The sequence below is a fragment of the Corynebacterium kalidii genome, from assembly GCF_022869005.1.
In the GTDB taxonomy this organism is placed as follows: domain Bacteria; phylum Actinomycetota; class Actinomycetes; order Mycobacteriales; family Mycobacteriaceae; genus Corynebacterium; species Corynebacterium kalidii.
This window is the reverse complement of sequence record NZ_JALIEA010000011.1, coordinates 1-115,343: the sequence shown is the minus strand read 5'-3', so window position 1 is coordinate 115,343 and position 115,343 is coordinate 1. Positions and strand designations below refer to the sequence as shown.

The 115,343-nt window shown below is 68.6% G+C and carries 97 protein-coding genes and 4 tRNA genes (1 of these 101 running past the window's edge); 30 read left to right on the top strand and 71 right to left on the bottom strand.

The annotated features are described in order from the left end of the window. The 8 genes from fusA to rplJ all read right to left on the bottom strand — a co-directional run. Positions 1-1,759: the 5' portion of an elongation factor G gene (fusA, locus tag MUN33_RS03625; protein ID WP_244803554.1), read on the bottom strand. Its footprint begins 368 nt before the window's first position; 1,759 of the gene's 2,127 nt are visible here — the first part of the coding sequence; it begins with the start codon at positions 1,757-1,759; its stop codon lies beyond the left edge, outside the window. Between the two features lie 115 nt (positions 1,760-1,874). Next, positions 1,875-2,345 (bottom strand): 30S ribosomal protein S7, encoded by a 471-nt coding sequence (rpsG, locus tag MUN33_RS03620; protein ID WP_244803553.1) that lies wholly within the window; start codon positions 2,343-2,345, stop codon positions 1,875-1,877. Between the two features lie 3 nt (positions 2,346-2,348). Beyond that, the gene (gene rpsL, locus MUN33_RS03615) at positions 2,349-2,720 is read right to left on the bottom strand and encodes a 30S ribosomal protein S12 (protein ID WP_244803552.1); all 372 of its coding nucleotides are present in this window, start codon (positions 2,718-2,720) and stop codon (positions 2,349-2,351) included. 499 nt (positions 2,721-3,219) lie between these two features. Further along, the gene (locus MUN33_RS03610) at positions 3,220-7,191 is read right to left on the bottom strand and encodes a DNA-directed RNA polymerase subunit beta' (RefSeq protein WP_244803551.1); all 3,972 of its coding nucleotides are present in this window, start codon (positions 7,189-7,191) and stop codon (positions 3,220-3,222) included. Positions 7,192-7,277: 86 nt separating this feature from the next. Beyond that, positions 7,278-10,772 carry a DNA-directed RNA polymerase subunit beta gene (gene rpoB, locus MUN33_RS03605; protein WP_244803550.1) on the bottom strand — a complete coding sequence of 1,165 codons (3,495 nt, stop codon included), beginning with the start codon at positions 10,770-10,772 and terminating at the stop codon, positions 7,278-7,280. 455 nt (positions 10,773-11,227) lie between these two features. Further along, entirely contained in the window at positions 11,228-12,268 is a 1,041-nt protein-coding gene (locus MUN33_RS03600; protein ID WP_244803549.1) for a PorA family protein, read from the bottom strand. Between the two features lie 121 nt (positions 12,269-12,389). Beyond that, positions 12,390-12,773: a 50S ribosomal protein L7/L12 gene (rplL, locus tag MUN33_RS03595; protein WP_244803548.1), complete on the bottom strand. Its 384-nt coding sequence runs from the start codon at positions 12,771-12,773 to the stop codon at positions 12,390-12,392. Between the two features lie 80 nt (positions 12,774-12,853). After that, positions 12,854-13,372, bottom strand: coding sequence for a 50S ribosomal protein L10 (rplJ, locus tag MUN33_RS03590; protein ID WP_244803547.1), 519 nt, complete (start codon positions 13,370-13,372; stop codon positions 12,854-12,856). Between the two features lie 400 nt (positions 13,373-13,772). Between rplJ and MUN33_RS03585 the strand changes: the two genes are divergently transcribed. After that, complete coding sequence (locus tag MUN33_RS03585; protein WP_244803546.1) at positions 13,773-14,750, top strand: esterase/lipase family protein; 978 nt, start codon at positions 13,773-13,775, stop codon at positions 14,748-14,750. Between the two features lie 87 nt (positions 14,751-14,837). Here the strand turns inward: MUN33_RS03585 and rplA are convergent, their stop codons facing one another. From rplA to MUN33_RS03530, 11 genes are all read right to left on the bottom strand, one after another. Then, positions 14,838-15,551, bottom strand: a complete 714-nt coding sequence (gene rplA, locus MUN33_RS03580) for a 50S ribosomal protein L1 (RefSeq protein ID WP_244803545.1) — start codon at positions 15,549-15,551, stop codon at positions 14,838-14,840. Between the two features lie 81 nt (positions 15,552-15,632). Continuing rightward, the gene (gene rplK / locus MUN33_RS03575) at positions 15,633-16,076 is read right to left on the bottom strand and encodes a 50S ribosomal protein L11 (RefSeq protein WP_244803544.1); all 444 of its coding nucleotides are present in this window, start codon (positions 16,074-16,076) and stop codon (positions 15,633-15,635) included. A 153-nt stretch (positions 16,077-16,229) separates the two neighbouring features. Continuing rightward, positions 16,230-17,057, bottom strand: a complete 828-nt coding sequence (nusG, locus tag MUN33_RS03570) for a transcription termination/antitermination protein NusG (protein ID WP_244803934.1) — start codon at positions 17,055-17,057, stop codon at positions 16,230-16,232. A 155-nt stretch (positions 17,058-17,212) separates the two neighbouring features. Further along, complete coding sequence (gene secE / locus MUN33_RS03565) at positions 17,213-17,548, bottom strand: preprotein translocase subunit SecE (protein ID WP_244803543.1); 336 nt, start codon at positions 17,546-17,548, stop codon at positions 17,213-17,215. Positions 17,549-17,633: 85 nt separating this feature from the next. Continuing rightward, positions 17,634-17,706 (bottom strand) — tRNA-Trp (locus MUN33_RS03560). A 346-nt stretch (positions 17,707-18,052) separates the two neighbouring features. Beyond that, complete coding sequence (locus MUN33_RS03555; protein ID WP_244803542.1) at positions 18,053-18,337, bottom strand: hypothetical protein; 285 nt, start codon at positions 18,335-18,337, stop codon at positions 18,053-18,055. 1 nt (position 18,338) lies between these two features. Further along, entirely contained in the window at positions 18,339-18,497 is a 159-nt protein-coding gene (locus tag MUN33_RS03550; protein WP_244803541.1) for a hypothetical protein, read from the bottom strand. A 145-nt stretch (positions 18,498-18,642) separates the two neighbouring features. After that, positions 18,643-18,719: transfer RNA gene (locus tag MUN33_RS03545), tRNA-Met, on the bottom strand. A gap of 55 nt (positions 18,720-18,774) precedes the next feature. Beyond that, positions 18,775-18,847, bottom strand: a tRNA-Thr gene (locus MUN33_RS03540). A gap of 639 nt (positions 18,848-19,486) precedes the next feature. Continuing rightward, positions 19,487-19,568 (bottom strand) — tRNA-Tyr (locus tag MUN33_RS03535). A 97-nt stretch (positions 19,569-19,665) separates the two neighbouring features. Next, a complete protein-coding gene (locus MUN33_RS03530; protein ID WP_244803540.1) occupies positions 19,666-20,685 on the bottom strand; it encodes a polyprenyl synthetase family protein in 1,020 nt (339 codons plus the stop codon). Between the two features lie 211 nt (positions 20,686-20,896). On the opposite strand from MUN33_RS03530, the gene MUN33_RS03525 reads away from it, so the two are divergent. Then, the gene (locus tag MUN33_RS03525) at positions 20,897-22,198 is read left to right on the top strand and encodes a geranylgeranyl reductase family protein (RefSeq protein ID WP_244803539.1); all 1,302 of its coding nucleotides are present in this window, start codon (positions 20,897-20,899) and stop codon (positions 22,196-22,198) included. A 36-nt stretch (positions 22,199-22,234) separates the two neighbouring features. Here the strand turns inward: MUN33_RS03525 and MUN33_RS03520 are convergent, their stop codons facing one another. From MUN33_RS03520 to MUN33_RS03505, 4 genes are all read right to left on the bottom strand, one after another. Then, the gene (locus tag MUN33_RS03520; protein ID WP_244803538.1) at positions 22,235-22,927 is read right to left on the bottom strand and encodes a demethylmenaquinone methyltransferase; all 693 of its coding nucleotides are present in this window, start codon (positions 22,925-22,927) and stop codon (positions 22,235-22,237) included. A 35-nt stretch (positions 22,928-22,962) separates the two neighbouring features. After that, positions 22,963-23,469, bottom strand: a complete 507-nt coding sequence (locus tag MUN33_RS03515) for a DUF3592 domain-containing protein (protein WP_244803537.1) — start codon at positions 23,467-23,469, stop codon at positions 22,963-22,965. Positions 23,470-23,475: 6 nt separating this feature from the next. Next, entirely contained in the window at positions 23,476-25,311 is a 1,836-nt protein-coding gene (gene menD / locus MUN33_RS03510; RefSeq protein WP_369414916.1) for a 2-succinyl-5-enolpyruvyl-6-hydroxy-3-cyclohexene-1-carboxylic-acid synthase, read from the bottom strand. A 122-nt stretch (positions 25,312-25,433) separates the two neighbouring features. Then, positions 25,434-25,685 (bottom strand): putative endonuclease domain-containing protein, encoded by a 252-nt coding sequence (locus MUN33_RS03505; RefSeq protein WP_244803536.1) that lies wholly within the window; start codon positions 25,683-25,685, stop codon positions 25,434-25,436. Positions 25,686-25,886: 201 nt separating this feature from the next. Between MUN33_RS03505 and MUN33_RS03500 the strand changes: the two genes are divergently transcribed. After that, positions 25,887-26,294 carry a hypothetical protein gene (locus tag MUN33_RS03500; protein WP_244803535.1) on the top strand — a complete coding sequence of 136 codons (408 nt, stop codon included), beginning with the start codon at positions 25,887-25,889 and terminating at the stop codon, positions 26,292-26,294. Between the two features lie 497 nt (positions 26,295-26,791). On the opposite strand, the gene MUN33_RS03495 is transcribed toward MUN33_RS03500, so the two are convergent. Together MUN33_RS03495 and MUN33_RS03490 are read right to left on the bottom strand one after the other, a co-directional pair. Next, positions 26,792-29,140 carry an ATP-binding cassette domain-containing protein gene (locus tag MUN33_RS03495; protein ID WP_244803534.1) on the bottom strand — a complete coding sequence of 783 codons (2,349 nt, stop codon included), beginning with the start codon at positions 29,138-29,140 and terminating at the stop codon, positions 26,792-26,794. Positions 29,141-29,264: 124 nt separating this feature from the next. Then, positions 29,265-30,314, bottom strand: coding sequence for an o-succinylbenzoate synthase (locus tag MUN33_RS03490; RefSeq protein ID WP_244803533.1), 1,050 nt, complete (start codon positions 30,312-30,314; stop codon positions 29,265-29,267). A 23-nt stretch (positions 30,315-30,337) separates the two neighbouring features. Here MUN33_RS03490 and MUN33_RS03485 point away from each other — a divergent pair, with 23 nt between their 5' ends. The 6 genes from MUN33_RS03485 (at position 30,338) to MUN33_RS03460 (ending at position 36,008) form a co-directional block, all read left to right on the top strand. After that, on the top strand, positions 30,338-31,282 hold the full coding sequence (locus MUN33_RS03485; protein ID WP_244803532.1) for a 1,4-dihydroxy-2-naphthoyl-CoA synthase: 945 nt from the start codon (positions 30,338-30,340) through the stop codon (positions 31,280-31,282). Positions 31,283-31,605: 323 nt separating this feature from the next. Beyond that, the gene (locus MUN33_RS03480; RefSeq protein ID WP_244803531.1) at positions 31,606-32,991 is read left to right on the top strand and encodes an inorganic phosphate transporter; all 1,386 of its coding nucleotides are present in this window, start codon (positions 31,606-31,608) and stop codon (positions 32,989-32,991) included. Positions 32,992-32,993: 2 nt separating this feature from the next. Further along, positions 32,994-33,287: a hypothetical protein gene (locus MUN33_RS03475; RefSeq protein WP_244803530.1), complete on the top strand. Its 294-nt coding sequence runs from the start codon at positions 32,994-32,996 to the stop codon at positions 33,285-33,287. A gap of 163 nt (positions 33,288-33,450) precedes the next feature. Further along, positions 33,451-33,861, top strand: coding sequence for a hypothetical protein (locus tag MUN33_RS03470; protein WP_244803529.1), 411 nt, complete (start codon positions 33,451-33,453; stop codon positions 33,859-33,861). 31 nt (positions 33,862-33,892) lie between these two features. Further along, positions 33,893-35,095: an AMP-binding protein gene (locus MUN33_RS03465; RefSeq protein ID WP_244803528.1), complete on the top strand. Its 1,203-nt coding sequence runs from the start codon at positions 33,893-33,895 to the stop codon at positions 35,093-35,095. A gap of 31 nt (positions 35,096-35,126) precedes the next feature. Then, positions 35,127-36,008, top strand: a complete 882-nt coding sequence (locus MUN33_RS03460) for a 1,4-dihydroxy-2-naphthoate polyprenyltransferase (RefSeq protein WP_244803527.1) — start codon at positions 35,127-35,129, stop codon at positions 36,006-36,008. Between the two features lie 102 nt (positions 36,009-36,110). On the opposite strand, the gene MUN33_RS03455 is transcribed toward MUN33_RS03460, so the two are convergent. Beyond that, positions 36,111-36,485: a DUF4229 domain-containing protein gene (locus tag MUN33_RS03455; RefSeq protein ID WP_439647826.1), complete on the bottom strand. Its 375-nt coding sequence runs from the start codon at positions 36,483-36,485 to the stop codon at positions 36,111-36,113. A 192-nt stretch (positions 36,486-36,677) separates the two neighbouring features. Here MUN33_RS03455 and MUN33_RS03450 point away from each other — a divergent pair, with 192 nt between their 5' ends. Continuing rightward, on the top strand, positions 36,678-37,079 hold the full coding sequence (locus MUN33_RS03450) for a hypothetical protein (RefSeq protein WP_244803526.1): 402 nt from the start codon (positions 36,678-36,680) through the stop codon (positions 37,077-37,079). 17 nt (positions 37,080-37,096) lie between these two features. Here the strand turns inward: MUN33_RS03450 and rfbA are convergent, their stop codons facing one another. Both rfbA and MUN33_RS03440 read right to left on the bottom strand, forming a co-directional pair. After that, the gene (rfbA, locus tag MUN33_RS03445; protein WP_244803525.1) at positions 37,097-37,972 is read right to left on the bottom strand and encodes a glucose-1-phosphate thymidylyltransferase RfbA; all 876 of its coding nucleotides are present in this window, start codon (positions 37,970-37,972) and stop codon (positions 37,097-37,099) included. Further along, complete coding sequence (locus tag MUN33_RS03440) at positions 37,972-38,640, bottom strand: dTDP-4-dehydrorhamnose 3,5-epimerase family protein (protein ID WP_244803524.1); 669 nt, start codon at positions 38,638-38,640, stop codon at positions 37,972-37,974. The genes rfbA and MUN33_RS03440 overlap by 1 nt, the downstream gene beginning before the upstream one ends. Before the next feature lie 123 nt (positions 38,641-38,763). Here MUN33_RS03440 and MUN33_RS03435 point away from each other — a divergent pair, with 123 nt between their 5' ends. Together MUN33_RS03435 and MUN33_RS03430 are read left to right on the top strand one after the other, a co-directional pair. Beyond that, on the top strand, positions 38,764-39,903 hold the full coding sequence (locus tag MUN33_RS03435) for a flavin reductase family protein (RefSeq protein WP_244803523.1): 1,140 nt from the start codon (positions 38,764-38,766) through the stop codon (positions 39,901-39,903). Positions 39,904-39,937: 34 nt separating this feature from the next. After that, positions 39,938-41,218, top strand: a complete 1,281-nt coding sequence (locus MUN33_RS03430) for a fatty acid desaturase family protein (protein ID WP_244803522.1) — start codon at positions 39,938-39,940, stop codon at positions 41,216-41,218. 16 nt (positions 41,219-41,234) lie between these two features. On the opposite strand, the gene MUN33_RS03425 is transcribed toward MUN33_RS03430, so the two are convergent. From MUN33_RS03425 to MUN33_RS03390, 8 genes are all read right to left on the bottom strand, one after another. Continuing rightward, positions 41,235-42,134, bottom strand: coding sequence for a hypothetical protein (locus MUN33_RS03425; RefSeq protein ID WP_244803521.1), 900 nt, complete (start codon positions 42,132-42,134; stop codon positions 41,235-41,237). Positions 42,135-42,188: 54 nt separating this feature from the next. After that, positions 42,189-42,902, bottom strand: a complete 714-nt coding sequence (locus tag MUN33_RS03420; protein ID WP_244803520.1) for a hypothetical protein — start codon at positions 42,900-42,902, stop codon at positions 42,189-42,191. A 36-nt stretch (positions 42,903-42,938) separates the two neighbouring features. Next, a complete protein-coding gene (gene rfbB, locus MUN33_RS03415; protein ID WP_244803519.1) occupies positions 42,939-44,000 on the bottom strand; it encodes a dTDP-glucose 4,6-dehydratase in 1,062 nt (353 codons plus the stop codon). A gap of 1 nt (position 44,001) precedes the next feature. Then, positions 44,002-45,111 carry a c-type cytochrome biogenesis protein CcsB gene (gene ccsB, locus MUN33_RS03410; RefSeq protein WP_244803518.1) on the bottom strand — a complete coding sequence of 370 codons (1,110 nt, stop codon included), beginning with the start codon at positions 45,109-45,111 and terminating at the stop codon, positions 44,002-44,004. A gap of 88 nt (positions 45,112-45,199) precedes the next feature. Continuing rightward, on the bottom strand, positions 45,200-46,939 hold the full coding sequence (locus MUN33_RS03405; RefSeq protein ID WP_244803517.1) for a cytochrome c biogenesis protein ResB: 1,740 nt from the start codon (positions 46,937-46,939) through the stop codon (positions 45,200-45,202). Positions 46,940-46,982: 43 nt separating this feature from the next. Next, positions 46,983-47,771 (bottom strand): cytochrome c biogenesis CcdA family protein, encoded by a 789-nt coding sequence (locus tag MUN33_RS03400; protein WP_244803516.1) that lies wholly within the window; start codon positions 47,769-47,771, stop codon positions 46,983-46,985. Continuing rightward, positions 47,764-48,381: a TlpA family protein disulfide reductase gene (locus tag MUN33_RS03395; RefSeq protein ID WP_244803931.1), complete on the bottom strand. Its 618-nt coding sequence runs from the start codon at positions 48,379-48,381 to the stop codon at positions 47,764-47,766. Before MUN33_RS03395 ends, MUN33_RS03400 begins: the two co-directional genes overlap by 8 nt. 7 nt (positions 48,382-48,388) lie before the next feature. Further along, complete coding sequence (locus tag MUN33_RS03390; protein WP_244803515.1) at positions 48,389-48,994, bottom strand: histidine phosphatase family protein; 606 nt, start codon at positions 48,992-48,994, stop codon at positions 48,389-48,391. A gap of 106 nt (positions 48,995-49,100) precedes the next feature. Between MUN33_RS03390 and MUN33_RS03385 the strand changes: the two genes are divergently transcribed. Further along, positions 49,101-50,159 (top strand): iron-siderophore ABC transporter substrate-binding protein, encoded by a 1,059-nt coding sequence (locus MUN33_RS03385; RefSeq protein WP_244803514.1) that lies wholly within the window; start codon positions 49,101-49,103, stop codon positions 50,157-50,159. Positions 50,160-50,189: 30 nt separating this feature from the next. Here the strand turns inward: MUN33_RS03385 and hemL are convergent, their stop codons facing one another. The 14 genes from hemL to MUN33_RS03315 form a co-directional block, all read right to left on the bottom strand. Next, positions 50,190-51,488 (bottom strand): glutamate-1-semialdehyde 2,1-aminomutase, encoded by a 1,299-nt coding sequence (gene hemL, locus MUN33_RS03380; RefSeq protein WP_244803513.1) that lies wholly within the window; start codon positions 51,486-51,488, stop codon positions 50,190-50,192. 178 nt (positions 51,489-51,666) lie between these two features. After that, positions 51,667-54,393: a heavy metal translocating P-type ATPase gene (locus MUN33_RS03375; protein ID WP_244803512.1), complete on the bottom strand. Its 2,727-nt coding sequence runs from the start codon at positions 54,391-54,393 to the stop codon at positions 51,667-51,669. A 48-nt stretch (positions 54,394-54,441) separates the two neighbouring features. Beyond that, positions 54,442-54,933, bottom strand: coding sequence for a hypothetical protein (locus MUN33_RS03370; RefSeq protein WP_244803511.1), 492 nt, complete (start codon positions 54,931-54,933; stop codon positions 54,442-54,444). Between the two features lie 12 nt (positions 54,934-54,945). Continuing rightward, positions 54,946-55,677, bottom strand: coding sequence for a hypothetical protein (locus MUN33_RS03365; protein ID WP_244803510.1), 732 nt, complete (start codon positions 55,675-55,677; stop codon positions 54,946-54,948). 28 nt (positions 55,678-55,705) lie between these two features. Beyond that, positions 55,706-56,710, bottom strand: a complete 1,005-nt coding sequence (gene hemB, locus MUN33_RS03360) for a porphobilinogen synthase (protein ID WP_244803509.1) — start codon at positions 56,708-56,710, stop codon at positions 55,706-55,708. Between the two features lie 44 nt (positions 56,711-56,754). Further along, positions 56,755-58,608: a uroporphyrinogen-III synthase gene (locus tag MUN33_RS03355; RefSeq protein ID WP_244803508.1), complete on the bottom strand. Its 1,854-nt coding sequence runs from the start codon at positions 58,606-58,608 to the stop codon at positions 56,755-56,757. Positions 58,609-58,695: 87 nt separating this feature from the next. Further along, positions 58,696-59,685: a hydroxymethylbilane synthase gene (gene hemC, locus MUN33_RS03350; RefSeq protein WP_244803507.1), complete on the bottom strand. Its 990-nt coding sequence runs from the start codon at positions 59,683-59,685 to the stop codon at positions 58,696-58,698. After that, positions 59,682-61,157, bottom strand: a complete 1,476-nt coding sequence (locus MUN33_RS03345; RefSeq protein WP_244803506.1) for a glutamyl-tRNA reductase — start codon at positions 61,155-61,157, stop codon at positions 59,682-59,684. The genes hemC and MUN33_RS03345 overlap by 4 nt, the downstream gene beginning before the upstream one ends. A gap of 209 nt (positions 61,158-61,366) precedes the next feature. Beyond that, positions 61,367-61,648 carry a glutaredoxin family protein gene (locus MUN33_RS03340; protein ID WP_244803505.1) on the bottom strand — a complete coding sequence of 94 codons (282 nt, stop codon included), beginning with the start codon at positions 61,646-61,648 and terminating at the stop codon, positions 61,367-61,369. A gap of 102 nt (positions 61,649-61,750) precedes the next feature. After that, positions 61,751-61,852, bottom strand: a complete 102-nt coding sequence (locus MUN33_RS03335; protein WP_003855542.1) for a 30S ribosomal protein bS22 — start codon at positions 61,850-61,852, stop codon at positions 61,751-61,753. A 327-nt stretch (positions 61,853-62,179) separates the two neighbouring features. Beyond that, positions 62,180-62,380 (bottom strand): helix-turn-helix domain-containing protein, encoded by a 201-nt coding sequence (locus MUN33_RS03330; protein ID WP_038546114.1) that lies wholly within the window; start codon positions 62,378-62,380, stop codon positions 62,180-62,182. Positions 62,381-62,623: 243 nt separating this feature from the next. Next, positions 62,624-63,454, bottom strand: a complete 831-nt coding sequence (gene proC / locus MUN33_RS03325; RefSeq protein ID WP_244803504.1) for a pyrroline-5-carboxylate reductase — start codon at positions 63,452-63,454, stop codon at positions 62,624-62,626. Between the two features lie 49 nt (positions 63,455-63,503). Further along, complete coding sequence (locus tag MUN33_RS03320; RefSeq protein WP_244803503.1) at positions 63,504-64,421, bottom strand: hypothetical protein; 918 nt, start codon at positions 64,419-64,421, stop codon at positions 63,504-63,506. 206 nt (positions 64,422-64,627) lie between these two features. Beyond that, the gene (locus MUN33_RS03315) at positions 64,628-65,596 is read right to left on the bottom strand and encodes a Ppx/GppA family phosphatase (protein ID WP_244803502.1); all 969 of its coding nucleotides are present in this window, start codon (positions 65,594-65,596) and stop codon (positions 64,628-64,630) included. A 33-nt stretch (positions 65,597-65,629) separates the two neighbouring features. Between MUN33_RS03315 and MUN33_RS03310 the strand changes: the two genes are divergently transcribed. Continuing rightward, the gene (locus tag MUN33_RS03310; protein WP_244803501.1) at positions 65,630-66,565 is read left to right on the top strand and encodes a DUF3109 family protein; all 936 of its coding nucleotides are present in this window, start codon (positions 65,630-65,632) and stop codon (positions 66,563-66,565) included. Positions 66,566-66,684: 119 nt separating this feature from the next. Here MUN33_RS03310 and MUN33_RS03305 read toward each other — a convergent pair whose 3' ends face one another. From MUN33_RS03305 to MUN33_RS03280, 6 genes are all read right to left on the bottom strand, one after another. Next, positions 66,685-67,392 carry a response regulator gene (locus MUN33_RS03305; RefSeq protein WP_244803500.1) on the bottom strand — a complete coding sequence of 236 codons (708 nt, stop codon included), beginning with the start codon at positions 67,390-67,392 and terminating at the stop codon, positions 66,685-66,687. Positions 67,393-67,544: 152 nt separating this feature from the next. After that, positions 67,545-68,777 (bottom strand): sensor histidine kinase, encoded by a 1,233-nt coding sequence (locus MUN33_RS03300; protein WP_244803499.1) that lies wholly within the window; start codon positions 68,775-68,777, stop codon positions 67,545-67,547. Between the two features lie 38 nt (positions 68,778-68,815). Beyond that, positions 68,816-69,571 (bottom strand): phosphoglyceromutase, encoded by a 756-nt coding sequence (locus MUN33_RS03295; RefSeq protein ID WP_244803498.1) that lies wholly within the window; start codon positions 69,569-69,571, stop codon positions 68,816-68,818. Positions 69,572-69,628: 57 nt separating this feature from the next. Continuing rightward, on the bottom strand, positions 69,629-70,189 hold the full coding sequence (locus MUN33_RS03290; protein WP_244803497.1) for a type III secretion system chaperone family protein: 561 nt from the start codon (positions 70,187-70,189) through the stop codon (positions 69,629-69,631). A 21-nt stretch (positions 70,190-70,210) separates the two neighbouring features. Continuing rightward, positions 70,211-71,560 carry a D-inositol-3-phosphate glycosyltransferase gene (gene mshA / locus MUN33_RS03285; RefSeq protein ID WP_244803496.1) on the bottom strand — a complete coding sequence of 450 codons (1,350 nt, stop codon included), beginning with the start codon at positions 71,558-71,560 and terminating at the stop codon, positions 70,211-70,213. A gap of 72 nt (positions 71,561-71,632) precedes the next feature. Beyond that, positions 71,633-72,787, bottom strand: coding sequence for a UDP-N-acetylmuramate dehydrogenase (locus tag MUN33_RS03280; protein ID WP_244803495.1), 1,155 nt, complete (start codon positions 72,785-72,787; stop codon positions 71,633-71,635). Positions 72,788-72,867: 80 nt separating this feature from the next. On the opposite strand from MUN33_RS03280, the gene MUN33_RS03275 reads away from it, so the two are divergent. From MUN33_RS03275 to MUN33_RS03230, 10 genes are all read left to right on the top strand, one after another. Beyond that, positions 72,868-73,365, top strand: a complete 498-nt coding sequence (locus MUN33_RS03275) for a DUF2505 domain-containing protein (protein ID WP_244803494.1) — start codon at positions 72,868-72,870, stop codon at positions 73,363-73,365. 143 nt (positions 73,366-73,508) lie between these two features. Continuing rightward, entirely contained in the window at positions 73,509-74,408 is a 900-nt protein-coding gene (locus tag MUN33_RS03270) for an LmeA family phospholipid-binding protein (protein WP_244803493.1), read from the top strand. 275 nt (positions 74,409-74,683) lie between these two features. Further along, complete coding sequence (locus MUN33_RS03265) at positions 74,684-76,411, top strand: acyclic terpene utilization AtuA family protein (RefSeq protein WP_369414915.1); 1,728 nt, start codon at positions 74,684-74,686, stop codon at positions 76,409-76,411. After that, positions 76,408-78,003, top strand: coding sequence for an acyl-CoA carboxylase subunit beta (locus MUN33_RS03260; protein ID WP_244803492.1), 1,596 nt, complete (start codon positions 76,408-76,410; stop codon positions 78,001-78,003). Before MUN33_RS03265 ends, MUN33_RS03260 begins: the two co-directional genes overlap by 4 nt. Before the next feature lie 28 nt (positions 78,004-78,031). Beyond that, positions 78,032-80,086 carry an acetyl/propionyl/methylcrotonyl-CoA carboxylase subunit alpha gene (locus MUN33_RS03255; protein ID WP_244803491.1) on the top strand — a complete coding sequence of 685 codons (2,055 nt, stop codon included), beginning with the start codon at positions 78,032-78,034 and terminating at the stop codon, positions 80,084-80,086. Between the two features lie 54 nt (positions 80,087-80,140). Continuing rightward, positions 80,141-81,298, top strand: a complete 1,158-nt coding sequence (locus tag MUN33_RS03250; protein ID WP_244803929.1) for an acyl-CoA dehydrogenase family protein — start codon at positions 80,141-80,143, stop codon at positions 81,296-81,298. 14 nt (positions 81,299-81,312) lie between these two features. Continuing rightward, positions 81,313-82,062: an enoyl-CoA hydratase family protein gene (locus MUN33_RS03245; RefSeq protein WP_244803490.1), complete on the top strand. Its 750-nt coding sequence runs from the start codon at positions 81,313-81,315 to the stop codon at positions 82,060-82,062. A 73-nt stretch (positions 82,063-82,135) separates the two neighbouring features. Then, positions 82,136-82,741: a TetR/AcrR family transcriptional regulator gene (locus MUN33_RS03240; protein WP_244803489.1), complete on the top strand. Its 606-nt coding sequence runs from the start codon at positions 82,136-82,138 to the stop codon at positions 82,739-82,741. 110 nt (positions 82,742-82,851) lie between these two features. After that, complete coding sequence (locus MUN33_RS03235; protein WP_244803488.1) at positions 82,852-84,747, top strand: AMP-dependent synthetase/ligase; 1,896 nt, start codon at positions 82,852-82,854, stop codon at positions 84,745-84,747. Further along, positions 84,737-86,659: an AMP-dependent synthetase/ligase gene (locus MUN33_RS03230; protein ID WP_244803487.1), complete on the top strand. Its 1,923-nt coding sequence runs from the start codon at positions 84,737-84,739 to the stop codon at positions 86,657-86,659. Before MUN33_RS03235 ends, MUN33_RS03230 begins: the two co-directional genes overlap by 11 nt. Before the next feature lie 163 nt (positions 86,660-86,822). Here the strand turns inward: MUN33_RS03230 and MUN33_RS03225 are convergent, their stop codons facing one another. The 9 genes from MUN33_RS03225 to MUN33_RS03185 form a co-directional block, all read right to left on the bottom strand. Further along, positions 86,823-87,389, bottom strand: a complete 567-nt coding sequence (locus MUN33_RS03225; protein ID WP_244803486.1) for a 2-deoxyribose-5-phosphate aldolase — start codon at positions 87,387-87,389, stop codon at positions 86,823-86,825. After that, the gene (locus tag MUN33_RS03220) at positions 87,386-87,688 is read right to left on the bottom strand and encodes a DUF2516 family protein (RefSeq protein WP_244803485.1); all 303 of its coding nucleotides are present in this window, start codon (positions 87,686-87,688) and stop codon (positions 87,386-87,388) included. Before MUN33_RS03220 ends, MUN33_RS03225 begins: the two co-directional genes overlap by 4 nt. Positions 87,689-87,709: 21 nt before the next feature. Continuing rightward, positions 87,710-89,038, bottom strand: a complete 1,329-nt coding sequence (locus MUN33_RS03215; RefSeq protein WP_244803484.1) for a DUF445 domain-containing protein — start codon at positions 89,036-89,038, stop codon at positions 87,710-87,712. Positions 89,039-89,157: 119 nt separating this feature from the next. Then, positions 89,158-89,490, bottom strand: coding sequence for a tetraspanin family protein (locus tag MUN33_RS03210; RefSeq protein WP_244803483.1), 333 nt, complete (start codon positions 89,488-89,490; stop codon positions 89,158-89,160). 121 nt (positions 89,491-89,611) lie between these two features. After that, positions 89,612-90,361, bottom strand: a complete 750-nt coding sequence (locus MUN33_RS03205) for a succinate dehydrogenase/fumarate reductase iron-sulfur subunit (protein ID WP_244803482.1) — start codon at positions 90,359-90,361, stop codon at positions 89,612-89,614. Beyond that, on the bottom strand, positions 90,361-92,397 hold the full coding sequence (locus MUN33_RS03200) for a fumarate reductase/succinate dehydrogenase flavoprotein subunit (protein ID WP_244803481.1): 2,037 nt from the start codon (positions 92,395-92,397) through the stop codon (positions 90,361-90,363). The genes MUN33_RS03205 and MUN33_RS03200 overlap by 1 nt, the downstream gene beginning before the upstream one ends. Before the next feature lie 55 nt (positions 92,398-92,452). Further along, positions 92,453-93,196, bottom strand: coding sequence for a succinate dehydrogenase cytochrome b subunit (locus MUN33_RS03195; RefSeq protein WP_244803480.1), 744 nt, complete (start codon positions 93,194-93,196; stop codon positions 92,453-92,455). Between the two features lie 77 nt (positions 93,197-93,273). Then, the gene (locus MUN33_RS03190; RefSeq protein ID WP_244803479.1) at positions 93,274-93,906 is read right to left on the bottom strand and encodes a response regulator transcription factor; all 633 of its coding nucleotides are present in this window, start codon (positions 93,904-93,906) and stop codon (positions 93,274-93,276) included. Beyond that, a complete protein-coding gene (locus MUN33_RS03185) occupies positions 93,903-95,204 on the bottom strand; it encodes an ATP-binding protein (RefSeq protein ID WP_244803478.1) in 1,302 nt (433 codons plus the stop codon). The genes MUN33_RS03190 and MUN33_RS03185 overlap by 4 nt, the downstream gene beginning before the upstream one ends. A gap of 169 nt (positions 95,205-95,373) precedes the next feature. Between MUN33_RS03185 and MUN33_RS03180 the strand changes: the two genes are divergently transcribed. Beyond that, on the top strand, positions 95,374-96,369 hold the full coding sequence (locus MUN33_RS03180; RefSeq protein WP_244803477.1) for an ABC transporter permease: 996 nt from the start codon (positions 95,374-95,376) through the stop codon (positions 96,367-96,369). Continuing rightward, a complete protein-coding gene (locus MUN33_RS03175; protein ID WP_244803476.1) occupies positions 96,366-96,989 on the top strand; it encodes an ABC transporter ATP-binding protein in 624 nt (207 codons plus the stop codon). The genes MUN33_RS03180 and MUN33_RS03175 overlap by 4 nt, the downstream gene beginning before the upstream one ends. Before the next feature lie 12 nt (positions 96,990-97,001). Here the strand turns inward: MUN33_RS03175 and MUN33_RS03170 are convergent, their stop codons facing one another. From MUN33_RS03170 to MUN33_RS03160, 3 genes are all read right to left on the bottom strand, one after another. Further along, positions 97,002-99,683 carry a glycoside hydrolase family 65 protein gene (locus tag MUN33_RS03170; protein WP_244803475.1) on the bottom strand — a complete coding sequence of 894 codons (2,682 nt, stop codon included), beginning with the start codon at positions 99,681-99,683 and terminating at the stop codon, positions 97,002-97,004. After that, entirely contained in the window at positions 99,680-100,450 is a 771-nt protein-coding gene (locus MUN33_RS03165; RefSeq protein ID WP_244803474.1) for an HAD family hydrolase, read from the bottom strand. Before MUN33_RS03165 ends, MUN33_RS03170 begins: the two co-directional genes overlap by 4 nt. Before the next feature lie 228 nt (positions 100,451-100,678). Continuing rightward, on the bottom strand, positions 100,679-102,874 hold the full coding sequence (locus MUN33_RS03160; protein ID WP_244803473.1) for a malate synthase G: 2,196 nt from the start codon (positions 102,872-102,874) through the stop codon (positions 100,679-100,681). 464 nt (positions 102,875-103,338) lie between these two features. Here MUN33_RS03160 and aceA point away from each other — a divergent pair, with 464 nt between their 5' ends. Continuing rightward, entirely contained in the window at positions 103,339-104,631 is a 1,293-nt protein-coding gene (aceA, locus tag MUN33_RS03155) for an isocitrate lyase (protein ID WP_244803472.1), read from the top strand. Between the two features lie 324 nt (positions 104,632-104,955). Here aceA and MUN33_RS03150 read toward each other — a convergent pair whose 3' ends face one another. Further along, positions 104,956-106,071 carry a hypothetical protein gene (locus tag MUN33_RS03150; RefSeq protein ID WP_244803471.1) on the bottom strand — a complete coding sequence of 372 codons (1,116 nt, stop codon included), beginning with the start codon at positions 106,069-106,071 and terminating at the stop codon, positions 104,956-104,958. A gap of 184 nt (positions 106,072-106,255) precedes the next feature. Then, positions 106,256-107,680, bottom strand: a complete 1,425-nt coding sequence (gene lpdA / locus MUN33_RS03145; RefSeq protein ID WP_244803470.1) for a dihydrolipoyl dehydrogenase — start codon at positions 107,678-107,680, stop codon at positions 106,256-106,258. Positions 107,681-108,172: 492 nt separating this feature from the next. On the opposite strand from lpdA, the gene MUN33_RS03140 reads away from it, so the two are divergent. Both MUN33_RS03140 and MUN33_RS03135 read left to right on the top strand, forming a co-directional pair. Beyond that, positions 108,173-109,567, top strand: a complete 1,395-nt coding sequence (locus tag MUN33_RS03140; protein ID WP_244803469.1) for an alpha/beta hydrolase — start codon at positions 108,173-108,175, stop codon at positions 109,565-109,567. Between the two features lie 47 nt (positions 109,568-109,614). After that, on the top strand, positions 109,615-110,910 hold the full coding sequence (locus MUN33_RS03135) for a hypothetical protein (RefSeq protein ID WP_244803468.1): 1,296 nt from the start codon (positions 109,615-109,617) through the stop codon (positions 110,908-110,910). Here MUN33_RS03135 and MUN33_RS03130 read toward each other — a convergent pair. After that, a complete protein-coding gene (locus MUN33_RS03130; protein WP_244803467.1) occupies positions 110,861-112,135 on the bottom strand; it encodes an MFS transporter in 1,275 nt (424 codons plus the stop codon). The genes MUN33_RS03135 and MUN33_RS03130 overlap by 50 nt on opposite strands. Before the next feature lie 72 nt (positions 112,136-112,207). Here MUN33_RS03130 and MUN33_RS03125 point away from each other — a divergent pair, with 72 nt between their 5' ends. Next, positions 112,208-114,325: an acyl-CoA dehydrogenase family protein gene (locus MUN33_RS03125; protein WP_244803466.1), complete on the top strand. Its 2,118-nt coding sequence runs from the start codon at positions 112,208-112,210 to the stop codon at positions 114,323-114,325. Positions 114,326-115,343 lie beyond the last annotated feature (1,018 nt).

Here is a 115,343-nt window from a genome sequence, read left to right as displayed (position 1 = left end):
CGTGGTACTGACCGTCGATCAGGGTGGCCTTGATGTCGACCAGCGGGAAGCCCGCCAGGTAACCGTACTGCATGGCGTCCTGGATACCGGCGTCCACGGAGGGGATGTACTCCTTCGGGATACGTCCACCGGTGACGGCGTTGACGAACTTGTAGTTCGGGTCCTCGCCCTCCTCCAGCTCCTCGGGCTCCGGGTTGTACGGCTCGATCGCCATGATCACCTTGGCGAACTGACCGGAACCACCGGTCTGCTTCTTGTGGGTGAACTCGATCTTCTCGACGGCCTTGCGGATGGTCTCGCGGTACGCGACCTGCGGGGCACCCACGTTGGCCTCGACCTTGAACTCGCGCTTCATACGGTCGACGAACACGTCGAGGTGCAGCTCGCCCATACCACCGATGATGGTCTGGCCGGTCTCCTCGTCGAGGTTGACCGTGAAGGTCGGGTCCTCTTCGGTCAGACGCTGGATGGCGACACCCAGCTTCTCCTGGTCGGACTTGGTCTTCGGCTCGATGGAGACCTTGATGACCGGCTCCGGGAAGTCCATGGACTCCAGCAGGATCGGGTCGTTGATGTCACACAGGGTGTCACCGGTGGTGGTCTCCTTGAGACCGATCATCGCGTAGATGTTACCGGCGTGCGCCTTGTCGACCGGGTTCTCCTTGTTGGCGTGCATCTGGAAGAGCTTGCCGACGCGCTCCTTCTTGCCGGTCACGGCGTTCAGGACCTGCTGGCCGGGCTCGACGGTGCCGGAGTAGACACGCACGAAGGTCAGCTTGCCGAAGAACGGGTGGGCGGCGATCTTGAAGGCCAGTGCGGAGAACGGCTCGTCGTCGCTGGGCTTGCGGGTCATCTCGACATCCTCGTGGCCCGGCTTGTGGCCCTGGATGTTCTCGACGTCCAGCGGGGACGGCAGGTAGTCGATGACGGCGTCCAGGACAGGCTGGATGCCCTTGTTGTGGTACGCGGTACCACAGAACACCGGGTAGATCTCGGAGTTGATCGTCATCTTGCGGATGGCGGCCTTGATCTCGTCGAGCGAGAGCTCCTCACCGGCGAAGTACTTCTCCATGAGGGCCTCGTCCGACTCGGCGACGGACTCCAGCAGCTTCTCGCGGTACTCCGCAGCCTTGTCGGCGAGCTCGGCGGGGATCTCCTCGTAGGTCGCCTCAGCACCGACCTCGACGCGGCCGCGCCAGGTGATCGCCTGCATGGTCAGCAGGTCGACGACGCCGTCGAAGTCGTCCTCGGCGCCGATCGGCAGCTGCATGACCAACGGCTTCGCGCCGAGACGGTCGATGATGGTCTGCACGGTGAAGTAGAAGTCCGCACCCAGCTTGTCCATCTTGTTGACGAAGCAGATACGCGGCACGTCGTACTTGTCGGCCTGGCGCCAGACCTGCTCGGACTGGGGCTCGACGCCCTCCTTGCCGTCGAAGACGGCGACAGCGCCGTCGAGGACGCGCAGGGACCGCTCGACCTCGACCGTGAAGTCGACGTGACCGGGGGTGTCGATGATGTTGACCTGGTTCTCGTTCCAGAAACAGGTGACGGCGGCGGAGGTGATCGTGATGCCACGCTCCTTCTCCTGCTCCATCCAGTCGGTGGTGGAGGCACCGTCGTGGGTCTCGCCGACCTTGCGGTTGATGCCGGTGTAGTAGAGGATGCGCTCGGTGGTGGTGGTCTTACCGGCATCGATGTGTGCCATGATGCCGATGTTGCGGACCTTCTTCAGATCCTTCTGCACTTCTTGTGCCACAGTCTATTCCCTCGATGTAGTCGGAATGTCGTAGATGATTGTGTCATCGACCGGGCAACCACGCAGGTTCTACACCGGCCGGGGAGGGGCCTGCCGACGGCAGGCCCCTCTCAGGTCACCAGCGGTAGTGGGCGAAGGCGCGGTTGGCCTCGGCCATCTTGTGGGTGTCCTCACGACGCTTGACGGAGGCACCGAGACCGTTGGAGGCGTCCAGGATCTCGTTGGCGAGACGCTCGGTCATGGTGTTCTCACGACGCTGGCGGGTGAAAGTGACCAGCCAACGCAGCGCCAGGGTGGTGGAGCGGCCGGGGCGAACCTCGACCGGGACCTGGTAGGTTGCGCCACCGACACGACGGGAGCGGACCTCGAGGGCCGGCTTGACGTTGTCGAGGGCCTTCTTCAGGGTGAGGACCGGGTCGGTGCCGGTCTTCTCGCGGCAGACCTCGAGGGCGCTGTAGACGATGCGCTCGGCGGTCGACTTCTTGCCGTCCAGCAGGACCTTGTTGACCAGCTGGGAGACGATGACGTCGTCGTAGACCGGATCCTTGACGACGGGGCGTGCGGGTGCGGGACCTTTACGAGGCATTGACTACTTCTCCTTCTTCGCGCCGTAGCGGGAACGGGCCTGCTTGCGGTCCTTGACACCCTGGGTGTCGAGGGAGCCACGGACGATCTTGTAACGGACACCCGGGAGGTCCTTCACACGACCGCCGCGGACGAGCACCATGGAGTGCTCCTGGAGGTTGTGGCCCTCGCCGGGGATGTAGGCGGAAACCTCGATACCGGAGGTCAGGCGCACACGGGCGACCTTACGGAGAGCCGAGTTCGGCTTCTTGGGGGTGGTGGTGTACACGCGGGTGCACACGCCACGACGCTGCGGCGAACCCTTCAGGGCGGCCGTGGCAACCTTCACGGTCTTGTCGTGGCGGCCCTTGCGGACCAGCTGCTGGATAGTAGGCATAAACCGACTTTCTGCTTGTTCGTGTCCTGCCGTGACCCCGGGTTCTTCCGGTACGCTGCCGGCGGACCCTCGTGGTCGGACGAGACCTTCTTCGAGATCATTTCCCTGCTGTTCACGAGCGTCTTTGTTTTGAACGTGCCGAAACCCCTCAGCCGCTCTCGCTGGCCTACGGGGTAGAAGTTCATATCGGCCGGAACGACCGGCAGACGCGTCCTGATAAGTGGGACTGTGGTTTGACACTACCCGACACGCGCGAATCAACCAAATCATTACGGTAGGGGCGGCATTCCGGCAACCGCCGTGGGTGATACGACCGTATAGGACAGTCTTCCCTGGCCAGCACGCCCGCGGGGCGCGCCGCCGCGGACAGATCCACAGCCGACACATCGATGGTACATCCGTAACACCGGTGCCTCTCCCCCACGGAAAAACCCTGGGCCCGGATCCTCGACAGGATCCGGGCCCAGGGTCTGCTCACCTCGGCGGCTGGGACAGTCCCCTAGCTGAGGTCGATATCGTCGAGCGGAACGGCGGCACCGGTGAACTCCCCGTAGGAGTCGTCACCGTAGAAACCGTCGCCGAAGGTGGACGGCAGCTGGTAGGCCGCGGCACGTGCCTCCTCGGTCGGCTCCACGGCGATGTTGCGGTACTTCGAGATACCGGTACCGGCCGGGATGAGCTTACCGATGATCACGTTCTCCTTCAGGCCGATGAGCTTGTCGGAGCGCTTGTTGATCGCGGCGTCGGTGAGGACACGGGTCGTCTCCTGGAAGGAGGCGGCCGACAGCCACGAATCCGTGGCCAGCGACGCCTTGGTGATACCCATGATCTCGGCACGCACCTCGACCGGACGGCCACCGGTCTGCACCGCGGCCTTCGACGCGGCGACCGCGTCGGCGTGGTCGACCAGGGAGCCCGGCAGGTACTCCGTCGAACCGGAGTCGATGACCGTGACCCGGCGCAGCATCTGCCGCACGATGATCTCGATGTGCTTGTCGTGGATGGCCACACCCTGGTCGCGGTAGACCTTCTGGACCTCGTTGATCAGGTGCTGCTGGACGCCGCGACGTCCCATCACGCGGAGAACCTCGTGCGGGTCAGCGGAGCCCTTGAGCAGCTGCTGACCGCGGACGACGGAGTCGCCGTCCTTGATCTGGCGCTCGTAGTCGCCGACCTTGATGACGGCCAGACCCTGACGCTTCGACAGCTTCTCGTACACGACCTCGTCCGAGCCGTCGGCCGGGATGATGGTCAGCGTGTAGAAGTTGTCGTCGTCCTCGATACGGACCTTGCCGTCGACCGACGCGATCGGTGCCTTGGCCTTCGGGACACGGGCCTCGAAGAGCTCCTGGACACGGGGCAGACCGCCGGTGATGTCTCCACCGACACCACCCTGGTGGAACGTACGCATCGTCAGCTGGGTACCCGGCTCACCGATGGACTGGGCGGCGACGATACCGACGGCCTCGCCGATGTCGACCTTCTTACCCGTGGCCATGGAACGGCCGTAGCACGTGGCACACACACCGGTGGCGGTGTCACAGGTCATGACCGAGCGGACCTTGAGGGTCCGCACACCGGCGTCGACGAGACGCTGGATCTCGGGGTCACCGAGGTCCTCGCCGGCGGCGATGATGACGTTGCCGGCGGCGTCCACGGCATCGGCGGCGAGGAAGCGGCCGGTCGCGGCCGTCTCCACGAACTCCGCGCGACGGAAGCGCCCGGTCTCGTTGCCCTCGGCGTCCAGCACCGGCTCGGCCAACGGGATCGTGACGCCCTTGGAGGTGTCGCAGTCGTCCTCGCGGACGATGACGTCCTGGGCCACGTCCACCAGACGACGGGTCAAGTAACCCGAGTCGGCGGTACGCAGTGCCGTATCGGCCAGACCCTTACGGGAACCGTGGGAGTTGTTGAAGTACTCCAGCACCGAGAGGCCTTCGCGGAAGGAGGTCTTGATCGGACGCGTGATGTAGTCACCACGCGAGTTCGTGACCATGCCCTTCATGCCGGCCAGCGTCCAGATCTGACGCATGTTGCCAGCCGCGCCGGACTTCACGATCATCGGGATCGGGTTGTCGTCCGGGTACAGCTTCTCGACGGACTCACCGACGAAGTCGGTGGCTTCCTTCCACAGGTCGACCAGGGAGTTGTAGCGCTCGGTCGCGTTGATCTTGCCGCGTGCCATCTTCTTCTCGATGACGCGGGCACGCTCCTCGTAGCGGTCCAGGATCTCCTTCTTGTTCGGCAGGACCAGCACGTCGTGCATGGTGATGGTCACGCCGGAGCGGGTCGCCCAGTAGAAACCGGCGTCCTTCAGCTTGTCCACGGTCTGCGCGACCGTGATCATCGGGTACTTCGCGGCGAGGTCGTTGATGACCGCGGCCTGCGGCTTCTTGGCCATGACGTCGTCGACGAAGGGGTAGTTCCACGGCAGGAGCTCGTTGAAGAGCACACGGCCCAGGGTCGTCTCCGCGAGCCAGACCTGGCCCTTCTGCCAACCGTCGGGGAACTGCTCCGCCTCGACGTCCTCCGGCGGGCGGAGGTGGTCGATGCGGACCTTGATCGGTGCCTGCAGACCCAGGACACCACGGTCGCGGGCCATGATGGCCTCGGCGAGCGTCGAGTAGACGCCACGCTCCGGACCGTTCTCGTCGGCGGGACGGTACGCGCCCTGGCCGCCGATCTCGTCCTCCTTCTTCTCCAGCGTCAGGAAGTACAGACCGGTGACCATGTCCAGACGCGGCATGGCCAGCGGCTTACCCGAGGCCGGGGAGAGGATGTTGTTCGAGGCGAGCATGAGGATACGTGCCTCGGCCTGCGCCTCGTCGGACAGCGGCAGGTGCACGGCCATCTGGTCACCGTCGAAGTCGGCGTTGAAGGCCTCACAGGCCAGCGGGTGCAGCTGGATGGCCTTACCCTCGACGAGCACGGGCTCGAAGGCCTGGATACCCAGACGGTGCAGGGTGGGCGCACGGTTCAGCATCACCGGGTGCTCGGCGATGGCGTCCTCGAGCACGTCCCACACCTCGGGACGCTGGCGCTCCACCATCCGCTTGGCGGACTTGATGTTCTGCGCGTAGGACTTCTCGACCAGTCGCTTCATCACGAACGGCTTGAACAGCTCCAGCGCCATCTGCTTCGGCAGACCACACTGGTGCAGCTTCAGCTGCGGACCGACGATGATCACCGAACGGCCGGAGTAGTCGACACGCTTACCCAGCAGGTTCTGACGGAAACGACCCTGCTTGCCCTTGAGCAGGTCGGACAGCGACTTCAGCGGACGGTTGCCCGGTCCGGTGACCGGACGGCCGCGGCGGCCGTTGTCGAACAGCGCGTCGACGGACTCCTGCAGCATGCGCTTCTCGTTGTTCACGATGATCTCGGGGGCGCCGAGGTCGAGCATGCGCTTGAGGCGGTTGTTGCGGTTGATCACACGACGGTAGAGGTCGTTGAGGTCGGAGGTGGCGAAACGGCCACCGTCGAGCTGCACCATCGGACGCAGCTCCGGCGGGATCACCGGGACGGCGTCCAGGACCATGCCGGCCGGGTCGTTGCCGGAACGCAGGAACGCCGCGACGACCTTCAGCCGCTTCAGCGCGCGCAGCTTCTTCTGGCCCTTGCCGTCACGGATGACCTCACGGAGCTTCTCCGCCTCGGCCTCGAGGTCGAAGGAGCGGATGAGGGTCTGGATCGACTCCGCGCCCATGCCGCCGGTGAAGTAGTCCTCGTAGCGGTCGATGAGCTCGGTGTAGATGCCCTCGTCCACGATCATCTGCTTCGGGGCGAGCTTGACGAAGGTGTTCCAGATCTCGTCGAGGCGCTCGACCTCACGCTCGGCACGCTCACGGATGTGGCGCATCTCGCGCTCGGCGGCGGTCTGGACCTTACGCTTCGCGTCGGCCTTCGCACCGGCTGCCTCGAGCTCGGCCAGGTCGGCCTCGAGCTTCTCGGAGCGCTCGGCGAGATCGGCGTCGCGCTCGTTCTCGACCTCCTTCTTCTCGACCAGCATCTCGGCCTCGAGGGTGGTCTGGTCGTTGTGGCGACCTTCCTCGTCGACGGAGGTGATGATGTTCGCCGCGAAGTAGATGATCTTCTCGAGATCCTTCGGGGCGAGGTCGAGCAGGTAGCCGAGACGCGACGGGACACCCTTGAAGTACCAGATGTGGGTGACCGGGGCGGCCAGCTCCACGTGGCCCATGCGCTCACGACGCACCTTGGCCTTGGTCACCTCGACGCCGCAGCGCTCACAGATGATGCCCTTGTAGCGCACACGCTTGTACTTGCCGCAGGCGCATTCCCAGTCGCGGGTCGGCCCGAAGATCCGCTCGCAGAACAGACCGTCCTTCTCGGGCTTCAGGGTGCGGTAGTTGATGGTCTCCGGCTTCTTGACCTCGCCGTGTGACCAACGACGGATGTCGTCGGCGGTCGCGAGACCGATACGCAGTTCGTCAAAGAAGTTGACGTCCAGCACGTGGACTCCCTTTCCCCTCCGTCTTCATACGGAGGGCGGTAGTGCGGGTGGTGCAGTGAAAAAAGGTCGTTGTCTGGTGGTGGGGGCTATCCCACGTCGCTGTCGGCGTCCGGACGCTCGTCCCTCGACAGGTTGATGCCCAGGGCCGCGTTCGCGTGGTCCAGTTCATCGTCGTCCGTGGAGCTCAGCTCCATCGGCGAGCCGTCGGCCGCGAGCACCTCGACGTTGAGGCACAGCGACTGCAGCTCCTTGAGGAGGACCTTGAACGACTCCGGGATACCCGGGTCCGGGATGTTCTCGCCCTTGACGATGGCCTCGTAGACCTTGACACGGCCGACGATGTCGTCCGACTTGATGGTCAGCAGCTCCTGCAGGGTATAGGCGGCACCGTAGGCCTGCATGGCCCACACCTCCATCTCACCGAAGCGCTGTCCACCGAACTGCGCCTTACCACCGAGCGGCTGCTGGGTGATCATCGAGTACGGACCGGTGGAACGTGCGTGGATCTTCTCGTCGACCAGGTGGTGCAGCTTCAGCATGTACATGTAGCCCACGGAGACCGGGTACGGGAACGGCTCACCGGAGCGGCCGTCGATGAGCTCGGCCTTGCCGTCGCCGTCGGTCAGGCGGATGCCGTCGCGGTTCGGGCGGACCGACTTCATCAGGCCGGACAGTTCCTCGTTGGTCGCACCGTCGAACACCGGGGTGGCGGTCAGCGAATCGGCCGGGACGTCGTAGAGGTCCTCGGGGAGGGTCTCCAGCATCGCCTGGACGGTCTCGTCGGCCGAGTCCGGGTCCACGGTCCAGCCGTTCTTCGCGAGCCAGCCCAGGTGGGTCTCGAGGACCTGACCGATGTTCATACGACGCGGCACACCGTGGGTGTTCAGCAGGATGTCGACCGGGGTACCGTCCGGCAGGAACGGCATGTCCTCGGCCGGCAGGATCTTGCCGACGACACCCTTGTTGCCGTGACGGCCGGCGAGCTTGTCGCCGTCCTGGATCTTGCGCTTCTGCGCCACGTACACGCGGACCATCTCGTTGACGCCCGGGGACAGGTCGTCGTCGTCCTCGCGGGAGAACACGCGGACACCGATGACCTTGCCGGTCTCGCCGTGGGGCACCTTCATGGAGGTGTCGCGGACCTCGCGGGCCTTCTCACCGAAGATGGCGCGCAGCAGGCGCTCCTCCGGCGTCAGCTCGGTCTCGCCCTTCGGGGTGACCTTGCCGACGAGGATGTCGCCGTCGCGGACGTCGGCACCGATACGGACGATACCGCGCTCGTCGAGGTCGGCCAGCACGTCCTCGCCCACGTTCGGGATGTCGCGCGTGATCTCCTCCGGCCCGAGCTTGGTGTCGCGGGCGTCGATCTCGTGCTCCTCAATGTGGATCGAGGTGAGGATGTCCTCCTCCACCATGCGCTGGTTGAGGATGATCGCGTCCTCGTAGTTGTGGCCCTCCCACGGCATGATCGCCACGAGCAGGTTGCGGCCCAGGGCCATCTCACCGTTGTCGGTACCGGGGCCGTCGGCGATGACCTGGCCGGCCTCGACACGGTCGCCCTGGCTGACCAGCGGCTTCTGGTTGTAGCAGGTGCCCTGGTTGGTGCGCTCGAACTTGCGCAGCATGTAGGTGTCACGCACCCCGTCGTCGTCCATGACGGTGATGTAGTCGGCGGAGACGAACTCCACTGCACCGGACTTCGGGGACACGATGACGTCGCCGGCGTCGTAGGCGGCGCGCTGCTCCATGCCGGTACCCACGAACGGGGCCTCGGCGCGCAGCAGCGGCACGGCCTGACGCTGCATGTTCGCGCCCATCAGGGCACGGTTGGCGTCGTCGTGCTCGAGGAAGGGGATCATCGCGGTCGCCACGGAGACCATCTGGCGCGGCGAGACGTCCATGTAGTCGACCTTGTCGGCCGGGACGACCTCGACGTCGCCGCCACGGAGGCGGACCTCGATCTGCTCCTCGGTGAACTGCTTGTCCGCGTTGTACGGGGTGTTCGCCTCGGCGATGATGTGGCGGTCTTCCTCGTCGGCGGTGAGGTAGTCGACCACGTCGGTGATCTGGCCGTTCTCCACGCGACGGTACGGCGTCTCGATGAAGCCGAAGGGGTTCACCCGGGCGTAGGACGCCAGGGAACCGATCAGACCGATGTTCGGGCCCTCAGGGGTCTCGATCGGGCACATACGGCCGTAGTGGGACGGGTGCACGTCGCGGACCTCGAGGCCGGCGCGCTCACGGGACAGACCACCCGGGCCGAGAGCGGACAGACGACGCTTGTTGGTCAGACCCGACAGCGAGTTGTTCTGGTCCATGAACTGGGACATCTGCGAGGTACCGAAGAACTCGCGGATGGCGGCGGAGACCGGACGGACGTTGATCAGGGACGTCGGGGTGATGGACTCCGCGTCCTGCGTGGTCATGCGCTCACGCACGACGCGCTCCATGCGGGACAGGCCCACCCGGATCTGGTTCTGGATCAGCTCGCCGACAGTGCGGACGCGACGGTTGCCGAAGTGGTCGATGTCGTCGACACCCAGCGGGATCTCCACGGACTCCGGAGAGACCATGCTCTTCTCACCGGCGTGCAGGCGCACCAGGTACTCGATGGTCGTCAGGATGTCCTGCTCGGTGAGGGTCATGGGGCCCTCGCCACCGCTGGCCAGGCCGAGCTTCCGGTTCACCTTGTAGCGGCCGACCTTCGCCAGGTCGTAGCGGCGGGAGTTGAAGAAGCTGTTCTCCAGCAGTGCCTGGGCCGAGTCGCGCGTGGGTGACTCACCCGGACGCTGCTTGCGGTAGATCTCCAGCAGCGCCTCGTCGGTGTTGGCGACGCCGTCCTTCTCCAGGGTCGACATCATGATCTCGGAGAAGCCGAACCGCTCGGTGATCTCCTCGGCGGTCAGGCCCAGTGCCTTGAGCAGGACGGTGACCGGCTGGCGACGCTTACGGTCGATACGCACACCGATGGTGTCCCGCTTGTCGACGTCGAACTCCAGCCACGCACCGCGCGACGGGATCACCTTGACCGAGTGCAGCGGACGCTCGGTGCCCGGGTCGATCGACTCGTCGAAGTAGACGCCCGGGGAACGGACGAGCTGGGAGACCACGACGCGCTCGGTGCCGTTGATGATGAAGGTGCCCTTGTCCGTCATCATCGGGAAGTCGCCGATGAAGACGGTCTGGCTCTTGATCTCGCCGGAGGTGGCGTTGGTGAACTCCGCGGTGACGTACAGCGGAGCCGAGTAGTTGATGTCCTTGTCCTTGCACTCGTCGACGGTGTTCTTCACGTCGTCGAAGCGCGGCTCGGACAGGACCAGGGACATGTTCTCCGAGTAGTCCTCGACAGGGGACAGCTCTTCGAGGATGTCCTCGAGACCGGAGGTGATACGAACGCCCTCCCCGGCCTCGGCCTGCTTGCGGGCGCGCCACTGCGGCGTGCCGACGAGCCAGGCGAAAGAGTCCCTCTGAATGTCGAGAAGACCGGGAACCTCGATCGGGGCGTCGATCTTCGCGAACGAGTGACGTTGCGAAGCTCCGGGAATTCCCGGGGTGGAACTGGTCAGGCGGGAGACTGCCAAGATGGGGTCCTTCCAGCACCTCACGTGCCTGCCGGGAGCCGGATCCGATGGACGGGCCCGGGCGGTGGCCGGCACGGTTGCTATGAGCGTACGGTCTGCGGTGGTCTGTGGAAATCTGTGGGGTTCTGTGGGGGTCGACGTCGGCCGGGTCAGCTGCGGACCAGTGTCCGGAAACAACTGATCGACCTTGTCAAGTTGCCGGTCCGGTCCGGGTCGGCGTGGTCGGGCACCCTGGCTTTCCGCCGTGCCGTGACCATGTCGATCCCCTCCGTACCATCGCTCATCAAGGTCGTGTCCTGCTGTTTTCTTACCGTGGCCGGACGTCAATCCAGCGCAACGATCGATCGTATATCAACGGCGCGCGGATGTCCACCCCTAGAGCACCCCGACGCGCCCTCCCCGCGGCCCCTGCCGCACCGGGCGGGCCGCCCGTTCTCCTCCTTCAGCGGCTGCGGCTACTCGCCCGCCTGCGCCGGTCCAGACCGCTGGACGCGCTGTGGCCTCAGGGCCACCACCGCCGAACCGAGTGCCACGATAGCACCCGTGACGGTGAGCACAATACCCCATCCACGTGTCGGCCGGTCGTGTCCGATCTTCTCGGCCTGAACCAGCAGGTCATCACGTTCCGACTCCGGGGTGGCACCGTGGAAGGCGCTGAGCAGCTCCGGCTCCCCGGCGGCCGCCCCGTCGTCACCGTCTGAACCGTCTGCACCGTCCGTGCCGTCTGTGCCGTCGGGAACGTAGACGTCCTGGATGTCCTCGGTGACGGAGACGATCATCCCGCTGCGCGGCTCGACCCGGAACTCCTTGTAGCCGTTACGGTAGAGCGAGGACACTCCCCCCTCCCCCGTCGTCGACGTCGCCCGGTAGTACCCCGGGTTCGACTGCCGTACCGGTTCGTGGTCGAACTCCTGGCGGAAGACGTACACCTCGCTGCCGTCGACGTCCTCGGTCTGGACGAACTGTGCGGGGACGGCACGGCGCAGCAGGTTGTCGAACACCGGGTACTCCTGCTGGCCGGTGTTCCGCGGGAACGCCAGCCACTGTCCGTCCACCTCACCGGCCACCGCCGGTGTCGCCGGGGTGTCCGCGACCTTGGCGTCCCCCAGCGACGCGCCGGTGGTGCGGTCGACCCGGTACGTCCAGACCTCCGCGTCGAGCAGGGCGGCGTCACCGTCGCGGTCGCCACGCACCGACGTGACCCCGACGGTCGCCGCCGCGGACGTCCTGTCCGCCGGCTCCCCCAGGGACACCGCGTAGGTCTTCGTCACCGGTGCGGTGACCGGGTCGGGTGCCGCGGCGTCGCCGTCCTCCCCCGCCAGGTAGGACGGTCCGATCCGCGCCCGGTCGTCCTGCAACGTCAACTGCGTTTCGCTCAGCTCCAACGGGACGGGTCGCTCGGGTGGCACCAGCAGGGGCAGTGCGATACCGACGGCGAGCAGGATGCACCCCAGCCCGAGTGTGAGGACAGCGGCGACGCGGGATCTCGGAAGCATGCGGACCATCGTAGTGCCCGTGCCGGCGCAGGTCCGCAACGACGACAACACCCCCGCCACGGACGTCTCGTGAACGTCCCTGACGGGGGTGGTGAAAGGTACGGCGTGAGCCGTGGCCCTCTTACTTGAGGGAAACCTTGGCGCCGGCCTCTTCGAGCTTGGCCTTGGCAGCCTCGGCGTCGTCCTTGGAAGCAGCCTCGAGCAGAGCCTTCGGTGCGCCCTCGACGAGCTCCTTGGCCTCCTTCAGACCCAGGCCGGAGACGATCTCGCGGACAACCTTGATCACGCCGATCTTCTTGGCGCCGGCGTCCTCGAGGACGACGTCGAACTCGTCCTTCTCTTCCTCGGCGGGAGCAGCGGCAGCACCGGGGGCGGCGACAGCGGCGACCGGAGCGGCAGCGGTGACGTCGAAGGTGTCCTCGAAGAGCTTGACGAACTCAGAGAGCTCGATCAGGGTCATCTCCTTGAAGGCTTCGAGCAGTTCGTCGTTGGTGAACTTAGCCATGTCGGCTTCCTTTCTTTGTCCCACCCACTACCGGGGCGGGGACGTTGTTAATGCGTATGGGGGTTAAGCAGCCTGACGGGTCAGGCAGCTTCCTTCTTCTCCTGGAGCGCGGCGGTGAGCCGTGCAACCTGGGATGCCGGAGCGTTGAACAGGCCCGCGGCCTTGCTGAGGGAGCCCTGCAGGGCGCCGGCCAGCTTGGCCAGGGTGGTCTCGCGGTTGTCCAAATCGGCGATTGCCTCAACCTGGGCTGCGGACAGCGGGTTGCCGTCCATGTTGCCGCCCTTGATCACGAGTGCCTTGTGATCCGCGCCGAACTTCTTGAACGCCTTGGCGGCGTCGACTGCCTCACCCTCGATGAAGGCGATGGCGGTCGGTCCGGTGAGCAGTTCATCAGCGATCTCGACGCCGGCCTGCTTGGCGGCCAGCTTGATCATGGTGTTCTTGGCGACGGAGTAGGTGACCTCGGAACCCAGGGCCTTGCGCAGCTCGGTCGTCTCGGCGACGGTCAGGCCGCGGTACTCGGTGAGCACCGTGGCGCTGGCGTTCTCGAAACGTGCGGTGAGCTCCGCAACGGATGCGGTGTTCTTTGCGTTTGCCATACTCTCGCCTCCTTCCTGATGTCTGTCGGTGGTACGACCGGACGGTGTCTGAAAACCCCTCACGACACAGACAGTGACGCCCCGTGCACAGGGCACGGGGCGTGGAGGCGACGATCCCGGACCCCGGGGAGGTCGGCGTCGCTCGACGTGTTCCGTGTTTCCCTGCGTAGGTCGCCATCGCCGTGACTGGTGATGGTCCTTCGTCCGTCTCCCCCGGTGCTGCCCGGTGAAGACGTCAACCGACGGTCTCCGGTGAAACTTGAACGTTCGCGGGTCACCCCGCGATCAAACTTCTCGCCTCACTATAGACCCGACTTCCGCAGAGCCCAAATCCACGTGACGACGACGCGCACGTCCGAATACCGCCCCCACCCCCGGCAAGGCTAGTAGGTTCGGGAGAATGAGTTCACCGACGAATACTTCTCCAGTCACCGGCGCCCGGGGACACCGGTTCTTCCTCACGGCGTTCCTGAAGTCGTGGGGACACAGTGACCCCATGCCCGCCGGCGTCAACGACTGGGACACCCCCCTGTCCGAGGACCACCCCGTGCCCGTCGTCCTGCTGCACGGCACATGGATGAACGCCTACGGGACGTGGTCGATGATCGCGCCGGAGCTCATCTCCCGCGGCTACCGCGTCTTCGCCCTGAACTACGGGAGCACCGACGAGAGCTTCCTCGGACGACGTACCTGCTGTTTCGCCAACGGGGGCCTGCTCGACTCCTCCGTGGAGATCGCGGCGTTCATCGACACCGTCCTGGAACGCACCGGCGCACGACAGGTCGACGTGATCGGGCACTCGCAGGGAGGGGCGCAGGCCCGCCTGCTCGCCACCGGCCACGACGGCCGGTTCGCCGGTGACTCCCCGAAGATCAGGAACGTCATCGAGCTCGCCGGCTCCGGCCACGGCACGACGATGATGGGACTGGGCACCATGGCCGCCTGGCTGCGGGAGAAGCTGCGGGGGAAGGTCGACGTCTCCGCCGTCCTCCGGGCGGTCCTGGGCCAGTGCGCCGAGGACCAGATCGTCGGTTCCGACGTGGTCCAGCAGATCAACCGCCACGGAGACACGGTCCCCGGCGTGACGTTCACGATGATCAGCACCCGCTACGACGAGGTCGTCACGCCCTGGCGGACACAGTTCCTCGACCCCGGGGACGGCGCCACGGTGCACAACCACTGTGTCCAGTCTGACGGCAACGCCGGCGACTGGAGCGACCACCTGTCGGTGTGCTACTCCCCGCGGACGCTCGACCTCGTCCTGGAACGGCTGTCGGACAGCGACACGGGTGCCTCCGGTGCGTACCGTGCCGCCACACCCCACGTCGTCGCCCGTGTGCTGCCGGCCCTGGGCCAGATCGGGAAACGGGGCCGCTGACAGACGAAAACCGCCTCCCTGATGCCCGTCGGGACGGGGAGCAGGGAGGCGGTCGGGGTTCCCGGCGGTGCCGGGGACCGTGCGGGACTAGGCGTCTTCGCCGGTGAAGTTCTTCACGACGGTCGGGTCGACCTGGATTCCCGGGCTGTTCGTGGTCGCGATGGTGACCTTCTTGACGTAACGGCCCTTGGCTGCGGACGGCTTGACGCGGTACAGCTCGTCGAGCAGCGCGCCGTAGTTCTCGGCCAGAGCCTTCTCGTCGAAGGAGGCCTTGCCGATCATGGCGTGCAGGTTGGCTGCCTTGTCGACGCGGAAGGAGATCTTTCCGCCCTTGATCTCGGCGACAGCCTTGGCGACGTCGGTGGTGACGGTGCCGGTCTTCGGGTTCGGCATCAGACCACGCGGGCCCAGGACGCGGGCGACACGGCCGACCTTGGCCATCTGGTCCGGGGTGGCGATGGCGGCGTCGAAGTCCGTCCAGCCGCCCTGGATGCGCTCGATCAGCTCGGCGGTGCCGACAGCCTCGGCGCCGGCTTCCTCGGCGGCGGTGGCGTTCGGGCCCTCGGCGAAGACGATGACGCGGACGTTCTTACCCGTGCCGTTCGGCAGGGAGACGGTACCGCGGACCAGCTGGTCAGCCTTGCGGGGGTCGACACCCAGGCGGATCGCGACGTCGACGGTGGCGTCGTGGGTCTTGGAGGAGACCTCCTTGGCCAGCGTGACGGCCTCGATCGGGGTGTAGAGACGATCGGAGTCGATCTTCTCTGCGGCGGCGCGGTACGCCTTGGAGTTCTTGCTCATGGTACTGGTCCAATCAGTGGTTGTTGGAGTGTGGTTGACGGGCCGCAAGTGGCCCTGCCACAGGTGACGCCGGAGGTTGTCTTACTGGGCCGGCTGGTCGACGACGTCGATGCCCATGGAGCGGGCGGTGCCGGCGATGATGCGTGCACCGTTCTCCAGGTCGTTGGCGTTGATGTCCTCGAACTTGGTCTGCGCGATCTCGCGGCACTGTGCCCAGCTGACCTGGCCGACCTTCTCCGCGTGGGGGACGCCGGAGCCCTTCTGGATACCGGCGGCCTTCAGCAGCAGCTTCGCTGCCGGCGGGGTCTTCAGCTTGAAGTCGAAGGAGCGGTCCTCGTAGACCGTGATCTCGACGGGGATGACGTTGCCGCGTTGCGACTCGGTCGCGGCGTTGTACGCCTTGCAGAACTCCATGATGTTGACGCCGTGCGCACCGAGCGCCGGGCCGACCGGCGGTGCCGGGTTAGCGGCGCCTGCCTGGATCTGCAGCTTGATCAGGCCGGAGACCTTCTTCTTCTTCGCCATGGTTCACCTCTTCACGTGGTACCAGGTGTGTCGACCGTACGGGACGACCTCGCCCGTCCTATGGCGGGGACGAGCACACCTGTCCGGATGCCGGACTGGTTACCGGCCACCGGGTGGAATGTTCATGTGCTCGGGACGAGCAACGGTAAAACTCTAGTTGAGCTTCTCTACCTGGTCAAATGCCAGGTCAACCGGGGTCTCGCGGCCGAAGATGGAGACCAGGGCCTTGAGCTTGCTGTTGGCGGCGTCGATCTCGGAGATCGTCGCCGACACCGAGGCGAACGGGCCGGACAGGACCGTGACGGACTCCCCGACCTCGAAGTCGACCTCGACCTGGTCGCCGAGCGGCGTCGGGGCCATGGCGACACCGGTGTCGCTGACGTCCACGGAGGCGCCGGCCTCGGCCTCGTCCTGGGCGGCGGGTGCGGTGGCGGTCTCCGGCGGGAGGAGGAACTTGGCGACCTCGCGGATCTTCACCGGAGTGGGCTTGCCCTCGTTGCCCACGAAGGAGGTGACGCCCGGGGTGTCGCGGATGACGGACCAGGAGGCGTCGTCCAGCTCGATACGCACCAGGACGTAGCCCGGCAGGAGCTTGCGCTTGACGCGCTTACGCTTGCCGTCCTTGAGCTCGGTGATCTCCTCGATCGGGACGACGACCTCGTGGATCTGCTCGTCGACGCCCAAGGTCTGGGCACGCATCTCGAGGTTGGTCTTCACCTTGTTCTCGTAGCCCGAGTAGCACTGGATGATGTACCAGTCGCCGTCGAGCTTCTTCAGCGCCCGCATGAACTCGCGCAGGCGGGTACGGTACGCCGCCATCGCGGCGTCCTCGGGGCTCTGCTCGGCGGCGGGCGCGTCGGCCACAGCCTCGATGGACGGGGTGGTGTCACCGAGTTCGCTCACCGCCTGCTGCACGTCGTTGTGCGCGGCCGCAGCGAGGCCTTCCGCCGTGCTGCTGTCGAGGTTGTTCTCGTCACTCATGGGTTGGTTCATCTCCCTGATGGTACTGACGCTGGGGTCGGGGTCGTTCGTGGTCCGGCTTTCTCATCCGCGGGTCGCCGTACTGTGCCCCGCATGAAAAATCCGCCTCGCCGGAGGGGCGGAGGCGGTGGATACTGCGGTCGATCATAGCACGGTCAGAGGCCGAACATGAACTCCAGACCTTCGCCGGCCAGCAGGTCGACCACGGTGCACATCGCCGTGATGGCGACGAGGAAGACGATGGTCACAATCGAGTAGGTGACCATTTCACGGCCCGTGGGCCAGATGACCTTCTTGACCTCCGAGCCCACGGAGCGCGGGAACGCCAGGGCACGGTTGCCGCCGGAGCTCGCGCCGTCGACGTCGGCGACCTTGGCGGAAGCACGGTTGCCCTGGTCTGCGGTGTTCCCTTCCCCGCTGACCTGACGCTTGCCGGACGGACGCAACGGACCGCCGGCGGAACCGACTTCGTTGTTCTTCTCGTCACTCACGTGATCTACAGCTCCTCGGAATATGGGAAACCCCGGGTCTGCCGGACCGGTATCGCCTACCGGCCCGGCATCCCGGGGGCATGTGCAGGGGCGACAGGACTTGAACCTGCAACCTGCGGTTTTGGAGACCGCTGCTCTGCCAATTGAGCCACGCCCCTTCGCGATGTGTCTCAGACTACCACGGAGGGCAGACGTCGACGTCTCACGGACTGCACCGCGTTAACGGCACCGCAGCAGTCTATCAGCCGGACCTCGCGGGGGACAACTACGGCCTGTCCGCACCGGGTCTCCGGCCCCGGACCACGCCGGTGATCCTTGCCAGTAACCCGGGCCGTTGTCGGTTTTGCGGTGCCGAAACCGACAATGCCCGGGGTCCCGGCGACGCAGCCGCGGAGGTCGCCCGTTGAGGCGACCGGGACAACCATGCGCTGCCCCGGTCGCTGGGCGGTCGGAGTCGTCGCACCACTCGTGCACGGGCCACATCGTCGATGGCGAACCGAACGCTCAGCCTTGATCTGTCAACGTTTCCAGGTCGACGACGGGGTCCATCGCGGCGAACTTGCGGACATTCTCCAACGCGTCGACGTCGTACGGGTCATCCATGTCGAAACCCTCGTCGATCCACATGCCGAGGAACCACTCCTTGACGTCGCGAGTCAGCCACGATTCGGCCGTCACGAGGTCATCTAGGAGGACGTGTGGCTCGTACCCGTCGACGGGAAGCCGGCCGAACACAACTGGCGGGTCCGACTCGTCAGCAATGCGCTGGTACATCAGCCTCGCGTTCATGTCAGCCCCGTCCCCCATCATCGGGAATGAGGTTGACCTGGTCGAGGAGGATGTGCATGTCGGCAGTCTTCTCTGCGCTCTCCCGGGTCTCGTGGAACGCGTCCATCAGGCCGCGGATATACTGCTCCCGAGTCACCGGCTTCCGCGTCAAAATCATCATGGTCCCAACCATACCGCCCGCCCCGGACACGCCACCCCCAACGCAATCCGGGACGAATCCGGGAAGAATCGCGACCCCATAACCCCGCACAGCAGAACACCCCGCCTCCTGCAATGCAGGTGACGGGGTGTTCTGTGTCTTACTCTGGTAGCGATGCCGGGGATCGAACCCGGGACCTCACGATTATGAGTCGTGCGCTCTAACCATCTGAGCTACACCGCCAGGGCCATTCAACCGGCAGTGACCGGGAAACCGGATGTCGCCTCAAAATGACTTGAGCCCCCTGACAGAATCGAACTGTCGACCTTTTCCTTACCATGGAAACGCTCTGCCGACTGAGCTAAGGGGGCGTACCTCATACAGCAGGACCGGTTAACAACCTCTGTTGTTCCGGCCCCAGCTCCTGAAGCCTGAAGTAGAATAACCAGAGCGACCGTACTTACACAAATCTGCAGGTCAACGCCGATAAACGACACCATTCAGCAGCACCCTCCCGCACCTCGTCGCCAACACCACGGTCCACGGCCTCCCCGACCCCGGACAGCCGACCCCTCCGGCCCGGATCGACGACACCCCACGCCCTGGCCGGCACTGAATCCGCGATGCCCGAGAAGAGCGACCCCCGGATCAGCATCACCCCTTCCGCGCCCCCCTTCGTGCCGAGCGACCCCACGGGCCCCACACAGCACCGTGCCGCAGATCGGTCGCCTGGCAGAGCCCCGTGCACGGTGGCAGACCTACAGGGCGATCCAGGGCCCGGAATCGACCCGTGGATCTGCCAGTCAGCCCACACCCCTGCCAGAAGCCCCATCCACGCCCACCCCGGGCCCCGCCCGAGCCCGGCACCCCACAGTCGGGTGAAACGACAAAGTCGGGCTAAGCGACAGAATGCGTGCCCGGTACCAGCCGCCCCCACGCCCCACACCCCACAACCCCCACCGTGCAGAAAACCGCCCGGGGAGTGTCTCCACTCCTCGGGCGGTTCAGTGTGCCAGGTAAAGGATTCGAACCTTTGAAGGCAATGCCGGCGGATTTACAGTCCGCTCCCTTTGGCCGCTCGGGCAACCTGGCGTGCACCTCACGGTGCGAGGGATACCCTACTACGAGGTCTTACCCAACCTGCAAATCAGCTGGTCAGGACACCACCAGGATGCCACCAGGACACCACTCAGCCCAGGCGTCCCAGCGAATAGGCCATGAGGTTACGCAGGGCCGTCGTGGCGGGGACGTCCGGCAGGAGCGCCAGCTCGTCCTCCCCGAGTCCCCGGTAGCGCTCGACGTCGGCCAGCGCCCTCTCCCGCCCGTCGGAGGCGCGGATGAGGGTCAGGGCCTCCGCGACGAGGTCGTCGTCCGTCACAGGGCCGGTCAGCAGCTCCCGCAGGCGCGCCCCGCCCGCGGTGTCCTCACGCATCGCGTAGAGCACCGGGAGGGTGAACACCCCTTCGCGCAGGTCTGTCCCGGGGGTCTTCCCCGACTCCTCCGGATCAGACCAGATGTCGATGATGTCGTCGACGATCTGGAAGACCTGGCCCAGGTGCCGGCCGAACCGGAACAGGGCGGTCCGCTGGTCCTCCGGCACACCGGCGTGCAGCGCCCCGAGGTAGCCGGCCGAGGCGATGAGCACACCGGTCTTCTCCTGGATGACCTGCATGTAGTGCTCGATGTCGTCCTCGTCGGCAGGCGGACCGACGGTCTCGCGCATCTGCCCGGTGACCAGCTCACCGAAGGTCTCGGCGAAGTGGCGCACAGTCTCGGTCCCCAGGTCCGCCATCAGCGCGGAGGCGACGGCGAAGATGTAGTCCCCGGCGAGGATGGCGACCGAGTTCGACCAGCGGGCGTTCGCGCTCGGCGCACCGCGGCGACGCTCCGCCTCGTCCATCACGTCGTCGTGGTACAGCGTGGCCAGGTGGGTGAGTTCGACGACGACGGCGGCGTCGGTCACGTCGGCACGCGTGCTGCTCTGTTCGTCCTGCCCGTACTGTGCCGCCAGCAGGGCGAACATCGGACGGAAGCGTTTCCCACCGGAGAGCGCGAGGTGGCTGATCTTGTCGGTGAGAAAGGTCTCCCCCGACGACAGGACCTCGCGGAGCCTGCCCTCCACACGGGCCAGGCCGTCCGGGACGGCGGTGTTCAGGTGCTCGTCACCGAGATCGAGCCCCACCCGCACATCCGAGTTAGTGCTTGCCATGAATTACGTAGCCTCTGTCCGTCAAACGTCTGCTCTGGAAAATCTTGCTCCCGCTACTGTAGACCAGCACCTCGGCACGAACCCAGACGAGCAGCAACTGGGTTTCCCGGGGGAACCAGGACGGGGCACCCGGGGGACACGGCCGCCCCACCCCGTCTATCCCCCGCGCTATCCCCCTCGCCGGCGCACCGTCGTGCCACAATAGGCGACGATGAATGACACAGCGTGCGAAGTTCTCGTCGTCGGCGCCGGACCGGCTGGTTCCGCAGCGGCGCACCGTGCCGCCCTCGCCGGCCGGGACGTCCTGCTCGTGGACATGCAGGACTTCCCACGGGACAAGACCTGCGGCGACGGGCTCACCCCGCGCGCGGTCCACGCGCTCGACCGGCTCGGCGCGTCCGACCTCGTCGCGGCCGACGCCGGACGCCCGGAGATCCGCGGACTGAAACTCCACGGCTTCGGCGGTTCCGTCACCGCCCCGTGGCCCGCACACCCCCGGTTCCCCGCCCGAGGGACGGCCGTCGCGCGCAGCGACCTCGACAACGCCCTGGTGGAACGCGCCGTCGCCTCCGGCGCGCGGCTGTCCACCGGAGTCAAGGCGGTGGACGTGGACACCGAACTGGTCCGCGGGGCCCGCCGGGTACGCGCCGTGGTCTTCGCCGACGGCACCCGCGTGCGCTGCCGCTACCTCATCCTCGCCGAAGGGGTGCGCAGCGGGCTGGCCCGGACACTGGGGACACAGTGGCTGCGGGGCCTCGTCCACGGCGTCGCCGCCCGCTCGTACTGTGCCAGCCCGTTAGGTGACGAACCCTGGATCCACTCGCACCTGGAACTCCGCGACGACGACGGCGTCGCGCAACCCGGCTACGGCTGGATCTTCCCGCTGGGCACCGAGGGCACCCACGGGTCGGCGGTGAACCTGGGGTGCGGTGCACTGTCCACCTCACAGCGGCCGGCGAAGGTCAACGTCCGCAAGCTGCTGGCGTCCTACGCCGCACAGTGCCGGGACGAGTGGGCCCTCGGCGAGCCGACCCACGTCGCCAGCGCGCTCCTGCCGATGGGCGGGGAAGTCACCCGCGTCGCCGGGACGAACTGGGCCGCCGTCGGCGACACCGCCGCGCTGGTCAACCCGTTGAACGGGGAAGGCATCGACTACGCCCTCGAATCAGCGGCCGACGTCGTCGACATGCTGCCGGACGCCGACCACTGCCCGGACGGCCTGCGCCACATGTGGCCCGCCCACCTGCGGGGACGCTACGGCGACGCCTTCTCCCTCGCACGACGGGCAGCCACGCTGCTGACCAGGCCGGGCCTGCTGTCCGCGCTCGGCCCCGTGGGGATGCGCGGCCCCCTCGCCGAACCGTTGATGGGAACCGCCGCCCGGCTGATGGGCAACCTCGTCACCCCGGAAGACCGGGACCTCACCGCCCGCGCCTGGTTGGCCGCAGGACGCCTCAGCAGCGCCCACGACCGGTTCTGGCACGCGGAGTCACGGCCCCTGTTCGGGGTCTGACCCGCGGCAGTCCCCCGCTGCCCCCGCAGTCCCCCGCTATTCCGCCGGCTTCGTGGCGCTGTGCAGCGCCGTGATCCCGAAGGTCAGGTTCTGCCACCCGCACCCTTCCCATCCGGACCGGTTCACCAGCGCGGCCAGGGCCTCCTGGTCCGGCCACTCCCGGATCGACTCGGCCAGGTACACGTAGGCCTCCGCGTTCGACGACACGGCCTTGGCGACCGCCGGGAGCGCACGCATCAGGTACTCCATGTAGACCGTCCGGAACACCGGGACAACCGGGGTGGAGAACTCGCACACCGTGAGCCGTCCCCCGGGCTTGGTGACCCGGGCCATCTCCCGCAGCCCCGCCGCCGGGTCGACGATGTTCCGCAGCCCGAAGCTGATCGTCACCGCGTCGAAGGTGTTGTCCGGGAACGGGAGGTTCATCCCGTCCCCGCAGACCTTCGGAACGTCCCGGTCCCTGCCCGCGGCCAACATCCCGGAAGAGAAGTCGCAGGCCACACACCATGCCCCGGACTCGGAGAGCTCCACCGTGGACACGGCCGTGCCGGCCGCCAGGTCCAACACCTTGTCCCCCGGGGCCAGGTCGAGCCGACGCCGGGTGCGCTTACGCCACGCGCGGTCCTGCCCGAAGGACAGCACCGTGTTGGTCAGGTCGTAGTTCTTTCCGACGGCGTCGAACATGCGGGCGACGTCGGTCGGGTTCTTCTCCAGGCTGGCTCGTGACACGGTGACCAAGCCTAGTCGATCACCGGCGCGGTCGATCACCTGCCTGGTCGACCGCCGGGGCCGGCCCTACCGTCCCCCGTTGTCCCCCGCTGTCCCCGACGCCACCAGACCTGCAACGCCACGAACAACGCCCCCGTCACCACCGCGGCAACCACCCACACCGACAACGCCGGGATCACCGACAAGGTCCACCCGCGCCCCTGCACCTTCACGTTCTCCGTGTCGGAACGCTGGTAGTCGACGTAGACCCGGTCCCCCTGGGACAACCCTGTCGGGTACTTCAGGCCGCGGTCGGGCTGGTGGTAGACACCGGCGTCGTCCCGGAAACGCACCAGGGTGGTCGGACCGTCGCTGAGCACGTCGGCCACCGCGACGCCACGGTCCCGGGAGATCTTCAAGTCGTTGACCCCGGCGTTCACCACCACCATGCCGCAGACCGCACTGGCCAGCAGGAACAGGGCGAGCACCAGCTGCACCAGACGGCGGTGCACCAGCGTCCGCGTCGGACGGAAGGACCGGAGGAACGACGGAACCGTCAGCACGCGCGCCTACCCCTTCCCCGCCGGGGAGACCGTCGTCTTCGCCGTGAGCCCCCGGTGCATCCGCTCCCGCGGTTCACGCGACACCACGGCCTCCACCACCAGCAACCCACCGGCCCCCTCAGCATGGTTCTCGAGCGCCAGGCGCAGGTCCTGCAGCGACTCCACCCGCTGGTGCCCGACGCCGTAACCGGCGCACAGCGCACCCAGGTCAGCGCCGGTCGGTGTGCCGACGACACGGTCGAACGCGGACGCGCCGTCGTCGAAGTGCCGCAGACCCGACGCCCCGACCTCAAGCGTCTCGAAGATGGCACCGCCGTCGTCGTTGGAGACCACGATCACCAGGTTCTCCGGACGCGGTTCACCCGGCCCCGCCGACAACCCGTTGATGTCGTGGAGGAACGTCAGGTCGCCCATCAACGCCACCGTCCGCGGTGCGCGCACCAGGTCCGGCTGCTCGGACGCATGCGCCAGCGCCACACCCACCGCCGTGGACACCGTCCCGTCGATCCCCGCGGCGCCACGGCTGGCGGTCACGTCCACGCCCGGGAACGGCAGCCCCGTCAGGGAGGCGTCCCGCACCGCCGACGACGCACCCAGCACCACCGCGTCGCCGTCGGCGAGACTGTCCGTCACCGCCGCCGCGACATGCAGGCCGGTGAACTCCGCGCCCGCGATCTCCTCGCGGACGGCCTCCGCGGCGACCTCACCCGCCGCGGCACAGGTCCGCAGCCACCCCCGGGGGTGTTCGCCGGTCACCGTGACACCGTGCAACGGTGCCGCCGTCTCCAGGTCCACACGCCCCACCGAGGGTGCCGTCGCCCGGTCGGTCACCGGGAACACCCGGATCCCCGGGTCCGCGAGCAGCCGGGCGATCCCCCGGTGCAGGGTGGGACGCCCGACGAGCACGATCTGCTCCGGACGCATCTGCGCACGGTACCCGCCGTCGCCGACGCCCGCGCCGATCTCCGCGGTGAACAGGCCGGCCGCCGCCGGATGCACCGGGGTGTCCGGGGCGGGACACCCCGGCTCCGCGATCGTCGGCACACCGGCGAGCTCATCGAGGATGTACCGGGCCCAGACCTTGTCACGCACGTCCCCGGCGACGACGAGAGTACGGCGCGACAGGTCCACCACGGCCGACGGCACCACCGGCGTCCTGAGCGTCCCGGACGCCCGGACGGTGCCCACGGTCTGCCCGGCGGCCTCCCGCGCAGCCAGGCTCACCTCTGTGGTCGAGGTCGGCACCAACGGCTCGGTGAAGGGGATGTCGACCTGGACACCGCCGCCGTCGACCGGGGCCGTCGCACAGGCCACGGCATGCGCCACCTGCTCGCGGACAGTGTCAGCGTCCGCGTCCGCCGGGGCGTCCGTCCGGACCGCAGCGTCAATGCCCACCGCCGCCACCGCATGGCTGCCGAAGATGCCGAACTGGTCGATCGTCTGGTTCGCCCCCGACCCCAGCAGCTCCCACGGGCGGTTCGCCGACACCACGACCAGCGGCACCCCGGCCGCCGTGGCCTCGACCATCGCCGGGAGGCAGTTCGCCACCGCCGTGCCCGAGGTCATCACCACCGGGACCGCGCGCCCCGAGCGTTTCGCCAGGCCCAGCGCAAGGAAGGAGCCGGAGCGTTCGTCGGTGCGCACGTGCAGACGCAGCCGGTGCAGACGGTCTGCCTCAGCGAAGGCCAGCGCCAACGGTGCCGACCGCGACCCCGGGCAGACGACCGCCTCCCGCACACCGTTGGCGATGAAGGCGTCGACGACGACCGCCGCCACACGTGTGGCAGGCGACGAGGTCGGGACGACGTCGTTGTGTTCGTGCTCATGCATCCGTTCAGTCACGGCCCTGACGCTACCCGGACCGGACAGGGTGGCCGTAAACGACTCGGGAAAAGTCCGGCACCGTGCAGGTTTCCGGGCCTGGAAATGCACGGCGCCAGACTTTTTCCGGGCCGTTCCCTGGATCAGCGTCCGGCGGCGACGGCGCGCGCCACCGCCTTGGACGTCTGCGAGATGAACCGGGGCCGTTCACGGCGCAGCAGCGTCGCGTCCGCCCGGACCGCGTCCCACCCGATGTCCTTGAGCTCCTGGATCTGCACGAAGTCCTTCGTCTTCTGGGCCGCACCCGCATGCGTGCCCCCGTCGTAGTACAACCCCACCCGCAGATCCGGGCAGGCCAGGTCCAGCACCGTACGGTCCTTCCACCCGGCCCCCACGCCACCTCCACCTGCGACGTCCAGTGGTACCCCTCGGGAAGCAGGTCCCGGACGACCAGCCGCAGCATCGTCTCCTCCGGCGACTGCGCACCCGGGTCCGAGAGTGCCGCGAGTCTGCCGAGGACACCCGCGTCCACCCGGCGCGCACAGCCCTCGACCAGCTCACCGATCTCCAGCACCGTGCACTGCCGGAGTGCGTCGATGAGCTGCACGGCCCGTACCTCCTGCAGGGACAGCCCGTCGACCCCGGCGGTGAACCAGGTGTGCCGCCGCCGCAGGACCGACGTCAGACACTGTGCCGCCGCGACCGTCACCGGCACGACGGCCAGCCCTGGCACCACGGTGTCGGGGAAGACCGGTTCCACATCCTTCGGCCACGCCCGTACCACCGGACGTGCCGGGGTCGACGACGCGACGGCGGTCGTCCCCGACCCCCAGGGTGACGAACGACGGGAATGCAGCAGCACCGGGGCGGAGTCCGCCCAGTACGGCAGGCCGTGGATGGCCAGGGCCGCCCACCCGCCGACCATCGCGCCCGGGTTCTCCGCCGCGTGGGCCCGGGCGCGGCTGACGATGTCGTGCCTGAACACCCCCGGGTCGTCCCCATGACCGGTCGCCAGCACGTGGTCCAGGCCGGTGACGCCGTGCTTCTCCGGGAGCTCCGCCACCGGACGGGGGAGCATCAGGCTGCGGGTCACCGGGGTGTAGAGCACCGGGACGGTCGAACGGCTGCGGCCGCCGTCGATGAGGTCCTTCCGCGCCACCGGTTCGACCGCCGGGAGCACCCGCCGCGTGTACAACGGCCCGGCGCCTGGCGGGACACGTCCCTCCCGCTCCGCCTGCCTGAGCTGTTCCATCCAGTGCTCGGCCATCGTCTGCCCCTCTCCGTGTCGCCGGCTGTCGTCCCCCGGGGTCTATTCCACCGCATCCGGGGCGCGGACGGGGGCGCTGACGGCGATCTGTGGATAACCTGCCGCCGCTGGCGCGGGGAAGCGCAGGAAAGTATGGAGAAGCGCGGCAAAAGTCTGGCGCCGTGCAGGTTTCCGGGCCTGGAGATGCACGGCGCCAGACCTTTCCGGGGGCTGGCTCTGGGGAGCGGGACGCCCTCAGCCCAGCGCGCGGGCCAGGTGCTGTCCGGTCACCGTCCCGGCCTCGACCAGGTCCGCGGGGGTTCCGGAGAACACCACACGGCCACCTTCGTGACCCGCCCCCGGGCCGACGTCGATGATGTGGTCCGCCGCCGCCATCACGGCCATGTTGTGCTCGATGACCACGAGGCTGTAGCCGTCGTCCACCAGGGACTGCATCATCGTCACCAGGGTGCCGGTGTCCGCCAGGTGCAGGCCGGAGGTCGGCTCGTCGAGCACGATCACGCCTGCACCGCCTGCACCGCCTGCACCGACCGTCCCCTTCAGCCCTTCACCGATCTTCGCCGCGAGCTTCAACCGCTGGCGCTCACCACCGGACAAGGTGTTCAACGGCTGACCCAGCCGCAGGTACTCCAGTCCGACCTGCGTCAACCGGTCCAGCACCGCGGAGACCCCGCGCGAGGCCGCACCCTGCGGAACCTCCCCGGCGAAGAAGTCCGCGGCCCGACGCACCGTCATGTCCAGGACGTCACTGATCGTGCACCCGCCGAGCGTGAACTCCAGCACCTCGGCGCGGAAGCGACGGCCGCCGCACTCCTCGCACGGGGTCGATACCCCGGCCATGATCGCCAGGTCCGTGTACACGACCCCCAGCCCGTTGCACACCGGGCAGGCGCCCTCGGAGTTGGGGCTGAACTGTGCCGGGGTGGCCCCGGCCGCCTTGTTCGCCCGGGCGAAGAGCTTGCGGACGTCGTCCAGCACCCCGGTGTAGGTCGCCGGGGTGGACCGCCGTGAGCCCCGGATGCCGGACTGGTCCACCACGGTCACACCGTCGTGCACAGTCAGGCCGCCGTGGATCAGCGACGACTTCCCCGACCCCGCGACCCCGGTGACCACGGTCAGCACCCCGAGCGGCACGTCGACCGACACGTCCTGCAGGTTGTTGACGCTGACATGCTCCAGCCGCACGGCCCCGACGGGTGTGCGCACGGACTCCCGGAGGGACACCCCGCGGTCCAGCGACCGGGCGGTCACGGTGTCCGCCCCGCGCAGGCCGTCGTAGGGGCCGGAGTAGACGACCTCGCCACCGGCCTCGCCGGAGCCCGGCCCGATGTCCACGACATGGTCGGCCGCCTCGATGACCTCCGGCTTGTGCTCGACGACGAGCACGGTGTTCCCCTTGTCGCGGATGCGTCGCAGCAGACCGATCATCCGGTCGATGTCGTGCGGGTGCAGGCCGATCGTCGGCTCGTCGAAGACGTACGTTACGTCCGACAGGGGGGACCCGAGGTGGCGGATCATCTTCACCCGCTGCGCCTCACCACCGGACAGCGTGCCCGCCGGACGGTCGAGGCTGAGGTAGCCCAGGCCCACGTCGACGAGGTTGTCGAGCATGCCGAGCAGCCCGGACACCACCGGCCCCACGGACTGTTCGGTCCCGAGCCCCTGGACGAGGTCGCGCAGCTCGGTGACCTGTGTGGAGTTCCACTCCCCGATGGTGCGTCCCGCGACGGTGGCGGTGCGCGCGGCCTCCTTCAGGCGGGTGCCGTGGCAGTCCGGGCAGGGGCCGGTGGTGCTGATCCGCTCCACGAAGTTCACGATCTGCTTCTGCTTCGGCGGGGTGTCGCGGTCGATCCACAACCGGCGGATCCGGGTGACCAGCCCGTCGTAGCTGAGCGAGGAGAACCCGCTGTTGTCCTCCTTGGCGACCTTGATCTTCTGGGACGGGGCGTACAGGAAGAACTCCCGCTGTTCCGGGGTGTAGTCGCGGATCGGGATGTCCGGGTCGAGGCGGCCGCACTTGGCGTAGGACGACCAGTACCAGTCCCCCACGCCGAAGCCGGGCGCGTCGATCGCCCCGTCGTTCAGCGACTTCGATTCGTCAAGGAACACCGAGAGGTCAATGGTGGCGCCCACCCCGGTGCCTTCGCAGGTAGGGCACCATCCCTCCGGCAGGTTGAAGGAGAAGTGGCCGGACGGCCCGACGTGGGGCTCGGAGAGCCGGCTGAACAGGATGCGCACCAGGGACGAGGCGTCCGTCGCGGTGCCCACGGTGGAGCGGGAGTTCGCCCCCATCCGCTCCTGGTCGATGATGATCGCGGGCGAGAGGTTCTCCAGCACGTCCACGTCGGGGCGCGGCAGGCTGGGCATGAACCCCTGGATGAACGCGCTGTAGGTCTCGTCGATGAGCCTGCGTGACTCCGCTGCGACGGTGCCGAAGACGAGCGAGGACTTCCCTGAGCCGGAGACCCCGGTGACCACGGTGAGCTGTCTCTTGGGGATGTCGACGTCGATGTTCTTCAGGTTGTTGGCCCGGGCTCCCCGGACATGGATGGTGTCGTGGCTGCTGCTGCGGGAGTCACTCATTGGACCTTTCATACAGGAAAAGTCTGTCGCCGTGCACCCGTACCGGGCCCCGCGCTGCACGGCGACAGACTTCTCCCGAGGATCCGAGGACCCGACGGATCCGACGACGGTGCGCCGGCCCGGCCTACAGGTGGCGGTACGCCGCGGCGAGCCGGTCGAACCACCAGTCCCGGCGCGCGGCGGGGGACTCCAGGTCCGCCAGGCGGTCCGGGTCCGGGGTCAACCGCTCCACGGCGAGCCGGCCGTCCACGATCTCACGGGGCGCGCAGACGTCCTCGGCGAACAACGACCCGGTGGCCAGTCCGGCGGCCTGGGGTGCCACGACCATCTCGTCGTCGTCGGTGTACCCCGGCAGCGACGCCGCGGCGAGGATGCCCGCGTACATGCCCACCGCGGACTCCAGGGCGGAGGAGACCGTCACCGCCACGCCGCGCCGTCCGACTTCCTCGGCGATCGCCCGGACCTGCGACACCCCGCCCAGTGGCGCGGCCTTGAGCACCGCCACGTCGCACGCCCCGGCCTGGACCACGGCCATCGGGTCGGTGGACTTGCGGATCAGTTCATCGGCGGCGACGCGGACCATCATCCCCCGCGAGCCGAGCCTGCGGCGCAGTTCCGCCAGCTCGGCCACCGTGGCGCACGGCTGCTCGACGTAGTCCAGCGGTCCGCCGCCGAGGGAGGGGTCGGTCAGTGCCCGGGCGGCGGCGAAGGCCTCGTCCACGCTCCAGCCCGCGTTCGCGTCCACGCGGATCACGGCGCCGGGCCGGGCGTCGCGCACCGCACGGACCCGCGCCACGTCGTCGTCGAGGCTCTGGCCCTTCTCCGCGACCTTCACCTTCACGGTGGTGCAGCCCGGGTAGCGGTCCAGCAGGCGCGGGACCGCCTCCGGGTCCGCGGCGACGTCCAGCGCCGGGACGGTGGCGTTGACCTCGACCGACGACAGGGTCGGCGCGGGGGGACGTCCCCACCCCAGTTCCACGGCGCTGCGCAGCCACCGGGAGGACTCCTCGGGGCCGTACTCGAGGAACGGCGCCCACTCCACCCAGCCGGACGGCGCCTCGACGAGCATCAGCTCCCGTTCGGTGACGCCCCGGAACGGGACGCGCAACGGGCAGGTGACGATCCTGGCGCGGTCGGTGATCTCGGATAGTGCCGGAAGCGCGGGAGTGTCCATGGCACACACCCTACGATGGTGACATGACAGACAACCCTTTTGACCCTTCCCAGTGGCGCGAGGTCCCCGGCTTCGACTTCGACGACATCACCTACCACCGGCATACCGGTGCCGGGCGTGAGAACGGCATCGTGCGTATCGCCTTCGACCGTCCGGAGGTGCGCAACGCGTTCCGCCCGCACACCGTCGACGAGCTCTACCGCGCGCTCGACCACGCCCGCCGCTCCCCCGACGTCGGCACGGTGCTGCTCACCGGCAACGGCCCCAGTCCGAAGGACGGTGGGTGGGCGTTCTGCTCGGGTGGCGACCAGCGTATCCGCGGACGCTCCGGGTACCAGTACGCCACCGAGCACGACGGCGACGTCGCCGCGGCGACCGCGGACACCGTCGACGAGGCGCGGGTGAAGGCAGAGGGGGGACGTCTCCACATCCTCGAGGTGCAGCGGCTGATCCGCACGATGCCGAAGGTGGTCGTCGCCGTGGTCAACGGTTGGGCCGCCGGCGGTGGCCACAGCCTGCACGTGGTGTGTGACCTGACGATCGCCTCCCGGGAGCACGGCATGTTCAAGCAGACCGACGCCGACGTGGGGTCCTTCGACGCCGGCTACGGTTCGGCGTACCTGGCCAAGCAGGTGGGCCAGAAGTACGCCCGCGAGATCTTCTTCCTGGGCCGGGCGTACACCGCGGAACGGATGATGCAGATGGGGGCGGTGAACGAGGTCGTCGACCATGCCGAGCTGGAGAACACCGCGGTCGAGTGGGCGCGTGCGATCAACGGCAAGTCCCCCACGGCGCAGCGGATGCTGAAGTTCGCCTTCAACCTGACCGACGACGGCCTGATGGGCCAGCAGGTCTTCGCCGGTGAGGCCACCCGGCTGGCGTACATGACCGACGAGGCGGTGGAGGGACGGGACTCCTTCCTGGAGAAGCGTGCCCCGCGGTGGGACGGGTTCCCCTACTATTACTGACCCTATTACTGAGCGCAGCCTGTGAATCGTGGGAATCCGCGGAGAATCACCCTCGGACGACCTGACGACGGTGGGTTGCGTCAACGATCAGCACGCCCCCGTACATACCGCGCAGGTCATTCCGATAGCACAACGCCGGAATTTCCCTTGAATTCACCCACTGTTTACCGCGTCCGTTGTCGGCACCGATGACGACACCGACGACGACCTGCGGTTTCCCGGACGGCGACACTACTTAAGTGAACGCTATATACCCCCACTGTTCACCCCCGCATTTTTTCCGGGAGTAGACGTTTCCGCCGATAGGCGGGATATTTCTTGGTGTGACTGAGCTTCTTATCCTTCTGCTCGTGATCGGGACCGCCCTGGCGTTCGACTTCACCAACGGCTTCCACGACACCGCCAACGCGATGGCCACCTCCATCGCCACCAAAGCCCTGAAGCCGAAAACCGCCGTCGCACTGGCCGGCCTGCTGAACCTCGTCGGCGCGTTCCTCTCCGTGGAGGTCGCCAAGACGGTCGCCAACGGGATCGTCAACCTCGAGGACTTCGACCTCAGCGTGGTCGCCGAGGCGGACAAACTCCTCCTCGTCGTCTTCGCCGGACTGGTCGGCGGCATCCTGTGGAACCTCTTCACCTGGCTCTTCGGACTGCCGTCCAGCTCCTCCCACGCCCTGTTCGGCGGCCTGATCGGCGCCGCCATCGCCGCCCTCGGCGTCTCCGGCGTGGTGTGGGACGGCGTCCTGCAGAAGATCATCGTCCCGGCGCTGGCCGCGCCGGTGATCGCCGGACTGGTCGCCGCCATCGGCACCGCCGGGGTCTTCAAGCTGACCCGGCGGACCCGCGAGGGCGAGCGCGACAACCTGTTCCGCCTCGGCCAGATCGGCTCGGCCTCCCTCGTGGCCCTCGCCCACGGCACCTCGGACGCGCAGAAGACGATGGGCGTGATCTTCCTGGCCCTCGTCGCCAGCGGAAACCTCGACGCCGCCGCCGACATGCCCTTCTGGGTGACCGCGAGCTGCGCGATCGCCATCGCCGCGGGAACCTACGCCGGCGGGTGGCGGGTCATCCGCACCCTCGGCAAGGGCCTGGTGGAGATCACCTCGCCGCAGGGCATGGCCGCCGAGACCTCGTCCGCCGCGATCATCCTGACCTCCGCACACATGGGCATGGCACTGTCCACCACCCACGTGGCCACCGGTTCCATCCTCGGTTCGGGCGTGGGCAAGCCGGGCGCGAAGGTCCGGTGGGGTGTCGCCGGCCGGATGGGCATCGCCTGGGTCACCACACTCCCCCTGGCCGCGGCGATCTCCTGGCTGGTCTGGACCCTCTCTAACCTGGTCGCCGACGCCACGTCGATGGCCGTCGGCTCACTGTTCACCTTCCTGATTCTGGCCACCGGTGTCGGCCTGATCGTCTACAAGGCCCGTAAGCAGCCGGTGCACGCCGACAACGTCAACGAGGACTGGGACGAGCACGGCCTGACCCCCGACACCGACACCCGGGGCGTGGCAGACCAGGCCGACACCGGAAACGACGCCGACGCCGACGCCGGCGACACCTTCGTCCACGCACTCGCCGGGGCCGGCGCAGCAGGCCCCGCCACCGAGTCGGACTCCACCGACGACCCGGGCCTCGGCCGCGGTGACCCGGCCACCGTCCTCGACACCTCCGCCGCACACACCACCGGCACCAGCAGGGAGAACTGACCATGACCATCCTCGAATCACTGCTCCAGGTCACCCTGGCGGGCCTCGTCCTGGGCGCCGGCCTGCCGATCCTCTTCGGTGTGGGCATCCGGCTCTGGGTGCCTGCCTCGGACGGAGCGTCGGACGGCGCGTCCGCCACCGGCGCGGCGACGACCACCGCCCCGTGGCGTCGTGCCGTCGCCGTCGCCATCTTCGCCGTGATCGCCTTGGCGGTCCTCCTCGGCCTGCTGTGGATCACCCAGGGCCGGATCTACGCGGCCTTCGGCTGGGACGTCTTCGGCACCGCCGCCCACTGATATCCCCATTCCTGCTCGCCGGAAACAACCTTCACGCAGGGCATATGTCAATAATGCTTGACGTCTCCCATTGTTTGGACCTACCATTCGTGGGAGATCGTGACCGTATGGTCAGCCCAGTACGCCGTCTCGGCGCCGACCCGCCTGAAGGAAGTGAACCCCCATGTCGTACCCCACATCCATTACCCGGCCCCTGGCCCGGCTCTTCGACTGGTACCGCAGGCCCGGCACCGGAGTCCGCAGCGCCACCGACAGCACCGTGCTCGGTGTCCTCCCCGGTGCCCGCGCCACCCGCGACAGGCACAACACGGCCCGGCCGCACGGCACCCTGACCCTGCGCAAGGTCGTACGCCCGGAACACACCGGCCCCAACCGGCGGGTGTTCTCACCTGCCGACCTCGGCGTCGGCACCGGCACGGTGGACGTGGTGGCCTACCTGGTCGACCAGGGCCGCACGCCCGCCACCCCCCAGGAGGTCAGGGCGGCGTTCCACTCCCTGACCGGCCGGTACCCGTCGTCGGCGGAGTCCACCGCCGCCTGCACCACCGCGGCGACCTTCGGCCTGCTGGCCTGACACCCCCTCGGACCGGCGTAGCGTGGTCAGGGTGAAGCTCGAAGCACTCCCCCTCGACCTCGACCCCCGGAAGATCGCGGCAGCCGTCCCTACGCTGGAGGGCCTCCTCTCCGGACACGGCGCCGTGCTCCCCACGGCACCGGGCCGGGAACAGGAACTCCTGTCGCAGATGGCGGCCACCGGCACCACCGCCGACGCCGGTGACGGGGAGGCCCCCGGCACCCTCATCGCCTGCACCTCCGGCTCCACCGGGACACCCAAGGGCGCCCGTCTGCGGACGTCGAACCTCACCGCCTCCGCGGACGCGACCGCCGCCTACCTCGCCGCACGGTTCGGCACCGCCACGGGCCCGTGGCTCCTGGCCCTGCCGCCGCACCATATCGCCGGACTGCAGGTCATCCTGCGCAGCCTCTACGCGGGCCACTCCCCCACCGTCCTCCCGGGCGGCCGTTTCACCCCGGAGGCGTTCACCCACGGCACGGCCACGCTACGCGCCGCGCACCCGTCGGAGAACCTCCACACCTCACTGGTACCGACCCAGCTGCAGCGTCTCATGGTCGACGCACAGGGCCGGAAGGCGCTGCACGAGTACGCCGCGGTCCTGGTCGGCGGGGCGGCGACGAGCCCCGGTCTCGTCGACGCCGCGCGGGACCACGGCGTCCACGTCGTCCTGACCTACGGATCCTCGGAGACCGCCGGGGGCATGGTCTACGACGGCCGCGCCCTACCGGGTACGCGGGTGGCGGTCGACCACGCCACAGGACGGATCCTGCTGTCCGGACCGACGGTCGCCGAGGGCTACCGCAACGTCGGCGGTGCCGCCGGGGAGGACGCCTTCCCCGCCCGTGGCACCTTCCGCACCAGCGACCTCGGCAGTATCGACGACGGCCTCCTCACCGTCCGCGGGCGCGCCGACGGCGCGATCAACAGCGGCGGGATGAAGGTCCTCCCCGAAGAGGTCGAGGCCGCCCTGGCGACGCTCGGGTACACCGCCTGCGTCGTCGGACTGCCGGACACGGACTGGGGCGAAGCGGTCACCGCCCTCGTCGAGGTCCCCGGGGAGGCTCCGGCGGAACGGACGGCGCAGGTACGGTCGGCCATGAAGGACGCCGGCCTGCCGTCACACCTGGTCCCCCGGCGTGTGCTGGGCACCCGCCGTCTGCCGGTGACCGGGCCGGGGAAGGTCGACCGGCGGGCCGTCCGGGACGAACTGCGGACTAGGCTGGAGGACTGAGAACCCCCGAGGCCCCCGTCAGGAGACGTCCTTGTCCGAGAACACCGCCACCCCCAGCGACTGGTTGACCGGCGCGCGCCCACACACCTGGGCCAACGCCGTCGCCCCGGTCCTCGCCGGCACGGCCGCCGCCGTGTACGACGGCCAGGCGTCCTGGGTCCGCGCCGTCCTCGCCGGGGTCGTCGCCATGGCGCTGATCATCGGTGTGAACTACGCCAACGACTACTCCGACGGCATCCGCGGAACCGACGACGACCGGACCGGTCCCCTGCGGCTCACCGGCTCCGGCCTCGTCGCACCGGAGAAGGTGAAGTACGCCGCCTTCCTGAGCTTCGGTGTCGCCGGGGTGGCCGGTGTGGTGCTGTCCCTGCTGTCGGCGTGGTGGCTGGTCGTCGTCGGCGCCCTGTGCATTCTCGGCGCCTGGTTCTACACCGGCGGCAAGAACCCCTACGGCTACCGGGGACTGGGCGAGGTCGCCGTGTTCGTGTTCTTCGGCCTCGTCGCGGTGACCGGCACCGAGTTCACCCAGTCCGGCACCGTCAGCTGGGTGGGGCTGCTGCTGGCCGTGGGTGTGGGCAGCCTGTCCGCGTCGGTGAACCTGGTCAACAACCTGCGCGACATCCCCACCGACCGGGAGGCGGGCAAGACCACGCTCGCGGTGGTCCTCGGCGACCGGCCGACCAGGGCACTGTACGTGACACTGGTGGCGGTGTCGGTGGTGGTGACCGTGGCGGTCGCCTCGACCGGTATCGCCGCGTTGATCTCCCTGGCCGCCGTGCCGCTGTTGTTCGTGGCCGCGCTCCCGGTGGTGCGGGGTGCCGGGGGCAGGGACCTGATCCCCGTGCTGGGGCTGACCGGACGCGGGATGCTGGTCTGGGCGGCGGCGATGTTCATCGCGATGCTGCTGGGGTGACCGGCCCCACCCGCGGCTGCCGACGGAGCAACCCCGCAGGTCGGTGTGACCGACCTGCGGGGTTGCTCCGTGCGCGGCCCCGGCGATGTGAGGCCCGGGGGATCAGCCCAGCCGCTCCTCGAGTTGGGCCCGCATCTGCTCCTTGTGCGCCCGACGGCCGGCGTCGCGCACCGCGATCTGCTCGTTGACCCGCAGCCGCAGCTTCTTGAACAGCAGCATCGACAACGGCAGTGCCACGATCAGGGCCAGCAACGCGCTCATCAGCAGCGGGAACGACTGCCCCATCCCCATCAGGATGGCGACCGACTGGATGACGACCGTCAGCACGACGAACACCAGCACCCGGGCCAGGCCGTAGAGTGCGATGTCACGCCACGCGGCCCCGGAAAGCCGGCCCGGCTTCAGCTCGGCCCCGGCGGCGCCGACGGTCCCGTCCCGGTCGACCGTGCTCTCTGAACTGCTGTTGTTCTCGTCCACGGCCCCCACTCTACGACCCCACGCGGTACGGCCCCAAAAACCTGGAATCCGGTGTTCGCTCTCGGCGTTGAACGGTATTCACACCCGGTGATCGACGCGGTGCCGCACGGTGGTTAGCATGGAGACCAGCCACGTCGGTCCGACACCGACCACCCCTACGCCGACAGGAGGTCGACAACAATGGGACGTCTAGTGATCGTAGTGCTCGTGATCGTCACGGTCATCGTGCTGTGGAAGGCATTCGGGCCGAAGACGTGGAACACCACGTCACGCACCCCGAAGGACAACCAGTTCCCGTCGCTGGGCCGCCAGAAGAACAGGCCGGTCGCGACGAAGGGGCCGGACGACGACCCGGACTTCCTGTGGAACATCAAGAAGGAACGCTTCAAGGCCCAACGCGAGGCCGAGCGCCGTGAACAGGAGGCCGTGGAGCGTGCCCGGCGCGGCGAACACTGGAAGGTCGGCGACGCGAAGGATGGCACCGGCAAGCGGACGACGTCGGACGGCTCCGCGGAGAAGAAACCCGACACCGGGAAGTCCGACGGCACCGGTCCGCAGGAGAAGAAGGACGGCGAAAGCGGCGCCCAGGGCTGACCGGCCCCCAGACGTCCTCAGACGTCTTTGCCGCGCCGCAGCAGCGTGGTCAGGTACGTCGCGTACGCCGACGCCCCGTGGGAGGCGGCACGTTCCGCCAGCTGCGCATCCGTCAGGTAGCCCATGCGCCAGGCGACCTCCTCCGGGCACCCGATCTTCAGGCCCTGACGCTCCTCGATGGTGCGCACGAAGTCCCCGGCGGCCATGAGGTTGTCGACCGTCCCGGTGTCCAGCCAGGCGGTCCCGCGGGGCAGGATCTCGACCTGGAGCTCGCCGCGCGCCAGGTATGCCCGGTTGACGTCGGTGATCTCCAGCTCCCCCCGGGCCGACGGCTCCAGGGCCCGGGCGACGTCCACGACGTCCGGGGCGAAGAAGTACAGGCCGGGGACGGCGAAGTGGGACGTCGGGTCGTCCGGTTTCTCCTCCAGCGAGGTCGCCGTCCCCTCCCCGTCGAAGTCCACGACGCCGTACGCCGACGGGTCGGCGACCCAGTAGGCGAAGATCGCCCCGCCCTTGACGTCGTGGAAGCGTCGCAGCTGGGAACCCAGCCCGGCCCCGTAAAAGATGTTGTCGCCGAGCACCAGGGCGACCGGTTCGTCGCCGATGAAGTCCGCGCCCAGGATGAAGGCCTCGGCCAGCCCGTTGGGGGCATCCTGCACGGCGTACTCGATGCTGACGCCGAACTGCGAGCCGTCGCCGAGGAGCCGACGGAACTGGTCGTTGTCCTCCGGGGTGGTGATGACCAGGATCTCGCGGATCCCCGCCAGCATCAGGGTGCTCAGCGGGTAGTAGATCATGGGCTTGTCGTAGACCGGGACAAGCTGTTTGGACACCCCGAGGGTGATGGGGCGCAGCCTGGAACCGGTGCCACCGGCCAGGATGATGCCACGCATCACTCGCCCTCCCAGTTCTCCGCGTCGTCCTGCGCCTGCTCCCAGGCCAGCCGCAGTTCCTTCTCCCAGCCGCGGCACTCGTTCCAGGACGGCAGAGCCGGTCCGTCGCTCCCGATGTCGGCCACCGTCGGGGCCCGGCGGTCCTTGTCGGAGAGGACGACGTCTGCGGCGGTGATGCCGTGGGCGGCCCAGTCGACGCCGATCTCCGGGTCGAAGGGGGTCACGGCATGCTCGGCGGCGGGGTCGTAGCCCTCGGAGACCAGGTAGCTCACCGTCGCCTCGCCCGCCCCTGCGGGAACACCGAAGGCGTGGCCCACGCCGACCGGGATGTAGACACCGTTGCGCTTCTCCGCGGAGAGTTCCACGGCGACGTGCTGCAGGAAGGTCGGTGACCCGCGGCGCAGGTCGACCAGGACGTCGACGACCCGTCCGGCCACGCAGGTCACGTACTTCGCCTGCCCGGGCGGGACGTCGGCGAAGTGGATCCCGCGGATCACCCCGGGCCGGGACGTCGACAGGTTGGCCTGCGGGATGTCGAGGGGGTGTCCGAGCTTCTCGGCGACGATGTCGGCACGGAACCATTCGTGGAAGGTACCCCGGTCGTCACTGTAGACGCGGGGTTCGGCGACCCAGGCGCCCGGAATCTCCAGGTCGGTGATCTCGTTCATGCCACCACCCTAACGTCACACCGTCACGGCAGGCGTGTCGGTGTGCGCGTACGTGCAATCACCAGCAAGTTCCCAGGCACCTTATCTTGAAACAGATATCTTTCTGTCTGTACTGTGGTTCCGATGAACAAAGTTCGCCTCGGGAAGGTCGGTAACGTCAGAAAGGTCGCCGCACGCGCCACCAGGCCGCTCACGCCTGCCCTCAGGAAGCTGACCACTCCCCTGACCCCCACCGACTACGCCGGCATCTTCGACCCGCTGCGTGGCCGCGAGGTCCGGGGGCGCATCACGGCGGTTTCCCGCCAAGGCGGCTACACCACCCTCACCGTCTCCCCCGGTCCCGGCATCTCCCGCGTCTTCCACGCCGGCCAGTTCATCGGTCTCGGCCTGGAGATCGACGGCCGGTGGCGCTGGCGCTGCTACTCCCTGACGAACGCCCCGCTACGCTCCGGCCACGGCCGCTCACGGACGCTCACCGTGACCGTCAAGCCCGTCCCCGGCGGCGAGGTCTCCGGCCACCTCACCGAGCACGCCACCGTCGGACAGATCATCCGGCTGACCGCACCGGGCGGCGACTTCCACCTGCCGTCACCGCTGCCGGAACGACTGCTGTTCATCACCGCCGGCGCGGGCATCACCCCGGTGATGTCGATGCTGCGCTGGCTCCGCGAGGAGAACACCCCGGAGACCTGGCCCGACGTCGTCCACATCCACAGCGAGCGTGGCCCCCGTCCCCCCGGCCCCTTCGCCGACGAGCTCGAGCAGCTCGGTACCACGGCACCGTCCTACCGGCTGACCACGTGGAACTCCTCGCAGGACGGACGCCTGACCGTGGAGGACGTGACCACCGCCGTCCCCGACTGGGAGGACCGCGTGGTCTTCGCCTGCGGTCCCGGCCCCCTGCTGGAGGCCCTCGCCGAGACCATCCCCGACATCCACACCGAGACATTCCACGCCCAGGGCGCGGCGTCCGGGAACGCGGGGGCCTCGCCGGACCCGGCGGACCTCGGCGGGGAGATCGAGTTCGGCGACAGCGGCGTGGTCACCACGTCCACCGGTTCGACGACGATCCTCGACGCCGCGGAGAGCTGCGGTGTCGACCTCGTGCACGGCTGCCGGATGGGGATCTGCCGGACCTGCGTCACCCCGATCACCGACGGCACCGCCGTGGACCTGCGGGACGGCACCACCTACGGCCCCGGTGAACAGATCCGCACCTGCTGCAGCGTCCCGTCCGGGTACGTCCACCTCGCCAGCAACTGACCGTCCCACCCACCCCCCCAGGAGCGACACCCCCATGGCAGTACAGGACATCACGGCCTACGCCCACCTGTCGGACGACGACGTCCGTGACATCGGACGACGGCTGTCGGCGATCGAGAAGGCGCACCGCGAATCCCTCGGTGCCACCGACGCCGACTACATCAAGACCCTCATCCGCACCCAGCGCGTCCTCGACCTCATCGCCCGCATCGCCACCGCGACGTCCTCCACCGTGGCGGTCCCGGCCGGCATGATGCTGGGCCTGGCGAAGATCCTCGAGAACCTCGAGATCGGCCACAACGTGATGCACGGCCAGTGGGACTGGATGAACGACCCGGAGATCCACTCCTCCACCTGGGAGTGGGACAACACCGGCCCGTCGTCCGGGTGGAAGCACTCCCACAACGTGGTGCACCACACCTACACCAACATCATCGGCATGGACAATGACGTGGGGTACGGCATCCTGCGCGTCACCCGCGACCGGGCGTGGACCCCGCAGGCTCTGATGCAGCCGCTGGTCAACGTGGTGCTGGCCAGCCTCTTCGAGCTCGCCGTCGGGTTCTACGACGTGGAGCTCGGCCGCTACTTCACCGGCCGCCAGAGCTGGGAGGAGACCCGCCCGCGCCTGATCGCCGCCCTCCGCAAGACCGGACGCCAGTTCGGCAAGGACTACATCGGCTTCCCCGCCGTCGCCGCGGCCACCGGCTTCCTGTTCCCCGGCACCCTCGACGGCCGGAAGCTCTCCCGGGCCGCCGGTGCACGCCGCCGGGCAGGGGCCGCGCTGAAGACCGCACTGATGGCCAACCTGATGCGCAACGTGTGGGCCTACGCCGTGATCTTCTGCGGGCACTTCCCCGACGACGTCGAGACCTTCACCCGACGGACCCTCGCCGAGGAGACGCAGGACGAGTGGTACCTGCGCCAGATGCTCGGCTCGGCGAACTTCCGTGGCGGGCCCGTCCTGTCGGTGCTGTCCGGCAACCTGAACTACCAGATCGAGCACCACCTGTTCCCCGACATGCCGTCGAACCACCTGGCGGAGATCAGCCGGGAGGTCGAGGCGATCGCCGAGGAGTACGGCCTGCCCTACAACACCGACAGCTTCCCCAAGCAGCTGCTGCAGGTGCAGCGCACCCTGCTGAAGCTCTCCCTGCCGAACTCCATGCTGCGGGCCGACCCGTCCAACGCCCCCGAGGTCCGTTCGGACGAGGCCTTCACCGCCAACCCGGAGATCGCGGCCCAGACCGGGCCGCGTCAGCTGCGCAAGGGCCTCGCCCTGCTCAAGAAGGCCCGCCCGCGGTTCCTGGCGTGAGCGTGCCCCGCCGGGGTCAGTTCCACAGGACCACGTCGTTATCCGGGGTCTCCTCCGGCTCGTCGGTCGGCTCGGGTGGTTCCGTCGAGGTGGATGTGTCCGTCGCGTCCGCTGTCCCGGATGCGCCGTCGAGGTCGTAGGTGAAGGCCAGCCCGGTGGGGGTGATCCCCCGGCGCGGGTCCTTGTCGGTGTAGCTGAGCACGGCGCGCGTGTAGGTGGTGTCCGGCTCCACGTCGGCGAGATCGGAGGGGAGGGCGTCCTCCTCGTCGACCCCGCACTCCGCCTCGCCGGCGTAGAGCACCCGGTTGGCCTCCCGTGCCTTGTCGTCCACCGGGTCGAGCTCCGGCACCGCCGCCTCGAACGCCTCCGGTTCCGGTTCCATGTCCGTGTCCGGTTCCGCCTCCGTCGTCTCAGCGCTGGTCTCCGGGCTGGTCTCCGCACTCGTCTCAGCACTCGTCTCCGGGGCTGCCTCGGCGTGCAGGAGTTCGACGGTGTAGGTCAGGCACACGAAGGTACCGACATCCTCGTTGTCGTCGCCGGTCAGCGCGACGTCGTCGGCGTCGATCTCCTCGGGCTCCTGCACCTTCACGCGCCAGTACTGCGGCGCGTCGGCCCCACCCGTGACGACGTACCCGGCGTCGCCGAAGGACAGCTCGCGCCCCGGCTCCGTCACGTCCACGCCCTTGGGCGCACCGTCCACGATGCTGGACGGCAACCGCTCCCCCGCGAAAGCCGGGGCCTCCGGTGACTCGCCCTGCACTTCGGTACCGGAGACCTCCGACGCCCCGGAGGCGCCCTCCTCACCGGTCGTGGTACAGGCGACGAGGGTGAACGCAGGCAGGGTCACCGCAGTGAGCGCGGCCAGCTTCCACGTGTGCGACTTCTTCAGCATCACCGGCTCCTTCGACACAGTCATGCCCCGAAGCCTAGCGTCGCGCCGCGTCGACGGTCACAGGAACCCACCCAGGCTTCAGTTCCAGTAGATGTCCTCGGCACCGTCCAGGCCCGGGATGTCCGTCTGGAATCCGAACCGCAGGCCGGTGGGGTCCACACCGGCGTTCTCGTCCTTGGCGACGAAACTGAGGATCGAGGCCTTGTAGGTCTTGTCGACCGTCAGGGACTCCGAGGTGGAGGGCAGCTCGTCGGCCTCGTGGATTCCACAGGTGTTCCCCATGTCCATGAAGATCGAGTTGGCACCGTAGCCGTCTTCACCGACGGCACTCAGCCGCGGCGTGGAGACGACCGACGCGTCCTCCGGGTTCGTGCCGTCCGAGCCCTCCCCCAGGTAGGTGATGTCGTAGTCCAGGCACACGAAGTGGTCGACGTCGTCGTTGCCGTCCTGGAGCTCGGCGGCGTCGGCGGGCAGGTCCCGCATCTCGCCCGGGGTGATGGCCCAGAACATCGTCGGCCCTTCCCGGTGCCTGGTCACCACGTGGCCGGTGTCGTCCAGGGACAGCCTGCTTCCGGGGCTGGTCAGCTCGAAGCCGTCCGGCGCTCCGTCGAAGGTGATGTCCGAGGTGGCACCGGAGTCGGTGTCCTCCGTCGAGGAGTCCGACGCCGAGTCCGACGAGGTGTCCGGGCCCGCCCCGGAGTCACCGTCGTCGGACGAGCATGCGGTCAGTGCGAGAGCAGGAACAGCTAGGCCGGCAATAAGCGCAAGCTTCCACTTCTTAACGTCAGTCATGGGAAGGAGGCTACCCGGTATGCCGCGCCGGCGTGGTCAGATCACCTGTTCGGTGTCCCGGTAGGTCTCCTCGGCGTCCTTCCGGCTGACCTCCCACCACGACTGGTTGTCCCGGTACCACTGCACGGTGTCCGCCAGCCCCGCGGTGAAGTCCGTGAACCGTGGTGTCCACCCCAACGCCTGTGTCGACGAGGGGTCGATGGCGTAGCGGCGGTCGTGTCCCGGCCGGTCGGTCACGTGGACGACGTCACCGGCGTCGCGGCCGAACAGGTCCAGCAGCGCCTCCACGCACTGCCGGTTCGTCCGCTCGCCGTCCGCCCCGATCAGGTAGGTCCCCCCGGACTCTCCACGCTCCAGGATGGTCCACACCGCGTCGTTGTGGTCGTCGACGTGGATCCAGTCGCGGACGTTGTCGCCGGCGCCGTAGAGCCGCGGGGTCTCGCCCTCGATCAGGCCGGTGATCTGGCGCGGCAGGAACTTCTCCGGGTGCTGCCGCGGCCCGTAGTTGTTGGAGCAGTTGGAGATCGTGGCGCTGAGACCGTGACTGCGCACGAACGCGCGCACCAGGTGGTCGGCGGCGGCCTTCGACGCCGAGTACACCGACGACGGCGCGTACGGGGTGTCCACGGTGAAGCGGCCGGTACCGTCCAACGGCAGGTCACCGAAGACCTCGTCGGTGGAGACGTGGTGCAGGTGCACCCCGTGGCGCACACAGGCGTCGGCGAGCACGCCGGTGCCCTCGGTGTTGGTGCGGACGAACCGCAGCGGGTCCCGTAGGGCGTTGTCGTTGTGGCTCTCCGCGGCGAAGTGCACCACCGCCGCGGTACCGCCGACGGCGTCGGCGTCCCGACGGAGCTGCGCGACGAGCCGGTCGACGAGGGCGGCGTCGCAGACATCGCCCTCGGTCAGGGTCACCCGGCCTGGCCCGGTGACCCCGGCGAGGTTCGCCGGGTTCGCCGCGTAGGTCATGGCGTCCAGCACCGTGACCCCCACGTCCGGCCGGGTGAGGAGGGTGCGGTGGACGAAGTTGGCGCCGATGAAACCGGCACCGCCGGTCACCAGCAGGTGGGTGATCCGGCGGTCGGGGTGCTGCGCCATGTCAGTTCAGCCCGGCGTAGGAGTGCAGGCCCGAGATGACGATGTTGATGAAGAAGAGGTTGAAGATCATCGTCGCGAAGGCGACGACGTTGATCCACGCCGCCGGCTTGCCGCGCATCCCCGGGGTCGCCCGGGCGTGCAGGTAGGCGGCGTAGAGGATCCAGGTGATCAGCGAGACCGTCTCCTTGGGGTCCCAGCCCCAGAAACGGCCCCAGGCGGCGTGGGCCCAGATCGCACCGAAGATCACGCCGAGACCGAAGACCGGCAGGGTCCAGATCGCGGCCCGGTAGGCCAGGGCGTCCAGCTTGGAGGCGTCCGGCAGCGGGGTGGCCAGCACCCCGAAGAAACCCTTCTCCTCGCCACGCGGCTGGGCCCGTCGCAGGATGTAGAGCAGGGAGGCCATACCCGAGACCAGGCCGATACCGCCGCCGATGGATACCACGGACACGTGGATGACGAACCAGTAGGAGTTCAGCGACGGGACCACCGGGGCGACGTCGGCGTAGAGCTCGGTACCCGCGTAGAACAGCAGCAGGACGATGGGTGTGAGGATCCAGGGCCACAGCACCCGCATCGCCTTGCGTCGCAGGACGTAGCAAGCGATGACCATGGACACCGCCGAGACGACCGAGACGTACTCGAAGAGGTTGCCCCACGGGAAACGGTTCGCCGCCAGCCCACGGACCACCACGAACAGCACGTGCATGGCCACACCCAGCCAGATCACGGCCTGGGCCATGCCGCCCCACCGGTCGGTGCGGCGGAAGCGGTTGCGGATGGTCTCGACCTGGAACCGTTCAGGCAGTTCGTCCTCGCTGAGGGAACCGGTGGCGATACCGGAGACGTCGTGGCTGCCGCCGTCGGCGGCGTCCTTGTCCACGGTGCCGGACGCACCGGCGGCGCCTGCACCGACGGCGACCTTCTCCCGGTCCCGCCCGGCCTTGCTCTCGCCCAGGATGCGGGCGCGTTCCCGACGGGTCTCCGTGGCCGACCGGTACATCCCGTAGAACACGAGGGAGACAGCGAGTCCGAGCAGGTACAACGCCACCGTGGTGGTGTAGGCCAGGTCGGAGAAGTCCGCCAGCCCTTCATTGAGGTCGTGGATGTCCATCCGTCAGTTCCTCCGTCGATGATGACTGGGCCGTGATACGGCCCAGATTACTGGGCACCGGGTGCCGAAACCAAAAGTGAGCAGGTGTTTAGCGTTCCTCAGGACGGTCTTCTGACGGACCGTCCTTCAGGTCGGGGCGCCCGGAGAGCTCCCCGGCGTCGACCTCACGCCGGAGCTCACGGTCGAGCTCGTCCTCCCAGTCCTCCCACTCACTGTCGGTCTGGTCGAACTCCTCGTCGAGTTCCTCCTCGTCGAGGTGGAGCAGCTCCTCGGCGACGCGGTTGAACTCACGTCCCCAGCCCGCCGAGTCGGTACGCGCCAGGCCCGCGATCTGCAGGTGCGTGGTGCCGTCACCGTTGTCGGTGACACGCACCCAGAAGCGGCGGCGCTTGATCGTCAGCGAGCCGACGAGGCTGACCAGCATCAGCAGCGCGAAACCGAGGACGAACGGCGTCGTCGGATCCCGGCTGACCTGCAGGTTCACGAACTCCTCGGCACCGTCGAAGGAGATCTCCGTACCGTCGTCGAGGGTCACTGACTCCCCCTCCATGAGGTTGACCCGGTCGAGTTTCTGCAAGGCCCCGCTGTGCAGCTGGGTCGAGTCGAGGGAGAAGATGTCCTGGCCGGTGCCGGCGTCGAGCCCGGTGTCGCCACGGTAGATGTCGATGGCCACGGCCGGGTCGTTCATCGCCGGGAAGCTGGAGGTCAGCAGGGCGTTGTTCTCCCCGGAGAACTCGGCGGTGGGCGCGAAGAGCCCCTGGATCGCCAGCTGGTTCTGCCGGCGGTCGTAGAGGTCCTCGTACATCCCGGCCGGCGGGTCCATCTTGATCGCGCCGGACGACAGGAAGTAGGTCAGGTCGTCCGGACGGAACTGGATGGTCTCGGTGCGCTTCTCGCCGTTAGGCCAGGTCACCGTGAACGTCGGCGCGTAGCCGTGCCCCTGCAGGTACACCAGGTCGCCGTCGACGTTGAGCGGGTGGTTGACGCGCAGCTGGGTCTTGTCCCACTCCTCGGTCGGCAGCATCGCGTCACTGCCCTCGGCGTAGTCGATGTCCGAGGAGAAGTGGGTCGCCTGCCCGGACGAGAGGTAGTCCGCCTTGAAGTTCTTCACGTTCACGCAGAACGGGGTCAGGGTGGTGCCGTCGAAGAGGGGGCCGTTGCGCATCGAGTCGAAGTTGGCCACCGCGGAGTTGCAGAACTGCGAGCTCGCGGAGTCCGTCCCGGCGACGACGATGACCTGGCCTTCGTAGTACACCAGGCGTCCGGCCATCACCGCGGCGAGGATACCGACCAGGGAGAGGTGGAACACCAGGTTGGACGCCTCACGCAGGTAGCCGCGCTCGGCGGCGTAGGACCACTTGCCGGCACGGTCGTCGGCGGCCTCCGTCGCCCCGCCGCGCCATTTACGGAAGCGCCGGCTGACCTGGTCCTGCACCTGCGCAGTGGGCGCGTCGACGGTGCCCTCCACGAAATTCGGCATCCGGGTGAGCCGCTTCGGGGCTGCCGGCGGACGGGTCCGCAGCGCCTTGTAGTGGTCCCAGCTGCGCGGCAGGATGCAGCCGATCAGCGAGAGGAACAGCAGGACGTAGATCGCGGCGAACCACGGGGAGCTGAAGACGTCGAACAATCCGAGCTTGTCGTAGATCTCACCGATCCGGCCGTTGTTCTCGATGAACTCCGTGACGTTGCCGGCGTTCAGCGACCGCTGCGGCAGCAGGGCGCCGGGCACCGCCCCGAGGGCGAGGAGGAACAGCAGGACCAGTGCCGTCCGCATACGGGTCAGCCACTGCCAGGCCCGTTTCGGTAGACGCAGGAACCAGCGGATCATGGGGACCTTTCGGGAGAGGACTTCGGTTGATACCTGTCGACGACTAGATCGGCAGCGTGGTGTCGGACACCACGGCCTGCCGGATCCAGTCGACGAACAGGGCCCACTGGCCGGAGACCAGCAGGATGCCGACGAGGACCAACAGGGCACCGCCGACGAGCTGGATGGTGCGGGAGTGCTTCCGCAGCCAGCCGACACCGCGCAGCGCCCTCGCGGAACCCAGGGCGACAAGGATGAACGGTAGTCCCAGCCCCAGGCAGTAGGAAATGATGAGGACGACACCGCGCGCCGCGGTCATGCCCTCCGTCCCGGCGGAGACGGAGATGATCGCGGCGAGCGTCGGCCCCAGGCAGGGCGTCCACCCCAGCGCAAACACCCCGCCGAGCAGCGGCGCCCCGGCCAGGGTGGACCAGCGCTTCGGGGCCATACGTGTGTCGTTCTGCAGGGGCCGGATGAACCCCATGAAGACGATGCCCATGACGATCGTCACCACACCGCCGACGCGCATCAGCGTCTCCTGGTTCAGCTGCAGCACGCTGACGGCCCCGAAGACCGTCGTCGAGGCGAGCACGAAGACCACGGTGAAACCGGCGACGAACAACAGGGCCGCACCACCGGCCCGGCCCCGGCGGGCCGTGACCACCGTGCCCTCCCGGGTGAACTCGGTGTCCGCGCCGACGACACCGGCGAGGTAGGAGACGTAACCCGGCACCAGCGGGATCACGCACGGCGAGGCGAAGGAGACCAGCCCGGCGGCCGCCGCAGCCAGCAGCGCCAGCAGGAGCGGGCCGGTGGTGACCGCGTCGGCGAACGCGGCGCCGAACTCACTCATCGTCGAGCAACGGCTCGACGGCCGCCCACAGCTCGTCGTCGTTGACCTCGCGCAGGAAGACCTTCGCGGGACGGTGCTGCCGGTCCAGCACGATCGTGGTGGGGATCACCGACGCCGGCAGGCCTCCCAGCGCGAGGGCGGACTTGAACGGCGGGTCGTAGATCGACGGGTAGGTGATCCCGTTGTCCGTGACGAAGTCGCGGGCCTTGTCCGCCACCGAGTCACGCACGTTGATGCCGAGGATCGTCCCGCTGCCGTGGTCCTCGAAGTTCTGCTGGACCCGCTGCAGGTCGTCGGCCTCGCTACGGCACGGGCCGCACCACTGGCCCCAGGAGTTCAGGACCACGACCTGGTCCGTGAAGTCCTCGAGACCGACGGTCTCCCCCGGCTCCATCAGGGATTCACCCTGCAGGTCACCCACGGGTTCACGGTCAGCCTCGTCGTAGGTGATCTCCGTCTGACCACCCGGGGAGACGAACTCGAAGGTGCCGCCCTGGGCCACGGCGTCGGTCCCGGCGGTGTTGTTCTCCCCGCACGCCGCCAGGCCCAGGGCCAGCGACGCGGTGAGGACGGCTGCCGCCGCCTGTCGTCCCTGCTGTCTCACGTTCATCACCGAATCAGATCTCCTGTGCGGGCTCCGAGTAGACCATGTCGACCAGGTCGTCCCCCTCGAAGACCAGGGAGGTCACCGAGGCGAGTTCACACCGGCGGGCCGCCGGGTTGTGGTACAGCGGCAGCCCCTGCGCGTCCCGCTGGACACAGACGATGGGCAGCTGATGGGTCACGCACACGGCCTCGGCGCCCTCGGCGGCACGGCGGGCACGGTCGACGGCCCGCCACATGCGGTCGAGGATCTCCGAGTAGGGCTCCCCCCAGCTCGGGACGGTGGGGTTCGTCAGCAGCGGCCACCGCTTCGGGTTCCACAGTGCCGACCGGACGCCCTTGATGTGCAGGCCCTCCAGGTCGTTACCGGCCTCGAGCAGGTCCTCATCCACCCCCGGGACCACACCGAGGCTCTCCGCCAGCGGCGCCACGGTTTCCCGGGCCCGCTCCAGCGGCGAGGACACGACGTAGGTGACGTTGTGATCGGACAGGTCGGCGGCCACGGCCGCGGCCATCTGACGGCCACGGACGCTGAGGTGCCAGTCGGGCAGTCGACCGTAGAGAATGCGCCCGGGGTTGTGGACCTCCCCGTGGCGGACGAGGTGGACGATCGTTGTCATGGTGCCTGACACTACCTGGGATGGTGCTCAGCTCATAAGTGACGACCTTCTGCCGGAGCCCAGGGTGAACGACGGTCACCCCCGGAGGATATGCTAGCCTACCCTCATGAACCTCTCCCTCCGACGCCCCACGGGGCGTACCGTCGGCGCTGTCCTGGCGTCCTGCCTGACCACCGTCCTGCTCGTCGCCTGCTCCTCGACCCCCGGCGACGGTGACGCCGCCGACCAGAACGGGTCCGGTGGTCCGGGCGGCTCCGGCTTCGAGCCGGTCACCATCAGCCACGCCCTCGGTGAGGCGTCGATCACCTCCGCCCCCGAACGCGTGGTCACCCTCGGGCAGGGCTCCGCGGAGACGGCCATCGCCCTGGGCGTGACCCCGGTGGCGACCGAACGCTACGACTGGGGCGCCGACGACTCCGGCCAACTTCCCTGGATCCGCGAGGCCGTGGAGGAGCGCGGCGACGAGCTCCCCGAACTCATCACCGGTGGTGAGGAGGTCAGCGCCGAGGAGATCGCCGCCCTGGACCCCGACCTCGTGCTGGCCCCGTGGTCCGGGATGAGCCAGGAGCAGTACGACCAGATCAGCGCCGTGGCCCCCACCGTGGCCTACCCCGAGCACCCGTGGACGATCGACTGGAAGGACCAGATCACCACCGTCGCCACCGCGCTCGGGAAGCCTGACCAGGCCCGCGGACTCATCGACGGCATCGACCGGGAGTTCGCCACCGCCCGGGAGGACAACCCCGACTTCGCCGACCACGACTTCGCCTTCATCTACAACCAGGGCCCCGCCCAGGACATGGGCGTGTTCCTCCCGACGGAGCAACGCGCCGCGATGGTCGCCAACCTGGGCTTCCAGGTGGCACCGGTGGTCGAGGAGCTGAAGGCCGACGAGGTCGTGGGCACCGACTCCGCCCAGTTCAGTATCGAGGACGCCGACCGGCTCGACGACGTCGACGTGATCTTCACCTTCTACTCCGACGAGACCAACCGCCGCGAGATGCACGCCCTCCCCGTGTACGGCGGCATCAGCGCGATCCGGGAGGGTGCCGAAGTCGCCCCCACCGACCAGTCGTTCGTGACCGCGTCCTCGATGATCAACCCCCTCACCGTGCCGTGGACCCTGGAGCGCTACATCCCGATGATCCGGGACGCCCTGGCCTGACACGGCAGGTCCGGCTACCGGCGCAGGGAACTACCGGGGTGTCGCGGCCGCCGCGGCCTTCGCCGCCGGCACCAGCGCCGCCTCGATGCGCTCGAAGTCCGCGTCGGTCAGCGCCGTGGACACGAACCAGGTCTCGAAGACGCTCGGCGGGGCGAAGACCCCACCGTCCAGCAGGGCGTGGAAGAACGGCGCGTAGCGGAAGGTGTCCGCCGCCTGCATCTCGGCGAAGTTATGGCCCTGCCCCTCGGCGAAGCGGATCGACAGCATCGTCGTGGCCCGCTGCATGTGGTGCACCACCCCCTCGCGCGAGAGCGCCTCGCTGATCAGCCCGGACAGCCTGTCGGCGTTGGCCTGCAACGTCGTGTAGGTCGACTCGTCGGCCAACCGCAGCGACGCCAGGCCCGACGCCGTCGCCACCGGGTTCCCCGACAGCGTGCCCGCCTGGTACACCGGCCCTTCCGGCGCCAGCATGTCCATGATCTCGGCACGTCCGCCGAACGCCGCGGCCGGCATCCCGCCGGACACGACCTTGCCGAAGGTGGTCAGGTCACCGGCCACACCGTCCACCCCGAACCAGCCGGAGCGCGACGTACGGAAACCGGTCATGACCTCGTCGAGGATCAGCAGCGCGCCGTCGGCGTGGGCGATCTCCTTCAACGCGGCGTTGAAGCCGTCCTGCGGGTGCACCGTGCCCATGTTGCCTGCGCTGGCCTCGGTGATGACCGCGGCGATCTGGCCGGGGTTCGCGGCGAAGGCGGCCCGGACGGCGTCGAGGTCGTTGTAGTCCACCACGATCGTCTCCGCGGCGGCCGAGGCCGTGATCCCCGGGGAGTCCGGCAGACCCAGGGTGGCCACGCCGGAGCCGGCGGCGACCAGCAGGGAGTCCACGTGGCCGTGGTAGCACCCGTTGAACTTCAGGATCTTGTCGCGGCCGGTGAACCCGCGGGCCAGCCGCACCGCCGACATCGTGGCCTCGGTACCGGAGTTGACCAGCCGCACCCGCTCCACACTGGTGCGGTCGATGATCTCCTGCGCCAGCTCCGTCTCGGCGAGGGTCGGCGCGCCGAAGGACAGTCCCCGTCCCGCGGCCTCGCGGACCGCCTCGACGACGGCCGGGTGGGCGTTGCCGTGGAGCATCGGACCCCAGGAGCAGATCAGGTCGACGTAGTCGTTGCCGTCGATGTCGGTGAGCCGGGACCCGGCCGCCGAGGCGATGAACGGGGCGGTGCCGCCGACCGAGCCGAAGGCCCGCACCGGGGAGTTCACACCACCGGGCGTGACTTCCCGGGCCCGGTCCATCGCCGCCGAGCTGTTCGTCCGTCCACTCATCTGCCACTCCTTGAAGGTCGCTTGTCCAACTGTCCCCCAGCATAGTGACCGGCGCCGTGGGCACGGACCGCGGGTGAACGCCCGCATCCCGGCGCCCGTCGTGGCTCTGCGCTGCCGGTACTGCCGGTACTGCCGGTACTGCCGGTACTGCCGGTGCTGACCGCCGTGGCGGCGAATGTCAGCGGGACTGCCAGGGGCTCAGGTTCTCCCCGGCCCAGGCCCGCAGTCTGCCCAGCCGGGTGTCGGAGCGGTTCCCGGGTGCCTCGGCACCCTGACGGCCGAGGGGGTCGCCGATACTGTAGTCGCGGTGGCTGATGCGTGCAGACCGCCACTCGATCAACAGTGACGACCCGAGCATCAGGGCGGTCGCCAACAGCGGGTTGAGGAACCCCGACACCGCCAGGACGAGGGCGCAGATGTTGTACCCCCAGGCCAGCCAGAGGTTCCAGTCCACGGTGGCCCGGACGTGCCGGGTGAGGTTCAACGACTCCGCGACGGCGGCGACGTCGTCCCTGACCACCACCACGTCACTGCTGGCGGAGTCGAGGCCCATCGCCTGCCCGTGGTCGCCGCCGAGGTTGTCCAGCCGGTCGACCGACCCCATGAGGATGCCGACGTCGGCGACGTCGAGGCAGTCGAGGACGTCCTGGTCGCCGACCATCGCCACCGTGGCTCCCTGGGAGTGCACGCTGCGTACCGTCGCCGCCTTCCGTGCCGGGATGATGCCGGCGAGCACCTTGGAGATCCCGATCGAATCGGCCATCCGACGTGCGACGGGATAGGTGTCGCGGCAGAGCATGTAGGTCTCCACGCCCGCATCCTCCAGCCAGTGGACGGAGGACTCGGCGTCGGGTTTGACGGTGTCGGCGATGTTGATCACGCCGCGGGCCTTCCCGCGCCAGCTGACCACGAGCGGTACCCCACCGCCGAGGGCGGCGTTGGCCAGGGTCGGGTCGTCGAGTTCCGAGATGTCCCGGGGCCGCCACAGTTCCGCCTGGACAGGGCGGACGGTCGGCCCGCCGCTCCCCGCGTCCCGGACCGGGAGGTCGACGGTGGCGGTGAAGACGCCCCGCGGGTCCACGTCGACGGGCCCTGCCTCCAGCCAGTGCGGGACCGCGTCGCCTCCTGCGCCACTGTCGCGGGACTCGCGGTCGGCCCGGACGATCGCCCGGGACACGCCGTGCGGGCTCTCGAGGCTCAGTGCACCGGCCACCCGGAGCACCATCTCGGCGACCTCGCCCTTGGCGGCGGTGACCCCGACGACGCGCATCGGGCCGGTGGTCAACGTCCCGGCACGGTTGAAGATGATGGTGTCGACCGCGGCGAGCCGGTGGATGGTACCGGTGTCACGCAGCAGCATCCCGCCCGAGGCGGCACGGGCCAGGCCGAGGCGCAGGGCGAGCGTGGTCGACAACGCCAGTGCCACCGGTGCCACGGACACCAGGACGGTCAACGCCGTGGCGACGGCGGCGGTGACGCTCTCGGCCATCGTCAGCCACCCCACCGCGGCGACGACCGCGATGACGACCGCCCACGGCACCAGCAGGGACGCGGTCCGGGTCGCCAGCTGTTCCAGCCGGTTCTCCTCGTGTTCGGCGGCGGCGATCCAGCGCCGCACCGCGGCGATCCGGGTCCGTGAACCGCTCCTGCTGACCCGGACCTTCAGTTCACCGCCGGTGTTCCGGGAGCCGGCGTAGACGCTGGCACCCACCTCGACCGGGGTCTGATCCCGTCCCCCGGTGAACGGGCCCGCCTCGACGGTGGACCGGCCGCCGACGACCTCGCCGTCGCAGGGGATCACGGCCCCGACACCGACGATCACGTCGTCGCCGACCCGGAGTTCCGTCGACGGGATCGTCCGTCTCACAGGCTTCCCCTGCCGTGACTTACGCACCACGGTGACGTCGCTGGCCCGTTCGATCGACAGCATGTTCAGCGCCAGGAGCGAGCGCAGGCGGGTCCGTCTCGACGCCAGGCGCCCGAACAGCAGCAGGATCGTGCACCCGCAGGCGACGTCGAAGAACACCGCGTCGGTCTGGTAGCCCCAGGAGATCAGGATGTTGCCGGCACGCCACCCGGGGTCACCGGTCGACGTGGTGACGAGCTCCGCCAGGGAGTAGAGGTAGGCCAGCAGGATCGCCGCCGACGACGCCGCGTCGAGGGCCGGCATCCCGCGCCGGAGTCCGCCGAGCATCGCCCGGTGGAACGGCCAGGCACACCACAGGACCACGGGGGTGGACAGGACGAGGCAGGCCCACTGCCAGTAGTCGAACTGCCACTCGGGGAAGAGCTGCAGGACGACGACCGGCAGCCCGAAGAGCACCGCGACGAGCAGGCGTGCCACGGTTATCAGGTTCCGTGCGGTGTACAGCACCTCGGTGCCGCCGGTCTGCCGGTGACGTCGCTGGCCGAGCTGGTGGAAGGTCCGGCCTCCGCGCAGCATGCGGTCCCGGTTCTCACGGTGCAGATGCGCGTTGATGCTAGCCGGACGGGCCCGGGTGAGCCGTTCGGCCCGCCGTCGCAGCGACGCCACGGTCAACCAGGAGTCGACCCCGGCGTCGGTCATGACGTCACGCAGGACGTCCGGCGGCAGGGACTCCGGCGCGGTGACCCAGGCCATGGACGTGGAGTACACCACACGCGCCTGCACCCCGGGCAGCTGGTTGAGGGCGGCCTCGACCTTCCCGGCCTGCGTGGCCGAGCCCAGGTCGCCGAGGTGGAAGGTGAAGGACGTCAGGCGGGCCCCGCCCCGGCCCCGGTGTTCGAGTCCATCGTCGGAGTCGTCGTCGGCGGTGAGGCCCGCGGCACGGGCGGCGCGACGGGCGTCTTCGATGGCCCGCGTCACCGCGTCGGACGGTACGTCGCCCTCGACGTCGCGGAGGGGATCCTCGGCCGTCGTCGCCATGGTGTGTCCTTCGTCGCCCGGTCCCGGGCGCCCTGGCATGTCCACAGGTCAGTTCTCCAGTTCCGAGGGGCTCTCGCCGAAGAAGGTGCGGACCGCCGGCCGGTACATCGCCAACGCACCGAGTGCCATGACCAGTGCGATCAGCGCCTGTTCCAGCCCGCCGGCCCGGAAGACCCAGCCCACCAGGGTGAACGCCATCGCCACAGCCGCGGCGATCATCAGCAGGCGTCGCCGGCGCCCGTCGCCGCGGAGCAGCCCGGGGATCAGCGACGCGACGAGGATCCCGGTCACGACCTGCACGGTGCCGACCCACCGCATGTTGGTGGACAGCGTGTCGATGTACGCCATCTGGTCGGGGTCGTCGACGACGGGCCGCTCGGCGGTCCACATCACCGCACCGCTGGCCAGCAGGCCGATGGCGGCGACGAGGAAGAGCATCACGGCGACCTTCACCGACCCCGGGACCCCGTCACCCGGCTGCCAGTACCGGATCGCGCGGTTGCTGTCCCCGGGATCGGAGTTGTGGGAGACCGGGAACATCGTGGGCACGGTTCACCGCCCCCTGTTCTTCTTCTCGGCGTTCTTCTGACCGTTCTCCTGGCCGTTCGTCCCGGCGTTCTTCCCGGGGTCACGGTCCTCGCGCGCCTGACGCCTGCGCTTCTTCTTCTCCGCGCGCTCCTTGTCCAGTTGCTCGTTACGCCGGGCCAGCTTCTCGGCGTAGGCCTCGATCTCCGCCTTGTCCGGCAGGCCGAACCAGTCCGCGTTCTCCGGGCGGGTGATCAGCCAGATGCCGACGGCGGCGACGACACCGGAGACGATGGTCCCGGCACCGACGAGGAGCACCAGGGGTGTCGCCCCGGTGTCCGGCGGGGTGGAGAAGACCTGCACCAGCGCCATGAGAGCCAGGTAGACCGAACCGACGCAGAGGAACAGGCGGCTGCGCACCCCGCCGCGCGACACCCGGCGGTTGAGGAACATGCACAGGGCCACCGCCGCCAGCATGAGCAGCAGGTTCAGGATCGCGGTACCGGTGACCAGGGTCTCCTCGGTGACCCCGTCCGGCAGCGAGACGGAGTCCATCTGGTCGCGGACCTGCGTGGTCAGCGCGCGCGGGTCCTGCAGGTTCATCACCAGCTGGACAACGGCGGTCAGTGCCTGGACGGCGCCGACGATGTACCAGGCGCGCACGCCGTCACGGACGTTCTCGGGCGCCCCCTTCGACGAGGGAGCCAAACCGTCCGGGCGTCCGACCTTCGGCGGTGTCGGTGAAGTCTGCTGTGTCATATCGCCGACCAGCTTAGTCAACCCGTGGTCAGCCGCGCAGGAGGTGGGCGGCTTCGGTGGCCCAGTACGTCAGGATGATGTCCGCACCGGCGCGCCGGATCCCGGTCAACGAGTCCATGATCGCCGCCTCACGGTCGATCCACCCGTTCTGGGCCGCGGCGGTGATCATCGAGTACTCCCCCGACACCTGGTAGGCGGCGACCGGAACCGGGGACATGTCGGCGACCTGACGGAGAATGTCCAGGTGCGGCATGGCGGGTTTGACCATCACCATGTCCGCCCCCTCGGCGATGTCGAGCTCGACCTCCATAAGGGACTCCCGCGCGTTCCGGGGGTCCTGCTGGTAGGTCTTGCGGTCCCCCTGCAGCGAGGATCCGACGGCCTCCCGGAACGGACCGTAGAAGGCCCCGGCGTACTTGGCGGAGTACGCCAGGATCGACACGTCCTGGAAGCTCGCCTCGTCCAGCGCCCGCCGGATGACCTCGATCTGGCCGTCCATCATCCCCGACGGGCTCACCACGTGCGCACCGGCCCGGGCCTGTGCCACGGCCATCCGCGCGTAGAGCGGCAGGGTGGCGTCGTTGTCGATCACGGTGGTCCCGAACCGGTCCTCGGTGAGCACACCGCAGTGGCCGTGGTCGGTGAACTCGTCGAGGCAGGTGTCCGCCATGACGATCAGGTCGTCGCCGAACTCACGGCGCAGGGCGGAGAGCCCGCGGTTGAGGATGCCGTCCTCGGCCCAGGCCTGCGAACCGGTGGCGTCCTTCGACTCCGGGGTCGGGACGCCGAAGAGGTCGACGGAGCCGACGCCCGCGTCGAGCGCGGCCTCGGCGGTGCGCAGCAGGGAGTCCTCGGTGTGCTGCTGCACACCGGGCATCGCGGAGATGTCGCGGGGGGCGTCCAGGCCGTCGGCGATGAACATCGGGAGCACCAGCTGGTCGGCGACCAGGTGGGTCTCGGCGACGAAGTTCCGCATCGCCGGGGTGGTGCGGAGGCGGCGGGGACGGCGGACGGGGTGCACATCATCAGTCATGGTGACGATGGTACGCCGCGCGCCGGACACGGGGTCCCCCGGACCTACTGCCCGGTGGCCGGCCGGCGCCGCCGGCGACGCTTCCGCGGCGGGGGCAGCTGACCGGCCGCGCGCAGTTCGGCGACGTGGTGCGCCAGGGCGTCCACCAGTTCCGGGACACCGGCGACCTCGGGCATCACGTCCACCCGCAGACCGTGTTCCCGCGCGGTCTGCGCGGCAATCGGGCCGATACAGGCGATGATGGTGCGGGTGTGCGGCTTACCCGCGATGCCCACCAGGTTCTTCACCGTCGACGACGAGGTGAAGCACACCGCGTCGAAGCCACCGGACTTGATCATGTCGCGGACCTCCTGGCTGGGGGGCGCGGCACGCACGGTGCGGTAGGCGACGACGTCCTCGACCGACCAGCCCAGGTCGACCAGACCGTCCACCAGCGTGTCGGTGGCGATGTCGGCGCGCGGGAGCAGGACCCGGTCGACCGGGTCGAGGTCCTCGTCGTACGCGGGGAAGACGTCCACCAGGCCGGAGGCGTTGCGGGCGTTGGCCTTCGGCAGCAGTTCCGGGGTGATCCCGAGGTCGCGGACGGACTGGGCGGTCTTGGCGCCCACGGCGGCGACGCGCACACCGGCCAACGCACGGGCGTCCAGACCGAACTCGGCGAGCTTCTCCCACACGGCCTTCACGGCGTTGACGGAGGTGAACACGATCCAGTGGTAGCGCCCGTCGACCAGGCCCTTGATCGCACGTTCCATCTGCGCGGGGCTCCGCGGCGGCTCCACGGAGATGGTGGGCACCTCGATCGGGATCGCACCGTGCGAGGCCAGCCGGGCGCTCATCGGGCCGGCCTGGTCCTTCGCCCGGGGCACGAGCACGGTCCAGCCGTACAGCGACCGGTTCTCCCACCACGAGTACTTGCTCCGGCGGCTGGCCTGCACACCGACGGTGACGACGAGCTCCTGGGGCATCTCCCCCTCCTTCGCCAACGGCCCGGAGGCCGCGACGACGGACTTGAGGGTGTCGAGGGTGACGTCGTAGGAACGCTGGCGACGCGTGGTCGCGTGCGTGGTCACCGTGGCCGGGGTGCTGCCGGCGACGTCGCGGCGCTTGAGCTCCGCGGTGATCACCGGCAGGTCCGACGGCCCGACGGTGAGGATCAGCGGCTTCGGGGCGGCGGCGATGCCGTCCCAGTCGGTCTCGGCGGTCGCGTCCGAGCGCAGGTCCACGGTGGTGTAGCCGTCGCCGGTGGCGATACCGGTGTAGGCGGGCAGGGCCGAGGCGCCGGTCATACCGGGGACGACCTCGAACTCCACACCCAGTGCCGCGACCTCCTGCAGTTCCATGAGCACCGCCGGGTTGCTCACCGGGTTGCCGGCGACCAGGCGGACCACGCTGTGGCCGTGGCGGACGTGGTCGACCATCGCGTGGGCCACGTCCGCGGCCTCGACCGGGCGGATCTCGTCCGGGGCCGGGGTGTCGGGGTAGCTGGCGTAGCCGCCGGCCTCCGCCTCACGGGCGGCCTCCTCGGCGGCGGCGTGGGCGGCGACGGCCTCGGTGGTGTGCGGGGCGGCGAAGACGATCTCGGCGGCGGTCACCTCGGCGGGACGGCGCGGACGACGGCGGGCACCGGCAGCCTTCGCCGCCTCCAGCTCGGCCTCCCACTCCTTCTCGGCGGCGATACGCTTGTCCTCGGGGACAGGCAGCGCATCGGCGATGATGGCGCGGACGGACTCCGTGACGGCGGGGTCGACCCACACGTGGGCGGTGTTTTCGAGGATCTCGCGGGCACGGACCGTCAGCAGCTCCGGGTTTCCGGGGCCGGCGCCGACGAACAGGACGCGGCCGCGGCCGGCGAGGGGGCTGTTCGTGGGACCCGTCTGGGCAATTCCGGCAGTGGTCATCGAGGTGGCTTTCTCAGGTAGGTCAGGCAGTGCTGGTGGGCGTGGCTGGGCCGCTGGGGACGGTGCGGCGGACCGGTCAATACCAGGTCAACGTGCACCGACGATGTCGGTGATGATCTCGGCGGCACCACCGGCGATGAGGTCGCGGCCGACGGCGTGGCCGAGGTCGGCGGCGGTACGCAGCCACGGTCCGCCGGGTATCTCCAGCTCGACGGAGCGTTCACGGACCAGCTGTCTCGACCCGTCCAGGGCGAAGACGCCGCCACGGAGGGTCAGGGTGCCGTCCACGTAGGTGGACCAGGCACCGACGGGGGCGGTGCAGCCGGCCTGCAGTTCAGCGAGGACGGCGCGCTCGGCGACGGCCGTGGCGTGCGACACCGGGTCGTCCAGTCCGAGGACGGCTGCGACGGCCTCCTCGTCGTCGGCACGGACCTCCACGCACAGCGCGCCCTGGGCCGGGGCGGGGAGGATCTCGTCGACCGGGACGGTCTCGGACGCGCGGTCGAGCATCCCGACCCGCTCCAGGCCGGCACGGGCCAGCACGACGGCGTCGAGGTCGCCCTCCGCGACGCGGCCCATGCGGGTGTCGATGTTGCCACGCAGCGGGCACACCTCGAGGTCGGGGCGCAGTGCACGGACCTGGGACACCCGTCTCGGGGCACCGGTACCGACCTTGGCCCCCTCCGGCAGGTCGCGCAGCGACGCCCCGCCGATGCTGACGAGCACCTCACGGGCGTCGACGCGGGCCGGCACGATGCTGACGAACCGGTCGTCCGGTGCGGTGGGCAGGTCCTTGAACGAGTGGACCGCGACGTCGCACTCGCCGGCGGCGAGGGCGTTGCGCAGGGTCTCGGTGAAGACACCGACACCGATGCGGTTGACCGGGGTCTGGGCCTTCTGGGAGGCGTCGCCCGGGGTGTGGACGAAGTGCAGCTCGGCTTCCCCGGCCCCCTCGCCGAACATGCCGCGCAGGACGTCCGTCAACGCGTCACGGACGGTGCCGGCCTGCGTACGGGCGAGGTTGCTCGCCCGGGTTCCGACGAGGAGGGTACGGGGCTCGGTGTTCCCGGTGGTCACGATGCCTCCTCCGTGCCGGCTGTGCTGATAGTGCTGTTCGTGCTGCTCGTGCTGTCTGCGGCTCCCGCCGCGGGTACCTGACCTGCCCCGGTGTCCTGCTGCAGGACATTGCCGATGCGGGCCTTGCCCGCGTCCCCCGGCTCGATGGACTGCGACACCACCGAGGTGCTGCCCGACGGCAGGTTGAACAGGGCCGCCAACGCCTCGGCGTAGTTGACCGTCCCGTCCTGGGAACTGAGTTTCTTGACCTGGACCGTCGGTGCGTGGAGGAGCTTGTCCACCACGCGGCGCACGGTGCGGGCGACCTCGGCGCGGTCGTCGTCGGCCATCCCGGGGGTCCGACGGACCAGCTGGCCGAGCTCGTCGTCGACGACGTCGGCGGCCCGCCGGCGCAACGCCTTCACGGTGGGGACCACCGACTGCACGCGCACCTGTTCGAGGTACTCGGCCAGTTCCGTGGCGACGATGTCCCGGGCGGCGGACTCGTCACGGGCGCCGTCACCGGCGAGGGCGGTGAGCTCCTCGATGTTCAGCAGGCGGACCTCGGCCCCGGCGTCGACGACGGCGTCGTCGATGTCGCGCGGCATCGAGAGGTCCACCAGGACCATCCGGCGCGGCCGCTCGGTCTGGGTGGCGACCACGTCGTCGTGGCTCAGCACCGTACCGACGGCACCCGTGGCCGAGACCACGACATCCGCACCCCGCAGCGCGGAGGTCAGCTCGTCCAGGCCCACCGCGTCGGCGTCGACCCCGGCCTCACGCGCGTGCGCGGCGAGGTTCTCCGCACGGGCCACCGTCCGGTTCACCACGGTGACGTGGCGGACCCCGGAACGTCCCAGGTACGTCGAGGCCAACGAGGCCATCGCCCCGGCGCCGACGACCACGGCGTCACGCCCCGTCATGTCCTCCACGCCCAGTTCGGCCAGTGCGTGGTCCAGGGCGAAGCTCACCATCGACGAGCCCGCCTCGTCCACCCGGGTCTCGGTGTGGACGCGCTTGCCGGTGTGCAGAGCGCGCTGCGTGAGGTCGTGCAGCGCCGCACCCACCACCCCGTTCTCGGAGGCTGAGGTGTAGGCGTTGCGCAGCTGGCCGATGACCTGCTGCTCCCCCACCACCATCGAATCCAGCCCGGCGGCGACGGTGAGCATGTGCTCCGCGGCCGCGTCGGCGTACCGGACGTACAGGTACGGCTCGAGTTCGACGGCGTCCATCTGCGCATGGGCGGCGATGGTGTCCACCACATGGTCCAGCGCAGGGTGGAACGCCGAGGTGGCGACGTAGAACTCCATCCGGTTACAGGTGGAGAGGATCAGCGCCTCGGTGACACAGTCGCCCCCGACAAGGTCCCGCTCCAGGCGGTTCAGCTCCGCCGGGGAGACGGATGCCTTCTCGAGAACCGGCACCGGCGCCGACCGGAAAGACAGACCGACCAGGAGGACGGCTGCCGGTCCGGTGATCCCGAGTCCTGCCATGGCTGCACAGCCTCCCGCGAAAATCGTCAGTGGTCACTTTTTCCGCTGCGGCGTACTCCACCCACCGGAGGCCGGTGGTCGACGCCGTCATGCGGTACCAGCCTCCTACGGTATCCTTCACAGCCCCCAATAACAAAAGCAACGGAGACTGCTGTGACCGGCCCCCGGTTACGCCGCCGACACCACAGGTGTCACCACCGGCATCCGGCTCACCCCACCTGTTGTGCCGCGGACAGGGCCTCGACGAGCTCTTCGTCGTCGATCTCCCAGCAGGCGATCTCCTCGTCGTCGACGAGCACCACCGGCACGCGGTCGCCGAACTCCACCGCCGTGGCCCTGGAGGAGTCGACGTCCACCACCTCGAGCCCCGCCCCCATCTCCGCGCACACCGGCGCTATCTGGTCCCGCACCCGCACACAGGAGCCACACCCCTCCCGCACCATGAGGGTGACGGTGGGCCGGTGGGCCGGGGTCTGCACGACACTGTCCATGCCACCGGAGTCTAGTAGCCGCCCCTGCCCCGGCATACAGCGAGGCGCGGCCCTGCACCCCGGACAACCGGGGACAGGACCGCGCCTCGTGGGGACACCGGCCTATTTGCCGAGTTTCCGCCGCTGCACGCGGGTACGGCGAAGCATCTTGCGGTGCTTCTTCTTCGACATGCGCTTGCGACGCTTCTTGATGACAGAACCCATGGGTCCTCCCTCGTGGTAGGTCTTCGGTTAAGGATCATGCTGCTGGTCGGTTCCCGCACGGTACCCGGGGCACCGCGGGCGGACGGCAAACGGCAGGGGAACCACACCGATCGGGACCGATCCGACACGAATGCGGATCAGTTTAACCGGCCCACCGTTGCCACGGCAAAAGACCCCGCCGAAAGTGCCCAGCGGAGATGACCACGGACGTCCTGCCGGGGCCCACGGCAGAAACCCCTCCGCCCCACCGGCAGTACGCCGGTGGGGCGGAGGGGAACAGGGTCTGTCGCAGACCGCGACGACCGTCCCGCGAGGGACGGAGCCGTGTTAGCCGGTCTGGCCCGCCTCGTAGATCGAGGCACCCAGGTACTCTTCGACCGCCTGCTCATGCACGCGGAAAGAACGTCCGACACGCACCGCGGGCAGCTCACCGGAGTGAACCAGGCGGTACACGGTCATCTTGGACACCCGCATCAGCTCGGCGACCTCGGCGACCGTGAGGAACGTTCCACTGTCATTGTTTGCCATATTTTCCAATCCTAACGACGCACGCACGCGCTGCAGGCTTCCCCTCCTGCAGAACTTCGAGACGCCGAGCGCTTGCCCCATCCTAGCGTTATTCCTGGGAATATTGCGACGCGAATGACAAAAGACGACGGCTGGCACTCGGCGATGCGGGAGACACTGGTGACACGGTTGTGACTCAAGGGGCAGAGGGGACGTCGGCACGACACCCCCACCCCCGGACGGGGGACACCGGGAGACCGGAGGTCACTTGTCCCCGGCCGGGCGGCCCAGTTCCACCGACCGGTCGACACACGCCTGCATGGCGCGGAAGAACGCGGTACGGAGACCGTTCTCCTCGAGACCACGGGTCGCCGCGGCGGTCGTCCCACCGGGACTGGTGACGTTCGCCCGCAGATCCACCGGGTTCTTCTCCCCCTGCGCCATCATCGTCGCCGCCCCCTCGATCGTCGCGACGGCGAGCTGCTGCGCGACAGGACGGGCCAGCCCGAGCTGCACACCGGCGTCGGTCATCGCCTCGGCGACGAGGAACACGTAGGCCGGGCCAGACCCCGAGACCGCCGTGACCGCGTCGATGTCCTTCTCCGCGACAGCGACGGCCTGGCCGACCGTGGCGAAGAGCCCCTTGACGGCCTCGACCTGCTCCTCGGAGGTGAACCGCCCACCGGCGACGGCGCTCATGCCCTTACCGACCAGCATCGGGGTATTCGGCATGACACGGACGGCGGGCACACCGGCGGCCAGGGCCGATTCCATGGTCGACAGGCTGACACCGGCGGCGACGGAGACCACGACGGTCTCGGTGTCGTTGTTGTCCAGCGTCGAGGAGATCTCCTCCAAGACGGAGACGACGATGTGCGGCTTCACGGCGATGACGACGAAGTCCGCCTCCGACGCCGCGGTCACGGCGTCGTCCGCCCCGGTGACGCCGTACTTCTCGCGCAGGAAATCCAGACGCTTCGCGCTCGGATCGAACACGACGACGTCCGGCTTGTCGGCCGACCCCTCCCCGTTCACGAGGCCCGAGATCAGGGCCTCACCGATATTTCCTCCACCGATAAATGCAATACGAGTCATGCGACCCAGCGTGCCACGCGAGGGTGAAGCACGCCACCCGGGGGTCGGGTCAGATCGACATGATCAGCCGTGGCCCGAGGGTGATCGCCAGGCCGACGACAAAGGCCAGGACCAGCACCAGCGCGTGCCGGTGGCGCAGCAGTGCGTGGACGACTCCGACGCACACCAGGGTGACGACACCGGCCATGACCAGCACCAGGGCGGTCCCGAGCCGGTCCCAGAGCAGAGTGAAGCCGAAGAAGATGACGACGCCGATGACCAGCGCGATCGCCGTCTGCCCCAGCAACGCCGGCCAGGAGATGGCGTCGTCCTCGTACTCGATGATGGTGTCCGGGTCGTCCGGGCTGACCCCGCCCGCCTCGGCAACCTCAGCTGCCTCGGGGACCTCGGAGATCTCGGTGACCTCAGCAGCAGCGGTGTCGGCGACATCCGCGTCGGCGATGCCGTCCTCCGTCTCGACGCGCGGCAGGACAGTGGTCTCCGGGCTCAGCTCGTCAGCGGCGACATCCTCGGAAGCTACGGGAGCTGCAGTAGCCTCAGGAGCCTCAGGAGCCTCAGATGCTTCAACGACCCCGGTTTCGTCGGAGGCGGTCTCGTCGAAGCCTGCCTCCTCGCTGGAGACATCCTCGTCGACGACCTCGCCCTCCACGACCGCGGCGGCGTCGTAGGTGGGAACGTCCTCCACGGCACCGTCGGTGTCGTCGGCGAGTTCGTGTCCACCACGGCGGGGGCGGCTGTCCGCCACGGCGGACGTGGCAGGCGTGGAGGACGCCGCCTCTCCGGCGTCGTCCCGTGCGTCGTCCTGCTCCAGGTCCTCGTCGCTGACGACGGGAATGGAACCGGTGAGCTCGGACACCGAGACCCCGCCATCCTCGAGATTACGTCGACGCCGGGGACGGTCAGCTCTGCGAGCACCGTCCGTGGCATTGCGGGCCATAAGCTCCGCAACAGTCAGCTTCTCACTCATCCGTCGTTCCCATCATCGGTCATCTCCCGCCGGTCCGGATGGCGGGCACGAGGCACCGCAGAGTCGCCACACGATTCTGACGACCGACACTGATGCCTCAATTATCAGGTGACAGTTTACAGTTATCAGGTGTACAGCCCACATCGGTGGAGCAACACTTCCACGTCGTCACCGGGAAATAATAGAACACCAGGCCTTTTCGCGCCTCACTTTCGCGCGTCGACCCCGTTATTCGGGTCGAAGTCGGCCGCGTCCGCCGCATCGGCCCGGCGCATGATCACGCCCTCACGCAACGCCCACGGACACAGCTCCAACTGCTCGATACCCAGGTGACGCATCGTCGACTCCGCCACCAGCGCGCCCGCCACGACCTGCGCCGAGCGGTCCGCCGACACACCCTCCAACTCCGCGCGGTCAGCCGCGGTCATCCGCGAGATGAACGAGGTCAACTGCCGCACACCCGGACGGGTCAGCACCCGGCGGACCCGCGGACCCGCCGAGGACGGCGCCGCACCCGTGAGCCGGGCCAGCATCCGGAACGTCTTCGACGTCCCGACGGCCAGGTCCACCGGCCCAGCCTCCTTCAGCCTGGCGACGGGCTCCTCCAGGGTCTCGTCGATGTGCGCCGCCAACGCCTTGATCTCCTTGCGGCTCGGCGGGTCGGTACGGAACCAGTCGTGCGTCAACCGTCCTGCGCCGAGGTTCACCGACATCGCCACATCCGGCAGTTCGTTGACCCCCACGGACATCTCCAGGGAGCCGCCGCCGATGTCGAGGTCGCAGATCCGGCCGGCCGACCACCCGAACCAGCGGCGCACCGCCAGGAACGTCAGCTCCGCCTCCGCCGTCCCCGACAGGATCCGCAGACGGACCCCGGTCTCCTCCTCGACCTGTGCCAGCACCGCCTCACCGTTCGTCGCCGAGCGCAACGCCGAGGTCGCGAACGGCAGCATCTCGTCACAGTGGAACTGCTCGGACATCTCCGCGGCGAGACCGACCCCCTTGACCAGCTTGCGGACGCCCTTCGTGGTGATCGCGCCCTCGTCGTCGAGGTACTCGACGAGCCGCATCGGCGTCTTCCAGTTGCTCATGGGCGTCGGCGGACCGCCCGGGGCCATGTCCACCACCACGAGATGGACCGTGTTGCTTCCCACATCCAAGACACCTAGTCGCACGGTCTCCACCCTATCCGGTCTACGGTGTTCACCGTGACACATTCTGTTCTCTCCGACATCACCAGCGGTTACCCGGAAGGCACGCCGGCAGACCTCGCGGTACGTTCAGGGCAGGAGACTCCCGCCGACCATCCGCGCGAGTACCTGGAGTTCACCGATCCGGCGGATTCCGGGCACATCGTCTCCGTCGATCTTACGTGGCTCCTGTCGACCTACCGGTGCAGGTTCGGCACCGACGCCTGCCACGGCATCGACGCCGAGCACCCTGACGTGGGCTGTTGCGTCCACGGGGCGTTCCTCACCGACGAGGACGACCGGGGCGCGCTGGCGGAGATCGTCCCGCACCTCACCGACGAGGACTGGCAGCTCAAGCCACTGGTGACCGGCGCCGACGGCGACCCCGGTATGGACGGTGTGGAGCCCTGGCTGGTCTGGGACGAGCTCGACGGGGACGACACCGACTCCGGGGAGCCGGAACCGGCGTTGAAGACCCGCGTGCACGACGGCGCCTGTGTCTTCGCCAACCGCGCCGACCACCCCGGCGGTGCCGGCTGCGCGCTGCACGGCTGGGCGTTGAAGAACGACGTGGCCCTCACCGTGGCCAAACCCGAGGTGTGCTGGCAGCTCCCGCTGCGCCGGCTGGAGGACTGGGAGACCCGTCCGGACGGCGTCGAGGTCCTGCGCACCACGGTCACCGAGTACACCCGGCGCGGATGGGGCGGCGGCGGGGAGGACTTCGACTGGTACTGCACCTCCGACCCGGGCTGCCACACCGGCGGGGAGGCCCTGTGGTCCACGCACGCCGAGGAACTGCGCGAGCTCATCGGTGCCGAGGCCTACGAGGTCGTCGCCGAGCACTGCCGGCAGCGTGAGGAGATGGCCCGGTACTCCCCCTCCGGATTCCCCCTGTTGTCGATCCACCCCGCCACCGCAGCGGCCGCCGAGGCGGAAGGGCGGACGAAGGCCTGACCGGGGCCCTGCGGACGCGTGGGAGAACAACCGGTCCGGCGGCAGAGCTACGGGTCGATTCCACGGTGGATATCGACCGTTACCTCTGCCAACTCACCGTCGTCTCTGCCACTCCCCGCTCAGCCCTCGAACTTGTACCCCAGGCCGCGTACGGTCACCAGCATCGCCGGCGCGGACGGGGTCTCCTCGATCTTGGAGCGCAACCGCTTGACGTGGACGTCGAGGGTCTTCGTGTCACCGACGTAGTCGATGCCCCACACCCGGTCGATCAGCTGCCCGCGGGTGAGCACGCGGCCCTCGTTCCTCATGAGGTACTCCAGCAGGTCGAACTCCTTCAGCGGCAGGGACACGGAGTCGCCGTCGACGGTCACGGTGTGCCGTTCGACGTCGAGCACCACCCGGCGACTCCTGAGCACCAGGCCGTCGTCCCCCTCCCCGTCGTCCACGGTGGTGTCTCCACCGCGGCGCAGGACGGCGCGGATGCGTGCGATGAGTTCACGCGCCGAGTAGGGCTTGGTGACGTAGTCGTCGGCACCGATCTCCAGCCCGACGACCTTGTCGATCTCACTGTCGCGGGCGGTCACCATGATCACCGGGACGGAGGAGACCGCCCGCAGCTGGGTGCACACGTCCGTGCCGGACATGCCGGGGAGCATCACGTCGAGCAGCACCAGGTCGATACCGTGGGCGTCGAAGAGCTTCAGGGCGGTGGGCCCGTCCGCCGCGGTGTAGACACCGAACCCCTCCTTCTGGAGGAGGAACGACAGGGGTTCAGCGAGTGATTCCTCGTCCTCGACGAGCAGGACGGTGGGACGGTCACTGGACATAGGGGAATCGGATCCTCACGGAGAAAGTCTGTCGGCCGTGGACCGGCCGGGGTGGATGACTGAGCTGACGGGGATGACGGATATGTCGGTGAGACTGCTTCTGGACGACATCATTGTAAACTCCGGACGCGGATCCTGCTGGGTGAGTGCGGTCAGTCGCGGTCGGGCAGCAGTTCCGCGGCGGTGAACCGCTCCTGGTCGGGCACGTCCTCGTCCGGTACCGCCTCGGTGTCCAGCACAGGGAACTCGAGGGAGAAGGTCGACCCGGTACCCGGCTGCGACCAGAGGGAGACGTTCCCCCCGTGGTTGATCACGGTGTGTTTGACCACCGCGAGCCCCAGGCCGGTTCCGCCGGTCGCCCGGGAGCGTGCCTTGTCGGCGCGGAAGAACCGCTCGAAGACACGTTTCTGGTCCGCGGGGGCGATGCCGATCCCCCGGTCGGTCACCCGGATCACCACGGACTGTCCCCGCACCGCGCGACTGATGCTGACCGGGGTGTCGTCGGGCGAGTAGTTGATGGCGTTGGCGATCAGGTTGGTCACCGCGGTGACCAGCAGCTCCTCGTCACCGGTGAGCCACGCGCCACCGGGGGCGTCGGTGACGAGGTCGATGTTCTCCACTTCGGCGGCGATGCGGGAGCGTTCCACCGCCTTGTCGATGACCCGGTCCACGCTCACCGGGCGGGCGTCCGGCAGGGCCTCGGCGCCCTGGAGTTTCGACAGGCCGATCAGTTCGGAGATCATCGTCGATATACGCCGGGTCTCCCCGTGCAGCTTGTTGCCGAAGTATTCCACGGCCTCGGGGTCGTCCCGCGCCTCCAGCATCGTCTCGACCAGCAGGGAGATCGCCCCGACGGGGGTCTTGAGTTCATGGGAGACGTTGGCCACGAAGTCGCGGCGCGCGGCCTCCATCCGCACGTTCTCGGAGTTGTCCACCGCGTAGACCACCACGAAACGGTCGTCCACGGCGGTGAGGCGGCGGACGGTGACCGAGACGGAGAAGACCGGCCCCACGGCGCTGGCCCCCGGGTGCAGGACACCGTCGCGCGGCTCGCCGTCGTCGAAGACTCGCTGGGCCAGACGGTAGACCTCGGGGACGAGCTGTCGGCCGTCGACCACGCCGAGGTCGCGGACGCTGCGGTTGGTGAACACCAGGTCCTCACGAATGTCCACCACGGCGACCCCCAGCGGGGACGACTCGAGGGCGAAGTGCATCACCTGGGCGATGGTCGAGACCCGGTTGTGCTGCGTCTCCCGCCGGATACGTTCCTCTTCACGGTGCTCCGCCCGACGCCGGACGGCCGCCACGAGCAGCGTGACGGCGACCCCCACGAGGAGTCCGGCGAGGACACCCCCGGCCAGCAGGGCGACGGATGATGGTGTCATCACGACCTGGTGTCCTGTCGACCGTCCCGCCGTTCCCCCTACTTCCCGCCCTGGGCGGCGACGGCGGCGGCGCCGGCTTCGGCGGCCTCCGGGTCAAGGTACTCACCACCGGGGTTCAGCACGCTGCCCTTCTGGTCGATGCGGTACACCAGCGGGATCCCGGTGGGGATGTTGAGCCCGGCGATGTCCTCGTCGGAGATCTTGTCGAGGTGCTTGACCAGGGCGCGCAGGGAGTTGCCGTGGGCTGCGACGAGCACGGTCTCGCCGACCTCCAGGCGGGGCACGATCGAAGTCTCGTAGTACGGGATGAACCGCTTGACGACGTCGAGCAGGCACTCGGTACGCGGGACCTCGGCGAGGTTGGCGTAGCGGGGGTCGCCGGCCTGGGAGTACTCGCTGCCGTCCTCGAGCTCCGGCGGCGGGGTGTCGTAGCTGCGACGCCAGGCCATGAACTGGTCCTCGCCGTACTTCTCCTTGGTCTCGGCCTTGTTCAGACCCTGCAGGGCGCCGTAGTGGCGCTCGTTGAGGCGCCAGTCGCGCACGACGGGGATCCAGTGCCGGTCGGCGGCGTCGAGCGCCAGGTTCGCGGTGGTGATCGCACGGCGCAGCAGGGAGGTGTACAGGACGGTGGGCTCCAGGCCCGCGTCGGCGATCATCCTGCCGCCGCGGACGGCCTCCTCGCGCCCCTGGTCGGTGAGGTCGACGTCGACCCAGCCGGTGAACTGGTTGGATGCGTTCCATTCGCTCTGCCCGTGGCGGAGGAGGATCAGTGTGCCGTGGTTGTTGTCACTCATGGTTCCTTATTCTGCCACGACCACGTCCGACGCACAGGGTGGCCGGTGAGGTCCGGGTCACGCCGGGGGAGCCGACGGGGGCACCGGTGGTGCCGAGACCTCACGGTCGGTGTGCCCGGCCGCCCGCCCCTCGGCCCGTTCCTCCTCGTAGCCGGGACGGAGCCGCTGGAACGCCTCGAGGTTCCGGGTCGGCTCACCCCGGTCGAGCCGCCACTCCCATTCGCGCCGGATCGAGGTCTCGAAACCGAGCTCGAGGATGTGGTTGAAGTCGCCGTCGGCGAGTTCGAGGACCTGGCCCAGGATGGTCTGGACGTCCCCGGCGGTCGTGGTGTCGGGGAACTGCCCCGCCAGGTAGATGTCATTGTTGTTGTCCAGGGTGTAGTGCACCCCGAAGGCCTTGCGGTTGTGCTGCAGCAGGAGCCGGTACACCTCGGCGTGGGCCTCCTCCACCGCGCGGCAGACGAACGCCTCGACACGGAACATGCCGTCCTGCGGGATGAAAAGGGTGTTGGTCTTCAACCGGCGTTCACCGGGAAGCACGACGACGGCGACTCCGTTGGAGATCTCGTAGTCGACCTCGGCGGCGTCCAGGAGTCCGGTCAGCTGCTGTAGTTCCATGGCCCTGAATCTACCCCGCCGCTACCGCGATCCGCTGGGGTCCCGCGAGGCCAGTGAGTTCAGCGCGACGTCCGGCTCCGAACACCCGTGCTCCCGCCACCGGTCGACGAGCCTGCGGTACTCGGCGATCATCTTCTCCACGGTGACGTCCCAGGAGTACGCCGCGGCGTGCGAGGGGGCGACGTCCGACATGGAGTTACGCAGGTCGTCGTCCATCACCAGCGACTCCAACGCGCGCGCCCAGTCCGCCGGGTCGTGGCCGTCCACCAACAGACCGCTCTCCCCCTCGGTGACGGTCAGCGGCAGTCCCCCGACCCGGGCGGCGACCACCGGGGTGCCGGCCGCCTGCGCCTCCAGCGCCACCAGGCCGAAGGATTCGTTGTAGCTGGGCACGGCGATGATGTCGGCCGCCTGGTACACGCTCACCAGCTCCTCCGGCGGGCGCGGCGACAGGAACCTCACGTACCCGGACACCCCCAGTTCGGTGGCGAGGTCGTGCAGTTCGTCGGGTCGTTCCATCCCGGTACCCGACGGTCCACCGCAGATCACCACCCGGATGTTCTGTTCGGGGTGCCGCCGGATCAGGTCGGCGGCGGCACGCAGCAGGATGTGCGGCCCCTTGAGCATCTGCAACCGGCCGATGAAGGCGACGACCTTCGCGCGCAGCGGGATGCCGAGTTCACGGCGGGAGCGTTCGGTCGCCCGGTCCGACCCCGGGGTGAAGCGGTCGACGTCGACGCCCGGGGGGATGACGGTGAGGTCCGCGGTGTCGGCGTCGTAGGCGGTGACCAGCGCCTGCGCCTCGTCCTGCGTGTTGACGATGATCCGGTCGGCGTTGTCGACGATCTGCTGTTCACAGATCCGGCGGGACTCCGGCTCAGGGGTGTCGCCGTCGGCGAGCCCGAGGTTCTTCACCGCGGCCCAGGTGTGCGCGGTGTGCACCAGCGGCACCCCCCAGAGATCGCGGAGCAGCCACCCCACCTGCCCCGACAGCCAGTAGTGGCTGTGGATCAGGTCGTACCGTCCGGCACCGGCGCGGTCGGCCGGGGTCCCAGGCTTCCCGGAACTCCCGGCCTCCCGGCGCACGAAGGACAGGACGGACCCGGTGAAGGCCGCGAGCTGGGTCGGCAACGACTCCTTCGCCAGGCCCTCGAACGGCCCGGCGACGCAGTTGACCACCCGGAGCCCCGGGGCGACCTCGACGACCTCGCCCTGCGAGGCACGGGTGGCGCGGGTGAACACGTCCACCTCGACGCCGTGGGACGCCAGGTGTTCGGCGACGTTCCGGACGTAGACGTTCATCCCGCCGGCATCCCCGATTCCGGGCTGTTCCAACGGGGAGGTGTGCATGGAGATCATGGCGACGCGCATAGCGTCCGAGGGTACCCGCCGTGGCACGACGGCGGCCTGTCGTCACCCGGTGCCGCCCGGTGCCGCCCACCGTCACTCCGGGTCGAGCGCGACCCCCACCCACACCGGCTCGGGCACCAGCGTGACCCCGAACGTGTCGCGCACGCCGTCACGGACCGCCCGGGCCAGCCCGACGATGTCCGACGACGTCGCCGAACCGCGGTTCGTCAACGCCAGGGTGTGCTTCGTCGACAGCCCGGCCCGGTCGTTGCCCGGGACGTGCCACCCGCGGGTGAAACCGGCCCGTTCAATGAGCCAGGCGGCGGAGAGTTTCTCACGGCCGTCGTCCGGCCCACCGGCGGGGAACCGCGGCATACCGGCGGCGTCCTCCGCCCCGCGCGTGGTGCCGACGATCCGCTGCACCTCGTCGGCGACGGCGGCGTCGACCACGGGGTTGGTGAAGAACGACCCTGCCGACCAGGTGTCGTGGTCGTCCGGGTCCAGCACCATGCCCTTGCCCCGACGCAGCTCCAGCACCGTCTCGCGTACCTGGCGCACGGGACGTCGGGCATCGCCGTCGCCTGCCGCCTCACCGGCACCCACGCCGAGGCGGCGGGCGAGCTCACCGAAGCGCAGTGGGGCGCTCAGGCCGTCGGTGGTCAGCTGGAACTCCACGGCGGTGACCACGGCCCGGGAGGTGAACTTCAGGTTCGAGTACCGGTACGCCAGGTCGAGCGCCTCCGGCCCGACCCACGAGGTCTGCCCGGTCGTCCGGTCGAACAGTTGCACACGGCGCAGGGTCTGGGACACCTCCGCACCGTAGGCGCCGACGTTCTGGACCGGTGTCGCGCCGACCGAGCCCGGGATGCCCGACAGGCACTCGAGGCCGCCGAGACCGGCGTCGACGGTGGCGGCGACGACATCGTCCCAGACCAGCCCCGCGAACGCACGGACTACCCCGGTTCCCCGGTCGATCTCCAGCAGCCCGTCGTCCTCCGCGCCGCCGGGTGCCTCCAGCACCACCGCGACCAGCCCCGGGACGTCCTCCCCGACCACCAGGTTCGAGCCACCGCCGACGACCAGCAGCGGGACGTCCCCGGCGTCGAGCGTCCCGACGACCTCGGCGACGGCCGACTGCGAGCGGCAGGACAGCACGACCGACGGCGTGCCGCCCACCCGCAGCGTGGTCAGCTCCGTGAAGCTGCGCACGGACGTCCCGACGTCGGCGCGCTCCGTCAACCGCGCCACAACTGGCGAGGTCTCTGTAATTGTTCGCGAATGGAATCTAAAATCAGGACGCTGCACACTTATGATGTTAGCCTTTCTGCATGACAACACACATCGAGACGTCAACGACCGTCAACCACCCGCTCGACAAGGTCCTCTCCGCCCTGACCACCAAGGAGTACTGGGAGTACGAGGCCCAGAACCTCTCCGAGGTCCCCGGCGAGGTCAACTCCTTCTCCGCCGACCCGATCGAGGTCGTCCTCTTCGAGGTCCTGCCCACCGACGCCCTGCCCGAGGCCGTGCGCTCCATGGTGTCGCAGAACCTGAAGCTCAAGCGCACCGTCTCCTTCGGGGCCGAGCAGGACGGCGTCGTCAACGGCGAGATGCAGGCCGAGGTCAAGGGCGCCCCCGTGAAGTTCGGCGCCGAGCTCACCCTCACCGGCGAGGGTGACTCCACCACCCTGTCCGCCGAGGCCGACATCGACGTGACCATCCCGATGGTCGGGCCCGTCATCGAGCCGAAGGTCGCCGACGCCGTCCGCGACATCATCAACAACGAGAACACCCTGATCGACACCTGGATCAAGGAGAACCTCTGATCCAGGGTCCGCTCCAGGGTCCACTCCAGGGTCCACTCCAGGGTCCACTCCAGGGTCCGCGGAACCTGCCCGTCCCCGCACAATACGCCGGGTAAACGGCGGAGTTCTGGCGCCGACGGGCGGTGATGGTTCACACTGGTCCGGTGAGTACTTCAAACAACACCGGACAGTCCGCCGCCCCGCAGGGGTGGGGGGCCCACACCCGCCAGGGCGGAACCGACGCTGGCAGGAAGCGGTCGGGCCTGTGGTGGAAGATCCTCCTCACCCTGGTCGTGATCGTGGCGCTGCTCGCGGCAGCCGCCGAATTCGGCGTACGCACCTACGCGAAGAACACCGTGGTCGACGAGATCCGGTCGTCCGCGCAGAAGAACGGCACGGAGCTCACCGAGGACCCCTCGGTGAGCTTCGGCGCGTCCCCCCTGCTCCTGGGCCTCGTCCAGGGCAAGATCCCGTCGTTCAACGCGACGATCCCCTCCACCCTGGACGTCTCCTACGAGGACTCCGACAAGTCGCGGCCCGTCGTCACCGGCCAGCCGGAGATGACCATCGACGCCAAGGACATGGCCGCCGACGCCGAGGACCCGACCGCCGGTGAGATCACGGTGGACACCACACTGCCCCCGGAGTTCCTCCTCGCCGAGATCCAGTCGTCGCAGGCGGAGGCCCCGGACACCGGCGGCGGACTCCTCGAGGGCCTCATCGAGGTGACCGGTGTGCAGATGAACACCGGCGAGAACACCATGGACCTGGAGATCACCGGCGGCCTGGCGACGCTGAGCATGACCCCGGTCGTCGAGGGCGGCACGCTGAACTTCCGGGTCGAGAACCTCCGGATCCTCGGGATGGACCTGCCGGAGTCCACGGTCCGGTCGCTCACCGACTCCCTGCAGCAGACCGTCAACGACCTGGAGGGCCTCCAGATCCAGAAGGCCGACATCACCGAGGGGGGCCTGCGGGTGCAGCTCCACGGCACCGACGTCAGTCTCGACGAGGTCTCGTCCAGCACCTCCAGCTTCTCGGAGGGCCCGCAGCAGAACAGCTGACGCACCCCGTCGTCCCCCTCCTCCGCCCCCTCTTCCCTCCCGCTCTCCACCGGCCCCGGACTCGACGTCGAGTCCGGGGCCTTCCGTCGTCCGACCCCCCGGACAGGGGTGACTGTCGCCTAGCTCACACCAATCGAATCAATCAGTCACGACTGCTTGTTTCCCGGTGCTACAACTGACCTCATGATTTCGATCATCGAACCACAGTGTTCACGATCAGAACCATCTCCCAGCACCGACAACCCTCGGAGGTTTCCGTGAGCGACACCCCACCCGTGAGAATCGCCAATTTCTCCGGCTTCTACGGCGACCGTGACAGCGCCATGAAAGAGATGCTCGACGGCGGCGAGATCGACTACCTCACCGGCGACTACCTGGCGGAACTCACCATGCTCATCCTCGCCAAGGGTATGATGAAGGACCCGTCCCTCGGCTACGCCAGGCGGTTCATCGACCACCTCGACGTCTGCCTCGACACCATCGCCGACCGGGGCGTGAAGGTCGTCACCAACGCCGGCGGGCTCAACCCCCGCGGCCTCGCCGAGGCCCTGCGCGAGAAGGTCGCCGAGCGCGACCTCGACCTCACCGTGGCGTACGTCGACGGCGACGACGTCCGGGAACCATTACGACCGACTGTTCCGGACGCGCTGTGCGCCAACGCCTACCTCGGCGCCTTCGGCATCGTCGAATGCCTCGACTCCGGCGCCGACATCGTGGTCACCGGACGGGTCACCGACGCCTCCGTCGTCGTCGCCCCCGCCGCCCACCACTTCGGCTGGGGTCCCGACGACCTCGACCAGATCGCCGGCGCCATGGCCGCCGGACATGTCATCGAGTGCGGCACCCAGGCCACCGGCGGCAACTACTCCGGGTTCAACCGCGGCGAGCTGCCCGACGCACCGGTGATGCCCGGGTTCCCGCTCGCCGAGATCCACGCCGACGGCACCTCCGTCATCACCAAGCACGACGGCACCGGCGGCGCCGTGACCGCCGGCACCGTCACCGCCCAGCTGCTCTACGAGGTCACCGGCGCCCGGTACGCGGGCCCGGACGCCGTCCTGCGGCTCGACCACGTCCGGGTCGACGACCTCGGCGACGACCGGGTCCGCATCAGCGGCGCCACCGGTGAGGCACCGCCGCCCACCACGAAGGTCGGCGTGAGCCGCCTCGGTGGATTCCGCAACGAGGTCCAGGTCCTGTTCTCCGGGCTGGACGTCGAGGACAAGGCGGAGCTGTTCATCCGCCAGCTCGACACCCTCGAGCCCCGCCCCCGCACCGTCGAGTACCGCCTGGAGCGCACCGACCACCCGGACGCGGACACGCAGGCAGCCGCGTCGGCCCGCCTGGTCTGCGTCGTCTGGGACCCGGACCAGAAGCGTTTAGCCGAGTGGGGCCGCGGGGTGGTGGGCACCGCCCTGGCCTCCCCGCCGGGGACCTTCTTCGACGGTGCCCCGCCGAAGCCCAGCATGTACGGCACATTCTCCCCCGCCTACGTCGACAACGACGTCCCGGCGCACACCGCCCACCTGGCCGACGGCACCGACGTGGCCGTCGCCCCGCCGCAGACGACCGCGGAACCCGGGTCCCCGCTGACCGACGAACCACTCCCCGCCTACGACGTCCCGGCCGACGCAGACGGGGGCACCCGGCGCGCCCCCCTCGGGCTGCTGGCGGACGCCCGGAGCGGCGACAAGGGCGGCAGCGCGAACATCGGCCTGTGGACCCGGGACGCCGAGGCGTACCCCTGGCTGCTGGCCACCGTCACCGCCGACGCGGTCAAGGAACTGCTGCCGGAGACCGCGGACCTGGATGTCGAGGTGTACCCGCTGCCGCGGCTCAACGCGGTGAACATCGTGGTCCAGGACATTCTCGGCGAGGGCGTCGCCCACGGCGCACGGTTCGACCCCCAGGGCAAGGGGCTCGGCGAATGGCTGCGTTCGCGCCACGTCGACATCCCCGAAGCACTGCTCACATACACCGACACCAGGAAGGCAGCGTCATGACCGCACCCTCAGCCGTCGTCCCCACCTCCGAGGAGTACCGGGCGAACCGCGCGTCGATGGAGGAGAAGCTCGGCGAGATCCGGGAGGCCTACGAGACCGCCTTCACCGGCGGTGGCGAGAAGTCCCTGGAGAAGCTCCGCGGCCGGGGCAAGATGACCCCGCGCGAGCGTATCGACTCCGTCATCGACCGGGGCTCCCCGTTCCTCGAACTCTGCACGATGGCCGGGTACGGCACGGACTTCACCGTCGGTGGCTCCGTCGTCGGCGGCATCGGCACCGTCGAAGGCGTCGACTGCCTGATCGTCGCCAACGACCCGACGGTCAAGGGCGGCGCCTCCAACGAATGGACCCTGCGCAAATGCAACCGGCTGCAGGAGATCGCCGTGGAGAACCGGCTGCCCGTCCTCACCCTGGTCGAGTCCGGTGGTGCGGACCTGCGCAGCCAGAAGGAGGTCTTCGTCCCCGGTGGCGCGATGTTCCGCGCCATCACGCAGGCCTCCAAGGCGGGCGTCCCCACCATCGCCATCGTGTACGGCAACTGCACCGCCGGCGGCGCCTACATCCCCGGCATGTCCGACCACGTGGTCATGGTGAAGGAACGTTCCAAGGTCTTCCTCGCCGGCCCGCCCCTGGTCAAGGCCGCCACCGGTGAGGTCACCGACGACGAGAGCCTCGGTGGTGCCCAGATGCACACCGACATCTCCGGCCTCGGCGACTACCTCGCCGTCGACGAGCTCGACGCCGCCCGCATCGGACGCTCCATCGTCCGTCGCCTGAACTGGCGCCGCAAGGGCCAGACCCCCGCCACCGACGTCGCCGCCCCTGTGCTCGACGAGGAGGAGCTGCTGGGCATCGTCCCCGACGGCCTCAAGGTCCCCTACGACCCCTACGAGATCATCGGACGGTTCGTCGACGGCAGCGAGTTCGACGAGTTCAAGCCCCGCTACGGCTCCGGACTGGTGACCGGGTGGGCGCAGGTCCACGGCTACCCGGTGGGCATCCTCGCCAACTCCCGCGGCGTGCTGTTCAGCGAGGAGGCGCAGAAGGCGACCCAGTTCATCCAGCTGGCGAACAAGTCGGACACGCCGCTGATCTTCATGCACAACACCACCGGCTACATGGTCGGCCGTGAGTACGAGGAGGGCGGCATCATCAAGCACGGCGCGATGATGATCAACGCCGTGTCCAACTCGGAGGTCCCGCACATCTCGCTGATCACGGCCGCGAGTTACGGCGCCGGGCACTACGGGATGTGCGGACGTGCCTTCAACCCCCGGTTCGTCTTCGCCTGGCCCTCCGCACGGTCGGCGGTGATGGGGTCCGAACAACTCGCCTCCGTGGTCAGCAGCATCAGCGCCCAGTCGGCCCGCGCCCGTGGCCTCGACTACACCGAGGACGCCGAGAAGCAGCTCTTCGACATGCTCAAGACGCAGGCGGACGTGGAGTCCGCGCCGCTGAAGATGTCGGGGATGCTCTACGACGACGGCATCATCGACCCCCGCGACACCCGTTCGGTGGTGGGGATGGCCCTGTCCGCCATCCACTCCGGTCCGGTGGAGGGCACCGACGCCTTCGGTGTCTTCCGGATGTGACGGCCGCGAACGAGAGATGAGAGAAGACATGACCAACACAGATTTTTCCACCGTCCTCGTCGCCAACAGAGGCGAGATCGCCCGGCGTGTGTTCGCCACCGCCCGTCGCCGGGGTCTGTCGACCGTCGCGGTGTACTCGGACGCCGACAGCGGTGAGCCCTTCGTCCGGGAGGCCGACTCCGCCGTCCGCCTGCCCGGTAACGCCCCGTCGGAGACCTACCTCGACATCGCGGCCGTGCTGGACGCGGCGGAGCGCACCGGCGCCGACGCCGTCCACCCCGGGTACGGCTTCCTGTCGGAGAACTCCACCTTCGCCCGCGCCGTGATCGACGCCGGGCTGACGTGGATCGGCCCGTCGCCGGAGGCCATCGACGCGATGGGCTCGAAGACCGAGGCCAAGAAGCTGATGGAGGCCGCCGGGGTCCCGGTGCTCACCAACCTGCAGACCCCGGAGATCACCGAGGAGATGCTCCCGGTGCTGGTGAAGGCCTCCGCCGGTGGTGGTGGCCGCGGGATGCGCGTGGTGCGCACCCTCGACGAGCTCGAGTCCGGGACCACCGCGGCCGTGCGGGAGGCCGAGAGCGCCTTCGGCGACGGCACGGTCTTCATCGAGCGCTACATCGAGTCCGGGCGCCACATCGAGGTCCAGCTCATGGCCGACAACCACGGCGGGGTGTGGGCCGTCGGCGAGCGTGAGTGCTCGATCCAGCGGCGCCACCAGAAGGTCATCGAGGAGGCGCCCTCCCCGCTGGTCGAACGCGTCGACGGGATGCGTGACCGCCTGTTCGAGGCCGCCCGCGCCGCCGCCCGCGCCATCAGCTACAGCGGCGCCGGCACGGTGGAGTTCCTGGCCAACGACAAGGGCGAGTTCTTCTTCCTGGAGGTCAACACGCGGCTGCAGGTGGAGCACCCGGTCACCGAGGCGACCACCGGCCTGGACCTGGTGGGCCTGCAGTTCGACGTCGCCGCCGGCCGGATGCTCCCCGCGGCCACCCCGCCGGGCATCGACGGCTGGGCCGTGGAGGCCCGCGTGTACGCCGAGGACCCGCGCCACGACTACCGGCCGATGTCCGGGGAGGTGCTGCGTTTCGACTTCGACGACGTGGTCTCGTCGTTCTCCGGACCGGTCGTGCCGGGGATCCGGCTGGACGCCGGCCCGGAGGCCGCACCGGGCCGTCCGGCGGTCGTCGGTGTGAACTACGACGCCATGCTGGCCAAGGTCATCTCCTGGGCCCCGACCCGCGCGGAGGCCGTCGGACGGCTCAGCGGGGCCCTGCGCCGTGCCCGGATCCACGGGCTCGGCACCAACCGTGACCAGCTGGTCCGCGTCCTGGACGACGCGGACTTCCGCGCCGGTGACATCGACACCGCATTCCTGGAGAGCACCCACACCGAGGTGTCGACGGCACCGCTCGCCGACGACGATGCGGTGGCGGTGTCCGCCTTCGCCGCCGCCGTCGTCGCCGAGGCCGACACCGCCTCGAGACGCCCCGACCCCCACGTCGCCACCGGGTTCCGGCTCTTCGGCGACGCCCGCACAACCCACCGGTACTTCCGTGGCCAGGGCACCGACCACGAGGTCGAGGTCACCGTCGTCCGTTCCTCCCGGTCCACCGGTGCGGTGGCGACGACGCTGGCCGGCCACGACGTCCGGCTCGTGGAGACCACCCCACCGCAGGGTGCCGCCCGCGGCTCCGGCGACGCCGCCACCGTAACCGTCGAGGTCGACGGGATCCGCCGTACGCTCACCGTCCACCGGTACCCCGGTGGCGGTGTGGGGGTGGACTCGGCCCTCGGCCCGGTCACGCTGACCGAGCGTCCCCGGTACGACGACCCGTCGGCCGTCGTCGCCGAAGGCGCCCTGGTCGCACCCATGCCGGGCACGGTGACCAGCGTGCTCGTCGCCATCGGTGACACCGTCACCACCGGTCAGAAACTGATGACGATCGAGGCCATGAAGATGGAGCACACCATCTCGGCCACCTCCGACGGCACGGTCACCGAACTGGCCGCCGGGACCGGGGACCACATCGAGACCGGCACCCTGCTGGCGGTCATCGACTCCCCCGACAACGACGAATAACCACCACACCCCACTTCACAAGGAGTTTTCACCATGTCACAGCCCCAGGTCAGCATGCCGCTCAACGACACCCCGGAGCAGGAGGAACTGCGCAAGACCGTCCGTGCCCTGGCGAGCAAGTACGGCTACGAGTACATGGCCAGGAAGGCCGACGCCAAGGAGTACCCGACCGAACTGTGGAAGGAGGCCGGTGAGCTCGGCTTCATCGGGGTCAACCTGCCCGAGGAGTACGGCGGAGGCGGCGCCGGCCTGCTGGAGCTCTCCATCGTCCAGGAGGAGCTGTCCTCGCAGGGCTGCGGTCTGCTGATGATCGTGGTGTCCCCGGCCATCTGCGGGTCGATCATCGCCGCCTTCGGCACCCCCGACCAGAAGCAGCGGTGGCTGCCGGGCATCGCCTCCGGCGAGTTCATCAGCGCCTTCGGCATCACCGAGGCCGACGCCGGCACGAACAGCCACAACATCACCACCACCGCGAAGAAGGAGGGTGACGAGTGGATCCTCAACGGCCAGAAGACCTTCATCTCCGGGGTGGACCAGGCCGATGCCGTGCTCGTCGTGGCCCGCGCCCACGACGAGCGCACCGGCAAGCTCAAGCCGGCGCTGTTCATGGTGCCCACCGACGCCGAGGGCTTCTCCAAGACGAAGATCCCCACCGAGGTCATGCTCCCCGAGTGGCAGTACTCCCTGCACTTCGACGACGTCCGGCTGAAGGACGAGGACCTCGTCGGCGACAGCGACGCCGGGATCTTCCAGCTCTTCGTCGGGCTGAACCCGGAGCGCATCATCGCCACCGCGATGGCCACGGGCATGTCCCGCTACGCCCTGGACACCGCGGTGAAGTACGCCAAGGAGCGCGTCGTGTGGGACACCCCCATCGGCGCCCACCAGGGCCTGTCCCACCCGCTGGCGCAGTGCCGGATCGAGCTGGAGCAGGCCCGCCTGATGTGCCGTAACGCCGCCGCACGGTTCGACCAGGGTGACCTGGACGGTGCGGCGACCGCGGCGAACATGGCCAAGTACGCCGCCGGCGAGGTGTCCGCCAAGTCGATCGACCAGGCCGTGCAGACCCTCGGCGGCAACGGGCTGACCGCGGAGTACGGGCTGGCCCGCATGTACGCCGCCTCGCGTCTGCCACGCATCGCCCCGGTCAGCCGCGAGATGCTGCTGAACTACGTCGCACAGACCGTCATGGGTCTGCCGAAGAGCTACTGACCGGGGAGCAGGACATGGCCATCAGCACCACCACGGAGAACAGCACCACCCGGATCACGATCGACGCCCCGGACCGTCGTAACGCCCTGTCGCCGGCGCTGATCCGGGACCTCACCGACGCCCTGGACGCCGCGGCCGGGGACGACGGCGTCCGCAGCGTGATCCTCGACCACACCGGGTCGACGTTCTGCTCCGGCGCCGACCTCGCCGCCGTGGGGGACACCCCACCGGAGCAGGTCACCGCCGGTTTCATCGCACTGCTGCGCACCATCGTCGACCTGCCGAAGCCGGTCACCGCCGTCGTCGACGGCAATGTCCGTGCCGGAGGGGTGGGCCTGCTCGCCGCCTGCGACATGGCGTTCGTCTCCCCGGGGTCCTCCGTCGCCACGACGGAGACCAGGATCGGTGTCGCACCGGCGATGATCGCGCTGACCGTCCTCCCGCGCCTGTCGTCCCGCGCCGCCTCGCGGTACCTGCTCACCGGCGAACGGTTCGACGCCGACACCGCCGCACGCGCCGGCCTGGTCACGGAGGTCGTCGACGATCCCCGTGCGCAGGCCGCGAGCACCGCGGAGGGCCTGTTGAAGTGCTCCCCCCAGGGGCTCCGGGAGACCAAGCGGATCCTCAACCGGGAGATCCTCGACGGGTTCGACGCCGGGGCGGACGCCCTGGCCGCGAAGTCCGCCGAACTGTTCGCCACCCCGGAGGCGCTGGAGGGCATCACCGCGTTCCTCCAGAAGCGGCCCCCGAACTGGGCGGTGTGATGTCGGCGTGATGCTGAAGCGGGGACACCAGGTGTTACAGTGACTGTCGTTTGACCGAGAAGCCGGAGGACCCATGGCCGCCAGAGAAGCCCAGCAGGAACGCAGCAGGGAGACCCGGCGTCGACTGCTGGAGGCCTCACTGGCGACCCTGTCCGAGCACGGGTTCCCGGCCACGACGGTCAGCGCCGTCGCCGCCCGCGCCGGCGTCTCCCGGGGCGCCGCCCAACACCACTTCCCCACCAGGGACTCACTGGTCGAGGCGGCGCTCGAGGAGTTCTTCTCGGAGCGGACGCAGAAACTGCGTGCCAGCGTCGCCGCACTGTCCACCGGTCGCGACGGTGCACCGGTCGAGGACGTCCTCGAGCTGGTGTTCGGCTTCTTCAGCAACCGCCCGTTCCACGCCGCCCTCCACATCTGGGCGGCCGCGAGCACCGACGCCGGACTCCGCGAACTGATCGTCCCCGCGGAGGCCCGGTACGGCCGCGAGGTGTTCCAGCTCATGGCCCTGGCCCTGAACGCCGACCTGTCCGACCAGCACACCCGGCGGCTCCTGGGGCTCACCCTCGACGTCGCCCGCGGGCTCGGGCTCGGTTCGGTCCTGGTCGACACCCGGCAGCACCAGCGCCACGCCCTGGAGACCTGGTCGGCGATCCTCGCCGACATCGCGCGCAACGACTGACACGACCGAAACGACTGACCGGCCCCGCCTCCCCTGCCGCAGGACACGTCACACTCCAGTTACTTAGCTTCCGAAACAATAGTGCCATCCACCTGGCCCGGAGGACCACCATGACCGACACCACCGAGACGACCCACGACACCACCACCGTCGGCCACATGCTGCGCAGTCGGGTGGCCACGACACCCCACCGGCGGGCGTACACCTACCCCGACCCCGCGTCCCCCGCCCGCGACTGGACGGTGGCCACCTGGTCGCGGGTCGGCTCCGACACCGAGGAGGTCGCCGCCGGGCTCATCGGCCTGGGCGTCGAACCCGGCGACCGGGTCGCCATCGCCAGCACCACCTGCTACGACTGGGTCACCGCCACCTACGGCACCATGTGCGCCGGGGCCGCGACCGTCGCCGTCTACCCCACCACCGTCGCCGCGGACGTCCTCCACATCGTCGGGGACTCCGGCGCCTGCGTCGTCTTCGCCGAGGACTCCGCACAGCTGGCGAAACTGCTCGCCCTGCGCGACCACCTGCCCCGGGTGCACACGGTGGTGGTCTTCGACGTCACCCTCACCGACCGTCCCGACGACTGGGTCGTCACCGTCGACGAACTCCGGCGCGACGGGAGGGCCCTGCTGACCACCACCCCGGACGTCGTCGACACCCGCATCGACGGCACCCGCCCCGACGACCTGGCGACCCTGATCTACACCTCCGGCACCACGGGACGCCCCAAGGGCGTGCTGCTGCCGCACCGCGTGTGGGTCGGTCAGGTCCGCGCCATCGCCGACACCGTCGCCGCGGAACCGACGGGCCGCGACGCCCCCTTGCTGGGCATCGACGACCGGCAGTTCCTGTGGCTCCCCCTCGCGCACGTCATGGGCAAGCTCATGGTGCTGCTGCCGCTCCACGTGGGTTTCGAGACCACCATCGACGGCCGGGTCGACCGGATCGTCGAGAACCTCGGGGTGGCACGACCGACGTTCATGGCCTCGGTACCCCGGATCTTCGAGAAGGCCTACGCCGGGATCGCCACGACCGTCGCCGGGAACCCCGGCCCCCTCCGCATCCGGGAACGGCTGTTCCACTGGGCCGGACGGGTCGGCACGACGGTCTTCGACGCCGACCACGGAGACGGGTCCACCACCGCGTCGCGCTGGGTCCGCCTCCAGGCCCGACTCGCCGACCGCCTGGTGTTCGCCACCGTGCGGGAACGTTTCGGCGGACGGATCCGCTACGTGATCTCCGGGTCCGCCGCACTGGACGCCGATATCTCCCGGTGGTTCGGCGCCGCGGGCCTGCCTGTCCTGGAGGGGTACGGCATGACCGAGACGAACGTCGCGACGCTGGGGCTGCCGTCCACCTACCGGGCCGGGACCGTCGGCACCCCGCTGCGGGGCTTCGAGGTCCACATCGCCGAGGACGGCGAGATCCTCGTCCGCGGCCCCGGGGTCATGGCCGGCTACCACGACAACCCCGCGGAGACCGCCCGGACGCTGACCGCGGACGGCTGGCTGCACACCGGAGACATCGGAGAGCTCGACGACCGGGGCCGGCTGCGCGTCACCGACCGGAAGAAGGAGCTGTTCAAGACCTCCAACGGGAAGTACGTCGCACCGGCCCCCACCGAAGCCCGGTTCAAGAGCCTGTGCCCGGTGGCGTCGCAGATCGTCGTCGTCGGCGAGGGACGCCCGTACGTGGGCGCCCTGGTCACCCTGGACGAGGCGGCGGCCACGGCCTGGGCCCGGCGCGCGGGCGTGCCCGGCGACTACGCCGCGGTCACCGCCCACCCGCGGACCCGGGAGATGATCCAGGGGTACGTCGACGAACTCAACGGCACCCTCAACCCGTGGGAGCGGATCAGGACCTTCCGCATCCTCGGCCGCGAACTCTCCGTCGACAGGCAGGAACTCACCCCGTCGCTGAAACTCCGGCGACGCCCCGTCGCAGCCCACTTCCCCGACGACATCGACGCGCTCTACACCACGACAGGAGCCCACCATGCCCGATAGCCAGACCAGCAACCAGACCCGCATCCCCCCGCTCACCGACCTCAGCGCCGACGTCCCCTTCGATCCCCCCGTCCGTTCGACAGGGCACATGCTCCGCAACCGGGTCGCCATGACCCCGGGACACCGGGCGTACAGCTTCCCCGTCGTGGACAGCACCGGCGAGGAGACGTGGAAGACGCTGACCTGGGGGCAGGTGGGGGCCCAGGCGTCCGAGGTGGCGGCCGGGCTGATCAGCCTGGACGTCCAGCCCGAGGACCGTGTGACCATCGCGTGCACCACCCGGTACGAGTGGGCGCTGGCCGACTACGGGATCGTCTACGCCGCGGCGGCGACGGTCACCGTCTACCCGACCACACTCGCCGAGGACGTCTGCTTCATCATCGACGACTCCGACAGCCGCGTCGTCTTCGTCGAGGACGCCGGGCAACTCGCCAAGCTCAGCGGTCTGCGCGACAGGATCCCCAAGGTGCACACCGTCGTCGTGCTCGACGACACCGTACCCGCCGACGCCGATGCGTCCTGGGTGATCAGTATGGAGGAGCTGCGGCGCCGGGGCCGTGACCGGCTGTCGACGCACCCGGGCGAGATCGACGCACGCATCGACTCCACCGACCTGGACGACCTGGCCACCCTGATCTACACCTCCGGCACCACAGGACGCCCCAAGGGTGTGCTGCTCCCCCACCGCGTGCTGGTGTTCGAGGTCCTGACGCTGGACGGGACGCTGCACCGGTCGTCGCCCGACGAGATGATCACGATCGACGACAAGCAGTTCCTGTGGCTCCCGCTGTCGCACGTGATGGGCAAGCTGCTGCTGATGACACCGGTGCACATCGGGTTCGAAACCGCCATCGACGGCCGGGTGGAACGCATCGTCGAGAACCTCCCCGTGGTGCGGCCCACCTTCATGGGCTCCGCCCCGCGGATCTTCGAGAAGGCCTACAACGGTGTCGTGACGAAGATGGCGGAGGACCCGGGCCCGTTCGGCATCCGGGAGAAGCTCTTCCACTGGGCCGGCCGGGTCGGTACCGCGGTCTTCGAGGCGGACCACGGCGACGGGTCCACGACCGCGTCGCGCTGGGTCCGGCTCCAGGCACGGCTGGCCGACCGCCTGGTGTTCGCCACGGTGCGCGAACGTTTCGGCGGACGGATCCGCTACTTCATCTCCGGCTCCGCCGCGTTGAACGCCGACGTCTCCCGGTGGTTCGGGGCGACCGGGATGATCATCCTGGAGGCCTACGGCATGACGGAATCCGGCGGCGGATCCTGCCTCGGGACACCGGGAGGCTACCGGACCGGGGTCATCGGCCGGCCGCTGGACGGGATGGAGGTGCGCATCGCCGACGACGGCGAGATCCTCTTCCGCGGGGCCGGGGTGATGGACGGCTACCACAACAACCCGGAAGCCACGGCCGAGGCCCTCGACGCCGACGGTTGGATGCACACCGGCGACATCGGTGAGCTCGACACCGACGGGTACATCCGCGTCACCGGACGCAAGAAGGAGCTGTTCAAGACGTCCAACGGCAAGTACGTGGCACCGGCGTTGATCGAGGCGGAGTTCAAGGGACTGTGCCCGGTCGCCTCGAACCTGGTGGTCATCGGCGAGGGGCGCCCCTACGTGAGCGCCCTGGTGGCGTTGGACCCGGACGCCCTCACCGCGTGGGCGCAGCGTACGGGGGTCAGCGGGGACTACTCACGGATCGCGGCGGACCCGCGGACCCAGGCGATGGTCCAGGGCTACGTGGACGAACTGAACGGCACGCTGAACAGGTGGGAGCAGATCAAGACCTTCCGGATCCTCCCCCGTGACCTGACGGTCGAGGACGCCGAACTGACCCCGTCCCTGAAACTCCGCCGCGCCCCGGTCGAGGCGCACTTCGCCGAGCTGGTGGAGGCGAACTACGACTGAGGTCAGCGCCGGCGGGGCGCCTCGGGCCTCGGGAAAAGTCTGGCACCGTGCAGCAGGAGGGGCGATTCTGCTGCACGGTGCCAGACTTTTTTCGCGTGGCCGCCGGAGGGCTCAGGGGCTCAGGGGCTCAGCGGCCCCAACAGCCTCAAGAGCCTCAGGAACTTCAGCGCGGCACTGTCACGCGGGCCACGCCGGGGAGGTCGACCGGCGACGCCACGGTCACTGGTGTCCCCTGCACCGCATCCAGCATCACACCGGCCTCATGCTGGGACCCGGCGGAGACCATGTCCGCCCCGGCGGTCACCGCGGCCCGGCAGAATGCCCGCAGCCGCTCGTCGTCGGGGTCGACCCCGTACTCGCCCGGGGCCACCCGCAGCACCGCCGGAGACGGCACCGCCTCGCGCAGTGTCACGATCTCACTGATCATCGCGTTGACGTCGCCGGCGGCCACATACGCCGGGTCAAGGACCACATGGACCTCGTGTGCCCCGTTGACGACCGCCATGTGGGCCTCGCTGGCCTTGACGAGCGGATGGTGTTTCCCGCTGGGGTACCCGGCGACGGTGACCAGCCGCAGCGTCTCCGGGGCGTGTCGCAGCGGGAACAGTGTCGGGGGCACGCACACCGCCACGTCACCGTGGTCCACCGCGTGCGTGACGAGGGCGTCGGCGTCCTCCCTGGTGCAGGTGGGGTCGAGCATCACCCGTTCGACGCGGGCACCGCCACTCACTGGGCGTTGCCGAGCACGTCACGGATCGACGGCCGGATGTCCTGCCAGTAGATCCCCACGATCACCGCGCCGACGATCCAGATCATCGACACCATCGGCCCGAGCACCAGCACGCCCAGACCCGCCCCGCCGAGCAGCAGCAGCCAGTTCTGCTTCGACCGGTCGATGACCGTGAAGGCGTCGTCCCTGGTCATGGCGACCTGAATCGCACCCCAGATCGCCGCGATGGCCACGAGGAACACGAAGGCGAGCTGCAGGTAGTTCAGGCCCCGGAAGGCCATGTTCACAAGATCGATCATGGTTCCCGATCCTATCCGACCTCACAGCACCGTGAACATCAGCTCGGACACCGAGTAGATCGCCAGCCCCGCCAGCGACCCCACGACGGTGCCGTTGACGCGGATGAACTGCAGGTCTTTGCCCACCATCAGCTCGATCCGGTCGCTGGCCTCGTCGGCGTCCCAGCGCTCGACGGTCTCGCCGATGATGCCCGTCACCTCGCCGGCGTAGTTCTCCGCCAGGTACGCCGCGGCCCCCACGAGGCGCTTCTCCAGGGACTCACGCAGCTGCTCCTCGGTGCGGACACGGGTGGCGAACTCCGAGACCCAGGTGACGATCTTCGTCCGCAGCACCGAGTCCTCGTCGCGCGCCATCGTCGTCAGCGTGGACCGCACCGACTCCCACAACACCCCGGGCAGGGCCTGCACGGTGGCCGAGTTCATGATGTCGGCTTTGAGGTTCTCCACCCGCGCGATCATCGTCGGGTCGTGCTGCAGGTCCTGCGCGAGCTGTCCGATGAACCGGCGGATGGCGTGACGCGCCTCGTGTTCGGGGTTGTTGCGGACGTCCGCGGTGAAGTTCACCACCTCGCTGTAGACCTTGTCGCCGACGAGGTCGCGGACGAACCGGGGCGCCCAGGTGGGGGTGCGCTCGTCCAGGAGCCGGACGATGAGGTACTCGCTGTCACGGGCCTTGTCGTCCAGCCAGACAACCACCGCGTCGACGAGCGGCTCGGTCCGCCCCTCGCTGATGAGCTGTTCCAGGCCGCGGCCGAGCGGCGGACCCCACGTCGGTTCGGAGACCTTGTCCACCACCAGGGTGCGCAGGAGCTGGTCGGCCTCCGCCGGGTCGACCCCGTTGACGACCAGGTCGATCAGGCGGCACGCCTCCACGCCGGTGCGTTCCGCACCGCCCTGGTCCAGTACCCAGTCCGCGGCGCGTTCCGGGATGCGGGCCTGGCTGAGCTTCTCGGTGATCAGGGCGGCGTTGAGGAAGTTCTCCCCCACGAAGGAGCTCAATGCGTGGCCGACCTGGTCCTTCTTGCGTTTGATGATCGCGGTGTGCGGGATCGGGATCCTCAGCGGGTGCCGGAACAGGGCGGTCACGGCGAACCAGTCCGCCAGCGCCCCGACCATGCCGGCCTCGCTGGCGGCGCGGACGTACCCCGTCCACGCGCCGTCCCGTCCGGTGGCCTCCAACCACCGGCACAGCAGGTAGACCAGTGTGGCCACGACCAGGAGGCTGGTGGCGAACGCCTTGTGACGGCGCAGGTCACGACGGCGCGCCGCCTCGGACTCCGGGGAGGGACCGGGGACGGAGAGCCGGTTGTCGGTGGGGCTGTTCTTCGCGGAGGATGTCACCCGGCCCATTATTCCACCAGAACCGGACACAGATCCCAGCACAGACCCCCGCACAGACGTCAGCCCCCTGTCTGCCGGGGCAGACCAGGGGGCTGACGTGCGCTGGAGGCGCAGGTGACGGGGCGGGTCTAGTAGACCCGACCGGTCCGCTTGCGGTACGCGCGGGTACCGCTGCGGCCGATGTGGATACCGAAGAAGGACGCGAGGAGCAGGACCACACCGGCGACCCAGCCGACGATGCCGATGGTCACGCCGTGCTCCTGGGCGCCGACGCTGTAGGCGGCGAAGCCGAAGATCCCGATACCCATGATGGCGACCGAGACGACCAGCAGCCCCATGGACATCCAGGTCACGCCGCGCTGCAGTGAAGAATGCGGCGCGTCCCAGCTGGACGGGACGTAGCCGTCCAGGTACTCCGGCGAAGCCGAGAACTGGCCCTTCGTGTCGAGATCAGCGGACATCGTTATCCTCTTTCGTCTTTCGGTGTGCCCGGTGCTTCTCTCTGCCCGGGTGACAACATGAGCCTAGCGCACGGGTACGGCCGGGGCCTACCCGTGCACCGGACGGGGGAACCCGTCGGTCCTAGTCGGCCTTGCCGCGGATCGCCGCGCGCGCCCGCTCCTTGGTGATCGCGGCGACGGCCGTCAGCGGGATACCCGCCGGGCAGACGTCGGCGCACTCGCCGTAGAGGGAGCAGGGACCGAAGGTTCCCTCGGCCTCGTCGACCATGTTCTTGGCACGGCGTCCACGCTCCTGGCGCCCCAGCGGGGACAGGGTCATGTGGACCAGCTTCGCACCGGTGAACAGGTGGGACGCACCGTTCGGGCAGGCGGCCACGCAGGCACCGCAACCGATGCAGGCGGCGTGGTCGAGGGCCAGCTCGGCGTCCTCGTGGTTGACCAGGAGGCTGTCGGCGTCCGGTGCGGTACCGGCCGCCATGGACACGAAGCCGCCCTTCTCCATGACGCGGTCCAGTGCGGACCGGTCGACGACCATGTCCTTGATCACCGGGTACGCCGCGGAGCGCAGCGGCTCGAGCTTGATGCTGTCGCCGTCGTTGAAGCTGTACAGGCGCTGCTGGCAGGCCGGCTTGTTCTTGTCCGGACCGTGCGGACGCCCGTTGACCATCAGGCCACAGGTGCCGCAGATACCCTCACGGCAGTCGGAGGCGAAGGCGAAGGGCTCCTTGCCGGCCTCGACGTACGTCGTGTTGACGTGGTCGAGCAGCTCCAGGATGGACATTGCCTGCTCGGCATCGGGGACGTCCACCGACTCGAAGTGGCCCTCCGAGGTGTGGTCCGCCTGACGCCAGATCTCAAGATGCAGTTTCATTACTTGTAGTTCCTTGTCATCAGCGGGATGCGGTCAAAGTACAGCGGCTCCGAGTGACGGATGAACGTCTCCGGCTTGTCGCCCGGCTCCCACGCCGAGACGAAGCACCATTCGTCGTCGTTGCGCTCGGCTTCGCCGTCCTCGTCGAGGTGGTCCTCGCGGTAGTGCGCACCACAGGACTCGTCACGGTCCAGGGCGTCGACACACATCAGCTCACCGAGATCCAGGTAGTCGGCGACGCGGATCGCGTTCTCCAGCGCCTGGTTCATCTCGTCCTTGCCACCCGGCACGAAGACGTTCTCCCAGAAGTCCGCACGGACCTTCCGGATCTCGTCGATGCCGGCCTGCATACCTTCGACGGTACGTGCCACACCACAGCAGCGGTAGAGGATCTCACCGAGCTGGCGGTGGTAGTACTCCGCGCCGTGCGGGTTGGGGCCACGGATGTTCAGGATGCGGTCGATGCGCTCCTCGGTCCGCTTCAGCGCGGCCTTGGCGGCGGCCGACTCGGTGTCCGGGGCGTCCTGACCCAGCAGCGGGGCCAGGTAGTTCGGGACGGTGAACGGCAGGGTGAACCAGCCCTCCACGGAAGACGACAGCAGCGAGTTCGCACCCAGGCGGTTGGCGCCGTGGTACATCCAGGACGACTCACCGGAGCAGAACAGACCCGGGATCGAGGTCATCTCGTGGAAGTCGGTCCACAGACCACCCATGGTGTAGTGGCAGGTCGGGGCGATACGCATCGGCTCCTTGTACGCGTCGTCGCCGATGGCTTCCTCGTACATCTGGATCAGGTTCGAGTAGCGCTCGCGGATGGTGTCCTCGCCCAGCTTCTTGATGGCGTGGGTGAGGTCCAGGTAGACCGAGTTCTTCTTCGGACCGACACCGTAGCCGGCGTTGATCTGCTGCGCGTTCGCACGGGAGGCGATGTCACGCGGGACCAGGTTGCCGAAGGCCGGGTAACGACGCTCGAGGAAGTAGTCGCGCTCGTCCTCGGGGATGTCGTTGGGGTGACGGTCGTCGCCCTTCTTGATCGGCGTCCAGATGCGGCCGTCGTTACGCAGCGACTCCGACATCAGGATCGTCTTGGACTGCCAGTCGGAGTTGACCGGCAGACCGGTCGGGTGGAACTGCACGAACGACGGGGACGCCATGTAGGCGCCCTGCTCGTAGGCACGCATGATCGCGCTGGCGTTGGAGTTCTTGGCCAGCGTGGACATGTGGTAGACGTTGCCGTACCCGCCGGTGGCCAGCACGGTGGCGTGGCCGGTGTGGGTCGACAGCTCACCGGTGATGATGTTGCGGGTGACGATACCCTTGCACACTCCGTCCTCGACGATGATGTCCTGGACGTCGGAGTGGGTGAAGATCTCGACGTTGCCGGCACCGATCTGACGGTACAGGGCCGAGGTCGTCGCCAGCTGCAGCTGCTGACCGGTCTGCCCACGGGTGTAGTAGGTGCGGGAGACCTGCACACCACCGAAGGAACGGGTGGCCAGGGTTCCGCCGTACTCGCGGGAGAACGGGGCACCGATGGCGTTCATGTGGTCGATGACCTTGCCGGACTCCATGGCCAGACGCCAGCAGTCGTTCTCACGGCACCGGTAGTCGCCGCCCTTGACGGTGTCCTTGGTGTGGTTGTAGGTCGAGTCGTTGTCCAGCTTCTTCGACCGCGACGAGTTCACGCCACCCTGCGCGGCGATGGAGTGCGCGCGACGGGGACTGTCGTGGTAGGTGAAGACCTTGACGTCGTAGCCGAGCTCACCGAGGGCCGCGGCCGCCGCGCCACCGGCCAGGCCGGTGCCGACGATCAGGATGCGGAACTTGGCGCGGTTCAGCGGCGAGACGAGCTTGAAGTGCTCCTTGTCGAACTGCCACTGCTCCTGCTGACCGACCTCGTGCGGGGCGTTGTCGCCGATGACCTTGCCGACGGCGACACCGTCCACGGCGGATTTCGGCGCGGAGAAGGCCTGCAGAGCCTCGTCGTAGTCGAAGTCCGGGGTCTGGTTGTGCGGGTGGGGCTTACTGATTCCCATAGTCTCTTCTCTCTCCTTGGTCCCTGTGGTCCCTGTGATCCCTGATGAACCCGGACTAATCCACCACGCCGGACATCACCATCAGCGGGATGGAGATGTTGCCGATCATGACGACGGCGGGCAGCAGGTAGGCGATCCACAGCATGACCTGACGGGTCCGGTGACCGGTGATCCCCAGGTCGGAGGACGCGGTCCAGATCCCGTGGCTCAGGTGCAGGAAGAGGACGACCATGCACAGGATGTAGAAGATCGCGACAACCGGGCGCTCGAAGGAGGCCACCAGGTTGGCGTACACCTCACCGTGCTCGAAGACGGTCGACGCGGCAGGCTCCGCACCGATCGTCAGGTCGAGGATGTGGAAGATGATGAACAGCAGCAGCACCACACCGGTACCCAGCATCGAGCTGGCGGTGAAGGTGTTCAGCCCACCGACCTTGCCGGTGCGCTTGAACGAGCCACGCGACTCGCGCGACCGCTTCTTCAGGGCGAATGCGCACCACACGTGCAGGATGAGCGAGACCAGCAGGACCACGCGCGCGATCCAGAGGAAGCCCTCGTGCGGGATGAGCGGCTCACCGACGCTACGCAGGAAGCCCGCGTATTCGTTGAAGTGGTCGGCACCTGTGTAGACCTTCAGGTTTCCGACCATGTGGACGAGAACATAGAGGGCGAAGATGATGCCCGTCACGGCCATCGTCAGCTTCATCGCCCAGGAGGGGAAGCCCGGCTTCTCCCTCAACGGTTTGATGGAAATTTTCCCGTGCTCGATTGCGGCGGGATCGTCGTATTTAACAGTCATGGCACCTCCAGTGTCATAGACACTGTACGACCCTCATAGTGGCAAGTACCAACCGACCCCCACCCCCGTGAATAAGATCACACCACCAGCCCACGTCGCCGTGCCTCGGCCACCGCGGCCGTGCGGTTCCCGACCCCCAACTTCTGATAAATATGTATCAGATGGGTCTTGACCGTGGCCAGTGAGATCACGAAGTGCCCCGCGATCGCACGGTTACTCGCCCCGGTGGCCAACGCCTCCAGGATCTCCACCTCCCGGCGCGACAGCGACTCCCCGGCCTGACCGAGCTGGTCGGCGAGGCTGGCCGCGACGTCCGGTGCCAGTGTCCGACGGCCCGCCGCGGTGTCCAGCACCGCCCGGTGCAGGACGTCCTGCGGTGCGTCCTTGAGGAGGTACCCGGTCGCACCGGCTTCGAGGGCGTCGCGGATGTGGTGGCCGGTGTCGTAGGTGGTCAACACCAGCACCGGCGGTCCGCCGGCCGCGACGGTGTCCCGGGTGGCCGTGATCCCGTCGGTGCCGGGCATCTGGATGTCCATCACCAGGACGTCGGCCCCGAGCTCTACGGCGCGCGCCGCCTCCGCCCCGTCCTCCCCCTCGGCGACGACGGTCACGTCCCCGAATCCGTCGAGGATCGCCCGGAGCCCGGCGCGGACAACCGGGTGGTCGTCGATGAGCATCACCCGCACCGGGGCACCGTCCCGCCCGCTCATGACGGGTCCTCCCGGGGGTCCCGGTCATCCAGGCGGAAGCGCACCGCGACGCACGTGCCGTCACCGGTGAGGACGTCGAAGTCGCCGCCTGCCTCGGCGACCCGCAACCGCATCCCGGTCAACCCGTACCCGTCACCGGCCGGACGGACGACCTCGTCGAGGTCGATGCCCCGCCCGTCGTCGTCGACGTCGAGCACCAGCACGCCGTCCTCCACGTCGAGACGGACGACGGCTTCCCTGGCGCCGGCGTGTTTGACCACGTTGGTCAACGACTCCTTCACGACATGGACCACCGCGTCGCGCACAGGCGCGGGGAGCGTCCGGCCGGCCACGTCCGCCTGCACGGCCAGGTCGACGGTCAGCCCGTCGCCCAGCGCCCGCTGGGTGGCGGTGACGTCGTCGACGATCCGGCGCAACGCCGCCTCCACCGGCTCCGGCGGCTCGTCCGGCCGGCCCGCCGCCAGGTCCCGGATGAGGAGCCGTGTGTCGCCGAGATTCTCTCCCGCCGTCCTCTCTATCAGGGCGAGCTGTCCGAGTGCGTCGTCCGTCCGCCCCTGACCGACCGCCGTCGACGCGGCGCGGGACAGCAGGACCACCGCGTTGAAGCCCTGGGCGAGGGTGTCGTGGATGTCGCGGGAGATGCGTTCCCGTTCCTCCAGGCGTCCGGCGTTCTTCTCCGTGGCCAACAGGCGGTCGCGCGTCCTGCGTAGTTCGTCGGCGGTGGCCCGCTGGCGCTCCGCCTCCGCGGCGAGCGCCCGGTAGGTCCAGTACGCCCCCGCGGCGAAGACCACGCCGATGCCGGGGCCGACCACCGCGGCGACCCCACCTCCCTGCCCGGTCAGCGGCGGGACGAACGCACCCACCATCCACGCCAGGACGAGGGCACCGGTGTGGACCGCGCCGAACGTCAGCCCGCGGTACATGTCCAGTACCGCGAGGATGAGGAACGTCAGCGGGAACAGCAGCCACACCGCATGATGGCTCAGCGCCGTCGCGACGGCCCACAGCACCAGCAACACCCCCAGCCACCAGGGCGCCGACACCCGCAGCCGACCACGCCCCGGCGCCCGGCCGTCCGCGACACGTTTCTCCGCGACGGTCCCCGCCAGGTAGACGGCGGCGAGCAGCAGGATCACCGCCGCCCCCGCCGTCGCCCGGACGACCTGACCCGGCTGATCCGCCCCGGCCCCATCGGCCACGACCCGGACCAGGGCGAACCCCGACAACGCGGCGAAGACCACGTGCAGGGCGATGCGCAGGGTGCCGAGGATGTGCGGCAGGGAGGTGTGCGGGTTCACCGGCCCGAGTGTAGGTGCACCACCACCGGCGTGGCATCGACCGAACGGTTGACCGGGAAACCGGCACTGCGGTCGATGTGCCGCACCACCGCCGCGGACGAGGATCAGGGGACGGCGACCGCGACCGGCAGGTCACCGACACATCCCCGACCTTCACAGGAGGACGCCCATGTACCTGGGCCTCAGAGACATCACTACAGCCAAGGGACGGTTCACGCTGATCACCTCGGTCGTGGCCCTGATCACGCTGCTGCTGGTCATGCTCACCGGCCTGACCGGTGGCCTGGCGGACCAGAACACCTCGGCACTGAAGGCGCTGGGGCCCGACCGGTTCATCTTCGGCACCGGCGACGACCCGTCCTTCACCTCCTCCACCGTGACCGACCGCGACCGGGACGCATGGCGCGAGGCCGCCGGCCCGACCGCCGACGTCGTCCCGTTGGGAATCGCCAACACCCGGGTCGACGTCGACGGCTCCCCCGAACCGGTCACCCTGATGGGGCTGCCGCCCGGCACCCGGGTCCCCGGTGGTGACGTCCCCCGCAGCGGCCTGCTCCTCCCGGACAGTCTCGGGGGCACCGCCGACACCGAGTACCTGAACCACCAGCCCGTCGTCTGGGCCGACCTGGGCACCTGGAAGGACCGGACCGGGGCGGACTCCCCCACCGTCCTCATGGTCACCGCCGACCTCGACGACGACGCGTGGGACGCCGCCGCCGAGCGCACCGGTACCGTGACCGCCACCGTCCGGGACTCGTTCGCCGCGCTACCCGCCTACCAGTCCGAACGTGGCTCGCTGCTGGCGATCCAGGGACTGCTGTACGGCATCTCCGCACTCGTGGTCATGGCGTTCCTCAGCGTGTGGACGATCCAGCGCACCCGGGACATCGCAGTCCTCAGGGCACTCGGCGCCACCACCCGCTACGTCGTCACCGACACCGCGGTCCAGGCCGCCGTGATCCTCGCCCTCGGGGTGACCGCCGGCGGCGTGGCCGGCGCATTGCTCGGTTCCCTGGCCGCAGGCACCGTCCCGTTCGCGACGACCGCCTGGACCTTCCTGCTGCCGCCGGCCGGCGTCCTCCTGCTCGGAATGTGCGGCGCCCTCGCCGCCATGCGCCGCGTCTCCACCGTCGACCCCCATCTCGCCCTAGGAGCATCATCATGACCGTCCTGACCCTGCACGACGTCACCGTGACCTACCCGGACGGCGGCCACACCGTCACCGCGCTGGAGCACGTCTCGTTCTCCGCCCGTGCCGGCGAGTTGACCGCCGTCGTCGGTGAATCCGGCTCCGGGAAGTCCACCCTGCTCTCCGTCGCCGCCGGGCTCTCCTCCCCCGACTCCGGTGTCGTGGACGTCCGGGGCGGCACCGGCATGGTCTTCCAGTCGCCGAACCTGCTCGACTCCTTGACCGTCCGCGAACAACTGCTGGTCACCGACCACATCCGTGGTACCAGGATCACCCGGGGACGACGCCGCCGGGCCGACGGGCTCCTCGCGCGCGTCGGGTTGGAAGGGTACGGCGACCGCAGGCCCCACCAGCTGTCCGGCGGTCAGCGGCAACGGGTGAACATCGCCCGGGCGTTGACCGGGGAGCCGGCGCTGCTGCTGGCCGATGAACCCACCTCGGCGTTGGACCACCGGCTGTCCCGTCGAATCGTCGAACTGTTGCGTGGGCTCACCACCGACCGGGGCCTGGCCACGGTGCTGGTCACCCACGACCGTAGTCAGCTGGACCTCGCCGACCGGGTGGTGGAGATGCGCGACGGGACGCTGGTCGGTTGACCGGTGGCCCCGTCACCCGGCGCGCAGCAGTGTCTCCCCGCGGACGGTCACCGGCTCGGAGCTGACCATCGTCTCCTCGCCGCACACCGTGATCGGGCCGACAGCCTCCGGGTCGCCGTCGTCGGTACGCAGGGTCACCTCCCCGTCCGTCACCGAGACCCGCACGGTGCGGCCACGCAGGGTGACCGAGTACTCGAGCGCGCCCCACTCCTCCGGGACCCGCGGGTCGATGGTGAACTGCCCGTAGTGGTCGCGGAAACCGCCGAAGCCGTACACCAGGCAGCTCCACACCCCGCCGCAGGACGCGATGTGCACCCCGTCGGCGGTGTTGCCGTGCAGGTTGTTGAGGTCGATGAACAGCCCGCGGCGGAAGAAGTCCAGTGCCTTGTCGTGCATCCGCAGCTCCGCGGCCATGATCGACTGCACCACGGCCGACAACGAGGAGTCCCCGGTGGTCAGGCGGTCGTAGTAGTTGTAGTCGCGGCGCTTGGTCTCCTCGTCGAACTGGGAGCCCTGCAGGAACAACGCCAGCACCACGTCCGCCTGCTTGAGGACCTGGTACCGGTAGATCGTCAGCGGATGGTAGTGCAGCAGCAGCGGCCGCTTCGGCCCGGTCTCCGGGTCGTCGAGGGTCCACAGCTGCCGCTGCATGAACTGGTCGTCCTGCGGGTTGACCTTGGTCGACTCGTTGAAGGGGATGTACATGGCGTCGGCGGCGCGGTCCCACAGCGACAGTTCGTCCTCGCTGAGCCCCGTCCGACGCATCATGTCGCGGTAGGCGCCCGGCCGGTCGGACCGCATCTGACGCACGACCTCCGCCGCGACGCGGAGGTTGTACTGCGCCATGACGTTCGTGTACAGGTTGTTGTTCACCACGGTGGTGTACTCGTCCGGCCCGGTCACCGAGTGGATCTCGAAACGGGTTCCCGAGGCGTTGAAGAACCCGAGGGACATGAAGAACCGCGCGGTGCCGACGAGGATGTGGATGCCCTCGTCCAGCAGGAAGTCGGTGTCACCGGTGGCGTAGATGTACTTCATCAGCGCGTAGCTGATGTCCGCGTCGATGTGGTACTGCGCCGTGCCGGCGGCGTAGTAGGCGCTGGACTCGTGGCCGTTGATGGTGCGCCACGGGAAGAGCACGCCGTCGTGCGCCAGCTCCAGGGCGCGCTCGCGGGCGGCGGGCAGCATCTTGTAGCGGAAACGCATCGCGTTCCGGGCGACCTGCGGGTTGGTGTACGTGAGGAACGGCATCACGTAGATCTCCGTGTCCCAGAAGTAGTGCCCGCCGTAGCCCGACCCGGTGAGTCCCTTGGCCGCCACGCCCTGGGTCTCCGCGCGTGCGGACGCCTGGATCAGCTGGAAGATGTTCCACCGCACGGCCTGCTGCAGTTCCGGCTGCCCCGGGATGCGCACGTCCGACCGGTCCCAGAAATCCGCCAACCAGGCCTTCTGCTGCTCCTGCAGGGCGCGGAACCCCACGGCCTTGGCACGGTTGATGGTCCGTGCACAGCGGAACGCCAGCTCGTCGGCGGCGACATGACGGGACGAGTGGTAGGAGATGAACTTCTCCAGCCGCAGCTTCATCCCGGTGCGTCCCGCCATGTGGTACACCACCCGGGCCACGTCCTCACGCAGTTCTGTGTGCACCTCCACCCCGTCGACGGCGTGGTCGCCGTCCGCGTCGGCACCGGTGAGCTCGAGCTCGTGGTCCATGCTGACCGCCACGGTCATGCCGGAGTGGTTCACACGGTAGCCCAGGGTCACCCGCTCGTCCTCGGGCTGCGCCTGGTAGGTGGGCAGGAAGACCCGCTGCGAGAACTGCTCGGCCTTGCGCGGGTCCGCCCCGTCACCGACCCCGACCGGGCCGTCCGCGGTGGTGCCGGTGTGGTCGACGACCGTGGAGTACTCGTCCTCCCCGTCCTGCCGGTTGAGGATCTGGGAGGACACGACCACCGCGGCGGGCGCGTCGAGCAGTTCGATCTCGGTGCTGGTGACCATCAGGTGGCGTTCGCTGAAGCTCACCATGCGCTCGTTGGTGATCCGCACCCGCTTGCCGGACGGGGTGCGCCAGACGAAGCTGCGCCGCAGGACACCGTCGCGGAAGTCGAGACCACGGGAGTAGTCCTCGATCTCGTTCTGGGACAGGCGCAGCGGCTCGTCGTCGATGTAGATGCGCAGGGTCTTGGCGTCGGGGACCTGCACGATGGCCTGGCCTTCACGCGCCAGCCCGTAGGCGTCCTCGGCGTGGGAGATCGGCCAGGTCTCGTGCACACCGTTGATGAAGGTGCCGTGTTCCTCCGAGTCACGCCCCTCCGGCGGGGTGCCGCGCACACCGAGGTAGCCGTTGCTCAGCGCGAAATGGCTCTCGGTGAGGCCGAGGGAGGTGCGCTCGGGGCGCTTCTCGTACCAGCCCCACTCGTCGACCGGGTTGTTCTCCCGGTCGATGCCCTCGGTGGGGTCGGCGTCGTGGTGGTGCTGGTCGGCCCGGTAGCCGGTGGGGAACAACCCCTCCCCGTCCGCGCCGCCCACGGTGTCGGCGACCCCGGCCACCTCGGCGGCGTCGGCCATGTCCGCCGTGTCGATCGGACGGTTGACGACGGACGCCACCCGTCGACGTTGGTCGAGGAACTTCTCGAACGCCGTGTTCCGGCTCCCGTTCGTTCCGCTGCCGTCGGTCGCGTCATTTCCGCTCATCGTGCGTCGTCTCCGGATTCGTTGGTGGTCAGTTCAGCCAGGTCGGACACGACGATGTCCGCACCGGCGTCGAGCAGTGTCTCATGTCCCGCGCCCCGGTCGACACCCACGACGAGGCCGAAGCCGCCGGCACGCCCGGAGGCGACACCGGACGTGGCGTCCTCCACGACGACGGCGCGGGACGGGTCGACCCCGAGCGAGCGGGCGGCGAAGAGGTACGTGTCGGGCGCCGGTTTGCCCAGGAGGCCTTCGGCCGCGGCCACCGTGCCGTCGACGATGAGCCCGAAGCGGTCGACCAGCCCGGCGGCGGTGAGGACCTGGCGTGCGTTCTTCGAGGAGCTGACGATCGCCACCTGCGGGGCGGTGCCGGGCTTGCCGGCGGTGCCGGGGTCGTCGAGGCTGTCAAGCTCGTCGAGCAACGCCACCGATCCCGGATAGGGGTCCATCCCCTGGCTCAGGACGCGCAGGAAGTCCTCGTTCTTACGCAGCCCGAGGCCGACGACGGTGTCCTCGGTCGGCGTGGCCGTCGCCGCGTCCCCGAGCGGCAGTGTGATGCCGCGGGACGCCAGCAGTGCCTGGACCCCCTCGTCGCGGGAGCGTCCGTCGAGGTGGTCGTAGTAGTCCTGTTCCGTGTAGGGCGCGGCGCCCCGGTCCTGCAGGAACTCGGTGAACATCGTCGCCCATGCGGCGCGGTGCAGGTCCGCGGTGGGTGTGATGACACCGTCCAGGTCGAAGAGGACGGCGTCGAAGGTTCTCAGGTCAGGCATCCTGGGCGTACTCCTCGGTGGGGGGATCGTGTCAGGGGGCCAATGATAGTGCGCCGACCGGGCGTCTGCTGCCCGTCAGGCCCACGCCGCTCTCCCGCCGCTCTCCCGTCACACGCAGCAACCCCGGAGGTCGGTGGGACCAACCTCCGGGGTTGCTGCGTGCTGCCACGCGCTGCGACGTGCTGCCACGCGCTGTCGCGTACTACGGTTCGCAGCCTACGGTGCCGCTTACGCGATCCCGTTCTTCTCCTTGAACTCACGACGACGCGCGTGCAGGATCGGCTCGGTGTAACCGGCCGGGCTCTCGGTGCCCTTGAAGACCAGGTCCTTGGCTGCCTGGAAGGCGATGGAGGCGTCGAAGTCGTCCGACATGTTGCGGTACTCCGGGTCGCCGGCGTTCTGCCCGTCGACGATCTTCGCCATGCGCTCCAGGGCGTCGGTGACCTGCTCCTCGCTGACGATGCCGTGCTTCAGCCAGTTTGCCAGGATCTGGGAGTTGATGCGCAGCGTGGCGCGGTCCTCCATCAGGTCGACATCGTGGATGTCGGGGACCTTGGAGCAGCCCACGCCCTGTTCGACCCAGCGGACGACGTAGCCCAGCAGCGACTGGCAGTCGTTGTCGACCTCTTCCTTGATCTGCTCCTCGGTCCAGCCGGCCTCGGGCTGGACAGGCAGCGTCAGCAGGTCGCCGAGGGTGTCGCGACGCCCGTCGGACAGGAGCTTCTCCTGGACGGAGAAGACGTCGACGAGGTGGTAGTGGGTGGCGTGCAGGCTGGCGCCGGTCGGCGACGGGACCCACGCGGTGGTCGCGCCCTCCCGCGGCTGGCCGATCTTCTCGCGGATCATGTCCGCCATCAGCTCGGTCTTGGCCCACATGCCCTTACCGATCTGCGCCTTGCCGGGCAGGCCGTGGGCGAGGCCGGCGTCGACGTTGTTGTCCTCGTAGGCGATCTTCCAGGCGGCGGTCTGCAGCTCCGGCTTGCGGACGACGGGCCCGGCGAGCATGGAGGTGTGGATCTCGTCGCCGGTGCGGTCGAGGAAGCCGGTGTTGATGAAGGCCAGTCGCTCGGAGGACGCGGCGATGCAGGCGTCGAGGTTGGCGCTGGTGCGTCGTTCCTCGTCCATGACACCGACCTTGAGGGTGTTGCGGGGCAGGCCGAACAGGTCCTCGACGTCGGAGAAGAGCTCGCCGGTGAAGGCGACCTCGTCCGGGCCGTGCTGCTTGGGCTTCACGATGTAGATCGAGCCGGTGCGGGAGTTGCGGCGCGGGTTGTCCAGGTCGGTGCCGGGGATGGCGCAGGCGGTGGTGATGACCGCGTCCATGATGCCCTCGAAGATCTCCTCGCCGTCGGCGTCGAGGATCGCGGGGTTCTGCATCAGGTGCCCGACGTTGCGGACGAACAGCAGGGAGCGGCCGTGCAGGCGCAGGTCCTGGCCGTCGCGGCCGGTGTAGGTGCGGTCGTCGTTCAGCGCACGGGTGAAGGTCTTGTCGCCCTTGGCGACCTCGACGCTGAGGTCACCGGTGTTCAGTCCGAACCAGTTGGAGTAGCCGAGGGTCTTGTCGGTGGCGTCGACGGCGGCGACGGAGTCCTCGAAGTCCATGATGGTGGAGACGGCGGACTCCATGAGGATGTCCTTGACCCCGGCCTTGTCGTCGGCACCGACCGGGTGCGACGGGTCGATCTGGATCTCGAGGTGCAGGCCGTTGTGGCGCAGCAGGATGCCGGTGGGGGCGTCCTTCTCCCCGGCGTACCCGACGTAGACCTCGGGCTCCTGCAGGTGGACCTCCCGGCCGTCGATGACGGCGACGAAGCGGTCGGAGCTGACGTCGTACTTCTCGACGTCGGTGTGCGAGCCGGACTCCAGCGGCACGGCCTGGTCCAGGAAGTCACGGCCCCAGGCGATGACCTTGTCGCCGCGGACCTTGTTGTAGCCCTTGCCCTTCTCGGCTCCGTCGTCCTCGGGGATCACGTCGGTGCCGTAGAGGGCGTCGTAGAGGGAACCCCAACGGGCGTTCGCGGCGTTGAGGGCGAAGCGTGCATTGAGGATCGGGACGACCAGCTGCGGGCCGGCGGTCTCGGAGATCTCCGTGTCGACGTTCCGGGTGGAGATCTCGAAGTCGCCGGGCTCGTCGACCAGGTAGCCGATCTCCTTGAGGAAGGCGGTGTACTTCTCGGGGTCCTGGACACCGGGGTTCTCGGTGTACCACTGGTCGAGCTTGACCTGCAGGTCGTCGCGGACGGCGAGCAGTTCGCGGTTCCGCGGCGTGTGCTTGGCGACGATCTCACCGAAACCGGCCCAGAACGTGTCGGCGTCGACACCGATCCGGGGCAGGACGGTGTCGGTCACGAAGTTGTAGAGGGTCGCGGAGACTTGGAGGCCTCCTGCTGCGATCCGATCCGTCTGCCGGGACTCTGACGTCATTGACTGCTCCTTCGTAAATGGGACGTGCGGGACGGACGCCGGATGGGCGGCCGTCGCTGTAGCCCCAAGACTAGGTGAGCCACGTCACCGAGGACGAGCAACTGAACGTACGGGGTGTTCCGTTACCCCCACGGACGGGAATATCCGGAGACCCCGGGGCGCGCAGATGATCGCTATGAAGGTATACCTAACGTGACAGGGATCGCACGTTCGTCCTGCAAGTGGCATTAATTGCCCACATCATGAGATGTTTGGTCCCGCATATAGAGAACAGGGGTGAAGCGTTTTTCCGGCTACCCCCGGTGTTACCTGGAACACCCCAACCTTTTGACGTGCCCTTTTCCATCGGTATCCTCATGTACAGCCGACCCGGCCGACGGCGGACGAGCTCTTGTCCACCGCGTGCCCCGGGTAGAGCGCCGTTACCGCCAATCTCTCACCACTTAAAGGGAGTGAGTACTTACATGTCGAACGTCGGACAGGCCCGTACCGCCGCCGAAATCCAGAAGGACTGGGACGAGAACCCCCGTTGGAAGGGGATCACCCGCGATTACACCGCCGAGCAGGTCGCCGAGCTCCAGGGCACCGTCGTCGAGGAGCACACCCTCGCACGCCGCGGCTCCGAGATCCTCTGGGACGCCGTGACCCAGGAGGGCGACGGCTACATCAACGCCCTCGGCGCCCTGACCGGTAACCAGGCTGTCCAGCAGGTCCGCGCCGGCCTGAAGGCTGTCTACCTGTCCGGTTGGCAGGTCGCCGGTGACGCGAACCTCTCCGGCCACACCTACCCGGACCAGTCGCTGTACCCGGCCAACTCCGTGCCGGCCGTGGTCTCGCGCATCAACAACGCACTGCTGCGTGCCGACGAGATCTCCCGCGTCGAGGGTGACGACTCCGTCGACAACTGGCTCGTCCCGATCGTCGCCGACGGTGAGGCCGGCTTCGGTGGCGCCCTCAACGTCTACGAGCTGCAGAAGGCCATGATCAAGGCCGGCGCCGCAGGTACCCACTGGGAGGACCAGCTCGCTTCGGAGAAGAAGTGCGGCCACCTCGGCGGCAAGGTGCTGATCCCCACCCAGCAGCACATCCGCACCCTGAACTCCGCACGCCTGGCAGCGGACGTCGCCAACACCCCGACCGTCGTCATCGCACGTACCGACGCCGAGGCCGCCACCCTGATGACCTCCGACGTCGACGAGCGCGACGCGAAGTTCCTCACCGGTGAGCGTTCCGCCGAGGGGTACTACTACGTCCAGAACGGCCTCGAGCCCTGCATCGCCCGTGCGAAGTCCTACGCTCCGTACGCGGACATGATCTGGATGGAGACCGGCACCCCGGACCTCGAGCTCGCCAAGAAGTTCGCCGAGGGCGTCCGCGAGGAGTTCCCGGACCAGCTGCTGTCCTACAACTGCTCCCCGTCCTTCAAGTGGTCCGCCCACCTGGACGACGACGAGATCGCCAAGTTCCAGAACGAGCTGGGCGCGATGGGCTTCAAGTTCCAGTTCATCACCCTGGCCGGCTTCCACGCCCTGAACTACTCCATGTTCGATCTGGCCCACGGCTACGCCCGCAACCAGATGAGCGCCTTCGTCGACCTGCAGAACCGCGAGTTCAAGGCCGCCGAGGAGCGTGGCTTCACCGCCGTCAAGCACCAGCGTGAGGTCGGCGCCGGCTACTTCGACCGCGTCGCCACCACCGTGGACCCGAACTCCTCCACCACCGCCCTGAAGGGCTCCACCGAGGAGACCCAGTTCTAGGACCTGCCGGGGAGTCCTCCCCGACGGTTCCTGACTGAGGAACGGACCGGCCGGTCAGCAGAGATGCTGACCGGCCGGTTTTTTCATGGGCGGACGGCGCCGGACATGACACCCGGGGACAGACAATGCGCCTGAGCCTGCACAATGCGCCCGGACCTACACAATCGCACCCAATAACGATCTAATCCTCACATAACCCCAGGTCGCATATGCAGCAGCCCCTTATGGGGTGCGGCCATCGACGCGACCGCCGAGATCGCTGAGACCACCGAGGCCGCCGAGCCCCCTGCACCCGGCACCGCGACCCCCCCCCGTACCGCTCCCCTACCTGGACCGGCGGTCACGGAACCGGCTCGGCGGCTGGTCCTCGTACAGGCCGGTGATCTGGCGACGGATGTGCTCGCGCCGGTTGTAGGTGGCTTCCCGGATGGCGTCGTCGTTGTCGAAGCTCGAGCCGATCGCGCCGGCCATCGTCCCCAGCGAGGCGGTCAACCAGGCCAGTTTAGCGTAGCCCCAGGGGAACGGCTCGTCACTGACCTGCGCCCGGAAGTAGTTCGTGTCCACGATGACGATCGACAGCACCAGCAGGACCACGAACACCGTGGTGTAGATCATCGCGGCGGCGATCAGCACCGTGACCAACGTCGCCCGGTTGTCCATCCGGGCACGCCACTTGGCCACCCCGTCGCCGTCACGCTTGGGCCACCGGTTCCACAGTCCGTTGTGGTAGATCAGCCAGAAGGTCAGTGCGCCGACGGCGGCGAGGCTGATCACGAACATGCGCAGGATCGAGATGGTGTACGACATCTGCCACATCGAGCCGTAGAAGATGCCGTACGCACCGGTGGCGATGCCGATCGCCAGACAGCCGGTGAGGACCTGGTACAGCTCGGTCGGACGGTTGCCGGCGACCATGCCGAGCAGGAGCCGCAGCGACCGCCCCCATCCGTCGATGACCCGGGTGGTGTCCGCCTCGGAGTCACCGCCCTCGATGTCCCTGGTGTCCGAGACCTCCTCCAGCACACCGGCGCCGGCGGGCTTGTTCTTCAGCAGGCGGCTCAGTTCCTGGCGCAGGCCCTCCTGGGCCCGTAGCAGGCCGAAGGCGGGCAGGCACAGCATCGTCACCCGGCCCCGGTACACGGTCTGGCTGATGACGGGACGTTCGGTGGTCAGCGGTAGGTCGGTCACGTAGATCATGCGGTCCCAGCCGTGGTTCTCGAGGATCCCACCGGCGCTGTCGGACAACCGGACGCTGCCGTCGAGCCCCATCGGGAGGGTACTGGTGCGCACCACGACGCGCGGCAGGCCGAGGGCGATGAGGTCCTCGTCGCTGAGGTGCGTCTCGTCAGTGTGGACGCCGAGTTTCTCGAGCACACGCACGACGCGCTTCTCGGGGAGGCCGCGGTCGACCATCACACCGATCACTGTTACCTTCTCCATGGCCAGTCCCTGCCTCCTGCCTACGTATGACCACCGTGATGGCGAGAATCGTACCCGAACCGGGGTGTGTCCTGCGGATAAGACTGCGCCCGTGCACGGTTCACGGGTGAACTCGTGCACGGGCGGGGACTTCTCCCGTCGGGACGGCAGGAGGCTGCAGGGATCTGCAGGGATCTGCAGGGAACTACAGGTTGATCATGTGCCCCATGGTGCCTTCGGCGGCCTCCTTGACGGCCTCCGACAGCGTCGGGTGGGTGTGGACGTTGCGTCCGATCTCCTCGGCGGTCAGGTCGAACCGCTGTGCAAGCGTCAGCTCGGGCAGCAGCTCCGAGACATCCGGGCCGACCATGTGCCCACCGATGAGCTCGCCGTATTCGGCGTCGACGACAATCTTCACGAAGCCGACACCCTCGTTGAGGCCCATCGCCTTGCCGTTGGCGCTGTAGGGGAAGGACGCGACCTTGATCTCGCGGCCGTTCTCCTCGGCCATCTTGCGGGCCGCTTCCTCGGTGTAGCCGAAGGACGCGACCTGCGGGCTGCAGAACGTGGCGCGCGGCATGTTCATGTAGTCGCCCAGTTCCTGGGTCTCCACGCCGGCGATGGTCTCGGCGGCGACCACGCCCTGCGCCTCCGCCACGTGTGCCAGCTGCAGCTTGGCGGTCACGTCGCCGATGGCGTAGATGCCCTTGACGTTGGTGCGCATGCGCTCGTCGATGTCGATGGCACCGCGGTCGGTGAGCTTCACACCGGTGTTCTCCAAGCCGAAGCCCTCGACACGCGGGGCGAAACCGATGGAGACCATCACGCGGTCGGCCTTGATGGTCTCGGACTTGGAGCCGTCGGCCGCCTCGATGTCGACCTCGACGCCGGCGTCGCCGCCGAGGTCGCGCACGGCGGTGGTCTTGTGACCGGTCTTCAGGTTCACGCCGAGCTTCTTGTACTGCTTGGCGATCTCCTTGGAGACGTCCTTGTCCTCGTTGGGCAGAACGCGGTCCATGAACTCGACGACGGTGATGTCCACGCCGAAGTTGGCCAGGACGTAGGCGAACTCCATGCCGATGGCGCCGGCGCCGATGATGACCATCGACTTCGGGGCGTTCTCCTCGAGGATCTGCTCCTCGTAGGAGACGATGTTGCCGCCGATCTCCACACCCGGCAGGGACTTCACCACGGAGCCGGAGGCGATGATGGCGTTGTCGAAGGTGATGGTCTTGCCGGCGTCGTCACCCTCAGTGATCTCGACGGTGTGGTCGTCGGTGAAGGAACCGACACCGTTGATCTCGGTGATCTTGTTCTTCTTCATCAGGAAGTGGACACCCTTGACGATGCCCGCGGACACCTTGCGGGACCGCTTGTGGGCGACAGAGTAGTCCATGCTGATGTTGTCACCGGTGATGCCGAAGGTCTTGGCGTCGTGGGTGAGGATGTGCGAGATGTCCGCGTTACGGATCAACGCCTTAGAGGGGATGCAGCCGACGTTCAGACAGACGCCGCCCCAGTACTGCTTCTCGATCACTGCGGTCTTCAGGCCCAGCTGTGCCGCACGGATGGCGGAGACATATCCGCCGGGGCCCGCACCGATTACTACTACGTCATAATGTTCAGCCACACCGTCAAGGATACGACTTTTCCGGCGCCGTGTGCGGACCCGGGGCACCGTCCACAGTGTTCCCTGACGAAAGTACAGGTCAGGACGGTGCCCTGTTACTACATGAAACGCACGACGAGGTCGGTGATCGACGAGATGAAGTGGTTGATGTTGCCGCCGAGCACCTCGTTGGAGCTGACGATGAACTGGTCGATGGGGGCGAGATTCACTGGGGTTCCTCTTTCACGTGTGCGGGGATGCGCGTCTCGATGTCTTGATGTCGCACTCAACCTTAAACGGTCGGCCGACGGCAAGTGCTACACCCCGGGACATTCCACCGGCCCTGAGGGGGTGGGGCCCGCACCGCCGGTGACCTCCCCCGAGGTAACGCCGCCACGGGCGCGACCGTTTCCCCACAGGAAACAGGAACCTGGCTTACAGCCGGAAGGCCCACCGGCTATGCTGACAGGGTCTGCCTTGCACCGATTTACCGACTTTCTTGTTGAGGACCGAATGAACAAGCGCGCCATCGCCCGCGTCACGGCCGCGGCCGTCGCCACAGCCCTGCCCCTGTCCGTCATCAGCGTGCTCGGCACGGGTGCCGCGGTCGCCGGGGAAGCCCTGACAACCGCCGCGCAGTCCGAGACCGGCGACGGTCGTCCGGCCTCGGACTTCCGCGACGCGGCGACGGTGAACGACCCCTTCCCCACCCGCGCAGCAGCGGAGCAGAGGAACTACGTCGAGGAATCCAAGGCCGCGTGGCGTGACTACGTGTACCAGGCGGAGGACGGCTCCAACGAGGCCGAGCAGGCCACCTGGAAGGCCGGCGACCGCTACAAGCGGATGGAGGAGCGTCTGGTGCACTCCGAGGCCATGAACCGCGACATCCCGATCGTCACGATCCGGGCCAGGGACGACCATGCGAACGCCCCGACGATCTACCTGCTCAACGGTGCAGACGGCGGCGAGGGCGCGGCGAACTGGCTGCGTCAGACCAACGCCGTGGACTTCTACGGCAACCAGATCGGCAACGTGAACGTCGTCATCCCCATGGAGGGCGCGTTCTCGTACTACACCGACTGGGAGCAGCCGAACGCGACCCTCGACAAGGGCGGCAAGAAGCAGGCCTGGGAGACCTTCCTGGTCCAGGAGCTCCCCGGGCCGATGGAGTCAGCCCTGGGCACGTCGAACCCGAACCGTTCCATCATCGGTATGTCCATGACCGGGTCCACCACCCTGGTCTACGGCGAGAAGTACTCCGGGTTCTACGACTCCATCGGCGCCTACTCCGGCTGCGCGGCGACCTCCGGCGAGGCGGCCCGCACCGTGGACATCGTCCTGGACCGCGGCAACGCCACCTACGAGCAGATGTGGGGCGACCGCAACGGGGCCGTGGCGCTGGAGAACGACGCCCTGGCCAACGCCGCCGACCTGAAGGACCAGCACAACGTCTACGTCTCGTCTTCCACGGGTCTGATGGGTGAGCACGACGTGCCCTCCGGCGACCGGCTCAACGGTTTCCTCCCCGGCTCGATCACCCCGGCCGTCGAGGGTGGTGCCATCGAGGCCGTGACCAACGTCTGCACCCACATGCTGAAGTCCAAGACGGACGCCGCCGGCATCACCCGGGAGTCCAACAACCTGGTGTACAACTTCCGCAACACCGGCACCCACCAGTGGGGCTACTGGCAGGACGACATGTTCGACTCCTGGCCCACCATCTCCGAAGGCCTCTTCCCCGGCAACGGTGCCGAGGCGGTCCGTCAGCGTGACGCGGGCAAGGCCGACTACCTGCAGAAGAACCCGGGCATGGGCGCCCGCGGTTCCACCCCGGTCTCCTCGCTGATCCCGCTCCAGGAGTCCGTCTCCGACGCACTGGCGGAGCAGTACGGCGAGGCCGCCGAATAAGGACCGGACGTCCGATTCCCGCCGTCACCCGGAAAACCACCGGGCCCGTGAGGGCCCTCTCCGCCGCCACCCTCGTGGTGGCGGTTTCCGGTTATGCGGTGATCGTCGTCGCCGGCCGGGCGCTCGACACCGTGAGCTACGAGGCGTTCTCGGTGTTCTGGGGTCTGTTCTTCGCCCTGGCCGGACTGGTCGACGGGCTGTTGCAGGAGACCGCGCGGTCGGTGGCCGCGCGCCGCAGCCCGTCGGGACGGCTGCTGCCGGACGCCGCGTCCTGTGCCCGCCCGATGGCGGTGGCGCTGGGGTTCGCCGTGGTCGTCGGGGCCCTGACCGTCGCCTCGGCGCCGTTGTGGTCATCGGCGGTCCTCCCCGACGACCGGGGGCTCGAGGTGTCGGGGGCGCTCCTGATGGCCGTGGGGTTGGCGTCCTACACGTTCCAGGCCGCGGTGTGCGGCCTGTTGTCCGCCGCGACCCGTTGGTCGGCGTTCGCGTGGCTGATCAGCGTGGACAGTGCCGTCCGGATCCTGTTGGCGTTGGTGGCGTGGGTGCTGGGCTGGCACCTGCTGGCGTTCCTGTTGGTCACGGTGGTCGGCGCGGCGACGTGGCTGGGATTCCTGCTTCTGGTGCCGGCCCAACGCGACGTCCTGCGTGAGGTGGGGGACGTACCGGCCGCGGAGTTCGTCCGACGGACGGTCAAGGCGATGCTGGCGTCGGGGGCGAACGCGGTGCTGATCACGGGGTTCCCGGTGCTGCTCTCGTTCACCTCGGGTAGTGGCGTGGCACCGGGTGCGTTGGCCGCGGTGATCACGGCGGTCACGCTGACCCGTGCCCCGTTGCTGGTTCCGTTGCAGCGTTTCCAGCCGGCGTTGATCGTGCATTTCACGCGGCACCGCGACCGGGTGCTGCAGGCCTGCGCGGCCCCGGCGGCGGTCATCGTGGGGACCGCCGTGGCGGGCGGGGTGGCGGCGTACTGGCTGGCCCGCCCGCTGATGCTGCTCTTCTTCGACGCCGGTCTGGTCAGCCCGGCGCTGGTCCTGGCGCTCCTGACGGTGGCCTCCGCGTCGACGGCGCTGCTGATGGTGACGGGCTCGGCCGCCCATGCCGCCGAACGCCATTCCCTGTATCTCGCGGGATGGGCGGTGGCGACCGTCGCCGCTGTCGCACTCCTGCTGGTGGACGCCTCGCCGGAGGCCCGGGCGGTGCTGGCGCTGGGGGTCGCGCCATTGGCGGGTGTGGTGGTGCACCTCGGGGTGCTGGTCCTGCGGCCGCAGCTGCCAACCTCCCCCCGGTCGGCGGCTACTCCCCTGCCGCGGGCAGGTTCTTCCGGGAGAACACGGAGACGATGACGAGGCAGACCACGGCGACGACGATGCCTGCCCCGAGCATCTCCGGGTAGCTGAAGGTGGACGACAGCCTGGTGAGGATCATGGGGAAGAAGAACCCGATGTAGGTCAGGGTGTAGTACGCCGCGGTCAGCCCGGCGAGGTCGTCCGGCCCGGCGATGCGCTGGACCTCGGTGAGTCCGCTGATCAGGCAGAGGCCGTAGGCGGCGCCGAGGATAACCGCCACGACGACCGCGCTCCACACCGCGATGTCCATGGCGGCGGCGCTGGCGACGCCCATCCCGACGATCACCAGGAGCAGCGCGACGATCGGGCCGCGGGCGTTGCGGTCGGTGTTGATCCGGGGGCCGAACTGCTGGATGGTGAAGCCGGACGCCAGGGAGATCACGGTGAGCAGGCCCGAGAAGGCCACCGGAACGTCCACCTGGTCCTGGACCAGCCGCGGCGTGATGGCGTAGGCCACCCCGGCCGCGCCGAACACCCAGGGTGCGATGGGCGCGACCACGGTGAGGAAGCGTGGGTGCCGGACCGTCGGGACGAGGATGTCCGACCAGAAGGAGCCCTTCACCTTCAGGTGGGCGGACTGGCGGGTCTCCGGCACGGTCATCAGTCCGGCCAGGGCGACGACGGAGATGGCGCAGTGCACGATGTACGGCAGCTGGCCGGGGATCGGGCCCCATTCGGCGAGGACACCGGCGAGGCCGGCACCGAGGCCGAAGCCCGCGGTCAGTGACATGGTGGCCCGTTTCGCGCCGGACGAGGCGGTCGCCCCGGGGTCGAACGCCGGGGTGGAGAGTTCCTTGATCCAGGACCCGCCGACGGACATGGCGATCCCCACGGCGAGGCCCGCCAGGATCCGTCCGATGAACATCACGGTCTCGGTGGTTTCACCGACGGCGATGAAGATGCTGCCCAGCAGGGCAACGGCGGGGGCCGGGAGCATCACGGCCTTGCGTCCGAAGCGGTCCGAGAGCGGCCCGCAGATCAGCAGGCCGCCGATGATGCCGACGGCGTAGGACACCAACAGCGAGTCGACGAAGACATCGCTGAACACGGCTTCCTGCCGGTAGAACACGAGCATCGGGGTGGCTTCGTTACCGCCCCAGGCCACGCTGAACACGGCGAAGGCGACGAAGAGCCAGGCCCGGGCGTCGCGGGAGGAGCGTCCGGCCCGCCGTCGGTCCGGGCGGAGTGAGGGAACCTGCTCGTTACGGTCATTCTCGGTCATACCTCACATGGTAGGACCTCTGAGTGTCCGTCCTCACACCCAGGCCCCTGTCCACACGTACCATCGGGTGGTATGACACACACCGAGAAGTCCCCCGACACCGCTGTCACCTCCGGCACCTCCGATATCGCGGCGGGGCTGACCCGCCGCGGCTCCGACCGTCCGGCGAAGCTCCGCGACCGTGCGGACCGCGCCGTCCGCACGGCCGTGGCCGCGGAGCTCCAGGATGTCCTGGACGGGCGGTGGCCGGACGTGAAGAACCGGACCCGCGCCCTGATCGAGGAGAAGGACCTCCGTCCCGACGACACACTGGGCATCGACGAGGCCCGGGAACGCACCCTGGCCCAGGTGCACGACATGCTCTCCACCGGCGCACCACGCGGGGCGTTCCACGAGGACCACGGCGGCACCGGGGACATCGGCGCCACCCTGACCTCCATCGAGGTCGTGGGTGGCGCCGACCTGTCCCTGATGGTCAAGGCCGGGGTGCAGTGGGGCCTGTGGGGAGGTGCGGTGGAGAACCTGGGCACCGCGCGCCACATCCCGCTGATCAAGGACATCATGGAGCTGCGCACGCTCGGCTCGTTCGCCATGACCGAGCGTGGGCACGGGTCGGACGTCCAGTCGTTGGAGACCACCGCGGTCTACGACAGACAGACCCGGGAGTTCGTGATCAACACCCCGACCGCGTCGGCGGAGAAGTGGTACATCGGCAACGCCGCGAAGCACGCCCGCATGGCCGCGGTGTTCTGCCAGCTGTATACCCCGGACGAGGACGGCGACCTGGGTGAGTCCCACGGTGTGCACTGCATCGTCGTGGAGGTCCGCGACGAGGACGGGACGGCGAAGCCCGGGGTGGGCATCGGCGACCACCTGCACAAGGGCGGGCTGAAGGGCGTGGACAACGGCACGTTCACCTTCGACCATGTGCGTGTGCCGCGGGAGAACCTGCTCAACCGGTTCGCCGACGTCTCCGAGGAGGGTGAGTACTCCTCCCCCATCGAGTCCGACGGGGCGCGGTTCTTCACCATGCTGGGTGCGTTGATCCGTGGACGGATCACCGTGGGCGCTGCCTCGGGCGCGGCGGCGCGCTCGGCGTTGGCGATCGCGACGGGGTACGCGAACCTGCGCCGGCAGTTCGCCCCGGACGACGACCTGCCGGAGAACCGGCTCATCGAGCACCGCAAGCACCGTCTGCGCCTGATCCCGTTGATCGCCCGGAGTTACGGTCTGCAGTTGGCGTCGAACCAGTTGATCTCCCGGTTGCATGACCTGGAGAGCGCGGGGATCGACCGGACGGACATGACCAAGGAGCAGCGTTGGGACCAGCGGGAGCTGGAGGCCCACGCGGCCGCACTGAAGGCGGCGAACACCGCCCATGCCACGCGTGTGATCCAGGAGTGCCGTGAGGCGTGCGGAGGCGCGGGGTACATGACGGAGAACCTGCTGACCACCTTCAAGGCGGACTCGGACGTGTTCACCACCTTCGAGGGCGACAACGTGGTGATGATGCAGTTGGCGGCGAAGGAACTGCTGACCGGGTTCTCCCGGGAGGTCGGGGACCTGAAGCCGTTGGAGCTCGTGCGCTTCGGCCTGGACAACTTCGGTACGTTGCTGAAACGCCGGACGGCGGCGGACACCTTGATCCAGAACCTGGTGGACTCGTTCACGGACCGGGAGGAGACGTCCCTGTTCGACGCGGCCTACCAGGTGGAGCTACTCACGGAGCGGGAGAACCGTCTGCTGATGTCGTTGATCCGCCGGATCCGGCCGGCGCAGAAGATGGAGATCAAGGATGCTGCCGCGCTGGTGGACAAGGCCCAGGACCACCTCCTGGAGTGCGCGTGGGCGCATGTGGACCGGATCATCCTGGAGGCGATGCTGGAGGCGGAGGCCGGCCTGCCGGACGGGCAGGCGAAGGAGATCATGGAGCAGGTACGTGACGTCTTCGTGCTGGACATCATCCACGGGAACAGCGGTTGGTACCAGGAGCAGAACCTGTTGACGGGGACCCGGACGAAGGCCGCCCGCGCGGCACTGAACGACCTGGTGGATTCCCTCGGGCCCTGGTCACAGACGCTGGTGGACGCCTTCGCCGTGCCGGGGAACATCGCCGACGTGCCGTTGATGACGGACTACGACGACATGGTCCCCCGGGCACAGACGCACCCCGCTGCCGGTATGCACTAATGCTTCCATAACTTTCCACTAAAAGTGGATACCCTTACCTCCAGTGAAGCAACCACCCCCGCCATGAACGCCGTTAATGCACGTCGCTGAAGTGTTTTCACCCCCGACATGAGCGCCGGGTCGCTGTTACACGTTCGTTACCTTCACAGGAAGGGGCATCGTCCGCTACAGTTTGACCCGTACCGCAGACGGCCCACCGGCCGGACACGGTCAGACCGTATACGTTCTACCGAAAGGGGTCATCATGACCGACATCGCTACCATCCTCACCACCGTCATCGACGCCATCGTCGCTACCTTCGGCACCGTCCTCGACACCGTCGCCGGTTCCGTCAAGTAAGACGGCTGCCCCAGCTCTTGGGGCACATCAAACGCTCCGATCAGCTCCGGCTGGTCGGAGCTTTTGCATGTCCCGAGCCTTCCCACTGACGGTACCGCCCCACGCCCACAGACAGAAGGATTCTTTCCACAGCGTAACGATTTGCCGGATGGCCCCGATACTAGGAATGAAGCGCCGCAGGGGCCTCACAAGGACCACCGCCGCGCCCACCCAGTACACACAACCGGAAGGCAAACACCATGACCGCCATCGCTGAGATCCTCACCACCGTCATCAACGCCATCGTCGACACCTTCGGCACCGTCCTCGACACCATCGTCGGTTCCGTCAAGTAAGACGGTGAGCTAGCCCCCCAGGGACAGCCGGACAGACCCCGACCAGCTGACGCTGGTCGGGGTCTCCTCTATGCCCCCGGAACCTCCATCCCCTTCTCCAGCGGCGACACACCTCCCGGCCAGGAGAGGAAAGATTCTTGACGCGATGTAACGGACCGCAGGACGCCCCCGATACTAGATCTGAAGCGCCACGGGCCCGACCGGGAACGTTGCTGCGCTAACCCCATACATTCAATCGGAAGGTCACCTTCATGTCTGCAATCGCTGAGATCCTCACCACCGTCATCAACGCCATCGTCGACACCTTCGGCTCCGTCCTCGACACCATCGTCGGTTCCGTCAA

What these genes read in the sequence shown, in the direction of transcription:
- MUN33_RS03425 (WP_244803521.1), bottom strand. Translation starts at nt 42,134, where the DNA reads ATGACTGTGTCGAAGGAGCCGGTGATGCTGAAGAAGTCGCACACGTGG.
- rfbA (WP_244803525.1), bottom strand. Translation starts at nt 37,972, where the DNA reads ATGCGTGGCATCATCCTGGCCGGTGGCACCGGTTCCAGGCTGCGCCCC.
- MUN33_RS03150 (WP_244803471.1), bottom strand. Translation starts at nt 106,071, where the DNA reads ATGGAGAAGGTAACAGTGATCGGTGTGATGGTCGACCGCGGCCTCCCC.
- MUN33_RS03140 (WP_244803469.1), top strand. Translation starts at nt 108,173, where the DNA reads ATGAACAAGCGCGCCATCGCCCGCGTCACGGCCGCGGCCGTCGCCACA.
- MUN33_RS03530 (WP_244803540.1), bottom strand. Translation starts at nt 20,685, where the DNA reads ATGGCAAGCACTAACTCGGATGTGCGGGTGGGGCTCGATCTCGGTGAC.
- MUN33_RS03250 (WP_244803929.1), top strand. Translation starts at nt 80,141, where the DNA reads ATGCCGCTCAACGACACCCCGGAGCAGGAGGAACTGCGCAAGACCGTC.
- MUN33_RS03240 (WP_244803489.1), top strand. Translation starts at nt 82,136, where the DNA reads ATGGCCGCCAGAGAAGCCCAGCAGGAACGCAGCAGGGAGACCCGGCGT.
- MUN33_RS03290 (WP_244803497.1), bottom strand. Translation starts at nt 70,189, where the DNA reads ATGGAACTACAGCAGCTGACCGGACTCCTGGACGCCGCCGAGGTCGAC.
- MUN33_RS03295 (WP_244803498.1), bottom strand. Translation starts at nt 69,571, where the DNA reads ATGAGTGACAACAACCACGGCACACTGATCCTCCTCCGCCACGGGCAG.
- MUN33_RS03210 (WP_244803483.1), bottom strand. Translation starts at nt 89,490, where the DNA reads ATGTCCGCTGATCTCGACACGAAGGGCCAGTTCTCGGCTTCGCCGGAG.
- MUN33_RS03130 (WP_244803467.1), bottom strand. Translation starts at nt 112,135, where the DNA reads ATGACCGAGAATGACCGTAACGAGCAGGTTCCCTCACTCCGCCCGGAC.
- proC (WP_244803504.1), bottom strand. Translation starts at nt 63,454, where the DNA reads ATGACTCGTATTGCATTTATCGGTGGAGGAAATATCGGTGAGGCCCTG.
- MUN33_RS03395 (WP_244803931.1), bottom strand. Translation starts at nt 48,381, where the DNA reads ATGAACGTGAGACAGCAGGGACGACAGGCGGCGGCAGCCGTCCTCACC.
- nusG (WP_244803934.1), bottom strand. Translation starts at nt 17,057, where the DNA reads ATGAGTGACGAGAACAACCTCGACAGCAGCACGGCGGAAGGCCTCGCT.
- MUN33_RS03485 (WP_244803532.1), top strand. Translation starts at nt 30,338, where the DNA reads ATGACAGACAACCCTTTTGACCCTTCCCAGTGGCGCGAGGTCCCCGGC.
- MUN33_RS03125 (WP_244803466.1), top strand. Translation starts at nt 112,208, where the DNA reads ATGACACACACCGAGAAGTCCCCCGACACCGCTGTCACCTCCGGCACC.
- MUN33_RS03320 (WP_244803503.1), bottom strand. Translation starts at nt 64,421, where the DNA reads ATGAGTGAGAAGCTGACTGTTGCGGAGCTTATGGCCCGCAATGCCACG.
- MUN33_RS03470 (WP_244803529.1), top strand. Translation starts at nt 33,451, where the DNA reads ATGTCGTACCCCACATCCATTACCCGGCCCCTGGCCCGGCTCTTCGAC.
- MUN33_RS03390 (WP_244803515.1), bottom strand. Translation starts at nt 48,994, where the DNA reads ATGACAACGATCGTCCACCTCGTCCGCCACGGGGAGGTCCACAACCCC.
- rplA (WP_244803545.1), bottom strand. Translation starts at nt 15,551, where the DNA reads ATGAGCAAGAACTCCAAGGCGTACCGCGCCGCCGCAGAGAAGATCGAC.
- MUN33_RS03550 (WP_244803541.1), bottom strand. Translation starts at nt 18,497, where the DNA reads ATGATGATTTTGACGCGGAAGCCGGTGACTCGGGAGCAGTATATCCGC.
- MUN33_RS03275 (WP_244803494.1), top strand. Translation starts at nt 72,868, where the DNA reads ATGACAACACACATCGAGACGTCAACGACCGTCAACCACCCGCTCGAC.
- MUN33_RS03420 (WP_244803520.1), bottom strand. Translation starts at nt 42,902, where the DNA reads ATGACTGACGTTAAGAAGTGGAAGCTTGCGCTTATTGCCGGCCTAGCT.
- MUN33_RS03555 (WP_244803542.1), bottom strand. Translation starts at nt 18,337, where the DNA reads ATGAACGCGAGGCTGATGTACCAGCGCATTGCTGACGAGTCGGACCCG.
- MUN33_RS03205 (WP_244803482.1), bottom strand. Translation starts at nt 90,361, where the DNA reads ATGAAACTGCATCTTGAGATCTGGCGTCAGGCGGACCACACCTCGGAG.
- MUN33_RS03355 (WP_244803508.1), bottom strand. Translation starts at nt 58,608, where the DNA reads ATGACCACTGCCGGAATTGCCCAGACGGGTCCCACGAACAGCCCCCTC.
- MUN33_RS03440 (WP_244803524.1), bottom strand. Translation starts at nt 38,640, where the DNA reads ATGAACGAGATCACCGACCTGGAGATTCCGGGCGCCTGGGTCGCCGAA.
- MUN33_RS03340 (WP_244803505.1), bottom strand. Translation starts at nt 61,648, where the DNA reads ATGGACAGTGTCGTGCAGACCCCGGCCCACCGGCCCACCGTCACCCTC.
- MUN33_RS03305 (WP_244803500.1), bottom strand. Translation starts at nt 67,392, where the DNA reads ATGTCCAGTGACCGTCCCACCGTCCTGCTCGTCGAGGACGAGGAATCA.
- MUN33_RS03200 (WP_244803481.1), bottom strand. Translation starts at nt 92,397, where the DNA reads ATGGGAATCAGTAAGCCCCACCCGCACAACCAGACCCCGGACTTCGAC.
- rpsG (WP_244803553.1), bottom strand. Translation starts at nt 2,345, where the DNA reads ATGCCTCGTAAAGGTCCCGCACCCGCACGCCCCGTCGTCAAGGATCCG.
- MUN33_RS03400 (WP_244803516.1), bottom strand. Translation starts at nt 47,771, where the DNA reads ATGAGTGAGTTCGGCGCCGCGTTCGCCGACGCGGTCACCACCGGCCCG.
- hemL (WP_244803513.1), bottom strand. Translation starts at nt 51,488, where the DNA reads ATGAGTGGACGGACGAACAGCTCGGCGGCGATGGACCGGGCCCGGGAA.
- rpsL (WP_244803552.1), bottom strand. Translation starts at nt 2,720, where the DNA reads ATGCCTACTATCCAGCAGCTGGTCCGCAAGGGCCGCCACGACAAGACC.
- MUN33_RS03500 (WP_244803535.1), top strand. Translation starts at nt 25,887, where the DNA reads ATGAGCTGCACGGCCCGTACCTCCTGCAGGGACAGCCCGTCGACCCCG.
- MUN33_RS03365 (WP_244803510.1), bottom strand. Translation starts at nt 55,677, where the DNA reads ATGACACAGCAGACTTCACCGACACCGCCGAAGGTCGGACGCCCGGAC.
- MUN33_RS03175 (WP_244803476.1), top strand. Translation starts at nt 96,366, where the DNA reads ATGACCGTCCTGACCCTGCACGACGTCACCGTGACCTACCCGGACGGC.
- MUN33_RS03385 (WP_244803514.1), top strand. Translation starts at nt 49,101, where the DNA reads ATGAACCTCTCCCTCCGACGCCCCACGGGGCGTACCGTCGGCGCTGTC.
- MUN33_RS03490 (WP_244803533.1), bottom strand. Translation starts at nt 30,314, where the DNA reads ATGGACACTCCCGCGCTTCCGGCACTATCCGAGATCACCGACCGCGCC.
- MUN33_RS03245 (WP_244803490.1), top strand. Translation starts at nt 81,313, where the DNA reads ATGGCCATCAGCACCACCACGGAGAACAGCACCACCCGGATCACGATC.
- MUN33_RS03585 (WP_244803546.1), top strand. Translation starts at nt 13,773, where the DNA reads ATGAGTTCACCGACGAATACTTCTCCAGTCACCGGCGCCCGGGGACAC.
- rfbB (WP_244803519.1), bottom strand. Translation starts at nt 44,000, where the DNA reads ATGGCGCAGCACCCCGACCGCCGGATCACCCACCTGCTGGTGACCGGC.
- MUN33_RS03220 (WP_244803485.1), bottom strand. Translation starts at nt 87,688, where the DNA reads ATGATCGATCTTGTGAACATGGCCTTCCGGGGCCTGAACTACCTGCAG.
- MUN33_RS03215 (WP_244803484.1), bottom strand. Translation starts at nt 89,038, where the DNA reads ATGGGCCGGGTGACATCCTCCGCGAAGAACAGCCCCACCGACAACCGG.
- MUN33_RS03255 (WP_244803491.1), top strand. Translation starts at nt 78,032, where the DNA reads ATGACCAACACAGATTTTTCCACCGTCCTCGTCGCCAACAGAGGCGAG.
- MUN33_RS03475 (WP_244803530.1), top strand. Translation starts at nt 32,994, where the DNA reads ATGACCATCCTCGAATCACTGCTCCAGGTCACCCTGGCGGGCCTCGTC.
- MUN33_RS03190 (WP_244803479.1), bottom strand. Translation starts at nt 93,906, where the DNA reads ATGAGCGGGCGGGACGGTGCCCCGGTGCGGGTGATGCTCATCGACGAC.
- mshA (WP_244803496.1), bottom strand. Translation starts at nt 71,560, where the DNA reads ATGCGCGTCGCCATGATCTCCATGCACACCTCCCCGTTGGAACAGCCC.
- aceA (WP_244803472.1), top strand. Translation starts at nt 103,339, where the DNA reads ATGTCGAACGTCGGACAGGCCCGTACCGCCGCCGAAATCCAGAAGGAC.
- MUN33_RS03235 (WP_244803488.1), top strand. Translation starts at nt 82,852, where the DNA reads ATGACCGACACCACCGAGACGACCCACGACACCACCACCGTCGGCCAC.
- rplK (WP_244803544.1), bottom strand. Translation starts at nt 16,076, where the DNA reads ATGGCGAAGAAGAAGAAGGTCTCCGGCCTGATCAAGCTGCAGATCCAG.
- MUN33_RS03405 (WP_244803517.1), bottom strand. Translation starts at nt 46,939, where the DNA reads ATGATCCGCTGGTTCCTGCGTCTACCGAAACGGGCCTGGCAGTGGCTG.
- MUN33_RS03170 (WP_244803475.1), bottom strand. Translation starts at nt 99,683, where the DNA reads ATGAGCGGAAATGACGCGACCGACGGCAGCGGAACGAACGGGAGCCGG.
- MUN33_RS03195 (WP_244803480.1), bottom strand. Translation starts at nt 93,196, where the DNA reads ATGACTGTTAAATACGACGATCCCGCCGCAATCGAGCACGGGAAAATT.
- ccsB (WP_244803518.1), bottom strand. Translation starts at nt 45,111, where the DNA reads ATGGACATCCACGACCTCAATGAAGGGCTGGCGGACTTCTCCGACCTG.
- MUN33_RS03330 (WP_038546114.1), bottom strand. Translation starts at nt 62,380, where the DNA reads ATGGCAAACAATGACAGTGGAACGTTCCTCACGGTCGCCGAGGTCGCC.
- hemB (WP_244803509.1), bottom strand. Translation starts at nt 56,710, where the DNA reads ATGACTGATGATGTGCACCCCGTCCGCCGTCCCCGCCGCCTCCGCACC.
- MUN33_RS03160 (WP_244803473.1), bottom strand. Translation starts at nt 102,874, where the DNA reads ATGACGTCAGAGTCCCGGCAGACGGATCGGATCGCAGCAGGAGGCCTC.
- rplL (WP_244803548.1), bottom strand. Translation starts at nt 12,773, where the DNA reads ATGGCTAAGTTCACCAACGACGAACTGCTCGAAGCCTTCAAGGAGATG.
- MUN33_RS03300 (WP_244803499.1), bottom strand. Translation starts at nt 68,777, where the DNA reads ATGACACCATCATCCGTCGCCCTGCTGGCCGGGGGTGTCCTCGCCGGA.
- MUN33_RS03165 (WP_244803474.1), bottom strand. Translation starts at nt 100,450, where the DNA reads ATGCCTGACCTGAGAACCTTCGACGCCGTCCTCTTCGACCTGGACGGT.
- MUN33_RS03375 (WP_244803512.1), bottom strand. Translation starts at nt 54,393, where the DNA reads ATGGCGACGACGGCCGAGGATCCCCTCCGCGACGTCGAGGGCGACGTA.
- MUN33_RS03230 (WP_244803487.1), top strand. Translation starts at nt 84,737, where the DNA reads ATGCCCGATAGCCAGACCAGCAACCAGACCCGCATCCCCCCGCTCACC.
- MUN33_RS03495 (WP_244803534.1), bottom strand. Translation starts at nt 29,140, where the DNA reads ATGAGTGACTCCCGCAGCAGCAGCCACGACACCATCCATGTCCGGGGA.
- MUN33_RS03430 (WP_244803522.1), top strand. Translation starts at nt 39,938, where the DNA reads ATGGCAGTACAGGACATCACGGCCTACGCCCACCTGTCGGACGACGAC.
- MUN33_RS03260 (WP_244803492.1), top strand. Translation starts at nt 76,408, where the DNA reads ATGACCGCACCCTCAGCCGTCGTCCCCACCTCCGAGGAGTACCGGGCG.
- MUN33_RS03345 (WP_244803506.1), bottom strand. Translation starts at nt 61,157, where the DNA reads ATGGCAGGACTCGGGATCACCGGACCGGCAGCCGTCCTCCTGGTCGGT.
- MUN33_RS03335 (WP_003855542.1), bottom strand. Translation starts at nt 61,852, where the DNA reads ATGGGTTCTGTCATCAAGAAGCGTCGCAAGCGCATGTCGAAGAAGAAG.
- MUN33_RS03180 (WP_244803477.1), top strand. Translation starts at nt 95,374, where the DNA reads ATGTACCTGGGCCTCAGAGACATCACTACAGCCAAGGGACGGTTCACG.
- MUN33_RS03600 (WP_244803549.1), bottom strand. Translation starts at nt 12,268, where the DNA reads ATGCTTCCGAGATCCCGCGTCGCCGCTGTCCTCACACTCGGGCTGGGG.
- rplJ (WP_244803547.1), bottom strand. Translation starts at nt 13,372, where the DNA reads ATGGCAAACGCAAAGAACACCGCATCCGTTGCGGAGCTCACCGCACGT.
- MUN33_RS03370 (WP_244803511.1), bottom strand. Translation starts at nt 54,933, where the DNA reads ATGTTCCCGGTCTCCCACAACTCCGATCCCGGGGACAGCAACCGCGCG.
- MUN33_RS03435 (WP_244803523.1), top strand. Translation starts at nt 38,764, where the DNA reads ATGAACAAAGTTCGCCTCGGGAAGGTCGGTAACGTCAGAAAGGTCGCC.
- MUN33_RS03525 (WP_244803539.1), top strand. Translation starts at nt 20,897, where the DNA reads ATGAATGACACAGCGTGCGAAGTTCTCGTCGTCGGCGCCGGACCGGCT.